The organism is Leucobacter aridicollis, from assembly GCF_013409595.1.
GTDB classification, from domain to species: domain Bacteria; phylum Actinomycetota; class Actinomycetes; order Actinomycetales; family Microbacteriaceae; genus Leucobacter; species Leucobacter aridicollis.
Map to the genome: position 1 here is coordinate 57,672 of NZ_JACCBD010000001.1, position 111,847 is coordinate 169,518.

At 68.8% G+C, this 111,847-nt stretch carries 105 protein-coding genes and 1 tRNA gene (2 of these 106 only partly in view); 57 read left to right on the forward strand and 49 right to left on the reverse strand.

Annotated elements, in window-relative coordinates; translation table 11 throughout:
* The 4 genes from BJ960_RS00250 to BJ960_RS00265 all read right to left on the reverse strand — a co-directional run.
* A protein-coding gene (locus tag BJ960_RS00250) for a hypothetical protein (protein WP_185985780.1) crosses the window boundary here: on the reverse strand, positions 1 to 58 show its 5' portion. The gene continues 1,118 nt to the left of window position 1, outside the view; 58 of the gene's 1,176 nt are visible here — the first part of the coding sequence; the start codon lies at positions 56 to 58; its stop codon lies off the left edge, out of view.
* On the reverse strand, positions 55 to 408 hold the full coding sequence (locus BJ960_RS00255; protein ID WP_121074529.1) for a PadR family transcriptional regulator: 354 nt from the start codon (positions 406 to 408) through the stop codon (positions 55 to 57). The genes BJ960_RS00250 and BJ960_RS00255 overlap by 4 nt, the downstream gene beginning before the upstream one ends.
* A gap of 415 nt (positions 409 to 823) precedes the next feature.
* Positions 824 to 1,777 carry a prephenate dehydratase gene (pheA, locus tag BJ960_RS00260; RefSeq protein WP_185985781.1) on the reverse strand — a complete coding sequence of 318 codons (954 nt, stop codon included), beginning with the start codon at positions 1,775 to 1,777 and terminating at the stop codon, positions 824 to 826.
* A 23-nt stretch (positions 1,778 to 1,800) separates the two neighbouring features.
* Positions 1,801 to 3,447, reverse strand: a complete 1,647-nt coding sequence (locus BJ960_RS00265) for a phosphohexomutase domain-containing protein (protein WP_185985782.1) — start codon at positions 3,445 to 3,447, stop codon at positions 1,801 to 1,803.
* Between the two features lie 64 nt (positions 3,448 to 3,511).
* On the opposite strand from BJ960_RS00265, the gene BJ960_RS00270 reads away from it, so the two are divergent.
* Complete coding sequence (locus BJ960_RS00270; protein WP_121074520.1) at positions 3,512 to 4,297, forward strand: HAD-IIA family hydrolase; 786 nt, start codon at positions 3,512 to 3,514, stop codon at positions 4,295 to 4,297.
* A 43-nt stretch (positions 4,298 to 4,340) separates the two neighbouring features.
* Here BJ960_RS00270 and BJ960_RS00275 read toward each other — a convergent pair whose 3' ends face one another.
* Positions 4,341 to 5,126, reverse strand: a complete 786-nt coding sequence (locus BJ960_RS00275) for a sulfite exporter TauE/SafE family protein (protein WP_185985783.1) — start codon at positions 5,124 to 5,126, stop codon at positions 4,341 to 4,343.
* A gap of 80 nt (positions 5,127 to 5,206) precedes the next feature.
* Positions 5,207 to 5,761, reverse strand: a complete 555-nt coding sequence (gene pyrE, locus BJ960_RS00280) for an orotate phosphoribosyltransferase (protein WP_185985784.1) — start codon at positions 5,759 to 5,761, stop codon at positions 5,207 to 5,209.
* Positions 5,762 to 5,846: 85 nt separating this feature from the next.
* On the opposite strand from pyrE, the gene BJ960_RS00285 reads away from it, so the two are divergent.
* A complete protein-coding gene (locus tag BJ960_RS00285; protein WP_307814718.1) occupies positions 5,847 to 6,686 on the forward strand; it encodes a Sir2 family NAD-dependent protein deacetylase in 840 nt (279 codons plus the stop codon).
* 343 nt (positions 6,687 to 7,029) lie between these two features.
* Here the strand turns inward: BJ960_RS00285 and BJ960_RS00290 are convergent, their stop codons facing one another.
* The 4 genes from BJ960_RS00290 to BJ960_RS00305 form a co-directional block, all read right to left on the reverse strand.
* Positions 7,030 to 10,428 carry a pyruvate carboxylase gene (locus tag BJ960_RS00290; protein WP_185985785.1) on the reverse strand — a complete coding sequence of 1,133 codons (3,399 nt, stop codon included), beginning with the start codon at positions 10,426 to 10,428 and terminating at the stop codon, positions 7,030 to 7,032.
* 94 nt (positions 10,429 to 10,522) lie between these two features.
* On the reverse strand, positions 10,523 to 11,899 hold the full coding sequence (locus BJ960_RS00295) for an FAD-dependent oxidoreductase (protein ID WP_185985786.1): 1,377 nt from the start codon (positions 11,897 to 11,899) through the stop codon (positions 10,523 to 10,525).
* A 10-nt stretch (positions 11,900 to 11,909) separates the two neighbouring features.
* Positions 11,910 to 12,923 (reverse strand): polyprenyl synthetase family protein, encoded by a 1,014-nt coding sequence (locus tag BJ960_RS00300; RefSeq protein ID WP_185988072.1) that lies wholly within the window; start codon positions 12,921 to 12,923, stop codon positions 11,910 to 11,912.
* Between the two features lie 41 nt (positions 12,924 to 12,964).
* Positions 12,965 to 14,023, reverse strand: coding sequence for a class I SAM-dependent methyltransferase (locus tag BJ960_RS00305; protein WP_307814717.1), 1,059 nt, complete (start codon positions 14,021 to 14,023; stop codon positions 12,965 to 12,967).
* Positions 14,024 to 14,090: 67 nt separating this feature from the next.
* Here BJ960_RS00305 and BJ960_RS00310 point away from each other — a divergent pair, with 67 nt between their 5' ends.
* On the forward strand, positions 14,091 to 15,518 hold the full coding sequence (locus tag BJ960_RS00310) for an isochorismate synthase (RefSeq protein WP_185985788.1): 1,428 nt from the start codon (positions 14,091 to 14,093) through the stop codon (positions 15,516 to 15,518).
* Between the two features lie 100 nt (positions 15,519 to 15,618).
* The gene (locus BJ960_RS00315) at positions 15,619 to 17,184 is read left to right on the forward strand and encodes a multicopper oxidase family protein (protein ID WP_185985789.1); all 1,566 of its coding nucleotides are present in this window, start codon (positions 15,619 to 15,621) and stop codon (positions 17,182 to 17,184) included.
* Positions 17,185 to 17,250: 66 nt separating this feature from the next.
* Here BJ960_RS00315 and BJ960_RS00320 read toward each other — a convergent pair whose 3' ends face one another.
* From BJ960_RS00320 to BJ960_RS00330, 3 genes are all read right to left on the reverse strand, one after another.
* A complete protein-coding gene (locus tag BJ960_RS00320) occupies positions 17,251 to 18,120 on the reverse strand; it encodes a PPK2 family polyphosphate kinase (protein WP_185985790.1) in 870 nt (289 codons plus the stop codon).
* 117 nt (positions 18,121 to 18,237) lie between these two features.
* Positions 18,238 to 20,061: a 2-succinyl-5-enolpyruvyl-6-hydroxy-3-cyclohexene-1-carboxylic-acid synthase gene (gene menD / locus BJ960_RS00325; protein WP_185985791.1), complete on the reverse strand. Its 1,824-nt coding sequence runs from the start codon at positions 20,059 to 20,061 to the stop codon at positions 18,238 to 18,240.
* A complete protein-coding gene (locus BJ960_RS00330; protein WP_121074478.1) occupies positions 20,061 to 20,447 on the reverse strand; it encodes a PLD nuclease N-terminal domain-containing protein in 387 nt (128 codons plus the stop codon). The genes menD and BJ960_RS00330 overlap by 1 nt, the downstream gene beginning before the upstream one ends.
* 72 nt (positions 20,448 to 20,519) lie before the next feature.
* Here BJ960_RS00330 and BJ960_RS00335 point away from each other — a divergent pair, with 72 nt between their 5' ends.
* On the forward strand, positions 20,520 to 20,813 hold the full coding sequence (locus BJ960_RS00335) for a DUF4229 domain-containing protein (protein ID WP_185985792.1): 294 nt from the start codon (positions 20,520 to 20,522) through the stop codon (positions 20,811 to 20,813).
* Between the two features lie 33 nt (positions 20,814 to 20,846).
* Here BJ960_RS00335 and BJ960_RS00340 read toward each other — a convergent pair whose 3' ends face one another.
* Entirely contained in the window at positions 20,847 to 21,209 is a 363-nt protein-coding gene (locus BJ960_RS00340; RefSeq protein ID WP_185985793.1) for a helix-turn-helix domain-containing protein, read from the reverse strand.
* A gap of 247 nt (positions 21,210 to 21,456) precedes the next feature.
* Between BJ960_RS00340 and BJ960_RS00345 the strand changes: the two genes are divergently transcribed.
* Complete coding sequence (locus BJ960_RS00345) at positions 21,457 to 22,641, forward strand: glycosyltransferase (RefSeq protein WP_185985794.1); 1,185 nt, start codon at positions 21,457 to 21,459, stop codon at positions 22,639 to 22,641.
* Between the two features lie 8 nt (positions 22,642 to 22,649).
* Entirely contained in the window at positions 22,650 to 23,885 is a 1,236-nt protein-coding gene (locus BJ960_RS00350; RefSeq protein ID WP_185985795.1) for a glycosyltransferase, read from the forward strand.
* On the opposite strand, the gene BJ960_RS00355 is transcribed toward BJ960_RS00350, so the two are convergent.
* The gene (locus BJ960_RS00355; RefSeq protein ID WP_307814716.1) at positions 23,886 to 24,479 is read right to left on the reverse strand and encodes a CHAP domain-containing protein; all 594 of its coding nucleotides are present in this window, start codon (positions 24,477 to 24,479) and stop codon (positions 23,886 to 23,888) included.
* Positions 24,480 to 24,761: 282 nt separating this feature from the next.
* On the opposite strand from BJ960_RS00355, the gene BJ960_RS00360 reads away from it, so the two are divergent.
* The 4 genes from BJ960_RS00360 to BJ960_RS00375 all read left to right on the forward strand — a co-directional run bounded on the left by BJ960_RS00360 (position 24,762) and on the right by BJ960_RS00375 (position 27,885).
* Positions 24,762 to 24,849, forward strand: a tRNA-Ser gene (locus BJ960_RS00360).
* 277 nt (positions 24,850 to 25,126) lie between these two features.
* Positions 25,127 to 26,020, forward strand: coding sequence for an ABC transporter substrate-binding protein (locus tag BJ960_RS00365; protein WP_185985797.1), 894 nt, complete (start codon positions 25,127 to 25,129; stop codon positions 26,018 to 26,020).
* A 69-nt stretch (positions 26,021 to 26,089) separates the two neighbouring features.
* Positions 26,090 to 27,109, forward strand: a complete 1,020-nt coding sequence (locus tag BJ960_RS00370) for an amino acid ABC transporter permease (protein ID WP_185985798.1) — start codon at positions 26,090 to 26,092, stop codon at positions 27,107 to 27,109.
* Positions 27,106 to 27,885: an amino acid ABC transporter ATP-binding protein gene (locus tag BJ960_RS00375; RefSeq protein ID WP_272928838.1), complete on the forward strand. Its 780-nt coding sequence runs from the start codon at positions 27,106 to 27,108 to the stop codon at positions 27,883 to 27,885. Before BJ960_RS00370 ends, BJ960_RS00375 begins: the two co-directional genes overlap by 4 nt.
* Before the next feature lie 106 nt (positions 27,886 to 27,991).
* Here BJ960_RS00375 and tagD read toward each other — a convergent pair whose 3' ends face one another.
* Positions 27,992 to 28,390, reverse strand: coding sequence for a glycerol-3-phosphate cytidylyltransferase (tagD, locus tag BJ960_RS00380; protein ID WP_119281790.1), 399 nt, complete (start codon positions 28,388 to 28,390; stop codon positions 27,992 to 27,994).
* 117 nt (positions 28,391 to 28,507) lie between these two features.
* On the opposite strand from tagD, the gene BJ960_RS00385 reads away from it, so the two are divergent.
* Complete coding sequence (locus BJ960_RS00385) at positions 28,508 to 28,738, forward strand: hypothetical protein (RefSeq protein ID WP_185985799.1); 231 nt, start codon at positions 28,508 to 28,510, stop codon at positions 28,736 to 28,738.
* A 216-nt stretch (positions 28,739 to 28,954) separates the two neighbouring features.
* Here the strand turns inward: BJ960_RS00385 and BJ960_RS00390 are convergent, their stop codons facing one another.
* On the reverse strand, positions 28,955 to 29,173 hold the full coding sequence (locus BJ960_RS00390; protein WP_185985800.1) for an SCO4848 family membrane protein: 219 nt from the start codon (positions 29,171 to 29,173) through the stop codon (positions 28,955 to 28,957).
* Positions 29,174 to 29,223: 50 nt separating this feature from the next.
* On the opposite strand from BJ960_RS00390, the gene BJ960_RS00395 reads away from it, so the two are divergent.
* Entirely contained in the window at positions 29,224 to 29,637 is a 414-nt protein-coding gene (locus tag BJ960_RS00395; protein WP_121074446.1) for an acyl-CoA thioesterase, read from the forward strand.
* On the opposite strand, the gene BJ960_RS00400 is transcribed toward BJ960_RS00395, so the two are convergent.
* Positions 29,634 to 30,080, reverse strand: coding sequence for a GNAT family N-acetyltransferase (locus BJ960_RS00400; protein WP_185985801.1), 447 nt, complete (start codon positions 30,078 to 30,080; stop codon positions 29,634 to 29,636). The genes BJ960_RS00395 and BJ960_RS00400 overlap by 4 nt on opposite strands.
* Positions 30,077 to 30,367: a cupin domain-containing protein gene (locus tag BJ960_RS00405; protein WP_121074440.1), complete on the reverse strand. Its 291-nt coding sequence runs from the start codon at positions 30,365 to 30,367 to the stop codon at positions 30,077 to 30,079. Before BJ960_RS00405 ends, BJ960_RS00400 begins: the two co-directional genes overlap by 4 nt.
* A gap of 230 nt (positions 30,368 to 30,597) precedes the next feature.
* Between BJ960_RS00405 and BJ960_RS00410 the strand changes: the two genes are divergently transcribed.
* Positions 30,598 to 31,173 carry an HdeD family acid-resistance protein gene (locus BJ960_RS00410; RefSeq protein WP_185985802.1) on the forward strand — a complete coding sequence of 192 codons (576 nt, stop codon included), beginning with the start codon at positions 30,598 to 30,600 and terminating at the stop codon, positions 31,171 to 31,173.
* Positions 31,174 to 31,273: 100 nt separating this feature from the next.
* On the opposite strand, the gene BJ960_RS00415 is transcribed toward BJ960_RS00410, so the two are convergent.
* Genes BJ960_RS00415 through BJ960_RS00430 form a run of 4 tightly spaced genes read right to left on the reverse strand, consistent with a single transcriptional unit; the run spans position 31,274 to position 33,732 of the window.
* Entirely contained in the window at positions 31,274 to 31,729 is a 456-nt protein-coding gene (locus BJ960_RS00415) for an SseB family protein (RefSeq protein ID WP_185985803.1), read from the reverse strand.
* Positions 31,730 to 31,738: 9 nt separating this feature from the next.
* On the reverse strand, positions 31,739 to 32,362 hold the full coding sequence (locus BJ960_RS00420; RefSeq protein WP_185985804.1) for an energy-coupling factor transporter transmembrane component T family protein: 624 nt from the start codon (positions 32,360 to 32,362) through the stop codon (positions 31,739 to 31,741).
* Positions 32,359 to 33,063 carry an energy-coupling factor ABC transporter ATP-binding protein gene (locus BJ960_RS00425; protein WP_185985805.1) on the reverse strand — a complete coding sequence of 235 codons (705 nt, stop codon included), beginning with the start codon at positions 33,061 to 33,063 and terminating at the stop codon, positions 32,359 to 32,361. Before BJ960_RS00425 ends, BJ960_RS00420 begins: the two co-directional genes overlap by 4 nt.
* A 9-nt stretch (positions 33,064 to 33,072) precedes the next feature.
* Positions 33,073 to 33,732: a biotin transporter BioY gene (locus tag BJ960_RS00430; protein ID WP_185985806.1), complete on the reverse strand. Its 660-nt coding sequence runs from the start codon at positions 33,730 to 33,732 to the stop codon at positions 33,073 to 33,075.
* 71 nt (positions 33,733 to 33,803) lie between these two features.
* Between BJ960_RS00430 and BJ960_RS00435 the strand changes: the two genes are divergently transcribed.
* From BJ960_RS00435 to BJ960_RS00445, 3 genes are all read left to right on the forward strand, one after another.
* Positions 33,804 to 34,349, forward strand: a complete 546-nt coding sequence (locus tag BJ960_RS00435) for a TetR family transcriptional regulator (RefSeq protein WP_185985807.1) — start codon at positions 33,804 to 33,806, stop codon at positions 34,347 to 34,349.
* A gap of 93 nt (positions 34,350 to 34,442) precedes the next feature.
* Complete coding sequence (locus BJ960_RS00440; RefSeq protein WP_121074419.1) at positions 34,443 to 34,640, forward strand: hypothetical protein; 198 nt, start codon at positions 34,443 to 34,445, stop codon at positions 34,638 to 34,640.
* Positions 34,641 to 34,803: 163 nt separating this feature from the next.
* Complete coding sequence (locus BJ960_RS00445; RefSeq protein ID WP_185985808.1) at positions 34,804 to 35,001, forward strand: hypothetical protein; 198 nt, start codon at positions 34,804 to 34,806, stop codon at positions 34,999 to 35,001.
* A 51-nt stretch (positions 35,002 to 35,052) separates the two neighbouring features.
* Here the strand turns inward: BJ960_RS00445 and BJ960_RS00450 are convergent, their stop codons facing one another.
* The 4 genes from BJ960_RS00450 to BJ960_RS00465 all read right to left on the reverse strand — a co-directional run bounded on the left by BJ960_RS00450 (position 35,053) and on the right by BJ960_RS00465 (position 38,913).
* Entirely contained in the window at positions 35,053 to 35,421 is a 369-nt protein-coding gene (locus tag BJ960_RS00450) for a DUF4190 domain-containing protein (RefSeq protein ID WP_121074414.1), read from the reverse strand.
* Between the two features lie 90 nt (positions 35,422 to 35,511).
* On the reverse strand, positions 35,512 to 36,204 hold the full coding sequence (nucS, locus tag BJ960_RS00455; RefSeq protein WP_185985809.1) for an endonuclease NucS: 693 nt from the start codon (positions 36,202 to 36,204) through the stop codon (positions 35,512 to 35,514).
* A 9-nt stretch (positions 36,205 to 36,213) separates the two neighbouring features.
* Positions 36,214 to 37,482 carry an MFS transporter gene (locus BJ960_RS00460; protein ID WP_307814715.1) on the reverse strand — a complete coding sequence of 423 codons (1,269 nt, stop codon included), beginning with the start codon at positions 37,480 to 37,482 and terminating at the stop codon, positions 36,214 to 36,216.
* A gap of 93 nt (positions 37,483 to 37,575) precedes the next feature.
* Entirely contained in the window at positions 37,576 to 38,913 is a 1,338-nt protein-coding gene (locus BJ960_RS00465) for an MATE family efflux transporter (RefSeq protein WP_185985810.1), read from the reverse strand.
* Between the two features lie 113 nt (positions 38,914 to 39,026).
* On the opposite strand from BJ960_RS00465, the gene BJ960_RS00470 reads away from it, so the two are divergent.
* The 5 genes from BJ960_RS00470 to BJ960_RS00490 all read left to right on the forward strand — a co-directional run bounded on the left by BJ960_RS00470 (position 39,027) and on the right by BJ960_RS00490 (position 46,146).
* Entirely contained in the window at positions 39,027 to 41,285 is a 2,259-nt protein-coding gene (locus BJ960_RS00470) for a carbon starvation CstA family protein (protein WP_372430610.1), read from the forward strand.
* Positions 41,269 to 41,496 carry a YbdD/YjiX family protein gene (locus BJ960_RS00475; RefSeq protein WP_185985811.1) on the forward strand — a complete coding sequence of 76 codons (228 nt, stop codon included), beginning with the start codon at positions 41,269 to 41,271 and terminating at the stop codon, positions 41,494 to 41,496. Before BJ960_RS00470 ends, BJ960_RS00475 begins: the two co-directional genes overlap by 17 nt.
* A gap of 83 nt (positions 41,497 to 41,579) precedes the next feature.
* Positions 41,580 to 43,583: a M13 family metallopeptidase gene (locus BJ960_RS00480; RefSeq protein ID WP_185985812.1), complete on the forward strand. Its 2,004-nt coding sequence runs from the start codon at positions 41,580 to 41,582 to the stop codon at positions 43,581 to 43,583.
* Between the two features lie 203 nt (positions 43,584 to 43,786).
* On the forward strand, positions 43,787 to 45,070 hold the full coding sequence (locus BJ960_RS00485; protein ID WP_185985813.1) for a YibE/F family protein: 1,284 nt from the start codon (positions 43,787 to 43,789) through the stop codon (positions 45,068 to 45,070).
* A gap of 101 nt (positions 45,071 to 45,171) precedes the next feature.
* The gene (locus tag BJ960_RS00490; RefSeq protein WP_185985814.1) at positions 45,172 to 46,146 is read left to right on the forward strand and encodes an IS481 family transposase; all 975 of its coding nucleotides are present in this window, start codon (positions 45,172 to 45,174) and stop codon (positions 46,144 to 46,146) included.
* Here the strand turns inward: BJ960_RS00490 and BJ960_RS00495 are convergent.
* Positions 46,143 to 47,093, reverse strand: coding sequence for a hypothetical protein (locus BJ960_RS00495; protein WP_185985815.1), 951 nt, complete (start codon positions 47,091 to 47,093; stop codon positions 46,143 to 46,145). The genes BJ960_RS00490 and BJ960_RS00495 overlap by 4 nt on opposite strands.
* 385 nt (positions 47,094 to 47,478) lie before the next feature.
* Between BJ960_RS00495 and BJ960_RS00500 the strand changes: the two genes are divergently transcribed.
* From BJ960_RS00500 to BJ960_RS00525, 6 genes are all read left to right on the forward strand, one after another.
* Complete coding sequence (locus BJ960_RS00500) at positions 47,479 to 47,898, forward strand: GntR family transcriptional regulator (RefSeq protein WP_185985816.1); 420 nt, start codon at positions 47,479 to 47,481, stop codon at positions 47,896 to 47,898.
* A gap of 8 nt (positions 47,899 to 47,906) precedes the next feature.
* The gene (locus tag BJ960_RS00505) at positions 47,907 to 48,800 is read left to right on the forward strand and encodes an ABC transporter ATP-binding protein (protein WP_185985817.1); all 894 of its coding nucleotides are present in this window, start codon (positions 47,907 to 47,909) and stop codon (positions 48,798 to 48,800) included.
* Positions 48,797 to 49,507 (forward strand): hypothetical protein, encoded by a 711-nt coding sequence (locus BJ960_RS00510; protein ID WP_185985818.1) that lies wholly within the window; start codon positions 48,797 to 48,799, stop codon positions 49,505 to 49,507. Before BJ960_RS00505 ends, BJ960_RS00510 begins: the two co-directional genes overlap by 4 nt.
* Positions 49,508 to 49,558: 51 nt before the next feature.
* Positions 49,559 to 51,016, forward strand: a complete 1,458-nt coding sequence (locus tag BJ960_RS00515) for a 3' terminal RNA ribose 2'-O-methyltransferase Hen1 (RefSeq protein WP_185985819.1) — start codon at positions 49,559 to 49,561, stop codon at positions 51,014 to 51,016.
* Positions 51,013 to 53,679: an AAA family ATPase gene (locus tag BJ960_RS00520; protein ID WP_185985820.1), complete on the forward strand. Its 2,667-nt coding sequence runs from the start codon at positions 51,013 to 51,015 to the stop codon at positions 53,677 to 53,679. The genes BJ960_RS00515 and BJ960_RS00520 overlap by 4 nt, the downstream gene beginning before the upstream one ends.
* Positions 53,680 to 53,964: 285 nt before the next feature.
* On the forward strand, positions 53,965 to 54,462 hold the full coding sequence (locus BJ960_RS00525; protein ID WP_185985821.1) for a glutathione peroxidase: 498 nt from the start codon (positions 53,965 to 53,967) through the stop codon (positions 54,460 to 54,462).
* A 9-nt stretch (positions 54,463 to 54,471) separates the two neighbouring features.
* On the opposite strand, the gene BJ960_RS00530 is transcribed toward BJ960_RS00525, so the two are convergent.
* Together BJ960_RS00530 and BJ960_RS00535 are read right to left on the reverse strand one after the other, a co-directional pair.
* Complete coding sequence (locus BJ960_RS00530) at positions 54,472 to 55,200, reverse strand: SDR family oxidoreductase (RefSeq protein ID WP_307814690.1); 729 nt, start codon at positions 55,198 to 55,200, stop codon at positions 54,472 to 54,474.
* Positions 55,193 to 57,328 carry an FAD/NAD(P)-binding protein gene (locus BJ960_RS00535; protein ID WP_185985822.1) on the reverse strand — a complete coding sequence of 712 codons (2,136 nt, stop codon included), beginning with the start codon at positions 57,326 to 57,328 and terminating at the stop codon, positions 55,193 to 55,195. Before BJ960_RS00535 ends, BJ960_RS00530 begins: the two co-directional genes overlap by 8 nt.
* Positions 57,329 to 57,555: 227 nt before the next feature.
* Between BJ960_RS00535 and BJ960_RS00540 the strand changes: the two genes are divergently transcribed.
* The 6 genes from BJ960_RS00540 to BJ960_RS00565 are packed head-to-tail and all read left to right on the forward strand — an operon-like array spanning position 57,556 to position 65,115.
* Positions 57,556 to 59,208 carry a TIGR04028 family ABC transporter substrate-binding protein gene (locus tag BJ960_RS00540; protein WP_185985823.1) on the forward strand — a complete coding sequence of 551 codons (1,653 nt, stop codon included), beginning with the start codon at positions 57,556 to 57,558 and terminating at the stop codon, positions 59,206 to 59,208.
* Positions 59,209 to 59,242: 34 nt separating this feature from the next.
* Positions 59,243 to 60,259 carry an ABC transporter permease gene (locus tag BJ960_RS00545; RefSeq protein ID WP_185985824.1) on the forward strand — a complete coding sequence of 339 codons (1,017 nt, stop codon included), beginning with the start codon at positions 59,243 to 59,245 and terminating at the stop codon, positions 60,257 to 60,259.
* On the forward strand, positions 60,256 to 61,221 hold the full coding sequence (locus BJ960_RS00550) for an ABC transporter permease (RefSeq protein WP_237463721.1): 966 nt from the start codon (positions 60,256 to 60,258) through the stop codon (positions 61,219 to 61,221). The genes BJ960_RS00545 and BJ960_RS00550 overlap by 4 nt, the downstream gene beginning before the upstream one ends.
* Complete coding sequence (locus tag BJ960_RS00555) at positions 61,218 to 63,056, forward strand: dipeptide ABC transporter ATP-binding protein (RefSeq protein WP_185985825.1); 1,839 nt, start codon at positions 61,218 to 61,220, stop codon at positions 63,054 to 63,056. The genes BJ960_RS00550 and BJ960_RS00555 overlap by 4 nt, the downstream gene beginning before the upstream one ends.
* Positions 63,057 to 63,112: 56 nt before the next feature.
* Positions 63,113 to 64,450: an alkylhydroperoxidase domain protein gene (locus BJ960_RS00560; protein ID WP_185985826.1), complete on the forward strand. Its 1,338-nt coding sequence runs from the start codon at positions 63,113 to 63,115 to the stop codon at positions 64,448 to 64,450.
* Positions 64,447 to 65,115 carry a VOC family protein gene (locus BJ960_RS00565; protein ID WP_185985827.1) on the forward strand — a complete coding sequence of 223 codons (669 nt, stop codon included), beginning with the start codon at positions 64,447 to 64,449 and terminating at the stop codon, positions 65,113 to 65,115. The genes BJ960_RS00560 and BJ960_RS00565 overlap by 4 nt, the downstream gene beginning before the upstream one ends.
* A 198-nt stretch (positions 65,116 to 65,313) precedes the next feature.
* Here BJ960_RS00565 and BJ960_RS00570 read toward each other — a convergent pair whose 3' ends face one another.
* On the reverse strand, positions 65,314 to 66,639 hold the full coding sequence (locus tag BJ960_RS00570; protein ID WP_185985828.1) for an ATP-dependent DNA helicase: 1,326 nt from the start codon (positions 66,637 to 66,639) through the stop codon (positions 65,314 to 65,316).
* Between the two features lie 95 nt (positions 66,640 to 66,734).
* Between BJ960_RS00570 and BJ960_RS00575 the strand changes: the two genes are divergently transcribed.
* The gene (locus BJ960_RS00575) at positions 66,735 to 67,967 is read left to right on the forward strand and encodes an MFS transporter (RefSeq protein WP_185985829.1); all 1,233 of its coding nucleotides are present in this window, start codon (positions 66,735 to 66,737) and stop codon (positions 67,965 to 67,967) included.
* Positions 67,968 to 67,985: 18 nt separating this feature from the next.
* Here the strand turns inward: BJ960_RS00575 and BJ960_RS00580 are convergent, their stop codons facing one another.
* The 4 genes from BJ960_RS00580 to BJ960_RS00595 all read right to left on the reverse strand — a co-directional run bounded on the left by BJ960_RS00580 (position 67,986) and on the right by BJ960_RS00595 (position 72,734).
* The gene (locus tag BJ960_RS00580; RefSeq protein WP_185985830.1) at positions 67,986 to 69,371 is read right to left on the reverse strand and encodes an MFS transporter; all 1,386 of its coding nucleotides are present in this window, start codon (positions 69,369 to 69,371) and stop codon (positions 67,986 to 67,988) included.
* A gap of 182 nt (positions 69,372 to 69,553) precedes the next feature.
* On the reverse strand, positions 69,554 to 70,807 hold the full coding sequence (locus BJ960_RS16420; protein WP_202229203.1) for a DUF4822 domain-containing protein: 1,254 nt from the start codon (positions 70,805 to 70,807) through the stop codon (positions 69,554 to 69,556).
* Between the two features lie 116 nt (positions 70,808 to 70,923).
* Positions 70,924 to 71,547, reverse strand: a complete 624-nt coding sequence (locus BJ960_RS00590) for a response regulator transcription factor (RefSeq protein WP_185985831.1) — start codon at positions 71,545 to 71,547, stop codon at positions 70,924 to 70,926.
* Positions 71,544 to 72,734 carry a sensor histidine kinase gene (locus BJ960_RS00595; protein ID WP_185985832.1) on the reverse strand — a complete coding sequence of 397 codons (1,191 nt, stop codon included), beginning with the start codon at positions 72,732 to 72,734 and terminating at the stop codon, positions 71,544 to 71,546. Before BJ960_RS00595 ends, BJ960_RS00590 begins: the two co-directional genes overlap by 4 nt.
* A 232-nt stretch (positions 72,735 to 72,966) precedes the next feature.
* On the opposite strand from BJ960_RS00595, the gene dnaK reads away from it, so the two are divergent.
* The 9 genes from dnaK to resB are packed head-to-tail and all read left to right on the forward strand — an operon-like array spanning position 72,967 to position 81,779.
* On the forward strand, positions 72,967 to 74,814 hold the full coding sequence (dnaK, locus tag BJ960_RS00600; RefSeq protein ID WP_121074339.1) for a molecular chaperone DnaK: 1,848 nt from the start codon (positions 72,967 to 72,969) through the stop codon (positions 74,812 to 74,814).
* Between the two features lie 2 nt (positions 74,815 to 74,816).
* Complete coding sequence (locus tag BJ960_RS00605) at positions 74,817 to 75,458, forward strand: nucleotide exchange factor GrpE (RefSeq protein WP_121074336.1); 642 nt, start codon at positions 74,817 to 74,819, stop codon at positions 75,456 to 75,458.
* On the forward strand, positions 75,451 to 76,404 hold the full coding sequence (locus tag BJ960_RS00610; RefSeq protein ID WP_185985833.1) for a DnaJ C-terminal domain-containing protein: 954 nt from the start codon (positions 75,451 to 75,453) through the stop codon (positions 76,402 to 76,404). The genes BJ960_RS00605 and BJ960_RS00610 overlap by 8 nt, the downstream gene beginning before the upstream one ends.
* Positions 76,405 to 76,448: 44 nt before the next feature.
* Positions 76,449 to 76,868, forward strand: a complete 420-nt coding sequence (locus tag BJ960_RS00615) for a heat shock protein transcriptional repressor HspR (RefSeq protein WP_220663508.1) — start codon at positions 76,449 to 76,451, stop codon at positions 76,866 to 76,868.
* The gene (locus BJ960_RS00620; RefSeq protein WP_185985834.1) at positions 76,856 to 78,031 is read left to right on the forward strand and encodes a class I SAM-dependent methyltransferase; all 1,176 of its coding nucleotides are present in this window, start codon (positions 76,856 to 76,858) and stop codon (positions 78,029 to 78,031) included. Before BJ960_RS00615 ends, BJ960_RS00620 begins: the two co-directional genes overlap by 13 nt.
* Before the next feature lie 47 nt (positions 78,032 to 78,078).
* Entirely contained in the window at positions 78,079 to 78,723 is a 645-nt protein-coding gene (locus BJ960_RS00625; protein WP_185985835.1) for a histidine phosphatase family protein, read from the forward strand.
* Positions 78,720 to 79,349, forward strand: coding sequence for a TlpA family protein disulfide reductase (locus BJ960_RS00630; RefSeq protein WP_121074320.1), 630 nt, complete (start codon positions 78,720 to 78,722; stop codon positions 79,347 to 79,349). The genes BJ960_RS00625 and BJ960_RS00630 overlap by 4 nt, the downstream gene beginning before the upstream one ends.
* Complete coding sequence (locus BJ960_RS00635) at positions 79,349 to 80,122, forward strand: cytochrome c biogenesis CcdA family protein (RefSeq protein ID WP_185985836.1); 774 nt, start codon at positions 79,349 to 79,351, stop codon at positions 80,120 to 80,122. The genes BJ960_RS00630 and BJ960_RS00635 overlap by 1 nt, the downstream gene beginning before the upstream one ends.
* Positions 80,106 to 81,779 carry a cytochrome c biogenesis protein ResB gene (resB, locus tag BJ960_RS00640; RefSeq protein ID WP_121074314.1) on the forward strand — a complete coding sequence of 558 codons (1,674 nt, stop codon included), beginning with the start codon at positions 80,106 to 80,108 and terminating at the stop codon, positions 81,777 to 81,779. Before BJ960_RS00635 ends, resB begins: the two co-directional genes overlap by 17 nt.
* 192 nt (positions 81,780 to 81,971) lie before the next feature.
* On the opposite strand, the gene BJ960_RS00645 is transcribed toward resB, so the two are convergent.
* A complete protein-coding gene (locus BJ960_RS00645) occupies positions 81,972 to 83,735 on the reverse strand; it encodes a phospho-sugar mutase (protein WP_121074311.1) in 1,764 nt (587 codons plus the stop codon).
* 192 nt (positions 83,736 to 83,927) lie between these two features.
* Here BJ960_RS00645 and BJ960_RS00650 point away from each other — a divergent pair, with 192 nt between their 5' ends.
* Complete coding sequence (locus BJ960_RS00650; RefSeq protein WP_185985837.1) at positions 83,928 to 85,172, forward strand: NAD(P)/FAD-dependent oxidoreductase; 1,245 nt, start codon at positions 83,928 to 83,930, stop codon at positions 85,170 to 85,172.
* A 78-nt stretch (positions 85,173 to 85,250) separates the two neighbouring features.
* Here BJ960_RS00650 and BJ960_RS00655 read toward each other — a convergent pair whose 3' ends face one another.
* On the reverse strand, positions 85,251 to 86,057 hold the full coding sequence (locus tag BJ960_RS00655) for a purine-nucleoside phosphorylase (protein WP_185985838.1): 807 nt from the start codon (positions 86,055 to 86,057) through the stop codon (positions 85,251 to 85,253).
* Between the two features lie 62 nt (positions 86,058 to 86,119).
* Entirely contained in the window at positions 86,120 to 88,780 is a 2,661-nt protein-coding gene (locus tag BJ960_RS00660; protein ID WP_185988077.1) for an aminotransferase class I/II-fold pyridoxal phosphate-dependent enzyme, read from the reverse strand.
* Positions 88,781 to 88,943: 163 nt separating this feature from the next.
* Here BJ960_RS00660 and BJ960_RS00665 point away from each other — a divergent pair, with 163 nt between their 5' ends.
* Positions 88,944 to 90,374 carry an NAD(P)H-quinone dehydrogenase gene (locus BJ960_RS00665; protein WP_121074298.1) on the forward strand — a complete coding sequence of 477 codons (1,431 nt, stop codon included), beginning with the start codon at positions 88,944 to 88,946 and terminating at the stop codon, positions 90,372 to 90,374.
* A 13-nt stretch (positions 90,375 to 90,387) separates the two neighbouring features.
* Positions 90,388 to 90,798, forward strand: coding sequence for a cupredoxin domain-containing protein (locus BJ960_RS00670; RefSeq protein WP_307814691.1), 411 nt, complete (start codon positions 90,388 to 90,390; stop codon positions 90,796 to 90,798).
* Positions 90,799 to 90,964: 166 nt separating this feature from the next.
* On the opposite strand, the gene BJ960_RS00675 is transcribed toward BJ960_RS00670, so the two are convergent.
* Positions 90,965 to 91,948, reverse strand: a complete 984-nt coding sequence (locus BJ960_RS00675) for an LLM class flavin-dependent oxidoreductase (protein ID WP_185985839.1) — start codon at positions 91,946 to 91,948, stop codon at positions 90,965 to 90,967.
* A 126-nt stretch (positions 91,949 to 92,074) separates the two neighbouring features.
* Between BJ960_RS00675 and BJ960_RS00680 the strand changes: the two genes are divergently transcribed.
* The 3 genes from BJ960_RS00680 to BJ960_RS00690 are packed head-to-tail and all read left to right on the forward strand — an operon-like array spanning position 92,075 to position 93,839.
* Complete coding sequence (locus tag BJ960_RS00680; RefSeq protein ID WP_185985840.1) at positions 92,075 to 92,740, forward strand: hypothetical protein; 666 nt, start codon at positions 92,075 to 92,077, stop codon at positions 92,738 to 92,740.
* On the forward strand, positions 92,737 to 93,333 hold the full coding sequence (locus tag BJ960_RS00685; protein ID WP_185985841.1) for a hypothetical protein: 597 nt from the start codon (positions 92,737 to 92,739) through the stop codon (positions 93,331 to 93,333). The genes BJ960_RS00680 and BJ960_RS00685 overlap by 4 nt, the downstream gene beginning before the upstream one ends.
* Positions 93,330 to 93,839: a hypothetical protein gene (locus tag BJ960_RS00690; protein ID WP_185985842.1), complete on the forward strand. Its 510-nt coding sequence runs from the start codon at positions 93,330 to 93,332 to the stop codon at positions 93,837 to 93,839. The genes BJ960_RS00685 and BJ960_RS00690 overlap by 4 nt, the downstream gene beginning before the upstream one ends.
* Here BJ960_RS00690 and BJ960_RS00695 read toward each other — a convergent pair.
* Positions 93,743 to 95,008, reverse strand: a complete 1,266-nt coding sequence (locus tag BJ960_RS00695; RefSeq protein ID WP_185985843.1) for a hypothetical protein — start codon at positions 95,006 to 95,008, stop codon at positions 93,743 to 93,745. The two genes, BJ960_RS00690 and BJ960_RS00695, sit on opposite strands and share 97 nt — an antisense overlap.
* A 17-nt stretch (positions 95,009 to 95,025) precedes the next feature.
* The gene (locus BJ960_RS00700) at positions 95,026 to 96,792 is read right to left on the reverse strand and encodes an acetyl/propionyl/methylcrotonyl-CoA carboxylase subunit alpha (RefSeq protein WP_121074280.1); all 1,767 of its coding nucleotides are present in this window, start codon (positions 96,790 to 96,792) and stop codon (positions 95,026 to 95,028) included.
* A 203-nt stretch (positions 96,793 to 96,995) separates the two neighbouring features.
* Between BJ960_RS00700 and BJ960_RS00705 the strand changes: the two genes are divergently transcribed.
* The 4 genes from BJ960_RS00705 to BJ960_RS00720 all read left to right on the forward strand — a co-directional run bounded on the left by BJ960_RS00705 (position 96,996) and on the right by BJ960_RS00720 (position 99,699).
* A complete protein-coding gene (locus BJ960_RS00705; protein ID WP_185985844.1) occupies positions 96,996 to 97,595 on the forward strand; it encodes a DUF937 domain-containing protein in 600 nt (199 codons plus the stop codon).
* 84 nt (positions 97,596 to 97,679) lie between these two features.
* Positions 97,680 to 98,126 (forward strand): FAS1-like dehydratase domain-containing protein, encoded by a 447-nt coding sequence (locus tag BJ960_RS00710; RefSeq protein WP_121074274.1) that lies wholly within the window; start codon positions 97,680 to 97,682, stop codon positions 98,124 to 98,126.
* Positions 98,123 to 98,551, forward strand: coding sequence for a MaoC/PaaZ C-terminal domain-containing protein (locus BJ960_RS00715; RefSeq protein ID WP_185985845.1), 429 nt, complete (start codon positions 98,123 to 98,125; stop codon positions 98,549 to 98,551). The genes BJ960_RS00710 and BJ960_RS00715 overlap by 4 nt, the downstream gene beginning before the upstream one ends.
* On the forward strand, positions 98,548 to 99,699 hold the full coding sequence (locus BJ960_RS00720) for a UDP-N-acetylmuramate dehydrogenase (protein WP_185985846.1): 1,152 nt from the start codon (positions 98,548 to 98,550) through the stop codon (positions 99,697 to 99,699). Before BJ960_RS00715 ends, BJ960_RS00720 begins: the two co-directional genes overlap by 4 nt.
* Positions 99,700 to 99,776: 77 nt before the next feature.
* Here the strand turns inward: BJ960_RS00720 and BJ960_RS00725 are convergent, their stop codons facing one another.
* Positions 99,777 to 100,664, reverse strand: coding sequence for a metallophosphoesterase (locus BJ960_RS00725; protein WP_185985847.1), 888 nt, complete (start codon positions 100,662 to 100,664; stop codon positions 99,777 to 99,779).
* A 120-nt stretch (positions 100,665 to 100,784) separates the two neighbouring features.
* On the opposite strand from BJ960_RS00725, the gene BJ960_RS00730 reads away from it, so the two are divergent.
* Positions 100,785 to 101,351, forward strand: a complete 567-nt coding sequence (locus tag BJ960_RS00730; protein WP_185985848.1) for an NADPH-dependent FMN reductase — start codon at positions 100,785 to 100,787, stop codon at positions 101,349 to 101,351.
* A 59-nt stretch (positions 101,352 to 101,410) separates the two neighbouring features.
* The gene (locus BJ960_RS00735) at positions 101,411 to 102,289 is read left to right on the forward strand and encodes a helix-turn-helix transcriptional regulator (protein WP_185985849.1); all 879 of its coding nucleotides are present in this window, start codon (positions 101,411 to 101,413) and stop codon (positions 102,287 to 102,289) included.
* 54 nt (positions 102,290 to 102,343) lie between these two features.
* On the opposite strand, the gene BJ960_RS00740 is transcribed toward BJ960_RS00735, so the two are convergent.
* From BJ960_RS00740 to BJ960_RS00755, 4 genes are all read right to left on the reverse strand, one after another.
* Positions 102,344 to 103,555 carry an MFS transporter gene (locus tag BJ960_RS00740; protein WP_185985850.1) on the reverse strand — a complete coding sequence of 404 codons (1,212 nt, stop codon included), beginning with the start codon at positions 103,553 to 103,555 and terminating at the stop codon, positions 102,344 to 102,346.
* 97 nt (positions 103,556 to 103,652) lie between these two features.
* Entirely contained in the window at positions 103,653 to 105,020 is a 1,368-nt protein-coding gene (locus BJ960_RS00745; RefSeq protein ID WP_185985851.1) for an O-acetylhomoserine aminocarboxypropyltransferase/cysteine synthase family protein, read from the reverse strand.
* Between the two features lie 91 nt (positions 105,021 to 105,111).
* Positions 105,112 to 106,377, reverse strand: coding sequence for a heparan-alpha-glucosaminide N-acetyltransferase domain-containing protein (locus tag BJ960_RS00750; RefSeq protein WP_185985852.1), 1,266 nt, complete (start codon positions 106,375 to 106,377; stop codon positions 105,112 to 105,114).
* Positions 106,378 to 106,456: 79 nt separating this feature from the next.
* On the reverse strand, positions 106,457 to 108,094 hold the full coding sequence (locus BJ960_RS00755; protein ID WP_307814693.1) for a SulP family inorganic anion transporter: 1,638 nt from the start codon (positions 108,092 to 108,094) through the stop codon (positions 106,457 to 106,459).
* 141 nt (positions 108,095 to 108,235) lie between these two features.
* On the opposite strand from BJ960_RS00755, the gene BJ960_RS00760 reads away from it, so the two are divergent.
* Positions 108,236 to 109,585 carry an anaerobic C4-dicarboxylate transporter gene (locus tag BJ960_RS00760; protein WP_185985853.1) on the forward strand — a complete coding sequence of 450 codons (1,350 nt, stop codon included), beginning with the start codon at positions 108,236 to 108,238 and terminating at the stop codon, positions 109,583 to 109,585.
* Between the two features lie 26 nt (positions 109,586 to 109,611).
* Here the strand turns inward: BJ960_RS00760 and BJ960_RS00765 are convergent, their stop codons facing one another.
* The 3 genes from BJ960_RS00765 to BJ960_RS00775 form a co-directional block, all read right to left on the reverse strand.
* Positions 109,612 to 110,238 carry a GNAT family N-acetyltransferase gene (locus tag BJ960_RS00765; protein WP_237463722.1) on the reverse strand — a complete coding sequence of 209 codons (627 nt, stop codon included), beginning with the start codon at positions 110,236 to 110,238 and terminating at the stop codon, positions 109,612 to 109,614.
* Between the two features lie 66 nt (positions 110,239 to 110,304).
* Positions 110,305 to 111,405, reverse strand: a complete 1,101-nt coding sequence (locus BJ960_RS00770) for an N-formylglutamate amidohydrolase (RefSeq protein WP_185985854.1) — start codon at positions 111,403 to 111,405, stop codon at positions 110,305 to 110,307.
* Between the two features lie 114 nt (positions 111,406 to 111,519).
* A protein-coding gene (locus BJ960_RS00775; RefSeq protein ID WP_185985855.1) for an ATP-dependent zinc protease family protein crosses the window boundary here: on the reverse strand, positions 111,520 to 111,847 show its 3' portion. Its footprint extends 149 nt past the window's final position; 328 of the gene's 477 nt are visible here — the last part of the coding sequence; its start codon lies off the right edge, out of view; it ends in the stop codon at positions 111,520 to 111,522.

Below are 111,847 nucleotides of genomic sequence, written 5' to 3' on the forward strand. Positions count from 1 at the left end.
CCTCGGCGGTGAACGCCTCGGCCCGCTGGGCGTTGGTCTGTGAGACGCTGACGTTCATGCTGGGGCTCCTTCTGGGCTCGTCGAGGGTGTCGCGGGCGAGATCAGCGCGCTGAGTGTTTCCGAGAACTGGCGCCAGCTGCCGCGCTGCTCGTCGAGCAGTTCCCGCCCGCTCGGGGTGATGCTGTAGTACTTCCGGTGGGGCCCGCCGTCGGACGGGACGACGTAGGTTGAGAGCGCGCCTGCCGCGTAGAGCCGTCGAAGCGTTCCGTAGACCGAGGCGTCGCCGACCTCGTCGAGCCCCGCATCGCGAAGGCGCCTGACGACGTCGTAGCCGTAGCCGTCCTCGCGCTCCACGACAGCGAGAACGGCGGCGTCGAGCACGCCCTTCAGTAGCTGTGTTCCGTCCACCCGGAACCCCCTTCGTTATTCGCCGGTACGCACTAGTGTGCATTACGCAATAGTGCGGTGTCAAGAATATCGTGTGCCATCGGCCGCACGGCACCGCCCCAGCACATCGTTCTAGTGAGCGCACACCTTATGGGGCAGACTTAAGATGTGCTTCCGAGAGAATCATGTGCTCGTGCGAAAGCCGAACCTCGAACGCCCCAGCCCCGCAGAGCCCCATTCCTGCAAGGCACCCCCTGAACAACGGTTGGCAAGGGGGTCTCCTGCGGGGAAGTGCCTCAGTGGCGGATCAGCGGCGGCTCAGGGCCGGCCCACCGCCAGCCGAGACGCCGCAAGCTTAGACACCGCCAGCCAAGCTACAGCCGCCAAAGGCCAACCAGGCCCAAAGGCCCACCAGGCCCAAGGCCCAGCCCACGCGTCAGGCCGGGTCCACGCCCTCGATGACCTCGCGCAGCCAGTCGCGCGCATCGCGGAACCGGTTGTCGTCGTGCACCGGCCGGAACTCTGCCGAGACCCTGTCGGCCCGCGGGTACGACCCGAGGAACACGACGTTGGGGCTCGACCGTTTCACCCCGAGCAGGGCGTCGGCGACGCGTTCGTCTTTGATGTGCCCCTCGGCGTCGATGACGAACCGGTACCGGCCCATCCGATCCCCAATGGGGCGCGACGCGAGCAGCGTCAGGTTCACGCCGCGCGTCGCGAACTGCTCAAGCAGGTCGAGCAGCGCGCCGGAACGATCCTCAGGGAGCTCGGCGATAAGCGACGTCTTGTCCGCCCCGGTCGGTTCGCTGACGGGGCCGACCCGGCTGACGAGCACGAAGCGGGTGACCGCGTCGGGGTTCTCAGCGATCCCCTCCGCGAGCACCTCGACGTCGTAGTGGTCCTCGATGCCTGGGGGCGCGATCGCGGCGTCCACCTGCTTCGCAGCGTCGAAGAGATCGGCGGCCGCCTGCACGTTTGAGGTCGCGGGGAGGTGACGATGCTGGGGCCGGGCCTCGTCGAGCCAGGCACGGCACTGGCCGTACGCGACGGGGTGGCCCGCAACCACGGTCACGTCTTCGAGCTTCACGCCAGGCCGGGCGACGAGCACGAACCGTACCGGTACGAGGTACTCGCCAATGATGCGCAGGCCAGGGATCGTCGCCAGCGCGTCCTGCGCAACGGTCACGCCGCCGTCGATGGAGTTCTCGATGGCGATCATCGCCGCATCGCTGACGCCTGTCACGACGTCATTCAGTGCCTCGCCAAGGTTTGAGACGGGCCGCCAGGTCTGGCCCTGAGCCGCCTCGACCTGCTTGAGGGCCGCCTCGGTAAATGTCCCCGCGGGCCCCAGGTAGGAGTAACTGCGCGTGGGTTCCGAGGTGTGTGACATGAGCCCAAGCGTACCGCGCGAACCTAGCCGAGCACCCGCGCGACGAGCGCCTGCGCCGCTGCCTGCACCTCGATGAGGTGGTTCGGCCCCGCGAAGGACTCGGCGTAGATCTTCATGACGTCCTCGGTGCCCGATGGCCTGGCCGCGAACCAGGCGCGCTCGGTGGAGACCTTCAGCCCGCCGATCGCCGCGCCGTTTGAGGCCTCCGTCGCGATCGACGTGATCGGATCGCCGGCGAGCTCAGCGTCCGTCACGTCCGACGCCGCGAGCGCCGAAAGCCGCGCCTTCTGTTCGGCGGTCGCCGGGGCGTCGATGCGCGCGTAGGCGGGCTCGCCGAATCGCTCGACGAGCTGCGCGTAGCGCTCGGAGGGTGACTGCCCGGTGACCGCCTGGATTTCGGCGGCGAGCAGGCACAGCAGGATCCCGTCCTTGTCCGTGCTCCACGGCGTCCCGTCGAACCGCTGGAAGGACGCGCCGGCGCTCTCCTCGCCGCCGAACACGACGCTGCCGTCGGAGAGTCCTGGCACGAACCACTTGAACCCGACGGGCACCTCGTCGAGCCGGCGACCGTGCGCGGCGACGACGCGGTCGATCATGGCCGACGAGACGAGCGTCTTCCCGACGCCCGCCGTCGCGGGCCAATCCGGGCGGTGTTCGAGCAGGTAGTCGATTGCGACCGCGAGGAAGTGGTTCGGGTTCATGAGGCCGCCGTCGCGGGTGAGGATCCCGTGCCTATCGGCGTCCGCATCGTTTCCGGTGACGATAGCGAACTCGTCGCGGTACGGGGCGACCGTCGACATGACCTGTGCGGACGAGGGATCCATCCGGATCTTCCCGTCCCAGTCGAGGTGCAGGAACGCGAACTGCGGGTCCACGCCGGCGCCGAGCACGGTGAGATCGAGCTCGTAGCGGTCGCGGATCGCCGACCAGTAGGCCACGCTCGCGCCGCCGAGGGGATGGGCGGCGACGCGGACGCCTGACTCCCGGATCGCCTTCATATCGATCGCGTTCGCGAGGCCCTCGACGTAGGCGCCGAGGAAGTCGTATGCGCCGGGCGCGACCGGCGCGCTCGGGGGCTGCGGCGCCGCGAGCGCCCACCACTCACCGCTTTCGAGCAGGGCGTTGGCGCGCTGGGCGATCCACCCGGTGGCGTCGGTGTCCGCTGGACCGCCGTGCGGCGGGTTGTACTTGATGCCGCCGTCTCCGGGAGGGTTGTGGCTCGGGGTCACGATGATCCCGTCGGCACGATCAGGATCGTCCGCTGCCCGACCCCGATTGTGTGTGAGGATCGCGTGACTCAGTGCCGGCGTCGGCACGTATGCCTCATCACCCTGCCCGGCGTTCGTCAGCACGTGGACGCCGAGCGTCGTGAGCACCGAGACCGCGGTGTGCTCCGCCGGCGCCGAGAGCGCGTGGGTGTCTGCCCCGATGAACAGTGGCCCGCGGATGCCCTGCGACTCTCGGTACTCGGCAACGGCCGCCGCAATGGCCGTAATGTGGGCCTCGTTGAAGGAGCCGGTGAGCGCGGAGCCGCGATGGCCTGAGGTTCCGAACACGACCCGCTGCGCCGGCACCTCGGGGTCGGGCACGACCTCCGAATAGGCGCGCACGAGCGCATCGACATCGACGAGGTCTTCGGGGCGCGGAAGCAGGCCTGCACGAACATCCATACCCCTAGTGTGCCAGGCTCACGAAGCCACGTCGCGTTCACCTTCACGGAGTAGTCTGAGAGGCATGAGCGAGATCGAGCAAGACCGTCCGGCTATCGAGTGCTGGCTGACAGACATGGACGGCGTGCTCGTGCACGAGAACCGGGCTATCCCGGGCGCCGCCGAGCTCATTGCGCAGTGGACGGCGAACGAGCAGCCCTACCTCGTGCTCACGAACAACTCGATCTTCACGGCCCGCGACCTCTCCGCCCGGCTCGCGGCGAGCGGCATCAAGGTTCCCGAGGAGCGGATCTGGACGAGCGCACTCGCGACCGCCGCGTTCCTGAAGCAGCAGAAGCCGGGTGGCTCGGCGTTTGTGCTGGGTGAGGCAGGGATCCTGACCGCGCTGCACGACGCCGGCTACGTGATGACCGAAACGAACCCCGACTTCGTGGTCGTTGGCGAGACGCGCAACTACTCGTTCGATGCGATCACGAAGGCGATCCGTCTCATCAACAAGGGCGCGCGTTTCATCTCGACGAACCCTGACGCGACCGGGCCGAGCCCGGACGGCGTGCTGCCCGCGACGGGCGCGATCAACGCGCTCATCACGAAGGCGACCGGCATGGAGCCGTACGTCGTCGGCAAGCCGAACCCGATGATGTTCCGCTCCGCGATGAACAAGATCGGAGCCCACTCGCACAACACCGGCATGATCGGCGACCGGATGGACACCGACATCGTCGCGGGCATCGAGGCGGGCCTGCACACGGTGCTCGTGATGACGGGCATCTCGGACAAGGCGGAGATCGAGAAGTTCCCGTTCCGCCCGAACGAGGTGCTCGGCTCGGTCGCGGAGCTGCTCGACTAGCCTCGGCGCTCGGCGCTCGGCGCTCGGCGCTCGGCGCTCAGCGCTACTTGGCTGCCCTGCCCCGGAGCTTGCGCACGAGCATCTGCGTTGCGATGAACGCGAGATACGCGGAGAACGCGATGTTGCCCCAGAGCGGGTCGATCCAGCCGGCAAACATCGAGCCGAACGGCACGCAGACCGACGCGGCGACGCCGATGTAGGCGGCGGCCCGCAGGTCGACGTTGCCGCGCTTGAAGTTGCCGATCGTGCCCGAGAGCGAGCCGGGAATCATCATGAGCAGCGAGGTGCCCTTCGCGATGAGATCGCTCGCGCCGAAGAAGAACATCAGGATCGGCACGACGACAACCCCGCCGCCCACTCCGAGCAGGCCCGACAGGATTCCCGTCACGAAGCCGACGACGACCAGCAGGGCCCCCATGAGCGCGGTCATCGTGATCTGATCGTCGCGCTGCGGCACGACGAACCAGAGGCTCACGATCACGACCGCGAGGAACGCGATGAAGCCCCACTGGATCGCGCTGACGGGCAGCTTCGACAGCAGGTGGCTACCGACCTGCGCGCCCACGACGATGCCGACGGCGAGCAGCGCTGCGGCCAGCCAGTCGACGTTGCCCTGGAGCGCGTAGGTGGTCGCGCCGACGATTGCCGTCGGCAGGATCGCCGCGACCGAGGTGCCCGCCGATAACTTCTGCGGCATGCTCAGCCAGAGCGCGAGCGCGGGCACGATGATCGTGCCGCCGCCGATGCCGAAGAGGCCCGACAGCAGCCCTCCCAGGATGCCGATGGCGATGAGGGGGAGCGCGTGTGGGCGCACGGACACGTCGTTCATTGTCTGAGCTACTTTGCTTGTCGGTAGTGGTCCCGGCGGTGGGCGGAGGCTAGGCGCGGGAAGCCCCGCGCCTCAGGCCGCTACTGCGGGGCGAGGCCGAGGTCCTCGAGGCCGATCGCGAAGCGGTACTCGTAGCCCGCTTCTTCGATGCGGGCCTTTGCGGGGGCCTGGCGATCCACGACGACGGCGACCGCGACAACCTCGGCGCCGACCTTCTCGAGCGCCTCGATAGCCTGCAGTGGCGAACCGCCCGTCGTCGACGTATCCTCGACGACGATGACGCGCTTGCCCTCGAGCTCCGGGCCCTCGACCTGGCGGCCGCGGCCGTGATCCTTCGGCTCCTTGCGCACGACGAACGAGTCGTAGACCTCGCCGCGAGCAACGCCCTGGTGCATGATCGCGGAGGCGATCGGGTCCGCGCCCATGGTGAGCCCGCCGACCGCGACGACGCCATCAATGTCGGCGATGAGGTCGAGCATGACCTGGCCGATGAGCGGGGCCGCGCGGTGGTCGAGCGACAGCTTGCGGAGGTCGATGTAGTAGGTGGCCTTCTTGCCGCTCGTGAGCGTGAAGTCGCCGTGGAACACGGCCTCCGACTTGATGAGTTCGATGAGCTGGTCGCGCGCGGTGGTCATGCTTCGATTCTAGTGAGGGAGCTGTGGTTACGCCCGCAGCGAGAGCACAGTGACTCCGGTGGAACCGAGTTCTATGCTCGAGAGCGTGAACGTAGGAATCTCTGACGCGCGGCTAGCCGAACTCGTAGCACTCTTCGAGCGCGGCCCGGTCGCGGTGCTCACCGGGGCAGGCATGAGCACGGACTCGGGAATTCCCGACTACCGCGGGGCAGGCACGCCGCCTCGCACCCCGATGAACATCGCGCAGTTTACGGAAGACCCGCACTATCGGCGCAGGTTCTGGGCGGGGGCCCGGATCGGGCAGAACCGCATGAACACCGTCGAACCCAACGATGGTCACCGCGCGCTCGCGCGGCTCGAGGCCGCCGGGCACATCGACGGCGTCATCACCCAGAACGTTGACGGCCTGCACCGGCGAGGCGGAGCCCGCACCGTTGTTGAGCTCCATGGAGGCGGCGGGATCATGCGGTGCATCCAGTGCGGGGAACGGTGGACCCGGAGCGAGGTGCTCGGCTGGTTCGACACACTCAACCCCGGCTACGCGGAACGCAACGCGAACGCCGAGGTCGCGCCAGACGGTGACGCCCTCGTCACCGAGGTCGAGTCGGTGCGGGTGCCGCTCTGCCCAGGTTGCGGGGGAACGCTGCGGCCCGACGTCGTGTATTTCGGCGAGACCGTGCCGGTCGCGGTGTTCGACGCAGCAGCGGAACTCGTGGAGCGCTCATCGGCGCTCCTCGTGGCCGGATCCTCGCTTGCGGTGAATACCGGAATGCGGCTCGTGCACAAGACGGAGCGCCTGGGCAACCCGCTCGCGGTCATCAACCGTGGGCCGACGGCGGTCGACGCCCGCCCATCCCTCGCCGTGCGGATCGACGGCGGCACGACGGAGACGCTCACGGCGCTCGCCGACGCACTCGGGGCCTAGCGCACGCCAGGGCCACGCTGGGGCCGCCACCGCCAGGCTCGGCTGGGGCGCCGGGCGTATCGCGCGCTGCGCTGCGCTGCCCGGTCTTCAACGCCGCCCGCCCGGTGTACACGATTCCGGCGAATGCACACGATTTTGCGGCGTCAGAATCGTGTACATCTGCGGAAGCCGTGTACATCGGCGGACCCAGCGCGGCCGCGGGCGCCCGCCGTGGTGGCCGGGGCAGCAATGCCGCGGCCGCGCGAGACGACGAGGGCGAGGACCACAGGGGCGGCTCCAGCAACGACACGGGGCCGGGCCCGCAACAGCGGACCCGGCCCCTTGTCTCAGCTCACGCCGAGCGCTACTCGACCACGATGACGAGGTCGCCAGCCTCGACGCCGCGCGTGCCCTCGAACGCGAGGCGCTTTACGACGCCCGCGACGGGAGACGTGATCGCGGCTTCCATCTTCATCGCCTCGATCGTGCCGATCGCCTGGCCGGCCGCGACCGACTCACCCTCGGCGACCTTCACGGTGACGGTGCCGGAGAACGGCGCGGCGATCTGGCCGGCGACGGTGCGGTCGGCCTTCTCGGCGGTCTCGGCGGTCACGGCGATCCGCTCATCCTTCACGAACACCGGGCGGAGCTGGCCGTTCACGCGCACCATAACGGTGCGAACGCCCTTCTCGTCCGGTGCGCCGATCGCCTCGAGCCCGACGTAGAGGCGCACGCCGCGGCTCAGGTCGATCGCGTGCTCGGCGTTCGGGTCGAGCCCGTACAGGTAGTCGCCCGTGTCGACGACCGACAGGTCGCCGTACTGCTCACGCGCGTCCTCAAACTGTGCGGTCGGAGCGGGGAACAGCAGGCGGTTGAGTGTCGAGCGGCGCTCGGAGCTGTCGCCGTCGAGCTTCGCCTCGTCCTCGGCCGAGACCGGGGCGACCTCGATCGAGACGTCGCGACCCGAGAGCACCTTCGAGCGGAAGGGTTCGGGCCAGCCACCGGGAATCTCGCCGAGCTCGCCGGCGAGGAAGCCGACGACCGAGTCCGGCACGTCGTAGCGCTCGGGGTTCGCCTCGAAGTCGGCGGGGTCGGCATCGACGGCCGCGAGGTGCAGCGCGAGGTCACCGACAACCTTGGACGACGGGGTGACCTTCGGAATGCGCCCGAGGATCCGGTCTGCCGCCGCGTACATGTCCTCGATCTTCTCGAAGTTCTCGGAGAGGCCGAGCGCGATCGCCTGCTGGCGCAGGTTTGACAGCTGCCCGCCAGGGATCTCGTGCGTGTAGACGCGCCCGGTCGGAGCCGCGAGGCCCGACTCGAACGGCTTGTAGAGCGTGCGCACCGCGTCCCAGTAGGGCTCGAGCGCGTAGACGGACTCTGGGTCGATGCCGGTGTCGCGTTCAGTGTGCGCGAGCGATGCGACGACGCCAGAGAGCGACGGCTGGCTTGTGGTGCCAGACATCGGGGCGGACGCGGCGTCAACGGCGTCGACACCGGCGGCCGACGCCGCCAGCAGCGTCGCAAGCTGCCCACCCGGGGTGTCGTGCGTGTGCAGGTGCACCGGCAGGTCGAACCGCTCGCGGAGCGCGGTGACGAGCTTCGCGGCAGCGGCGGGCCGGAGCAGGCCGGCCATGTCCTTGATCACGAGCACGTGGGCGCCGGCCTCGACGATGCGCTCGGCGAGCGCGAGGTAGTAATCGAGAGTGAACTTGTCCTCGGTCGGCGAGAGCAGGTCTCCCGTGTAGCAGAACGCGACCTCGGCGACAGCGGTGCCGGTCTCTCGCACCGCGTCAATGGCGACCCGCATCTGATCGACGTCATTGAGCGCGTCGAAGATGCGGAAGACGTCGACGCCCGTCGCCGCGGCCTCCTGCACGAATGACTGCGCGACCTTCGGCGGGTAGGGCGTGTAGCCGACGGTGTTCTGGCCGCGGAGCAGCATCTGGATCGGGATGTTCGGCAGCGCCTCGCGCATCGCCGAAAGGCGCTCCCAGGGATCCTCGCCGAGGAAACGGAGTGCGACGTCGTAGGTCGCGCCGCCCCAGGCCTCAACGGAGAAGAGCTGCGGCGTCATCCGCGCGACGTGCGGGGCGACGGCGACGAGGTCGCGGGTGCGCACGCGGGTCGCGAGCAGCGACTGGTGGGCGTCGCGGAAGGTGGTGTCGGTCACGGCGAGCGCGGTCTGCTCGCGCAGCGCCTTCGCGAAGCCCTCAGGGCCAAGCTCAAGCAGCCGCTGGCGACCACCGTCCGGTACGGGAGCGTCGAGGTCGAGCGCGGGCAGCTTCACCTGCGGTTCGATCGTCTGTGGCCGTGCGCCGTGCGGCTGGTTCACGGTCACGTTCGCGAGGTGCTGGAGCAGGCGCGTCGCGCGGTCCTGCGGCTTGTTCAGCGTCAGCAGCTCTGGGCGCTCCTCGATGAACGAGGTCGAGACGTCGCCCGCCTGGAAGTCAGCGTCGTCGAGCACGGCCTGCAGGAACGGGATGTTCGTGGCGACGCCGCGGATGCGGAACTCCGCGAGCGCGCGGCGGGCGCGCACGACAGCGTCCTCGAACGTGCGGCCGCGGCAGGTGAGCTTCGCGAGCATCGAGTCGAAGTGCGGGCTGATGTACGAGCCAGGGTTGATTGTGCCGCCGTCGAGGCGCACGCCGCCGCCGCCGGGCGAGCGGTAGGCGCTGATGCGGCCGAGGTCGGGGCGGAAGCCGTTCGCGGGATCCTCGGTCGTGATGCGGCACTGGAGGGCCGCGCCGTGCAGCTTGATCTTGTCCTGCGTCAGGCCGAGGTCTGCGAGGGTCTCGCCGGCCGCGATCCTCATCTGCGACTGCACGAGGTCGACGTCGGTGACCTCCTCGGTGACCGTGTGCTCGACCTGGATGCGCGGGTTCATCTCGATGAACACGTGCTCGCCGGCGCGCTCGCCCTCGGTGTCGAGCAGGAACTCGACGGTGCCGGCGTTCGCGTACCCGATGGACTTCGCGAACGCGAGCGCGTCGCGCGTCATCGCGTCGCGCTGCTCCTGCGTGAGGTTCGGCGCGGGCGCGATCTCGACGACCTTCTGGTGGCGGCGCTGCACCGAGCAGTCCCGCTCGAACAGGTGGACTGCCTCGCCCGTGCCGTCTGCGAGCACCTGCACCTCGATGTGGCGCGGGCGAAGCACGGCCTGCTCGATGAACATCGTCGCGTCGCCGAAGGCGCTCTCGGCCTCGCGCATCGCGGCCTCGAGCGCCTCCCGCAGGTCCTCCGCACGCTCGACGCGACGCATGCCGCGCCCGCCGCCGCCGGCGACGGCCTTTGCGAATACGGGGAAGCCGATCTCCTCGGCGCCCTTGATGAGCGCGTCGACGTCCTGCGACGGGGGAGTGGAGCGGAGCACGGGCACTCCGGCCGCGATTGCGTGCTCCTTGGCCGCAACCTTATTGCCCGCCATCTCGAGGGCCTTGCGGCCGGGGCCGATGAAGGTGATTCCAACTGCTGCTGCCGCTGCCGCGAGCTCGGGGTTCTCGGAGAGGAAACCGTAGCCCGGGTAGATCGCGTCAGCGCCGCACTCCTGGGCGACCCGCACGATCTCGGCGATGTCGAGGTACGCGCGGACGGGGCCGCCCTCGGTGCCGATCAGGTAGGCCTCGTCGGCCTTCAGCCGGTGCAGGGAGTTGCGATCCTCGTATGGGTAGACCGCAACCGTGCGCGCCCCCAACTCATTCGCTGCGCGGAACGCGCGGATCGCGATCTCTCCACGATTTGCAACCAGAATCTTCTCGAACATCGTCTTTGAGTTCCTCCCTTGGGCGGTGGGTTGCCCGGTCAGGTGCGCGCGTTGTGGGCGCGCACCTGGTCAGTGTTGTGTATTCAGGATCCGATCACTCGCCACGCGAAATACGGGTCATCTCGTCACGCGAGACAACCTTGATACGCGTGCGCCCGGCGGCATCGCCGAGCGACAGTTCGTGTTCGTCGAGGCGGTGCCAGCCATCGAGGTTCGTGAACGGCACCCCTCGTTCCGAGAGTAGCTCAGGAATGGTGGCCGCGTCGGCATGCTCGGGCTGCCACCACGAATCTGCATCCGCCATGAGGCACTCGAGCGTTTCCATCGCATCGGACTTTGTGTGCCCAATGAGGCCGACGGGCCCGCGCTTGATCCAGCCGGTCGCGTAGACGCCGGGGACTCGGTTTCCCTCAAGGTCGAGCACGCGACCCTGCTCGTTCGGGATCACGCCGCGAGCCTCGTCAAACGGGATCTCGTCGAGCGGCGACCCGAAGTACCCGATCGCGCGGTACAGCGACTGCATCGGGATGACCTCGAACTCGCCGGTGTCGATCGTGCCGCCCTCGCCGTCAGGCCTGGTGCGCTCGATCTTCAGTCCCGCAACGCGGCCGTCTTCGACGACAACCTCGACGGGCTTCGACCAGAAGTGCATGTGCAGGCGACGCGACGCCGGCTCGACCTCGCCCGCCTCGCGCGCACGCTGCTCGTCGCGCCACTTGTCCATGATGCGGGTCATGACGGTGACCTGCTTGTTCTTCGCCAGAACCTCGTCTGCGTAGGGGTCAGCGTGCTCGAAGTCGCGCTCGTCGATGACCATATCGACGTCGCGCACCTCGCCGAGCTCGCGCAGCTCGAGCGGCGTGAACTTGACGTACTTCGGGCCGCGGCGACCGAAGAGGTGCAGCTCCTCGATCGGGTTCGCCTTGAGCCCCTGATAGACGTTGTCGGGGATCTCGGTCGGCAGCAGGTCGTCCGCGTGCTTAATGAGCATGCGCGAGATGTCGAGCGCGACGTTGCCGTTGCCGACGACGCCCACCGACGCGGCCTCAAGGGGCCAGGTGCGTGGCACATCGGGGTGACCATCGAACCAGCTCACGAAGTCGGCGGCGCCGTAGGATCCCTCGGCGTCAATGCCCGGGACGCCGAGCATTGCATCGCGGATCGCGCCTGTCGAGAAGATCACCGCGTTGTAGTGCTGCTTGAGGTCGTCAAGCGTCAGGTCCTGGCCGTAGCGCACGTTGCCGAAGAACCGGATCTCGCCGCTGTCGAGAACGTCGCGCAGCGCGGTGATGATGCCCTTGATGCGCGGGTGGTCGGGTGAGACGCCGTAGCGCACAAGCCCGTACGGGGCAGGGAGCTGCTCGAACAGGTCGATCTCGACCTCGAAATCACGTTCCGCTTTCAGCAGCAGGTCCGCAGCATAAATACCGGCCGGACCGGCCCCCACAATTGCCAGGCGCATCTTGCTCATACCTTCGGAACTACCCTTCCCTCGAAACAATGGACTCCGCCATGCGCTCAAGGCCGCGCTTCACTGACGATTTCGGCAGCACGTCAAGCGCGGCGACAGCGTCGTCGGCCCAGCGCTTGGCGGTGGCCTCGGTCTCGCGCGTCACCTCATGGGTGTACAGCGCGTCGACCTCGGGATCCATGACCGACAGGTCGGCGCCCTCGGCGATGGCCTTCACACCCGCGTCAATGCGGGTGAGGAGTGCCTGCGCCTCGGTGTCGCCGGCTGCGGCTCGGTTTCGAAGGAGGAGGAGCGGAAGGGTCGCGACGCCGGCGCGCAGGTCAGTGCCGGCGCGCTTTCCGGTGCGATCCTTCTTCGGGGACAGGTCAATCACGTCGTCGATGAGCTGGAAGGCGACGCCGATGCGCTCGCCGTACTCGGTGACCGCGTCGGCGTGCTCGGCTGAGCCGCCGCCGAACATCACGCCCATGCGGGCGGCCGTCGAAATCAGGGCGCCGGTCTTGTCGGCGAGCACCTGGATGTAGTGGGCGATGTGCTCGTCCTCGGGCTGCGGGCCGACGGTCTCGTGCAGCTGGCCGAGGCACAGGCGCTCGAACGTGCGGGCCTGGAGCAGGATCGCGTCCTCGCCCATTCCCGCGACGAGCGACGAGGCGCGCGCGAACAGCAGATCGCCGGCGAGGATCGCGACGGAGTTCGACCACACGACCTGCGACGCGGGGACCCCACGCCGGAGCGTCGCGTCGTCCATGACGTCGTCGTGATACAACGAGGCGAGGTGGGTCATCTCGACCGCAACGGCCGCGCGGCGGACAAGCTCGTTCGGGCCGTCGCCGAGCTGGCTCGTGAGGACGGTGAGCATCGGCCGGATGCGCTTGCCGCCGGCCTCAGCGAGGTACCGGGCGGGGGCGTCGGCGACTGCCGAAGCGAAGCCGAGGTTCTCGACGAGCATGGCCTCGATGAGGTCGAGCTCGCCCTGCAGCGCCTTCGCCTGACGGCGGTCGTCCGCGCTGCGGAAGAGGCGCATCGGCAGTGCCTGGGTGGTGGTGTCAGCCGTGCTCTGGCGGATCACTCGTGGCCTCGCTCGTTCGTCTCGGACTTCGGGGTTGGCTTCGCCGTCGTGTCGGTGTTCGCAGCCGGCTTCTTAGTAGCTGGCTTCTTCGCGGCCGGCTTCTTGTCGGCTGACGCCTTCGCGGTCGACTTCGTCGTTGGCTTTTTCGCTGCCGGTTTCTTGGTCGCCGGTTTCTTGGCAGCCGACTTCGCAGCATCCGGCTTCGAGGCATCCGCCTTCTTGGTCGCCGACTTCGGGGCTGCCGCCTTCGCGGCTGCCGCCTGCGTGGCGGGCTTTGTCGCGGCCGACGCCTTGGCGGCGGGCTTGTCTGCGCCCTGATCCTTCGTCGCGGGTGCCGCGGGCTTTGCGCGTGGCACGAAGCCACGGTGCAGCGCTACGATGCCGAGCGTGAGGTTGCGGTAGGCAACGCGTTCAAGGCCCGCCTCGCGGAGCCAGCGCGCGAGCTCCTCCTGCGCCGGCCACTCCTCAATCGACTCGTTGAGGTATTTGTATGCTTCCGCGGCGTCGCGGTTGATGAGGCCTGCGACGCGCGGCAGCACGTGGCGGTTGTACTTCGTGTACGCCCAGTTCACGGCCTCGGAGCTGGGCCGCGAGAACTCGGCGATCACGACGCGGCCGCCGGGCTTCACGACCCGGGCCATCTCCGCGAGCGCCTGCTTGGGATCGGAGACGTTGCGCAGACCGTACGAGATTGTCGCGGCGTCGAAGCTGTCGTCCTCGAAGGGAAGCTGCGTCGCGTCGGCCCAGACGAAATCGATCAGGTCGTTGCCCGCGTTCCGGCGGCGGCCCTCGGCGAGCATGCCCTCCGAGAAGTCTGCGGCGGTGACGTGTGCGCCGTGCGCGGCGAGCGCGGCCGACGAGGTGCCAGTACCAGCAGCGAGATCGAGGATTCGCATGCCCTTGCGCGGTCCGATGGCCCGCGTGGTGGCAATCCGCCAGAGGCGCGAATTGCCGGCGGAGAGCACATCGTTCAGGAGGTCGTACTTGGGCGAGACCTCGTCGAACATGGCGGACACATCCGTCCCATGCTTGGTTGTGGTGTCTGGTCGAGTCACCGTTCCATCGTAGCCGGTTGTACCTCTGTGGATGCTTGCAGACGGTGGCGAGTAGATTGGCATGGTGATGACCGAAGTAACCGTCAGCCCGGCGGCGACAGTTCCACAGCTCTCTGCGGTGACGAGAGTGCTGAACGAATTGCCAGATCTGCTCGCTTTTGCGGACCCGGAATCGCCCCTGTATTGGAACCGTGGCGACCGCGGTTGCGTCGGCGTCGGCGAGGTCCTGCGGCTAAGTTTCGCGGGCGCCGACCGGTTTGTTGCGGCGTCGCGTGCCTGGCGAGAGATCGCCGCAGCGGCCTCGATCGACGATCCTGTGGGGATGCCGGGCTCCGGGCTCGTGGCGTTCGGCACGTTCGCGTTCGCCGACGAAAGCCAGGCTGAGAGTGTGCTCATAGTTCCTCGACTGCTGATTCATCGGCATCGGGGAACCGCCTGGGTTACCGAGGTGACGGTGACGGGTGGCCCGTCGGGGGCGCCAGCAGCCGGCGCCGCCGCGCTCGCCGCCGGCCCCGACTTCGGCAGCGCCCCACAGCTTGCCTCCGCTCGCAGCGCTGCCGACGTGCTCCCGGCCCAGCGCGTGCTCGACGCGACGGCCTGGGCAGGCGTCGAGTTTCGGCCCGCCGACGTCAGCGACGGGCCGGGCGCCCGGGGCGGGAGCGCGATCGAGGCCTACCTCGCCGGCGTCCGCGAGGCGACCGACAGGGTCGTCGCCGGGGAGCTCGAGAAGGTCGTACTCTCGCGCCAGATCGCGGGCGACCTTCGCGCCGGCCAGGACCTGCGGATCCCGCTGCTCCGCCTCAGCGAGCGCTACCTCGACTGCTGGACGTTCGCCGTCGACAACCTCATCGGCGCGAGCCCCGAGACGCTGGTCCGCTCGACGAGCGGGGCGGTCTCGGCGCGGGTGCTCGCCGGCACCCGCGGGAGGCACTCGGAGGATCCCGTCCGCGACCGCGCCGCCCGCGACGAGCTGCTCCGTTCCGCCAAGGAGCAGCACGAGCACGACTTTGCGGTACAGAGCGTGGTGTCGGCGCTCGCCCCGCACGTGAGCGAGCTGCGTACGAGCGACGCCCCGTTCGCGCTGCAGCTGCCGAACGTCTGGCATCTGGCCACGGACCTCGGAGCGGCGCTCGGCGCAGAGGCGACCGCGCTCGAGCTCGTCGACGCGCTCCATCCGACCGCTGCGGTCGCCGGCACGCCGACGGCCGACGCCGTCGCGATGATTGCGGAGCTCGAGCCCTTCGACCGCGGCCGATACTCGGGCGCCGTGGGCTGGATCGACGCGGCCGGAGATGGCGAGTGGGTCATCGCGCTGCGCTGTGCGCAGGTTGAAGGGGTCGGGGCGCCAGCTGCCGAGGGCGCCACTGCGGCTCCCGCGCGCTTGGTCGTCGCGACGGCCGGCGGCGGCATCGTCGAGGGATCGGACCCGCAGCACGAGCTCGGCGAGACGGTCTCGAAGTTCCGGCCGATCACGGAGGCCTTCGGCGCGGTGTGATGCGTCGCGCGTGCCCGCGACCTAGCAGCCCCTCCTGCGTGACATGTGTGGCCCAATGTCCTAGCCTGGCAGGACGCCCGGAACGCTGAATGGAGAGTTCATGGATACGCCGAACACTACGCACGCAAACACCGACTCTACGCCGTGGGTCCGACCAGACGGCCCCGAGGCGGAGGCCGTAGAGCGGGCTCGGCGGACGACGGGCGCTAGCCAGGTCGTCTCGCTCGTGGCCGAGCCCGTCACGCTCGACATCGCGGGCACGGCGGCTCGCACCTGGGGCTATCGAGGCGAGCGGCGGCCCATCATCCGGGCACGGCCAGGCGACGAGCTCGTCCTTCGCCTGCAGAACCTGCTCCCGGAGCCGACGAGCCTTCACTGGCACGGGCTCGCGCTTCGCAACGACGCCGATGGCGCCCCGCCAGTCGCGGGTGCCGGGGTCGCTCCCGGGCAGGCGCTCGAGAGTTCCTTCATCGTCCCGCACGCAGGCACCCATTGGTTCCATTCGCACAGCGGTCTCCAGTCGGATCGCGGGCTCTTCGGGACGCTGATCGTTGACGACCCCGAGGATCGCGGCGCGATCGACGCCGAGTGGATCCTCGTGCTCGACGACTGGCTCGACGGCCTCGGAGCGACCCCTGACGACGTCTTCGCGGAGTTCAGCGCGGGGATGTCGGGTCACGGCGATCACGGGGCCGGGCATGGAGCGGAGCACGGGACAGAGCATGGCGCGGGCCACGGCGAACACGCGGCTGGCCACGGCGGGCACGCGGCCAGCCAGGGCGAACACGGCGCGGAGCACGGCGACGGTCAGGCGGCCCCGATGCGCGACGGCTTCATGCTGATGGGCACGTACTCAGACGAGCTCGGGGAAGACACGGGCGACGTGTTCTACCCGGAATACCTCATCAATGACAGGCCGGCCGCCGATCCCGCCGTGTTCGCCGGTAAGCCAGGTGACCGCGTTCGCCTCCGAGTCGTGAACGCCGGCGGCGACACCGCTTTCCGGCTCGCCATCGGAGGGCACCGGCTCACCGTTACCCACAGCGACGGCTACCCGGTGCAGCCGCGGGAGACGGGAAGCGTGCTGATCGGCATGGGCGAGCGGGTCGACCTGCTCGTCACGCTCGGCGACGGCGCATTCCCGATTGTCGCCGAGGCCGAGGGCAAGGGTGCACGCGGCTTCGCGGTGCTCCGAACGGCGGCCGGTCAGGCTCCGGCGGCCGACGCGGCAGTGCCCGAACTGCATGAGGCGCTCGCCCTCGACAGACTGCTGGCAGCCCCAAGCGCTGCGCTGCCCGAGCGCCAGGTCGACCGCGAGGTCGAGTTCGCGTTCACCGGGAGCATGGCGGCGTACGACTGGGGCGTGAACGGGCGCCGGTTCGACGAGGAGAACCCGCTCGCCGATGCAATGGCGGTGCGCTCGGGGGAGCGGGTACGGCTGCTCCTGCACAACGACACGACGATGTGGCACCCCTTCCACATTCACGGCCACACCGGCCAACTCGGCCGGGGAGGTGCCAGAAAGGACACCGTTGTCGTGCGGCCCGGCCAGCGCCTGACGCTCGACTTTGACGCCGACAACCCCGGGCTGTGGCCCGCGCACTGCCACAACGCGTACCACATGGCCGCCGGCATGATGGCGGTCATCGGCTACCGCACGCGCTAACGCGGCGGCTCGGGGGCAGCTCCGCGGCGGCTCGGCGCAGCGAGCGCCGCGGCGCTTGGCCAGCCGCTACGGCCAGCGCAGGTCGGCCGTCGCCGCGAGACGCGCTTGCTCCGCGGCAACGTCGAAGTCGGCGTCCGGCCACTGTGGGTCGATCCCCTGTAACGCCTGGATGACGAGCCGCTGCACGGCGACGCGGGCGTACCACTTGGCGTTGGCGGGCACGACGTACCACGGAGCGTCCGGAGTGCTCGTGCGCTCGATGGCGATTTGGAAGGCGTCCATGTATTCCGGCCAGAGCTGCCGCTCGTCGACGTCGCCCGGGTTGTACTTCCAGTGCTTCGCCGGGTCGGCGAGCCTGTCGCTGAGCCGCTGTGCCTGTTCCTCGGGTGAGACGTGCAGCATGATCTTCACGATCCGCACCCCGTCGGCGGCGAGCCCGCGCTCGAACTCGGTGATCGCCCCGTAGCGTCGTTCGATCTCCTCCGCGGATGCGAACTCGCGCACCCGCTGGATGAGTACGTCCTCGTAGTGGGAGCGGTCGAACAGGCCGATGACGCCGGGCCCAGGCACGCGCGGCGCGATGCGCCAGAGAAAGTCGTGTGCGCGCTCCTCCTCGGTGGGGGATTTGAACGCGGTGAGCTGCAGGCCGTGCGGTTCGAGCTGCGCGAAGACGTGGTTCACGATGCCGCCCTTGCCGGCTGCGTCCATCGCTTGCAGCACGACCAGCACGCGCTCTGGGGCGCCAGCCCGGCTCTGCGCGAAGAGCCGTTCCTGCAGTTCCCGGAGTTCTTGCGCCGAGGCGGCGAGCTCGGCCTGGCCGCCCTTCTTGTTGGCCGTCGTGCCGGGCGTCGAGGACGGGTCTACGGCGCTCAGGTCGAACGTCTCGTCGACGCGCAGCAGCTCCGCAACGTCGCCCTGCCAAAACTCACTTGCCATGTCGCCCCCAGGGTCCGTCGCACGTGGCGGCGGCCACTGCGGTCGCTGCCGTAGTGCAACTGTAGGGCCTCGACCCGCGGCCGCACCAGAGGCGCCGCGCCTCCGGCCCCGGCCGACTCAGGCGAGCGGTGCCTCGACGAGTGTCGGTCCCGTGACGGGCGTCGTGAGCAGGCGCTCGAGGTCGCCACGCGTCTCAACGCGCGCGTACTCCCAGCCGTAGGCCTCGGCGAGCGCGCGCAGATCGGCCTTCCGCGGCGTACGCATCACGCGCTCGAAGTCTGGTGCCGGCGTGGTGCCTGCGACCTCGAGGCCGTCGAAGATCGTTCCGCCGCCGTCGTTGCCGACGATCAGTTGGATTCGTGGCCGCAGCTCGGGTGCCTCGGGCAGGAGCAGTGAGCCGGCGTCGTGCAGCATCGCGAGGTCGCCGATGATCACGCGGGTCGTGCCGGCGGAGCGCGCGGGATCCGGATCCGTCTGGCTCGCCACCGCGATGCCGTGTGCGGTCGCGACGGTGCCGTCGATGCCGGCCAACCCGCGGTTCGCGTGCACCGCGAGCTTGCGGGCGGGGGCGAGGCCGTCGAGCACGCGCACGAGCCTGGACGCGGCGATGACGAGGCGGTCGTGAGGCCACGTCGCGCGCCACACGCTCTCGACGAGGAGTTCGCGTGTGATCGGCTCCTTCTTGACGGCGACTTCGGCGCGCGCGTAGGCGTTGCGCTCCTTGTAGCCGGTTTCGCGGGCGGCCTCGAGGTCTGGCTCGTGCACGGTGCTGCGCGCCTGCTGGAGGGCACGGTCCGCGGTCACCCAGGCTCCCAGCCAGCGTCGGTGCGCGCGCGGGTCATGGTCGGCGCTGACGGTCGCGGTGGGCGTGACGCGCACGCCCGGCGCTGGGGCGTAGTGGTCGCCGGTGTGCGGGTCGACGACGATCACCTCGACGTCGTCGCGCTTCAACAGCGCGGGGATCTGCCGCGTGAGCGTCGGGTGGCCGAACACGACGGCGCGCTCAACGAGCCCGCCGATCTCGGGGTCGTCGATGAGCGTCGCGTAGGCGGTGATCGCCTCGCGACCGAAGCGGGAACCGCTCACGACCTCGGCGAGGAGCGGCAGCCCGGCGGCGCGCGCAAACTCCTCGGCGGTGTCGCCCGCTCCGGCGCCGGCGATCACCACGGTGAGCGCGTCATCGTCGTGGACGTACCCGCTCGTGGTCGCCGGGTCAGGATCGGGGAGCCCCGCTCGAGGCGCACCCGCGGCCTCGCCCCCCGCACGGGTGCCGGGCGCCTCCAGGAGCGCCGCGCGCGCATCGGCACCCTCGGCGCCTGCGGCGGTGAACCCGGCGGCGATCATCTGCTCGAACCCGGCTGTGCCGGAGAGCGGCTCGACGAACTGCAGGTTGAGCTGGACGGGCCCCGCGGGCGCGTCGTTGCGGGACCCGACTGCGGCGCTCAGTGCGCGCGCCGCGAGCCGATCAGGATCGGTGTTCGGGCTCCGCCCAAACTCACCCTCGGGTCCGAACTCCGGCGGTTCGACGTCGAGCGACAACCTCGCCGCGGCCCCGAACATGTCGAGCTGTGAGGTCGTCTGATTGCTGCGGGTGCCGCGCATCGTCGCGGGCCGGTCGGCGGTGAGCGCGATGAACGGGACGCGGCCCTCGTGCGCCTCGTACGCCGCGGGGGCGAGGTTCGCGACCGCGGTGCCGCTCGTCACGATCACGGGCGCCGGGAGCCCGGTCTCACGGGCGAGCCCGAGTGCGAAGAACGCTGCGGACCGCTCGTCGACACGCACGTGCAGCCGGATTGCGCCGGCGGACTCCGCCGCGGCCGCCGCGAGCGCGAGCGCTTGAGAGCGCGAGCCCGGGCAGACGACGACGTCCGAGACGCCGCGGCGAATGAGCCCCGCGAGGAGCTCAACGGCAAAGATCGAGGCGGGGGCTGGCCCGGTCATCACCGGGTCTTGTCCTGGTCCTTGTCCTCGCCGGGCTGGCCGCCGCGCGGCTCCTCGCCGGGGAAGGTTTCGTTGTCGAGTTCCTTGAGGCGAGCCTCGAGATCGCGCAGCGAGTCGCGCTCAGCGTCGGAGAGCTGCCGGCCGGTGAAGCGCGGGTCGTCGTCGGGCGCAACCCGGTGCTGCGAGCCTGATCCGCTCGCGGGGCTGCCCTTGCCGATCATGAGCCAGAGCACCGCGCCGATGACAGGCAGCAGCACGATGATGACGATCCACACAGGCTTGCTGACGCCGCGGGCGCGGGAGTGGTCAGTCATCGCGGCGTCGACCAGTGAATACAGGGTGAACGCGACGGCGATGACGGCACCGATAATGATGAACCTGACCATGCCCTCATGTTACCCGGCGAGCCTCCGGGAGTGGGGTGAGAGCGCTCAGTCTGCGCGGGTAGACTCGGCGCTGTGAGTGAACAACGCAAAGCCTGGACCACCTACATTGTGTTGCGCCTGCTGTTTTTCGCGGTGCCCTTCGCCGCGCTGTACGCGCTGGGACTGGCGCTCGGCTTCACCATGATGGTCTCAGGCATTGTCGCGGCGGTGCTTGCGGCACTCATCGGCGTCTCGCTCTCGATCCTGCTGCTCTCGAAGCCCCGCGAGGAAGCGTCGGAGAGTATTTACGCATGGCGCAACCGCGACCGCACGGCTGACGACGTCGCGGAGGACGCGGCGATCGACGGCGAGGTCGACGCCAAGTAGGCGTATCCGGGCCCGCCGCCCGGTCGAGGGCGGCTAACCGGCGCTCGACGTGCCAGTTGCGCCCATCGGGTTGTCGTCCGAACCTGCCTCGCTGCCCTGCTCGCGCGCCCGCTGCTCGCGAATGAAGTCGCGGGCGGTGTACTGGCGGGTTCGCTGCCCGAAGTCCCGCGCGGTGAGGCCGCTGATGAGCGACCCCGCGTCGATCTCGAGCACCGTCGCGAGTCGGACGAGTGTCTCGGCCGACGGGCTCTGCGCTCCGCGCTCGATTTTGCCGACGCTCGTGAGGCTCAGTTCCGCGAGGTGGCTGAGGTCGTCCATTGAGATTCCAAGTGCCAGCCGCGCATCGCGGATGCGGGCTCCGATGACCTGAGCTGCTGGAGAGTGGAAACGGGGCACGCTACAAGGTTCTCGGGCTCGGGCGACAAGCGCCAGAAGCCAAACCCACCGGAGTCATGCCACCCGGTACAAAAGTACCTATCCGGGGTGGGGGAGACGCGATCGATCCTGATCCGGATCCTGCGCGGGAGCTGTGCGCTTCCGCTCCGGGGCCGCTGTGACGGCGATCCTTGAGGGTCACGCGAGAGGCGCGGAATACACTTGAGTGGTTCGCCCACCCCTCTGCAGTTAAAGGACGACAGCACACGTGAGTCAGAGTTCCGAAAGCACGCCGATCCGCATTCTGCTCGGCTGCGACACGTTCGCGCCCGATGTGAATGGCGCAGCGCGCTTTGCCGAGCGACTCGCGGCCGGCCTCGTCCGCCGCGGGCACGACGTCCACGTCGCCGCTCCCTCGAAGAAGCACAAGACCGTCGGCGCCTTCCGCGAGACCATCGAGGGCGAGCAGATGACGGTGCACCGCATCGCGAGCTTCCGCTGGTACCCGCACGATTGGCTGCGGTTCGTGCTGCCGTGGCGCGCGCGGCACTACGTCAAGCAGATCCTCGACCAGGTGAAGCCAGACGTGATCCACATCCAGTCGCACATCGTGATTGGCCGTGCCCTCGCGCATGAAGGGGCGAAGCGCGGCATTCGCATTGTGGCGACGAACCACGTTATGCCCGAGAACGTGCTCGACTTCACGCTGCTCCCGGAGCGCGCGAAGCGGCTGTTCGTGCGCTGGGGCTGGCGCGACGCTGACAGGGTACTCCGACGCGCGAAGGCGATCACGACGCCGACCCGCCGAGCCGCCGACTTCCTGGAGCGCAACACGTACCGTCGCGGCGTGCTCCCGGTGAGCTGCGGGCTCCGCGCGAGCGACTACACCGCGATCGTCGGGCCGCGCGAGCGGCACAAGCTCGTCTTCGTCGGACGGGTGACGCTCGAGAAGGAGATCGACGTCATCATCCGCGCGCTCGACCGGCTCGATCCGAAGCTCGAGGCGACGCTCACGATCGTCGGAGACGGCGACCAGCGCAAGAACCTTGAGAAGCTCGTCGCCGAGCTTGGCCTCATGTCGCGCGTGCACTTCACAGGCCGCGTGAGTGACGAGGAACTGCGCGGGCACCTCACCGACGCCTCGGTGTTCGTGATCGCCTCAATCGCCGAGCTGCAGTCGATCGCCACGATGGAGGCGATGGCCTCAGGGCTGCCGATCGTTGCGGCCGACGCGATGGCGCTGCCCCACCTCGTGCATCACGGCGAGAACGGGTACCTGTTCCAGGCGGGCAACGACCGCGAGCTCGCGGACGCGCTGACTAAGGTGCTCACCGCGGACGCAGCCGAGTACGAACGGATGCAGCAGGAGTCGCTCACCGCCGTGCAGTCGCACGACATCGACCGCACCCTGGATACCTTCGAGTCCCTGTACCGGGGCACTCCCGTCGCATAGCGCGCGCTATGCACGTGCTCATCGTTACCGACCAGCACCCCGACTCGCTCGGCGGGGTGCAGGTCGCACTGCGCCTCCAGCGCAAGTTCCTGGAGCGAGCTGGCCACACCGTGAGCATCGCCGCGCCCGCGCTCCACAGGCGCGACTACACCGTCGCCCCGGCTGACCGAGCCGCGTACCTCGACCTGCCATCGACGCCGATCACGAGGGACCGCGAGTACGGGATTACCTGGCCCGGCAGGCGCAGCGACCGCGCGCTCGACCGTGCGCTCGCCGAGCGGGAGGCCGGTGGCGCGGGACCGGTCGACCTCGTGCACATCCAGGGCGACTTTTGGGGCGCGATGATCGGGCTCCGGGCGGCGAAGCGTCACCGGCTGCCGGTGATGTTTACGATGCACAACAACGTTGACGAGGGAACGCGCGCCGTCACCCCGCTCGCGCCGCTCGCGTTCGCTGGGCTGCGCGCCTGGCGCCGGCTTGCCGTCGGCCGTGTGCCGCGCCGGGAGCGTGAGCGCACCCGCGCGAGCGCCGCAGGGGCCTGGCGCTATCTCGCCGAGCTCACCGCAGGGGCGGCGCTCGTCACCGCGCCGTCCCGGCACTTCGCCGCCGAACTTGAGACGCACGGCGTCGGGGCCGGGGTCGAGGTCACGCAGGGCGGAGTCGACGACGAGGTCATTGGCGCGGTGCGCGCGGCCGACCGGGCTCCGCGGTCGCGCCCACGGCTCGTGTGGCTCGGCCGCATGAGCGGCGAGAAGCGAGTGCTTGAGTTCGTCGAAGCGCTCGGGGCATCCGAAATCGACGCAGACGTCGCGCTCCACGGGGCCGGCCTGCTCCTCGGCAAGGTCGAGCGCAGGATCGCGGCGCTCGGCCTCCATGATCGGGTGCGCGTCGCGGGGCCCGTGCCCTACGAGGCCGCGCTCGCCGCGATGCGGGACGCCGATGCCCTCGTGCAGACATCAATCGGATTCGAGACCCAGGGGCTCACCCCCTACGAAGCCGCCGCGCTCGGCACGCCGACGATCTTCTGCGACGAAAACATCTTCACGGACCTCGCGGTCTCGCCCGCCTGGCTCGCGCAAGACTCGAGCGTCGCCGCTCTGGCGGACGCGTTGCGGACCGCCGTGTCGGAGATCGAGACGCGGCCGGGGGACCTGCGAGTACCCGCAGCCGCGGGGGAGCGGCTGCTGCAGTCCACGAGGACCGCCGCGATGATCGAGCTCTACGCTCGGGTCATCGGGAAGTAACTAGAAGCGCCAGGCCACTGCCTGGAAGCCTGCCGGCGGCTTCGGTACCCACGACTCGTCGGCCTGGACGTAGCCCGACCCGGTCGGGTTGTTCGACTCGATGATCTGGTAGGTGCCGTCGTCGTTGACGCCGGTCACGAGCACGGTGTGCACGCCAGAGACCCACGACGTGGGGAACTGGAGGTGCTCGTACTGGATCACGTCGCCGGGCTGCGCCTCTGTGGGCGACAGCCGGAGGGCTCCCGTGTAGTTCGAGACGGGGTCGCCGCCGCCGGTCCAGGCGCCGCCGCCTGCGCGGATCCAGCGCTGGGCGGAAACGATGCACTCACCGGGGGCTCCCCAGCCGGTGGCGCGGCTCGTTCCGAGCTCGGCGGTGGCCGCGGCGATCGCCGCGTCGACGTCGAATCCGTGCGCGGCAGAACTGTTCGCGCTCTCGGACTCGGCGAGCACCGAGCTGATCGGCGCGAGCGGCGCGGTCCCAGTGTCGGTGCTCAGGGCCTGCGTGGTGAGAGAGATGGTCGGCGCAGCTGACGCTGCGGTGAACTCTTCAGTCTCGATTGCGCCTGCGGGGGCTGCTCCCAGTGCGAAGGTCACAGCTGCTACGAGCGAGACCACAAAGGGTTTGGCGGGTGATGGCACTCAGAGACTCCAAAACGTTGATAATTGCGAGACCGGTGGGCCTGCAACCTTTCCAGTATGCGTTACGTTTCCGTTACATTCAAGCTCGGCTGCGTTTTCTCAGGTTCGCGAGCGCCCGTACGGGGCCGTCTGGGGCGCTCGTGGGGCCCAGAATTCGGCTCACTTGCAGGCGTGGCGCGAGGGGCGCTCGGAACACGCTAGACTTGTCGGCGTTGGTTGAGTTCGCTCGCCCAGCAAGGAGGATTCGCCTAGCGGCCTATGGCGCACGCCTGGAACGCGTGTTGGGTTCACGCCCTCAGGGGTTCAAATCCCCTATCCTCCGCCAGTGCGAAAGCCCCTCACCTCGGTGAGGGGCTTTTTCGTGCGCCGCCGCGTCCCTGCGGGTTCTGGGTCCGCCAGGGCGGGGGCTCATCGTAGGTATTTCACAGTACGGGCATGGCGCGTCGGCAGTTCCCCAACACAGTTCGACAACAAAACGCCATGATCCAGTCCGCGTATGGAGCGGGATAGATACTCTGGCTACATCCGAAGTTGTGTAGCTCGCTACACTCGGCTTCGAGGTTTCACCGTCTGAATACCCCACCCTCATAAAGGAGGAATCGATGAAGATTCGCTACGCACTCCCAGCCCTCGCCGCAGTGGCAGCGCTTGCGCTCACCGGCTGCGTGAACAACGCCGAGAAGGAGGGGACCAGCGGCGGCACCGAGACTGCCGCGACGATCAAGGCAGACGACGCCGCGGTTGCGCTGCTTCCCGCCGACGTCAAGGACGCAGGCGCACTCTCGATCGGAACCGATGCCGAGTACCCGCCGAACGAGTACAAGGACGCAAACGGCGAGCCCGTCGGCTGGGGCGTCGATCTCGCGGAGGCCGTCGCCGCAAAGCTCGGCCTCGAGCCGAAGTGGGAGATCCTCGGGTTTGACAGCATCATCCCCCGCATCCAGGAGGGCGTGCTGAACATGGGCTCGTCGTCGTTCACGGATAACGTCGAGCGCCAGAAGTCGGTCGACTTCGTCAACTTCCTGAACGCCGGCTCGCAGTGGGCGGCGCCGATTGGCTCGGACATCGACCCCGACGACGCCTGCGGGCTCACCATCGCCGTCCAGACCGGAACCGTGCAGCACACGGACGAGCTGCCGGCGAAGACCGCAGCCTGCGAGGCCGCAGGCAAGGAAGCGATCGAGATCCTGCCGTTCGACGGCCAGCCCGAGGTGACGAACGCCGTGATCAACGGCAAGGCAGACGCCTTCTCGGCGGACCTGCCGGTCACGGGCGACGCCGTCGGCAAGCTCAGCGATCAGCTCGAGGCCGTCGGCGAGATGTTCGACGCGGCTCCCTACGGCTTCGCGACCCAGAAGGGCAGCGACATGACCAAGGCCGTCCAGGCAGCGCTGCAGTCGCTCATCGACGACGGCACCTACCTCGAGATTCTTAAGGGCGCGGGCATCGAGTCCGGCGCGCTCGACGAGGCGACAATTAACGCCGGCGCGAACTAGCAACCGGATGCAGGGGCGGTCAGTGGCACACGCTGGCCGCCCCTATTCAATGACCGAGGAAGTGCAGAAATGACACACTCACCAGCCGACGGCCCCGTGCAACACGCGGAGCCGGCGCCCATCGAAGCGATCAAGCTTCGGCACCCGTGGCGGACCGTGTTCGCCGTCGTACTCATCGTGCTCGTCGGGATCTTCGTCTACGACGCCGCGGTGAACCGCCCCGTCTACAACTGGGCGGAGGTCGGCACCTACGTCTTCGACACCCGGATCGTGTCGGCCATCGGATACACCCTGCAGCTCACCGTGTACTCGATGATCATCGCAATCGTGCTCGGTGTTGCGCTCGCCGTGATGCGGCTGTCGCCAAACCCGGTGGTGCGCGTGGTGGCCTGGGTCTACCTGTGGATCTTCCGCGGCACCCCCGTCTACGTGCAGCTCACGTTCTGGGGCCTCGTGCCCGCGATCTACAAGTCGATCGAGCTCGGCATCCCGTTCACTGACGCCGTGGTCACTATCGCGACCAAGGAACTGCTCAGCTTCTTCACGCTCGCGGTCATCGGCCTCGCGCTGAACGAGGCCGCATACATGGCAGAGATCGTCCGCGCCGGCCTCCTCGCAGTCGACAAGGGGCAGGACGAGGCGGCCACGGCACTCGGCCTCGGCTGGTGGCACACCATGACCCGGGTCGTCCTCCCGCAGGCGATGCGCGTGATCATCCCCCCGACAGGCAACGAGGTGATCTCGATGCTGAAGACGACCTCGCTCGTCACGGCGGTCCCGTTCACCCTCGAGCTCTACACGCGCTCCCGGGATATCGCCGCCGTCACCTACCAGCCAGTCCCGATGCTCATCGTCGCGTCGATCTGGTACCTCGTCATCACCTCGGTCCTCATGGTCGGCCAGTACTACCTCGAGAAGCACTTCGCAAAGGGCGTCGGCCAGCGCCCCGACATCCAGCGGCCGAGCGTCGCGACGGCGTCGATTACCGTCGTCGGCGAGACCGGCTCGGAACACGCGAAGTACACCGAAGCCGACGGCCGCACGAGCATCGTGCCACCGCACTCAGGAACAGGGGGAGGCGGACGATGACCGACGCACTCACAACCACGCCAATGGTGAAGGCCGAGGCGCTCTCGAAGTCGTACGGCTCGAACGAGGTGCTGAAGTCGATCTCGCTCGAGGTCCAGCGCGGCGAGGTTCTCTGCCTCGTCGGCCCCTCCGGTTCGGGAAAGTCGACGTTCCTGCGCTGCATCAACCACCTCGAGACGATCAACGCCGGCAGGCTCTCGGTTGACGGCGAGCTCGTCGGGTACCGGCAGCACGGCGACAAGATCTACGAAATGCGGCCGCGGGAGGCAGCGAAGCAGCGACGCGACATCGGCATGGTGTTCCAGCGCTTCAACCTGTTCCCGCACAAGACCGCGCTCGAGAACGTCATGATGGCGCCGACGCTCCTAAAGAAGGGCTCGAAGTCCGCGCTGCAGTCGCGCGCGATGGAGCTGCTCGCCCGGGTGGGGCTTGCCGATAGGCACGACTACTACCCCGCGCACCTATCGGGCGGTCAGCAGCAGCGCGTCGCGATCGCTCGCGCCCTCGCGATGGATCCAAAGCTCATGCTGTTCGACGAGCCGACGAGCGCGCTCGACCCCGAACTCGTGGGAGAGGTCCTCGACGTGATGAAGGGGCTCGCAGAGAGCGGGATGACGATGATCGTCGTCACGCACGAGATGGGCTTCGCGAAGCAGGTCGCCGACAAGCTCGTCTTCATGGATGGCGGCGTCGTCGTCGAATCGGGAGACCCCGTTGAGGTGCTCACGAACCCGCAGCGCGAGCGCACCAAGGTGTTCCTCTCCAAGGTGCTCTAACCTCCAGCGCACACGGGCCTGAGACAGCACAACGGCCGGCGATCCTGATCGAATGGATCGCCGGCCGTTCGCGTGCGGCCCGCCGCCGCGGCGCGTGCCCGGGAGGCTAGGAGTTGACGCCCAGGTCGCGCTTGATCTTGGTCGTCGAGACGCCCTCGGTGCGGTCGAGGTACACGACGTTGCAGTACGGGGTGAGGATCTCGAAGCGCTCATCGCCCTCCCAGTCGCCACCCATCACGACGGTGTCGATCTCGTACTTGCGCACGTCCTCGATCTTCTGGTCCCACGAGTCCTCGGGGATCACCAGGTCGACGTAGCGCACGGCCTCGAGCATGTTCTTGCGGGTCTCGAAGTCGTGATACGTCTTCTTGCCCTTGCCTGCGTTGAACTCCTCGGTGGAGGCCGCGACGACGAGGTAGTCGCCGAGGCTCCGCGCGCGCTTGAGGAGCCGAATGTGGCCCCAGTGGAGCAGGTCAAAGGTGCCGTAGGTCAGGATCCGCTTCATCCCGCCATCCTATTAGCCCCCGCTGAGGTTCGCGCGTCTCGGCAAAAACCCTGGTTGCGCCGCCCGAACCTGCGTAGACTCTGTGGCACACGTTTCACCGCTGAAAGGGGAGCGACCATGGCTGAAGAAACTAAGAAGGCACTGCCGGATCACGAATCTGATCCCGCCAGGACCCCGGGTGACGGCTGGGTCGGTGAGGGCGGCGCATCGCACCTCGGACCAGCGACACACACCGCCTCTGGCCGCGAGGACGCCGATGAAGCCGAAGGCACTGAGGGCTCCGGTGATTCTGAGGGCTCTGAGGGCTCTGAGGGTTCTGTCGACGAGGCGGACGGGGCCGGCGCCTAGCCTGCCCGCACGTCCCAGCTCAGGTGTGCCGCAGGCTCGCCGGCGAGCCTGCCCCTCCCGCGTGCCTGCACTTCCCGCGTGAGTTGGCACTTGGTGTCGCTTTGAGCCGCTCATAGCGACACCAAGTGCCAACTGTGGCGCGTGGCTGCCATCGGCTGGGTTGGCTGGGTCGGCCGGGCCGCCGGGGCCGTGCCGGTCGCCGGCGGAGCCGTGCCGCTAGCCCTGGGTAAGTACGAGCACGCCCGCGACCGCCGACACCGCGGCGATGAGGAGCGCGATCGAGATCAGCACCGCGTGCACGGTGAGGAACTTGGTCGCGCGACCCTGCTCGTCGCGAGCGCGCGGGTCCTGAGTGACGCGAGTCCAGAAGCGCGGCCACACAATGACGTTGTAGACAGCGTTGATGAGCAACAGGATTCCTGCGAAGACGACCATGGTCTCAGTCTACGACCCGGAAATCGCGAGGCTTCGCCTAGGCTTTAGCTATGAGCGGCCACAGAGACATCGTACGCAAATGGGTGAAGCCAGAGGATCTGAACCAGCACGACGCGCTGTTCGGTGGGCGCCTGCTCGAGTGGGTTGACGAGGAGGCTGCGATCGTCGCGGTGGTGCAGCTCGGCACCACGGATCTCGTCACCCGGCACATGTCGGCCGTCGATTTCGTCGGCAGGGCGAACCGCGGAGACCTGCTCGAGCTCGAATACCGCGTCGTCGCGTTCGGCCGCACCTCGATCACGCTGAGCTGCCGAGTGGACAACGTGGTCACCGGGCAGGAGATCCTGCGCCTCGACAGCATCGTGTTCGTCGCCGTCGACGACGCGGGCAGCCCCCGCCCGCACGGCTTCACTGACCCCACGACGGGAACCGAGCGCCTGCGCGCCGGGAGCGAACGCTCCTAGACGGTGATGTCGTAGGTCACCCACGGCGTCTGCGTTGCAACCTTGTCGTACAGGCTGCGTGCGGTCGCGTTCGAGTCGGCGGTGATCCACCGGACGAGCGTCGCACCCTCGTCTCGCGCGATCTCCTCGAGGCGGCGAATGAGGGCCGAGCCCGCCCCCATGCCGCGGGCCGCCGGAGTGGTGAACAGGTCATCGAGGTAGATGCAGGTCGAGCCCGCGAGCGGCCGCGCGAAGCTGCGGTAGTGGGCGAGGCCAACGATCTCGCCGTCAAGCTCCGCGACGAGGCCGCGCGTCTCGTGCGCAGGATCGTGGAGCCAACCCCACACCGTGTCGAACACCGCCGGGTCGTGCTCCTTCTCGTAGAAATCGCGGTAGCCGCGGTAGGTGGCCTGCCACGCCTCGCGCTCGGCGGGGTCGACCGCCCGAATCGTGAGCGCGCTCACGCGAGCCGCTCCACTTCAACGAAGACGATGTCTGCGGCCGAGTCTGGGTTCGACACCTCGTGCTCGGATCCCGCGGGGCGGGTGTAGCTCACGCCGTGTTCGAGCGCAGCGTCGATGACGCTCCCGTCTGCGTTCGTGACCCGCATTGTGTCGGTGACGAGCGGGATTACGACGTACTCAAAGTCGTGACGGTGCATGGGGATCACGCCACCCGGCTTGATCGTCCACTGCGTGACGCGGAAGTGTTCGTTCTCAAGTTGCACGTCGCCGTGCGATCCGGTGCTCATGACATCCCCTTCGAGTGTGGGCCGACCCCAAGGTCGGTCGTGCCACCAGCCTACTCGGGTGCGCGCCCTGTGCCCGCCTCGGTTTCGCGCATAGGTTTTTCAGTGGAAATGTACAGGCCGTGAGGCGCGATTCCGTCGCCAAAATTCAACACATTGGCCCGAAAAGGTGAGAAGCTGAACATATACGCCCGCACCCAGGGCGCGGGAACATATGAATAGGAGCATCGCACATGACTGCAACTGATACCCCGAATCGCCCCGTCGAGGAACGCGCGACTGACGGCGCCCGCGTGCTGTTCGGCGTTGGCGGTCTCATCGCCATCGTGCTCGGCCTCTTCGTGATCTTCGCCCCGAAGACCTCCGCCGGAGTGACCCTGACTCTCGTCGCCGCGCTCATCGGCGCCTACGCGATCGTTACCGGCATTGTGTACTTCGGCACCGCGATCTTCTCGCGTAGCCTCGGCGGCTGGTCGCGGGTCGGGCACATCCTGCTCGGCATCTTGTACGTTGTCGGCGGCGTCATCATCATGTCGAACCTCATGTTCGCCGGTGTCGTCACGGCGCTGATGTTCTCGATCATGGTCGGTATCCTCTGGCTCTTCGAGGGCATCCTCGCGTTCGTGACGGCTTCGAAGTCGGACAACAAGGTGTGGACCATCATCTACGGCATCGTCTCGGTGATCGCCGGCATCACCCTGCTGTTCTCGCCGCTCATGGGCGCCGTGACCCTCTGGTGGCTGCTTGGCATCTCGATGGTTGTCCTCGGCGTCGTGCAGGTCGTGCGCGCGTTCCGAGTCGGCAAGTAGCGCGCCGACCGCGCTGGGGCCGATGCCCCGCCCGCGCCGGGACTGGCGGCGCGGACGCGACAACGCCCCCTCCTCGGAGGGGGCGTTGTCGCGTCCGGGGCTAGGACTGGAGTGACTCCGCCGTGATCTCGTCGTCGCCGAGCACGAGCATGATGAACTTGCGCAGGCACACGAGGGCGGCCGAGGCCTTGTCGAACTCCGCGGCGACGAACCTGTCGGCCGTGATGAGCGACAGCGCCGCCCGGGCCGGCATGATCGCGCCCTTGAGCTCTTCGCCGCCCGTCGCCGGGGCGAGGGCACGCAGCTCGGCCATCGACGTGAAGACCGGGAGCACGAGCTGGCCCTTCGTGGACCGGATGGTGCGGACCCGCGGGCCCTTCTTCTTGGTCGAGGTGCCGGTCACGTCGACGACGAGGTAGCCGTCGCGCAGCGCGTTGAGAAATGTCGCGAGGTGCTCGTAGTCGGGCGTCGCCGTGAACGCGACGAGCGCGGCTCGAGCGGCCTCGTTCTCGTAGTTCTCGTCGACGCCCTCGGGGATCTCGTGCGATTCAGCCATGGGTCTAGCCTACGGGGCCTGTTCGTCGCCGATGCCCCGTGCCGCAAGTGCCTGGCCGGTCAGCTGTGCCTGCGAGACGGTGCGCAGCACGAGCGGCACTGTCCGCGCGCGCAGGCTGCGATCGAGGCCCCGGGCGCGCGCCGCCTGCTGCGCGTCGCGGGCGAGATCCTGCACTGTCGGGATCATGCGAATGGCGAGGGAGAACGTTAGCGAGACCCGCTCGGTGTCGACGCCGAACCGGGCGAGCGGAGTGAGCGACCACGCGATCGTGTCGAGCATGTCGCTCGCCCTAGTGCTCGCTGTCACGGCGCTCGCGACGAGGATGAGCGCGAGGATGTCGGCGATCACTTCGATGCCCCGCTCCCACCCAGAACTCCACGTCTGGAAGGCGAACAGTGGGAGGCCGACGAGCGCGAACGCCCGCGCGACCCGCCAGAAGTCTCGCCCCCGCAGGCCGGCGACAAGGGCGAGCGCCACGCCGATCCCGAGGGCGCAGACCGCCGCGATCCAGCCCGGCATAGCGATGGTCGCGATCGCGAACGCGAAGAGCCCGAGGAGCTTCACGCCCGGCCGGAGTCTGTGGAGTGGCCCTTGGCGGGCGATGTATGCGCCAAGGGGCGACGGAATGCTCACGCCGCGGCCACGCTGTCGCGGTAGTGGGCGATCGCGGCGGCTGGCTCGCCGTCGAAGACGATCCGGCCCTGATCGACGACGAGCACCCGGTCGGTCCGCGCCGCCAGATCGAGGTTGTGGGTGACGATGACGACCTGCTGTGGCAGGGACGTGAGGAGGTCGCCGATCACGCGGGTATTTCGCAGGTCGAGCAGCGTTGTGGGTTCGTCGGTGACGAGGATTCGCGGTCCGGTCGCGAGCACCGTCGCGATCGCCAGGAGCTGCTGCTGGCCGCCAGAGAGCGCGTGCACGCTGCGCTCGGCGAAGCCGTCGAGCCCGAAGCGCGCGAGCGCGGCAACCGCGGCCAGTCTGCGATCCGACGCATCGCGATGCTCCCGCCGCAGCGACAGTTCGACGTCCTCGATCACTGTCGGCATGATCAGCTGGGCAGCAGGGTCGGTGAAGACGAACCCGACGGCCCGCCGTACCGCCGACCCATCGGCGACTGTGTCCAGCGCCGAAGCGGAGTCATCGGCCCCAGCGATCGTGACGGTGCCTGAGCTCGGCTCGACGAGGCCGTTGATGAGCCTGGCGAGGGTCGACTTGCCCGATCCGTTCGCGCCGATGACCGCGACCCGCTGCTCCGTCAGCTCGAGCGAGAACGGGTGCAGGATCGTGGCGCCGTCGTGCGAGACGACGCTGGCCTGGTTGAACGAGATCACCCAGCGATCCTACGCGGTGGGGGCGGCGGGAGCGGGGGCTGGCTGCGCCGGAGCTGACGGCGCGGTGGCGGCGCGCCCGCGCGCGGGCAGCAGCGCCGGGAACGCGCGATGTACGGAAGTCGCGACGATTGCCATGAGCACGTTCTTCAGGAGGTCGCCTGGAATGAAGGAGAGCCCGAACACGAACGCCTGCCCGAGCGTGAGGTCGGCGCGCCAGGCCATGCCGAGCGCACCGAGCGGGTAGGTGATGAGGATCGAGGCCGCGGCGCCGGCGATCAGGATCAGCGGGATACTCGTCGCGATCCGCTTGCGCGGGAGCCGCTCGACCACGAAGCCGGTGAAGAACGCGGCGATCGGGAACGACACGAGGTACCCGACCGATGGGCCGGCGAACGGGGCGAGCCCAGCGCCGCCCGCGGTGAACACGGGGAGACCGACGATGCCGACCGCCATCCAGAGGAGCACCGCCAGCGCGCCGCGTGTCGAGCCGAGCACGGCGCCGGCGAGGATCACGGCGAAGGTCTGCAGCGTGATCGGGACGACGCCGATCGGGATTGCTGGAAGGAACGAGCACGCCCCGATGAGCGCCGCGAAGCTCGCGATCAGCGCGAGGTCGGTCGCGGTGCTGCGGCGCTTGCGCGCGGGGGCTGCTGCTGGTGCGGCGGTCATGTGGACTCCCAAAAATCAAACCTGAACAGTGTTCTGGTGAACGGTGTTCAGGTTACAGATAGAATGGCGTTATGCGCAACACGAGAGCCGACGTCGTCGCCGCGGCGCTCCGGGTGCTCGCCGCGCAGGGGCTCGAATCATGCTCGATGCGGCGGGTCGCCGCCGAACTCGACGTTCAGCCCAGCGCGCTCTATCACCACGTGCCGAACAAGCAGAGTCTGCTCGCCCTCATGGCCGACGAGATCCTGCGCAGCGTCCGCCTCGACGCATCTGACCCGCGCGCGCTGTGTGTGGCCCTGCGGGGGGCGATGCTCTCCGTCCGCGACGGGGCCGACGTTGTTGCGACAGTGGAGGCATTTCGGCTCGGCTCCTCGGCGATCGAGCGGCGGCTCGCTGAGCTTGTCGGGGGCGAGGGCGCCCAGACCCTGCTGCTCTACACGTTCGGCCACGCGCAGTCCACGCAGACGCACAGGCAGGCCGCCGAATTTGGTGCACTGCTGGCGGAGGAGCTCCCGCAGGAGGCGGGGGACGGGCGTGACCTCGACGCCACCTTCGACAGTGGAATCGACATCATTCTCGGGGGCCTCGCGGCGCGAGAAATAGCGCGAACGAACTGAAAACTGTCTGAAAGTTCCGGCGAATTGCGGCCGATTCTTTCAGGGAGCCGCGAAATACTGGTGATCCACCGCAGCAAACGAAGGGGGAACACAATGGGTTTTCTTGAAGATGCAAAGGACAACGCAGCCAAGGCAGCCAAGAAGGTTGGCGACGCAGTCGAAGAGGGCGTCGACAAGCTCAAGGACAAGGCCGACGAGGTTCGCGCGGAGGCTGACGTGAAGCGCGCTGAAGCCGAGCGCGACGCCGTGAAGGCACGCAACGACGTGAAGGACGAGCTCCGCGACAAGTAAGTCCAAGCTCCGCGTTCCGCGCGAGAAACACCAATGCCCCCACCACGCACGTGGTGGGGGCATTGGTGTTTCTCTGTGGGGTTGCGTGAGCGCAGCCCCGAACACGGGCGCATGCTCCGGTGCGGCTGGGGGCGTTCTCGGCGCCAGGCGTTACCGTTGAGGTATGGAAAACAACGAGCCCCGCGACCCCGCGAAGCGCAAAGCGACGATCTGGATGATTGGAAGCGTCGTCGTTCTCGGCGCGATAGGCGCGGTCCTCGGCGCCCAGCTCGGCTGGGTCGGCTGGGGTGCGGGCGTCGGTATCGGTATCGGCGCCGTCGTCGGCTTCCTCATGGGGATGACGCCCGAGCAAAAGGACTAGCTCACCCCGGTCGCGTATTCACCCGACCGCGTTGGTTAAGGTGGCGTTCGGCTAGAACGACGAGCTCATGCCCGCGTCGGTGCCGAACGCGATGACCGAGCCCCAGAAGAGTGTCGCCGCGATGATGATCGCGAGGGTGGCGTAGCCCAAAACGAGCCCGGTGATCGCCGGACCCCGGCCGGTTCCCGTGCGCTTAGCGGTGCGCAGGCCCGCGTGCCCGAAGATGATCGCCAGCAGCGCGGGGAGGAACGCGACAGCCCCCGCGATGATCCCGAAGATCGGAAATGGCGCCCACACGCCGATGAGCCCGCCGATGATGCCGAGCACGAGCGAGGTGACGGCCATGCCGTTCGCGGGCGGCGGCACGGGCGGCTGGGCGGGTGGCTGGTAGACGACCCGCGGGGGCGGCGTGTAGCTCATGCCCCGATAGTACCCAGTCAGCGCTCCTCGCGCCCAGGGGGAAGGCGCGTTCAACTCCGGCGTCGCGTCACGCGCAGGCGCAACCGAAGCCTAGAACAGGGTGTTCTTGTCTTCCATGCCGCGCATCGCGTCGTAGTCCAGCACGAGGCAGCGGATCCCGCGATCCTCAGCCAGCGTGCGCGCCTGCGGCTTGATCTCCTGCGCCGCGAAGACGCCCGACACGGGGGCGAGCAACGGGTCGCGGTTCATGAGTTCGAGGTACCGGGTGAGCTGCTCGACGCCGTCGATCTCGCCGCGGCGCTTGATCTCGACCGCGACCGAGACGCCCTCCGAGTCGCGGGCGAGAATGTCGACGGGGCCGATGGCCGTCATGTATTCGCGGCGCACGAGCGAATGCCCGTCGCCGAGCAAGTCGATCTGATCGGCGAGCAGTTCCTGCAGGTGCGCCTCGACGCCGTCCTTGATGAGGCCTGGATCGACGCCGAGATCGTACGAGGAGTCGTGGATGATCTCGAACAGCGAGACCACGAGCTTGTCGGCGGTCTTCTTGTGCGTGACCTGCCACTGCTCGACGATGCCGGCGTCGCGCACGTCGTCGTCAAGTTCGAGCGGCTCGAGCGAGCACGGCGGGCTCATCCAGTTCAACGGCTTGTAGGAGCCGCCGTCGGAATGGACGAGGATCGAGCCGTCGCCCTTCAGCATCAGTACGCGCTTCGCGCGCGGCAGGTGGGCCGAGAGCCGACCCGCATAGTCAACGGAACAGTCAGCAACCACGATTCGCACCGTGACAGTTTAGCCGGTTGTCGTGCGACCCGCCTGTCGACCGGGCTCACGGGCCGCCCCCGCCGCGAACACCACGAAGATGAGGAAGGCGACGAGCGGGAGGAACGCGTTGAGCAGCCCGAGGTGCTCGCCGAGCAGGCCGATCGCCATCGGCCCGAGCAGAAACGCCGCGTAGGCGATCGCCGAGACGGTGGCGACGCCGCGGACCGCCTTCTGCGGGTCGTCGGCGGCGGCCGAGACGCCGATGGGGAAGCCCAGGGCGCTGCCCACGCCCCAGAGTCCGGCGCAGACGTAGGCGGCCCAGCTGAATGGCAGCACGTTGATGAGCACGATGCTTGCGCCCGCGGTCATCGCGCTGGCGCGGAGGATCCACACGCGGCCGAACCGCTCGATCAGCCAGCTGCCGGCGGCGCGGGTCGAGAGCATCGCGACGAAGAACACACCGAGCGCAAGCGCTGCTGCCGAGTTCGAGAAGCCACGGTGATCGGCGAGGGCGAGCGGCAGCCAGTCGGTCGCCGTCCCCTCGGTCAGGCTCAAACTCATCGCGACGAAGCCGATCACGATGATGCGGGGGTCACGCCACGGGTTATAGCTCGTCGGCTTCTGCGGGGCGGTCTCGGCCGCCGGGTTCGCGAGCAGCTGGATCGGGCCGGTGTTCGTGTTCACGGGTACGGGCTCAGCGGGCATCTCGCCGGGTTCGACGCGCGGGATGCTGCGGATCGCGAAGAGGATCCCCGCGATGATCAGCAGGAAGACTGCCCCCAAGTGCACGGGGACTGGGATCTGCAGCATCTCTGCGAGCGCGCCGACGCCCATCGCGCTCACCCCGCCAAAGCTGTAGCCGCCGTGCAGGATCGGCATGCGTGACTTGCCCAGCGCGCGCTCGGCGGCGGCCCCGCTCACGTTCATGGCGACGTCGCTCGTGCTGAAGAAGAACCCGAAGCATGCGAGCGCGAGCATCCCCGGGATCGGCATGCCGAACCACAGGAGCGTTGCACCGAGCGGCATGAACAGCGCCTGCCCGAGGGCGCCGTACAGGATCGACTGGCGCGGCCCGAGCCACGTCACCGTGCGGCCGGCGAACACGAGCCCGAGCAGCGATCCTGCGGCGAGCGTGAGCCCGATGACGCTCATCTCGAACGTGCTCGCGTCGAGGCGATCGCGCACCGCGGGAATGCGGGCGAGCCAGTTGCCGAAGCCAAAGCCAAACATTGTGAACACGATGAGCACGCCGAAGGTCCACCTCGACGGCGAGATACGCGGGTCTGTGGCGGCCACAGTGCTCCTGACGAACGGGGGTAACCGCACTGCGGCTGAACCCCACCATTCTAGGGTTGTGCGACGGCCCGCCGCGACGCTCCGACCTGCCGGTTAGACGCCGAGCACGATCCAGCGCCCGCCCCTCGCGCGCAGCCCGAGCGTCGTCGCGCGGGCGAGCATGAACGCGATCATGAAGCTCGCGGTAATCGCCACGAGGGCGGCGGTGCCGCTCGGTACGAGCGAGGTAGCAAGCCACAGCACGGGAAGGTAGACGGCGAGGTTCACCATGCTCGTCCACGCGAGGTACCTGACGTCGCCGGCACCCATGAGCACGCCGTCGAGCACGAACACGAACCCTCCGAGCGGGAGGGAGCATCCGAGCACGATCAGCGCGGGTGGGAGGAGCTCGAGGACCCCGGCGTCGCTCGTGAACGCCCGCCCGATCACCTGACTGCCGAGCGCGAGCACCGCTCCGATCACGGCGCCGGCGACGAGGCCCCAGAAGATGGTGCGGCCCACGATCCTGCGCGCGAGGGCAGCGTTGCGCGAGCCGAGCGCGTCTCCGATAAGGGCCTGCGCGGCGATCGCAAGCGCGTCGAGCGCGAACGCCGCGGTCGAGAAGATCGTGAAGACAACCTGGTAGGCGGCGGTCGCCTCGGTGCCGTGGCTCGTGGCCGCGAACACCGTTGCGAGGAACGCTGCCCGCAGCCCGAGCGTTCGAATGAAGAGCCACCCGCCGGAGCGTCCCGCCTGGGACAGGCCATCGCGGTGGGGGAGCCAGTTCGCGCCTTCCCGCCGTGCGTGGCGTGCGACGACGGCGACGTAGACCACGACCATGCCCCACTGCGCGACGACAGTTCCCCACGCGCTTCCGGCGATGCCCCACCCGAGGCCGTAGATGAACCACCAGTTCAGCAGCGCGTTCGCCGAGAAGCCGATCGTCGCGACGTACAGCGGGGTGCGCGTATCCTGCAGGCCGCGGAGGAGCCCGGTCGCGGCGAACACGAGCAGCATCGCTGGGATCCCGAGGCACGACACCGTGAGGTAGGCGAGCGCCTCGTCCGTCGTCGCCGCGTCGGCCCCAAAGAGCCGTACGATCGGAGCGCTCACCAGCCAGAGCGCCGAGCCAACGACGATCCCGATCCCGAGCGCGAGCCAGAGCCCGTCGATGCCTGCCTGCACGGCTCCCCGCATATCGCCGGCGCCGCGTCTGCGGGCGACCATCGGCGTCGTCGAGTAGGCGAGGAAGATCATGAGGCCGACCGCGGTCTGCAGGATCGCGCTCGCGATCGCGAGCCCGGCAAGCGGCGCGGCGCCGAGGTGCCCGATGAAGATCGCGTCGAGTGTCAGCAGCATGGGCTCGACGATCAGCGCGCCAAGCGCCGGGAGAGCGAGGGCTGCGATCCTGCGGTCGATGGTGCTGCGCAACGGTAACTCGCTCGGCGGCATGCGGCTAGGGTACCGCGAATCCCGTCCTCCTATTAGGGTGAGGAGGCATTGGGGGAAGAGTGGTGCCTGGTGGCACATGCAGAGCCAAATCAATGATGAAAGTAGGGATGCACATGAACTCAATGAATCAAGCGACTCCGGAGGCGCACGACTCCAGCCCGCCGCTCCCGCCCGTCGCGCTCACCGCGGACGAGATCGCGGCCGACGCGCGCAACAAGCGCGGCCTGAAGATCGCGCTCTGGATCGGCATCGGCCTCATCGGTGCCGTTGGCTGGGCCATGCTCGCGCTCTCGCGCGGTGAGACCATCAACGCGATCTGGTTCGTCTTCGCCGGCGTCGCGACCTACCTCATCGCGTACCGGTTCTACTCGCGCTTCATCGAAGCGAAGATCGTGCATGCCGACGACACCCGTGCGACGCCGGCCGAGTACAAGGCAAACGGCAAGGACTACGTTGCCACCCACCGCAACGTGCTCTTCGGGCATCACTTCGCCGCAATCGCCGGCGCGGGCCCGCTCGTCGGACCGGTCCTGGCCGCGCAGTGGGGATTCCTTCCCGGCACGATCTGGATCATCGTCGGCGTCATCGTCGCCGGCGCCGTCCAGGACTACCTCGTCATGTTCTTCTCGACCCGCCGCGGCGGGCGCTCACTCGGGCAGATGGCCCGCGACCAGCTTGGCCGCATCGGCGGCACCGCCGCGATCATCGCCACGCTGCTCATCATGGTCATCATCGTCGCGATCCTCGCCCTCGTGGTCGTGAACGCGCTTGCCGAGAGCCCGTGGGGCGTCTTCTCCGTCGGCATGACGATCCCCATCGCCCTCTTCATGGGCGTCTACCTCCGCTGGATTCGCCCCGGCAAGATCACCGAGATCTCGATTATTGGATTCGTGCTGCTCATGGTCGCGATCGTCGCCGGCGGCTGGGTCGCGGGCACCGAGTGGGGCACCGCAATCTTCACACTCGACAAGGTTTCGCTTGCCTGGTTCGTCGCGATCTACGGCTTCATCGCCGCCGTGCTGCCGGTCTGGCTGCTGCTCGCACCGCGCGACTACCTCTCGACGTTCATGAAGATCGGCGTGATCGTGCTGCTCGCCGCGGCGGTTGTCATCGCGAACCCGCTCGTACAGGCGCCGCGGGTGAGCCAGTTTGCCGCGACCGAGGTGAACCCCGTGGTCTCGGGCAACATCTTCCCGTTCCTCTTCGTTACGATCGCGTGTGGTGCGCTCTCCGGGTTCCACGCACTCATCGCCTCGGGCACGACGCCGAAGATGGTGCAGAAGGAGCGCCAGACCCGCTTCATCGGGTTCGGCGGCATGCTCATGGAGTCGTTCGTCGCGCTCATGGCACTCGTCGCCGCGGTCACCCTCGACCAGGGCATCTACTTCGCGATGAACTCCTCTGCCGCGGCAACGGGCGGCACCGTCGAAGGTGCAGTCGAGTTCGTCATGGGCCTCGGCATCGCCGGCGTCGACGTCACGCCCGAGATGCTCACCTCCGCGGCCCAGGCCGTCGGCGAGGAAAGCATCGTCTCCCGCACCGGCGGCGCCCCGACGCTCGCGCTCGGCCTCGCCAACATCATGAAGGACGTCATCGGCGGCCCCGCGATGATGGGCTTCTGGTACCACTTCGCGATCATGTTCGAGGCGCTGTTCATCCTCACCGCCGTCGACGCAGGCACCCGCGTCGCGCGCTTCATGCTGCAGGACACCATGGGCAACTTCGCGCCGAAGTTCCGCGACAACTCGTGGCGTCCGGGCGTCTGGCTGACGACCCTCATCATGGTGGCGGCCTGGGGCGCGATCCTGCTCATGGGCGTGACCGACCCGCTGGGCGGCATCAACACGCTGTTCCCGCTGTTCGGCATCGCGAACCAGTTGCTCGCGGCCATCGCGCTCGCCGTCGTCATGGCGATCATCGCGGCGAAGCAGAACTTCAAATACCTCTGGGTCGTCGCGGCGCCGCTCGCGTTCATCGCCGTGGTCACGATCACCGGCTCCCTCTACAAGATCTTTTCCCCGGTCCCGGCGGTTGGGTACTTCGCGAACCACGTGAAGTACCGCGACGCGCTCGCCGCAGGCGACACATCGCTCGGTCCCGTGGAGAGCCTCGAGGCCATCGTGCGCAACACGATGGTGCAGGGGGTGCTCTCGATCGTGTTCGTCTCGCTCGCGATCATCGTGATTGTCACCGCGGTCGCAGCCGTGATCCGCTCGTATCGGACCGGCAAGGTCGTCGACACCGAGGATCCGTACGTGCCGAGCCGGACGTTCGGCGCCGCCGGGTTCATTGCGACGCCGAGCGAGCGCAAGCTGCAGGCCGAATGGGACGCGCTGCCCGAGGAGCTGAGGCCAGATGTCCAGCAGCACTAGTCGCGCCCGGCGAGAGCCCGGCGGTAGCCTCCGCCGGAGGCTTCGCGCCGCGCTGAGCTACCTGCACGAGCTCACGGGCGAGGGCGCGTACGCGGCCTACGTTGCCCATGCGGGGCGCGCGCACCCGGGCGCCGAGGTGCTCTCGGAGCGCGAGTTCTGGCGCGAGCGGTACGCGGACGAAGACGCGAACCCAGGGTCGCGCTGCTGCTGAACCGCGCCGGCGTTCACTCACGGCCGGATCGCTGTGAGTGAACGCCGGTCGCGCGTTCGGGCGCCCCGGCTAGGCTGAAGGGCATGAGCAACGCAGCGCCCGGCAAGTCCGGCATCGACCTCTCCGAACTCGATCCGGCGGTGCGCCCGCAGGACGACCTCTTCCGCCACATGAACGGCAAGTGGATCGACCGCACCGAGATCCCCGCCGACAAGGCACGCTACGGCTCCTTCGCCGTGCTCGCCGAGAACGCGGAGGAGGCGGTGCGCGACATCATTACCGGCACCGAGGCCCCCGCGGCCGGCCTCGTCGAGGGCGGCGCAGACGCGGAGGCCGATAAGGTCGCCGCGCTGTATGCGAGCTTCATGGACACGGAGCGGATCGACGCCCTCGGCGCCGAGCCGATCCGCGCCGACCTCGACCGCGCGCTTGCTGTCCCGTCGATCCCCGAGCTCGTGCGCGTGACCGCTGAGCTCGAACGGAAGGGCCTCGGCGGGTTCTACGGCATGTTCATCGACAACGACCCGGGCGACCCGGCGCGCTACATCCTCTTCGTCATGCAGGGCGGGATCGGGCTCCCCGACGAGTCCTACTACCGCGAGGAGCAGTTCGCCGAGGTGCGCGAGCAGTACCGCGCGCACATCGCCCGCATGCTCACCCTCGCCGGCGTCGGCTCGAAGACCGCCGGCGATCCTGAGCGCCTCGCCGAGCTCGCCTTTGATCTCGAGACGCGCATCGCTGCGAGCCACTGGGACACTGTCGCGAGCCGCGACATCCAGAAGCTCTATAACCTGCGCGACTTCGCCGGGCTCCAGGAGATCACCCCGCAGCTTGACTGGCAGGCGTACATCGCCGCGATGGGCGCACCTGAGGCCGCCTTCGCCGAGGTCGTCGCCGCCCAGCCCGACGCGCTCGCGGGTCTCGCGGCGCTGCTCGTCGAGGACGAGCTTGAGGCCTGGCAGGCGTGGCTCGCGTGGTCAATCGTCCGCTCCTCTGCGGCGCTCCTCACGCAGGAGATGTCGCGCGCGAACTTCGACTTCTACGGCACCGCGCTCACCGGCGCGACCGAGCAGCGCGAGCGCTGGCGCCGCGGCGTCTCGTTCGTCGAGGGCGCTATGGGCGAGGCCGTCGGCCGCATCTACGTCGAGCGCCACTTCGATGAGAACTCAAAGGCAGCGATGGACGAGCTCGTCGGTCACCTCATCGGGGCCTACCGGGACTCCATCGAGGAGCTGTCGTGGATGGGCGAGGGCACCCGCGAGCGAGCCCTCGAAAAGCTCGGGAAGTTCACGCCGAAGATCGGCTACCCGGAGAAGTGGCGTGACTATTCGGCGCTCGCCGCAGACGCGAGCGACCTCGTCGGCAACTCGCAGCGCGTGGCCGAGTACGAGTTCGAGCGCGAGTTCGGCAAGATCGGCAAGCCGATCGACGCAACCGAGTGGTTCATGACCCCGCAGACGGTGAACGCGTACTACAACCCGGGCATGAACGAGATCGTGTTCCCCGCTGCCATCCTGCAGCCCCCGTTCTTCGATGTGACCTGGGACGCGGCGACGAACTTCGGCGCGATCGGCGCGGTCATCGGCCATGAGATCGGTCATGGCTTCGACGATCAGGGTTCGCGCTACGACGGCGACGGCAAGCTCACCGACTGGTGGACGGAGCAGGACCGCGAGGCGTTCGAGAAGCTCACGGGAGCGCTCATCGGCCAGTACAACGAGCTCTCCCCTGAGGGCGCCGACGGCCAGACCGTGAACGGCGAGTTGACGATCGGCGAGAACATCGGTGACCTGTCGGGTCTCGAGATCGCGTGGAAGGCGTACCTGCGCTCGCTCGCGGGCGCCGAGTCGCCGGTGATCGACGGGCTCACGGGGGCCGAGCGCTTCTTCCTGGCCTGGGCGCAGGCGTGGCAGCAGAAGTCGCGCCCGGCTGAGGTCGTGCGGCTCCTGACGATCGACCCGCACTCGCCGAACGAGTTCCGGTGCAACCAGATCTTGAAGAACCTCGATGCGTACCACGAGGCGTACGGCACGAAGCCTGGCGACAAGCTCTACCTCGCGCCGGAGGAGCGCGTGAGCATCTGGTAGGCGGGTGGCTTGGCGAGCGCCTCGGGGATTGCCCCGGGGCGCTCGCTTGATGTGGGGCCTCGTCAGTCCCCGCCTGCGGTGACACGCTCTCGGCCGGCACCAGCAAGTAATGAAAACCAATATCATTAACTGCATGAGATGCCGCGTCCTGTCCCACACGTCCCCGCGTTCAGCGGTCCGCCACCGCGCCACGGGCACCGGCCATGCGGGCTGACCCGGGCGCACCCGGGCGCTTCGGCGCCGCGTGGCTGGCGAAGGTGCGCCGCGACGGTCGCTGGCGGATGCACGCCGTGCTCGGCGCGATCCTCGGGGCCCTGCTGCTTGCGACCTCGCTCGCAACGGCCGCGCTCTGGCCGGACGCCGAACAGGTCCCGATCCACGGCGCCGCCGACGCCGCCGGGAGTGAGATCATCACCGTCCGGGTCACGGACGTTGTCCCCATCCCCTGCGCGCAGGGCGGTCCCGGCGTCGACGGCGCGGCTGAGCCGGCGGCTGCCGCGGAACCGCCTTCGAGCGACTGCTTCGAGGTGCGGGCGACCCTGCCGGTCGGGAAGCCCGTGAGCTTCACGCTCAACCACATGAACACCCATCCCGTCACGCCGCAGGAGGGTGACCGCGTGCGCGTCATCACGGGCGGGTCGAGCGAGTCGGGGGACGCGCAGTACTACTTCTACGACTACCCGCGCAGCGGCAAGCTGCTCGCGATCGCGGTGGTGTTCGCGCTCATCGTGATCGGCGTCGGCAGGTGGCGCGGCGCGCTGTCGCTCGTCGGTGTCGCGGCGGCGGTCGGGGTGTTGGTCGCGTTCGTGCTTCCCGCGGTGCTCGCCGGCAAGCCGCCGATCCTCGTCGCCGTGACGGCCTCCGCCGGGATCATGACGCTCGTGCTCTACCTCGCCCACGGCATTTCGCACCGCACCACGGCAGCGCTCTTCGGGGCGATGTTTGGCATCCTGTTCACGGCCGTGGCTGGGTTCGGGGTGACGCGATGGTTGCGGTTTAGCGGGATCGCCTCGACCGAGGACGCGAGCCTCCTCGTTGCGGTGCCCGGGCTGAACATGAACGACCTGCTCACCGCGACGATCGTCATCGCCGGGCTTGGCGTGTTGAACGACATCACGGTCGCGCAGGCGTCGGCGGTCTGGGAGATGCGCGAGCTCAATCCCCAGGCGAGCAAGCGGCGGCTGTATCTCGCGGCGATGCGGATCGGCCGGGACCACATCGCGTCGAGCATCTACACCCTCGTCTTCGCGTACGCGGGCGCGATGCTCGGGGTGCTGCTGTTGATCTACACGTACCCGCGAGATCTGCTGGATCTCATCACGTCCGAGCAGATTGCCCAAGAGGTGGTTCGCACGCTCATCGGCGCCGCCGGGCTCGTGCTGTCGATGCCGGTGACCACTGCCCTGGCGGTGCTGTTCGCGCGGGAGCCGCAGGCTGACGACGCCCCCGCCGCGGGCGGCGACGACGCCGCGGTGCGGGTGAGCTGAGCGCTAGGTGTACTGACCCGGAGGGTTGTTGACATAGGAGAGACCTTCGTTGTCGAGTTGGAGCTGTCTAGTTCCCCTACTCGCTCAAACGAAGGTCTCTCATGTCTCACGCTAATGCCCGGCTCGCTCCTGCCGGTAGAATGATCCTGGTCCAACGCATTCAATCGGGTCGCCCTGTCGCTCATGTTGCCTCGGAGATGGGAATCTCGCGCACGACTGCGTGGCGGTGGTGGCGCAGGTTCCAGGAAGCCGGGGTTACGGGATTACGGGATCGGTCGAGCGCGGCCAGGTCGCATCCGCGGCGCACTCCCGGATGCATGGAGACCCGGGTGCGGATCGTGCGCGCGCTCACCAGACGTGGCCCGGTATTCATCGCGGGCAAGCTCGGCATGCACGCCTCGACAGTCGGGCGGGTGCTGCGTCGCCATCACACCCCGTTGTTACGTGAACTTGATCCCGTGACTGGGATCAGGATCCGTGCGGAACGACGGTCCGCGAACCGATACGAACACGAGTATCCGGGCTCGTTGATCCATATCGATGTGAAGAAGCTCGGCCGTATCCCTGACGGCGGTGGGTGGCGGCTCCATGGGCGCAGCGAACGTCCGAACCGGAAACGAGGACAAGGGTACGACTACGTCCACACCGTGATCGATGACCACTCTCGTGTCGCGTATGCCGAGATCCACGACGACGAGAAAGGCGTGACCGCGGCCGGTGTCCTTGAACGCGCGATCGGGTTCTACGCGTCGCTTGGGGTACGTGTTGAGCGTGTCATCAGCGATAACGCGTTCGCGTACCGGCACTCCGCCGCGTTCAGAGACGTCGTCACCCAGCACAGTATTCAGCACCGGTTCATTCGCCCGCACTGTCCCTGGACCAATGGGAAAGTCGAACGCCTCAACCGCACTCTCGCGACAGAGTGGGCGTACGCGAGACCCTGGACTTCTAACGACGAACGTCGAGCAGGATTGACGGCCTGGCTTGACTACTACAACCTAGACAGAGCTCACCTCGGCATCGACGGTCAAACTCCCATCGACCGAGTCAACAACGGTCGAGGTCAGTACAGCTAGGGGGCGTCGGGTGCGCCTGGAGTGGCATCAGGATCGGCGCCGAAGCGCTCGAGCTGTTTCCGCTCGGCGGCGGCCTGCTTCCGTTCGATGCTCAACTGCTTGCGACCGGCCGCGAGCTGCTTGCGCTCGGCGCGCCGAACCTCGCGGGGTTGCCGGGGCGGGATCACCGCGAGGTTCTCGGGGTAGGCAAACGGCGCGGGGCCGAACGCGGTGCGAGCCGAACGCACGACCTTGCGTCCGAGCAGCCTGTTGCCCGTGCCGCCGATCACGGCGCCGACGCCGTAGGGGATCACCTTGCCAATGACCGACGCGGTGCCGGTCTTCGCGAGCTTCTTCAGGAACATCGATCGGAGCTGATCGACCGCCGGCCCGACGAGGTTCTTCGGCATCGCGGTCGTGACGATCTCGCTCCAGAACGCGTTTCGGGCCATCCCGCCCGCGACCTGGCCGGTGACCTGTCGGAGCAGGGTGGCGCCCTCGTCGCCGAGCATAAGCGCGAGGATCAGGGCGTGCGTGCGGTCACGGTCGGTGAGCACGATCCCGTGCACCTCGGCGACCGCGTGTGCGAAGAGTGCGGTCGCCTCGATGAAGCCGAGAGTCTCGGCGCCGGCGAGCGCGAGGGCAGCTGCGGTGCCGACCGCCGGGATTGCCGCAGCCGCGCCAACGCCCGCGCCGCCCGTCATCACGGTCGTGAGGTAGTGCCGCTCGAGCATCTCAATGAGCTGTTGTGGGGTGGCGCCCGGATGGCGCGAGCGGATGCGCTTGAGGTGCGCGAGCACGATTGGCCGCTGCACGGTGAGCACGCCGTCAAGGGCCTTGGCAACCGCCGGGTGCTGCTGGCTGGTGGCGTGGCCGGTGGCGCCGCTTGCCGGGCTGCTCGGGGCTGCGTCGACGACGATGATCGGCTCCTCGGGCCGAGGCTCGTAGCGGTAGCGGGGCTGATTCATAGCATCATGCTACGCAGCGAGGCTGGGCGGGAGATAGCTGTTCGCTGTCGGGGGAGCGGGCCTGCCTGCTGCCCTCGCCGTATGGGTCGCATCTCTCCAGCGCCTGTCGGCCCAACGCGTAGCAATGTGATCTGCGATGCGCATGCCCGAACCGGCGAGGGACGGTATTGGATTCGCAGATCCCAGATGTATTGGCTGCCGTATGGGGGCAATGGGGGCAGCCAGCCACGGATCGCCAGTGCCCCATCAGTAGCGCGAGGTGGCGGCTGCAATGAATTCCTTGACAATCTCCCGCCAGCCTCGTAGGTTCATTAGTGAAGTAATGAACCAAGGGAGTGGATATGATGCGATCACGGGTACCGGGCCCGAGGTGACGAGGTGACACGTGTTTGAGGACTCAAGGCCGATCTTCCAGCAGCTGGCCGAGCGGATTGTCGACGACATTCTGCGCGGCCGCTACGAGGAGGGCGGGCAGGTGCCCTCGACCAACGAACTCGCGAGCTACCTCCGCATCAACCCCGCGACGGCAGGCAAGGGCCTCGGCCTGCTTGTCGACCGGGGCATCCTCGTGAAGCGCCGCGGCATCGGCATGTTTGTTGCCGAGGGCACGACCGAGCGGATCGCCGCCGAGCGGCGCGACCGCTTTGTTCAGGACTTCATCCAGCCGATGCTCGCCGAGGCGAGCACCATCGGGCTCGACAGGGCAGCGCTTCGCCGCCTCATCGACGAGTCCCATACCCCCGATGAGCCCGCCCCGGGCGCGGAGCCGGGCGAACCGCCCGCCCCCGCCGCCGAAACAGAATGAGAACGGATATGACCTACGCGATACAGGCCCGCGGCCTCACACGCGTCCACGGTGCAACCCGCGCCCTCGACGACGTCACCCTGAACGTGCACGAGCACACGATCACCGGCCTGCTCGGCCGTAACGGCGCCGGCAAGACGACGTTCATGTCGCTCGCCACGGCGCAGGATCGCCCAACCTCCGGCACGGTCAGCGTGCTCGGCGCGGAGCCCTTCGAGCACGCCAAGGTGCTCGAGCAGCTCTGCTTCATCCGCGACAACCAGCGCTACCCCGACGACTACAAGCTCGTCCACGCGCTCCGCGCGGCGCGGATCTTCTACCCGAACTGGGATCAGGGGCTCGCCGACGAACTCGTCGAACTCTTCCGCATCCCCGCGAAAACCATCGTGAAGAAATTCTCGCGCGGCCAGACGTCGGCGCTCGGGATCGTGCTCGGCCTCGCCTCGCGTGCTCCCGTCACGTTCTTCGACGAGCCCTACCTCGGGCTCGACGCGACCGCGCGCAGCTACTTCTACGACGTACTGCTGCGGGACTATCAGGAGCACCCCCGCACGATCCTGCTCTCGACGCATCTCATCGACGAGATGGACAGGCTGCTGGAGCGCGTCGTGATCCTCGACCGCGGCCGCGTGGTGCAGGACGCCGACGTCGACGAGCTGCGCGGCGCGGCGCACCAGGCGGCCGGATCGGCCGACGCAGTCGCCGCGTACGCGGAGGGTCGGCGGGTGCTCAGCCGGCACCGGCTGGGCGGTCTCGCCACGGTCGTCGTCGAGGGGCAGCCCGACCGGGCCGCGGCCGCCGGCAACGTTGAGCTGAGCTCGGTCTCACTGCAGGAACTCGTCGCCGCCTACGGCTTTGACGGCGGGGACAGCCCCGCGAGTGAAAAGGAGGTGCGCTCATGAACCGCGTGCTGAAGGTGACACGGTTGCACATGAACAAGCCGGGCGCGATGTTCAGCGTTCCCCTGCAGATCGTGCTCGTGGTGCTCGTCGTGTCGGCGCTGATCTCGCTCATGCTGCAGCGCGGCGGCCTCGATCCGGCCTCGGCCGAGTACGTTGAGGGCGCCCGCTGGAACCAGGGCATGATCTGGTCGCTCCCTGGCTTCCTCATCTACTACGGGGTCCAGGCGATCGCGACGACGTACCCGTTCGCGCTCGCGCTCGGCGCGACCCGGCGCGCGCACGTCCTCGGGACCGCGCTCGCGAACGTCCTGCTGTCGCTCTTCATCGCCGCGGTCATGGTCGCCCTGCTCGGGCTCGAGCTCGCCACCGGCCACTGGTTCATCCACTTGTACGCGCTCGACGTGTATCTGCTTGGATCGGGAAATCCCCTCGCGCTATTCATCACGATGTTCCTCATCACGTTCGTGGCGACGAGCATCGGCGGGTTCTTCGGGGCAGTCTGGGTGCGCTTTGGGTCGAAGGGGCCAACGGTCGCGGCCCTCGGCCTCGCGCTCGTGCTCGTCGTGCTGCTGCTCATCTTCGTGCCACAGCTCGGGGAGATCATCGCGGCCATTACCCGCCCGCTGCTCGCCGGCGTCGGGGTCGGGATCGCCGCGCTCGCGATCTTCGGCACCTGGCTGTCGATGCGCCGCGCCTCGGTCAGGTAACCGAACGCACGGGGTCGGGCGACACGCCCGGCCCCGTGCAACAATGGGCCAGTGTACGTTTCGCTGACCACCACAACGGCCCCTGTCGAGGATCTGACGTTCCTGCTGCACAAGCATCCGGCGCGGGCGCACACGCGCAAGCTGTCGGTCGGCGCAGTCAGTGTCGTGTGCACGGAGCTCACCGACGAGCGCTGCACCGTCGCGCTCGCGCTCGAGGTCGACCCGATCGGGTTGCTGCGCGGCCAGGGCGCGGCGATGGAGAGCTTCACGCTCGGCCAGTACGTGAACGACAGGCCGTACGTGGCCTCCTCATTGCTCACGGGGGCGATACGCGGGGTGTACGGCACCGCGCTCGCGGGCACCTGCGAGGCGCGGCCCGAGCGGGTCTCGGCGCCCCTCGACCTTGAGATCCACCTCCCCACGGTGGCGTGCGCTGGTGGCGCGCAGCTCATTCAGCGGCTGTTCGAACCGCTCGGGTGGGCGGTCTCGGCACGCGCGCTGCCGCTCGACCCCGAGGTGCCCGAGTGGGGCGACTCCGAGATCTTCGACGTCAGACTCTCGGGTACCGCGGTGTTGCAGCAGGCGCTGCAGCAGCTCACGATCCTGCTCCCCGTGCTCGACGATGCGAAGCACTACTGGGTCGACCACACGGAGAACGACAAACTGCTCAGGCACGGCGGCGACTGGCTTGCTGCGCACCCGGAGCGTGAGCTGATCCTGCGGCGTTTCCTCAGGCACCAACGCGACCTCATCGACGCGGCAGACACTGCGGCCGCGGTAGCCACTACGACCGCGGCAGCCGCCGTCGAAGGCGGGGGCGCGCAGAACGTCGGCGATCCTGATCGAGGATCTGTGACGACAGGCACCCGCCAGCCGTCGCTCGCCCGCGAGCGCCGCGACGCCGTGCACGCCGAGCTCACGCGCCTCGGCGCCGCGAGCGTGCTCGACATGGGCTGCGGGCAGGGGGCGCTGCTCGCGCCGCTCGCCCGTGATCCGCGCATCACCCGCCTGGTGGGGGCCGACGTGTCCGCGCGCGCCCTCGCGCAGGCCGCCCGCCGGCTCGGGCTCGACGGGGCGAGAGACGGTGCCTCCGACGGCGCCCCAGAGGCGATTCGCAAGAAGGTCGGGCTCATCCAGTCTTCACTCACGTACCGCGACGACAGGCTCCGAGGATTCGACGCGATGGTGCTTATGGAGGTCATCGAGCACCTCGATCCCGAACGCCTGCCCGTGCTTGAGCAGACGGTGTTCGCCGACGCGCGGCCCGGCCACGTGATCGTCACGACCCCGAACGTCGAATACAACGCCGCCTATCCCGGCCTCGCGCCCGGCGAGCTGCGTAATCACGACCACCGCTTCGAGTGGACCCGCGCCGAGTTCGCGGCCTGGGCCGACAGGGTCGCGCTCGCGCACGGTTACACGGTGGCGCTGGCTGGCATCGGGCCGGAGGCCGACGGGCTTGGCCAGTCGACGCAGATGGCGACGTTCGCGCGGGGAGGAACCACATGACCGAGATTTCGATCCCAGAGGTCGCGCTCGTGCTGCTCGTCGGCGCATCAGGATCGGGCAAGAGCCGCTTCGCCCGCGAGCACTTTGGGCCGTACGAGACCGTGTCGAGCGACGAGTGCCGCGGCATCGTCTCGAACGATCCGAACAACCAGGCGGCGACGAAGCCTGCGTTCGAGCTGCTCCACACGATCGCCGCGGCGCGGCTCAGGGCCGGGCTGCTGACGGTGATCGACGCGACGAACGTGCAGCCCGAGTCGCGCGCCTCGCTCATCAAGCTCGCGCGCGATCACGACGTGCTGCCAGTCGCGATCGTGTTCGACCTCGCCGACTCCGTGCTGTTCGAGCACGACCGCGGCCGCGACGATACCCCGCGCGGCGAGAAGGTGATTCGCCGCCAGCAGGGCCAGCTGCGCCGCTCGATGCGCGGCCTCAGGCGCGAGGGCCTGCGCGGCGTGCACGTGCTGAACACGACCGAGGAGGTCGCGGCCGCGACGATCGTGCGCCGGAAGCTCCTCACCGACTTCCGCGACGATCACGGCCCGTTCGACGTGATCGGTGACGTGCACGGCTGCCTGCCCGAGCTCGAGGAGCTGCTCGGCGCGCTCGGCTACGTCATCGTGCGTGACGACGCGGGGCGGGCGATCGACGCGAGCCATCCCGATGGCCGCCGCGCACTGTTCCTCGGCGATCTCGTCGACCGCGGTCCCGACTCGGTTGGCGTGCTGCGCCTCGCGATGGGCATGCACACGGCCGGCCACGCGCTCGCGGTGCCGGGCAACCACGAGGAGAAGCTCGTGGCCGCGCTCGACGGAAAACGGAAGTCGCTGACGCACGGCCTCGCCGAGACGATGCTCGAGCTCGCGGGCGAGACTGACGAGTTCAGGCGCGAGGTGCGCGACTGGGCGCACGGTCTCGTGTCGCACCTCGTGCTCGACGACGGCAACCTCGTCGTCGCCCACGCGGGGCTGAAGGAGTCGTACCAGGGCCGCAGCTCTGGCAGGGTGCGCGCCTTCGCGCTGTACGGCGACACGACGGGCGAGGTCGACGAGTTCGGTCTGCCGGTGCGGCTCGACTGGGCCGCCGACTACCGCGGGACGGCCGCCGTGCTGCACGGCCACACCCCGGTCGAGCAGGCCGAGTGGTTCAACAACGTGATGTGCCTCGATACCGGGTGCGTGTTCGGCGGGAAGCTGTCGGCGCTGCGCTACCCCGAACGCGAGCTCGTCGAGGTGCCCGCCCGCGAGCGGTACGCCGATCCGATCAGGCCGCTCGCTCGGCCGCGGGGGAGCGCCGCACGGGCGGCGGACGATCAGGATCGCCAGCCGTTTGCGACGACCACCGCCGGGCAGCCGGGTGCGGCGGGGCAGGGTGAGGCCGGGCCGGGTGCCGCTGCTGCGCAGAGCGCCGCGGGACCCCGTACCGCGGGGGAGCTCCGCGCCGCCGACGTGCTCGGTAAGCGCGTCATCGACACGAAGCTGCACGGCCGCGTCGGCATCCGGGCCGAGCACGCGGCCGGCGGCTTCGAGACGCTGAGCAGGTTCGCGGTCGCCCCCGCGTGGCTGCCGTACCTGCCCCCGACGATGGCGCCGTCGCCGACGAGCTCCGAGCCCGGGTACCTCGAGCACCCGCGTGAGGCCTTCAAGGTGTTCGCCGCCGCGGGCGTCGAGCGCGTCGTGTGCGAGGAGAAGCACATGGGCTCGCGCGCCGTCGTGCTGCTGTGCCGCGACGCGGAGACCGCCGCGACGCGCTTCGGGGGTCAGGCAGGCGAGACCGGCATGGTCACCACCCGCACCGGGCGGGCGCTCTTCGAACGTGAGCTGATGGAGGAGTTCCTCGCTGGGCTCCGCGGGGCGGTTGACGCCACGGGGCTCTGGGACGAGCTCGAGACGGACTGGATCCTGTTCGACGGCGAGATGCTGCCGTGGTCGCTGAAAGCGGGCGATCTGCTCACTGGCGTGTACGCCCCGGCAGGCGCCGCCGCGCGTGCCGGGCTTGGGGCCGCAGCCGAGGCCTTCGCAGCGGCTTCGGCGCGCGGCGTTGACGCGGCGAAGCTCGAGGCTCGCGCGGGTGAACGCCTCGCCGATGCCGAGGCGTTCACCCGCGCGTACCGGCGCTACGTGTGGCCGACCTCGGGCCTCTCGGGCGTGAGCTTCGCGCCGTTCCAGGTACTCGCGACCGCGGGGCGGGCTCGCTACGGCGACCCGCACCCGTGGCACCTCGACGTCGCCGGCCGACTCGCCGACGCGGCGCCCGAGCTCGTCCGGCGCACCCGCTCGCTCACGGTGGAGACCGCGAACGCCGAGAGCGTCGAGGCGGGCATTCAGTGGTGGGAGGAACTCACGGACGCGGGCGGCGAGGGCATGGTCGTGAAGCCTGAGCAGTCGGTCGTGCTCAGTAAGAAGGGGCTCGTGCCCCCGGGGCTCAAGGTGCGTGGCCGGGAGTACCTCCGGATCATCTACGGCCCCGAATACCTGGAGCCGGCGAACCTCACCCGACTGCGTGACCGAGACCTCGGGCGCAAGCGCTCCCTTGCTGGGCGCGAGTTCGCGCTGGGAGCCGAGGCCCTCGACAGGTTTGTCGCCGGTGAGCCGCTCTGGCGGGTGCATGAGGCCGTGGCCGCGGTGCTCGCGCTCGAGTCCGACCCGGTCGATCCGCGGCTGTAGGGCTGGGCCTCTGGCCCCGGGCCCCGGGTTTGGGTGTGAGCGCCGGGTTTGGGCGCCGCCAGCAGCGTGTGAGCTTGAGATCTGCGATGCGAATGCCTGATTTGGCCAGATTCGGCATTTCTATCGCGGATCTTAGGGAGAACTGCTGCCGCGTGGCGGCGTGTGGCACCATTGACGCGTGTGGCGCCGCCACGACGGCCAGCCCCGCCCCCCGCGCTCACGATTCGGGGCAATCTCCCGGCAAGCCGCTGCCCCGAGGGGAGTACCGTGGGGGCAGGAGGCATCATGCGGGATATCGAAGTGACACTTGCAAGCGGCGAGGTGCGGAAGTTTGGTGAGCTCGCACCGGGTGCGGCGCTCATCGTGAACGTGGCCTCGAAATGCGGGTTCACGCCGCAGTACGCTGGCCTCGAGGAGCTCTACCAAGAGTTCAGCGACAAGGGGCTCGCTGTGATCGGCATGCCCTGTAACCAGTTCCTCATGCAGGAGCCCGGATCTGACCAGGAGATCGCCGAGTTCTGCACCCTGAACTACGGCGTCACGTTCCCACTGCTCACCAAGGGCAAGGTCAATGGGCGCGGCACCGAGCCACTGTTCAAGGAGCTCCGCAAGGGGAAGGACGCCACGGGCACCGGCGGCCTCGTGCGCTGGAACTTCGAAAAGTTCGTGGTGAGTCGCGACCCCGCGGGCGGTGGCGCTCCGACGGTGACTCGGTTCCGCTCGGCGGTCGAGCCAAATGACCCCGCGATCCGCGCCGCAATCGAGGCTGCGCTCGCCGCCTAGCGGAACCGCCTAGATCCGCGCGATCTCCTGGCGGGGCCTGACCGCGAGGTCGGTGAGTTGCACGTCCGCCGGAGCGTCGACCACGAAGCGCACCGCGTCAGCGATCGACTGCGGCCGGATATACCGGTCGGCCCGATAGCGGTCGGCCGGGATGCTGGCGCGGAGCATCTCGGTGTCTGTCTGACCCGGGGCAAGGGTCACGACGCGCACGCGGTGCGGCTCCTCGTCGATGCGGAGCACGTCGGCGAGGCCGCGGAGCGCGTGCTTCGTTGCCGTGTAGATCGCGCTCCCGGGAACCGGCCGCGTGCTCGCGCCCGAGCCGATGAAGATCACGGTGCCCTCGGACGCTCGCAGCAGCGGCAGCGCGAGCCGGGTGAGCTCGGCGGGCGCCGTGACGTTGAGCGCGAAGCTCTCGCCCCAGTCGCCGACCCTCGCGTCCTCGACGGACACGGCGCCGCCGCGCGCCGCCGCGTGGATGAGCACGTCGAGCCTGTCGAGTTCTGCCACCCGCCCGGCGAGCGACGCGCTGTCGGTGAGGTCGAGCGCCCACGTTTCGGCTGCGGCGTCGGTCGCGAGCTCCGCGAGGCGGGCGGAGTTTCGGCCGAGCGCGATCACGCGATGCGTTGCCGCGAGCTCGCGCACGACCGCCGTGCCCATGCCGCCTGTCGCGCCGGTGACAAGTGCGACGGGGCGAGGCGACTGGGCTGCGGGTGCAGACTCCGAGAGGGGGTTAGGCACTGAGGGCTCCTTCGTGGATTCGTGGTGCTGCCGCGCGTAGTGCGACCGCGAGCGCGCTGGCCGAGACGCGGTCGGTCTCGCGCAGCATAGGGGGATCGGTTCCCGGCATCGGGCTAATGACAGTGCCGTGAAGGGTGTCGTCGACGGGGATCCCCGCGACGTGCACGGCCGCATCGAGCGTGCCGTCTGCGCCGATGAGGCGCCCCGTTGCCGCATCGATGTCGAGGCCGCCAGTGGCGGCGGTGGCTCCGCTGCGGGAGCCGATCGAGAACACCCGCGCCCGTCCCGCGTCGAGCAAGGACGCGGTGAAGGGGTCTTCGCTTGCGCGTGCGTCGTGGAACTGCATCCACGCGTCGACGAGCGCCCGGGCCGTGACCTCTGAGCCCGACACGGCCCGCGACGAGGCAACGAAGCCGCGCTCGTCGACGCCGAGCGTCGCCTCCGGGCCGATGAAGTGCACGATGCCCGCCGCAGCGAGGGCGAGCAGCTCGTTGTTTCGGAACGCTGGCGGCCCCGACCCGACCATGCCCCCAAGCGCGGTGAGGAGGGCAAGGCCGTTCGACCGGGACTCGGCATCAAACCCCCCGAGCGTGCCGACCTGCGCTGCGAAGCCGCGCGCCGAGCTCACCGACCAGAGGCCTGCCTTCACCGCGCTGTCCGTGCCGAGGTCGACCTCGCGGAGATCGTCGGCGACGCGCCGAGCCACCCACGCGTCGAACGCATCGGGGCTCTCGAACGTTTCGTGCACTGGCACGATCTCGCCGGCGAGGTCGAGGCGATCCTCACTCGCGGGGATGAACGGTGCGACGTCGGCGGCGATAGCGTCGACGATGTCGCCGAGCGCGGGGACGTCTGTGTGGTTCCCGGCCCGCGCGATCGCGGCGCGGATCGCAGCCTCGATGCCGGCGAGGGCGTCAGCGGGATCAGGATCGCCCGGAGCCGCACCTCCGCCCGCGAGGAGCGCGCCAGGCTTCACCCGTGCGAGCGTTTCGGCGTGCGCGAGGAACGCGTCGCCGACGATCCGCGGCCAGAGTACCGCGTCGAAGTTCATGGGGCGCGGCACCTGCCGCCAGTCCACCTCGCGCAGCAGCCGCTGCTCGGCCTGCGGCGGGAGTGCGTTGTAGCGGGACTTGGCGCGGAACGGGACCCCGCGGCGGGAGGTGACGTGCAGCACCGGCTCGTTTCCTGACGCGACGTATCTCAGCCCACCAGGGGCCTCGGGCGCGGGCTCGTAGCGGCCGCCGCGGCCGAGGGTGAGCAGCGTGACGGTGTCGAAGAAGCCCATGCCGAGTCCGCGAACGATGACGCGTTCGCCGGGGCGGACCCCGGAAAGATCCTGTTCGACGGGGCTGCCCTGCCGCACCCAGGTGAGCTCGGGTCTGTCCGCGACCCGGTCCGCAAGCGCGGCGTCTGAGCTCGACGCGGCTCGGGGCAGCCACCCGGTTGCCGCGATCACGGAGTCGACGGTGATGCTCTGGTCGGCAACGCTGTCGCCGGTCGCGGGCTTCGCGCGGTCGAGGGTGATGCGCTCACGGCCGTCGGCGTGCTCGACTGCGATCGCGCGGGCGCGGTGGCGCACGACGCTCACCGAGTCGGGCAGCTCGGCGAGTGCGCGCTCGAAGAACCAGGAGAGGTACTCGCCGTAGAGCGCGCGGCTCGGGTGCGACTCAGGGCGGAGGCGTGCCAGCTCCTCGCGGTAGTCGGCGGCGAGGCCCGCGCGTGCGGGGTACGCGGCGAAGGTGGCCGCGCGGGAACTTGGGATCTCGGCCGTTGCTACGGTCTCCGGTGCGCCGTGGCCGAGCGCCTGCTCGCGGGCGAGGATGCACCACTCGTAGAGCGTGGGCCCCGGGACAACGGCGCCCGCGACGGTGCTGCCGGGCTCGGTGAAGAGCGTCACCGCGTCGGCGAGCGTATTCATGCACAGCTCGCGGGTCTGGTCGGTCCGCCAGATTCGGCCCGCTCCCGGCTGGGCGTCGTCGATGAGGTGGAGTTCGAGCGGCGGCGCCGCGGGCAACGCCGCGAGGTGAACGCCGAGCCGTTCGATGAGGGACCCGCCGCGCGGGCCGAGGCCGACGATGGCGATGCTCGCCCGACCGGCGGGCTCGTCGTGTGCTGCGAGGGGTGGCATGTGGCAAATCCAAAAGTCGTGGTTCGTTTTATGTCTCCCATAACCCTAGCTTGGGTTGATTTGAGGCCGCATCAGGGATGCTGCCGGGTTACGGAGTGTGACGCGGGCCGGGGTGGCCACGTTGCGAGGCGACCGGCCCGCATGCAAGGATAACTTCTCGTAATGCCACGCAGAAGCTGACCGTATGTTTCTTGCGGGCTCGACCACAACCCACGGAGACCGAATCCATGTCACGTATACGTCGCACGGCACTCGCCGCGCTGTCCCTCGCCGCAACGACCGCGCTGCTCGCGGGCTGCGCAAGCGGCGCACCCGCGGGCGAGGAGCCGACGGGCGACCCGGTCACGGGTGGCACGCTGAGCTACCTTGAGCCGCAGACCTGGACGACGCTCTACCCGCCGGCGGCCGGGTTCTACCCGAACGGCGGCATCGTGAACAACATCACCGACCGCCTGCTCTACCAGGACCCCGAGACGCTCGAGCTCAGCCCCTGGATCGCGACCGCGTTGCCGGAGGTGAACGCGGATGCGACCGAGTACACGTTCACCATCCGCGACGACGTCACGTACTCCGACGGCACTCCCCTCACCGCCGAGAACGTCGTGAAGAACATCGACCTCTACGGCAAGGGCGACGCCGACCGCGCGCTCACGGTGTCCGAGGCGATCAACAACTACGAGCGCGGCGAGGTCGTCGACGCGACGACCGTGAAGTTCATCTTCTCGGCGCCGTCGCCGGGCTTCGCGCAGGCAGTGTCGACGATCAACTCGGGGCTCGTCTCGGACGCCACGCTCGATCTCGACAGCGAGGGCTTCGGCCCCGGCGGCGCGGCCCAGGTCATCGGCAGCGGTCCGTTTGTGGTTGCCGACGAGAAGATCGGCACCGAGACCCAGCTCACGGTGCGCGAGGACTATGACTGGGCGCCAGAGGCCGCCGAGCACGACGGCCGCGCGTACCTCGACGGCATCACCTACACGGTCGCCGGCGAGAACAGCGTGCGCGTCGGCACCGTCGTGGCGAAGCAGGCAGACGTCGCCCGCCAGATTCCCGCGCCGGACGAGCCGCAGTTCGCGGCCGACGGGCTGTCGGTGCTCGCCGCCTCGACGAACGGCGTCACGAACAGCCTGAACTTCCGCTTCACGAACCCGTTGCTCAGCGACATCCGGGTGCGCCAGGCGATCATCGCGGGCATCGACCGCGAGAACATCGTTGAGACACTCTTCACCGACAGCTACCCGCTCGCAACCGGCGCCCTCGCGACGACTGCGCTCGGGTACGTCGACACCTCGGAGTTCTACGCATACGACCCGAAGCAGGCAGCGAAGCTCCTCGCCGACGCCGGCTGGAAGGCCGGCAGCGACGGGGTGCTTGAGAAGGACGGCCAGCGCCTGAGTCTCACGTTCAGCGAGGCGATCCCGCAGCCGCGCTCAAAGGAGGTCGTGACCCTGATTCAGGAGCAGCTCGCCGAGCTCGGCATTGAAGTGAACCTGTTCGCCGGCGACTACGCCGCGCAGACCGCGGCGAGCCTCGACGCAGACACGATCCAGGTGTACCACTCGATGGTCGGCCGTGCCGACTACGACGTGCTCAAGTCGCAGTTCTTCTCGACGAACCGCAACACCCTGCTCAACTACGACACCGCCACCCAGAAGAACGCTGACCAGGAGCTCGACGACCTGCTCGCGAAGGTCGCCTCGGCGCCGACGCCCGAGGAGCGCGCGGCAGCGTCCGAGGCCGCGCAGCGCCACCTGGCCGAGCAGGCCTACATCCTGCCGCTCTTCGAGGAGCCCCAGGTCTACGGCCTCACTGACGCGGTGCACGGCTTCGAGACCGAGTCGGTCGGCCGGCCGAACTTCTACAACACCTGGCTGACGCGCTAGCAGCGCCAGCCCGTCCCCGGGAAGGACCGAACCAATGCCATACGTCGCCAGGCGTCTCCTGCAGGCGCTCCTCGTGCTCGCGCTCGCCTATACGGTCGCGTATGTGCTCCTGGCGGCCCTCCCCGGGGACGCGGTGCTCGCCCGATACGGGAGCCCGGAGCTCGGGCTCTCACCCGATCAGCTTGACGAGATCCGCACGAGCTACGGCGCCGACAGGCCACACCTCGAGCGCTACTTCGAGTCGATCCTGTCGTTTCTGCGCGGCGACTTCGGCTACTCAGTCAATAGCGGCGCAGCCGTCTCGACCCTGCTCGCCGCCGCGCTCCCCTCCAGCCTCGCGCTCGCACTCTCGAGCCTCGTCGTGGCGGTCGTGCTCGCGGTCACCATCGCATTCACGGCGAGCTACGGGGGCGCCGCCTGGCTCCGCCGGTTCTTCCGCGGACTGCCGCCGCTGTTCGTGTCGCTGCCGGTGTTCTGGGTCGGCATCATGCTCATCCAGATCTTCTCGTTCAAGCTCGGCCTCGTCCCCGCGATCGGGGCGACCGGCTTCCAGGGACTCGTTCTCCCGATGCTCACGATCGCGATCCCGATCGCCGCACCGCTCGCCCAGGTGCTGTTGCGCTCGATCGACGAGGTGCGCACCCAGCCGTTCGTTGCGGTGGTGAAGGCGCGCGGCGCCAGCACGTCCTGGCTGCTCTGGCGCAACGTTGCACGCAACGCGCTCTTGCCGACCTTGACGATGGCCGGCGTGCTCTTCGGCGAGCTTGTCGGCGGCGCGGTCGTCTCCGAGACAGTGTTCGCGCGGGCCGGGATCGGCCAGCTCACGGCCCAGTCGGTCGCGACCCGTGACACCCCGGTCCTCCTCGCGATCGTCGTGCTCGCTGCGCTCACGTTCGTGCTGATCAACCTCGTCGTCGACCTGCTCTACCCCGTCCTCGATCCGCGGCTGCGAACCCGGACGACAACCGCCGCGAAGCCCGCCGCCGAACCCGCAGTACCGGCAGCGGCCGCTGAGCCCGCGACCGCGAACCCAGAGGGAGCGACACGATGAGCATCTTCACCCCGCCGGTGCGCGGCTCTGACCAGCGCACCACCGACAAGCACGATGCGGCGTCGCATGACCCGCAGCACACGAGTCCGACCGGGTCGGCCGCGGCGACGCTCCCCGGCGCGCCGCTCGCGGAGCCCACGGGTCGCACCAGCCGGTTCGGGCCCGGGACCCGCAAGGCGGCGGCGTTCGCGGTGCCCGCGGCCGTGATCCTGATCGGGCTCGCATGGGCGATCGCCCCCGGCCTCTTCGCCCACGGCAGCCCGACGGAGACCGTCGGCGCGGCCCTGCAGGCGCCGAGCGCCCAATTCTGGTTCGGCACCGACGCAACCGGGCGCGACCTCTACACCCGCGTGATCTACGGCGCCTCGGAGTCGATCGTCGGCGCACTCGTCGCCGTGCTTGTCGGCTTCGTCGCAGGGACGACACTCGGCGTGCTGGCGGGCTCCGTCGGCGGGCTGCTCGACGAGGCGCTCATGCGCTTCGTCGACGTGCTGCTCGCCATCCCGGCGCTGCTGCTCTCGCTGAGCATCGTGATCCTGCTCGGCTTCGGGACGACGAACGCGGCGATCGCCGTTGGCGTGACCTCGATCGCGGTCTTCGCCCGGCTCGCCCGCTCGCAGGTGGTGAGCGTCCGAGTGAGTGAATACGTTGAGGCGGCGTACGGCTCCGGCGGCACGTTCTGGACGGTGCTCTGGCGCCACATCCTGCCGAACTCCCTCACCCCCGTCGTCGCGCTCGCGGCGCTGCAGCTTGGATCCGCGATCCTGCAGATCTCCACCCTCGGCTTCCTCGGCTACGGCGCGCCGCCGCCCACGCCCGAATGGGGCCTGCTCATCGCCGAGGGCCGAAACTACGTCGCGACCGCGTGGTGGCTGACGGTGCTTCCAGGCCTCGTCGTCGTCGCCATCGTGCTCGCAACCAACAGGCTCAGCCACGCCATCCGAGGAGGAGAAGCAGCATGAGTGAACAGTCGCTCCTAAGCGTCCGCGACCTGCGCGTCGCCTATGACACCCCCGCGGGAACGGTGGACGCGGTCCGCGGCGTCTCGCTTGACGTCGCGCCCGGCAAAGTCACCGCGCTCGTCGGCGAATCAGGATCAGGCAAAACCACCGTCGCGCAGTCAGTTATCGGCCTGCTCGCCGGCAACGGCAGGGTCACAGGCGGCGAGATCACGCTGGCAAGCGAGGCGCGTGGGGCGGAACAGCTCGTCGGGCTGAGCGAACGCGCGTGGCGCGGAATCCGCGGGCGCCGGATCGGGCTCATCCCGCAGGATCCGGGTAACTCGCTCAACCCCGTGCTCCGCATCGGCGCGAGCGTCGGCGAGGCGCTGCGGATCCACGGGTGGCGCGACAAGCGGGCCGTCGAGGCCCGCGTGCTCGACCTGCTCGACCGCGTCGGTATCGACGACCCCGAGCGCCGGGCGCGGCAGTTCCCGCACGAGCTCTCGGGCGGCATGCGGCAGCGCGTGCTCATCGCCGCGGCGCTCGCGCTCGAACCCGAGCTCGTGATCGCCGACGAACCGACGAGCGCGCTCGACGTCACCATCCAGCGGACCGTGCTCGACCTGCTCGACAGGCTTCGTCGCGAGACAGGCATGGGCGTGCTCTTCATCACGCACGACCTCGCCGTCGCCGCCGACCGCTCGGACTCGATCGTCGTCATGCAGGGCGGCGAGGTGCAGGAGACAGGTCCCTCCGCCGAGGTGCTCGCCCATCCGGCTGCCGCCTACACGCGGAAGCTCCTCGCGGACGCACCGTCGCTCGCCCGCGTCGTGGTGCGGGAGCGCCCCGAGCCTCACACGGGGCTCGAGGCCGCCGAGGGGGTCGGGGCCGCCGGTTTTGCAGGTTCGGCCGGCTCTGCAAGTTCGGCCGGCTCGGCAGGTTCGGCCGGCTCGGCCGCTGCGGAGCAGGGGGCTGAGCCGCTCGTGCGCGTGCGCGACCTCAGGCAGGAGTTCAAGACGCCCGGCCGTGCCGAACCGTTCGTCGCGGTCGACGGCGTCTCATTCACCGTCCAGCGCGGCACGACGCACGCGCTCGTCGGCGAATCAGGATCGGGTAAGACCACGACAGGCCGCGCCATCGCAGGGTTCCAACGCCCAACCTCGGGCGAGGTCACCGTCGCAGGCACTGAACTCGTCGGCCGGCGTCCCGGCCGTGATTTCCGGCGGCACACCCAGCTCGTCTACCAAAACCCGTACGGGTCACTCGACCCCCGCCAGACCATCGGGGCAGCGCTCGCCGAGCCACTGCGCAACTTCAGGATCGGTTCCCGGGCCGACCGCGACGCGCGGATCACGCACGCCCTCGACCTCGTCGCGCTCGCCCCCGGGCTCGCCGAGCGCAAGCCCACCGAGCTTTCGGGCGGGCAGCGGCAGCGCGTCGCGATCGCGCGAGCGCTGATCGTCGAACCCGAACTCGTCGTCCTCGACGAGGCCGTGTCGGCGCTCGATGTGACTGTCCAGGCCCAGATCCTGCGCCTGCTCGCCGACCTGCAGCGCGAACTCGGCCTCACCTTCGTGTTCATCTCGCACGACCTCGCCGTCGTGCATCAGATCGCCGACACCGTGTCGGTGCTGCAGCGGGGCCGGCAAGTCGAATACGGCGGCGCCGAGGAGATCTTCAACGCCCCGACGCACGAATACACGCGGGCGTTGCTCGACGCGATCCCGGGCGGGGGAGTGCTCGCCGCAGGCGCCGAGGCGAGGGGCGCAACTTCCGGGATCGCCACCGAGGCGCACGGCGCGGGAAGTGCCGTCGCGCCCACCGCAGTCCGCCTCCTCGTCGGCGCAACCCGCTGACGCGCACCCTACCGCCGCCACCGGCGGCCGAAGCAGCCACACAACCGAAGGAACCCATGACCGCCGCACTCACCGCAGACATCATCGATCTCCTCTCCGGCCTCGGCCGGGGGCACGACATCGCAACACTGCGCGACCAGCGCGCCCAGGCACGCGAGAACGCGCAGCTGAGCTTTGCCGCGCTCCTCGAGCCAGAGAACCCGGGCGACTTCACCCTCGCCGAGCGCTACGCTGTCGCGCAGTTCGTAGCCGAGCTCCACGAGTTCCCTGACGCCGTAGAGTTCTACGCCGACGTGCTCGGCGACGAAAGCCCCGACCTCGTGGGGACCGTGCGCGCGCTCGCAGCGGACGCTGCTGCCGCCGGTCCCATCGGCACCTACCGAGAGCCGGGTCTGCAGGGTGAGAGCGTCGCCGTCGAGCCGTGGGCACCCTCAGCCGACACCGCAGCAGCGCTCGGGCCGCGGCTGACCGCGGCCCTCGCGCACACCCACCTGCTTGTCATTCGCCCGCGGGAGGCCTCGGCCGATGCGCTCGCCGCGCTCGTCCGTGCCGGCTGGAACGCCGACGACATCGTGTCGCTCTCGCAGCTGGTCGCCTTCCTCGCGTTCCAGTTGCGCGCGTCCTGGGGCCTGCGCGTCCTCGCCGGTGCGCCGGGCGAGGGCGGCGTGGACAGAGCCACTGGGACCGCCTCGACCGCCTCGACCGCGGCCGCCTCGGCCGACGCAACAGGACAGGCCGCCGGCTCGGATGCGGCCGCGGGCTCGGATGCGGCCGTCGCCGAGCTCATCACCGAGTACCCAGAGCTGCACCGCCCCGAGCACTTCACCCAGCAGAGCCTCGGATGGGTGCCCTGGCTCGCGCCCGTCGCTGAGGCGGAGCTGACGGACGAACAGCGCGACGCGCTCGTCGATCCGCTCCGCGCGAAGATGCCGTACTTCAGGCTGCTCGCGCGCGATCCAGCGGCGCTCCGGGCGCGCACCCTCACGGACCTCGACATCTTCTTTAACACCGAGGGTGGCATCGGCCGCGCGGAACGCGAGCTCGCGGCGACGGCTGCGTCGAGACACAACGGCTGCGTCTTCTGCGCCTCGGTACACTCCGCAGCGGCGACGCGCGAGTCCGGTCGTGAGGCGACCGTCCAGGCGCTCCTCGACGAGGGCGTCGGCGCTGACCTTGCCGACACGACGTGGAACGCGGTCGTGAGCGCCTCCGTCTCGCTGACGAACACGCCGCTTGGGTTCGGAGAGGCCGACGTGCGTGGGCTCCGGGCGGCCGGGCTGTCTGACGCGGAGATCATCGACGTCGTGAACGGTGCCGCGTTCTTTAACTGGGCAAACCGGCTCATGCTGTCGCTCGGTGAGCCCGAGGTGCCGGCGAAACGCGGGCAGTCATGAGCGACCAGGCAGCCCTCGACCACATTGTCATCGCGGCTCCGAACCTCGCGGAACTTGTCGACTGGTTCGCGCAGCTCACGGGGGTCGTCGCCGAGCCAGGCGGCCGCCACCCGACCGGGACGCAGAACGCGCTCGTCGCGCTCACCATCGGCGGCCACCGCGGTCGCCAATACATCGAGCTGATCGGCCCCTACGCCGATCAGACAGCTGGACCACTGCCGTCGAAATTCGGGATCGACAGGCTCACAGGGCCGACCGTGCAGACCTACGCGATCCGCGTGCCCGACATCGACGCGGGCGTCGAGAACGCTCGAGCCGTTGGCTGGGAGACGGGCCCCGTGGGCGACCTGTCGCGGCGCACCCCAGCCGGCGACCTCCTCGAGTGGCGGCTCACCCGAACGGACGAACAGCAGCACGAGCGGTTTGAGCTGCCGTTTCTCATCGACTGGGGCGAGACGCCCCACCCGGGGGAGACCATCGGCCCGGCGATCGAACTCGTCGAGTTTGTGCGCCTCGAACCGACGCCGGAACGCGCCGAGAGCCTGCGCCGCGAGCTGCAGGCGGTCGGTGGCGGCGCTGTCGAGGTGCGCGTTGCAGCGTCGCCGGGGTTCGCCCTCACACTCCGTTCCCAGAGCGGCGCGATCGTCGAACTACTGCCTGCCTGAAGGAGCGAGCGGGCGCCGGGCGCCGGGCGCCGGGCGTCGGGCGCCGCCCGTTCCTCCCACCGGACCGCGCCCGAGCCCGCCCGCCGAGCCCGCCCACTCCCGCAAGAGAGCACTGTTCTGTCCAAGAACCCCCGTACCAACCGTAGATAAGGGTGTTCCTGGCGAGAAACACCCTCTGGCGCGGACCTCGGGCGGACCCTACGCCTGCGAGGAGCTCTCGGCGGATGCGGCAGACGCAGCAGACGAGGCCGCCTGCTTCGGCTGACGGTCGGCGAAGAAGCGTACGACGTTCGGGTCGACGATCACGTCACGCGGCTGCAGCGGCCTGGCGAGGTAGAGCCCGTCCAGCGACCGCACGCGGCTCAGCGCGACGTAGGTCTGGCCTGCGCTGAACGCGCGGGGACCGAGATCGATCGCGGCGGCATCGTAGGTGTGGCCCTGCGACTTGTGGATCGTCACGGCCCACGCGAGCCGCAGCGGGAACTGCTCGAACTCCGCGACGACCTCCTTCTCGAGCTTCTTGGTGTCGGCGTCGTAGCGGTAGCGGAACCGTTCCCACGTGGCGGGCTCGACCTCGTGCTCTTCGTCATCGACGATCACCCAGACCGTGCCCTCGATCTTCGAGACGGTGCCGATCGTGCCGTTCACCCAGCGCCCGTCTGGGTCATTGCGCAGGAACATGACCTGCGCGCCCTTCTTGAGCTCGAGCACCTCGTCGGCCGGGTAGGTGTTCTCGCGGAACTCGCCGGTGATCTCTGCGGCGGCCTTCAAACCGGACCCCTTGATCTCGGCGAGTCGTTCGGCGTTGATCCGGTTCACGGTTGCGTTCGTCGTCGCGAGGGTGATGACGTCGCGCGGCGGCTTGCGTGCGCCAGCCCCGTTGAGCTCGTTCGCCTGCGTCTCGTCGACGACGCCGTAGCGAACGGCGCCGAGGATCTGCTTGAACCGGTCATCGCTCTGCCGGTGGACCTCGGTGAGCTCGATGACGTCGAGCGGCGTCTCCTGCCAGACCTTCGAGTCAAAGAACCAGAGCGAGCGGTAGGTGTCGTCGAAGTACGCGCGCTCGTGCGGATCACGTGGCGGCACGGGCGGCAGCTGGAACGGGTCGCCGAACATGATGATCTGGGCACCGCCGAACGGGTCGTGCCGCTTGCCGCGAGCCTGCCTGAGCGACCGGTCGATGGCGTCCATGAGGTCGGCCGAGACCATCGAGATCTCGTCGATGATGAGGGTGTCGATCGACGCCAGCATTTTCTTGAGTTCTGCAGGCTGGTCGAGCTCGTGGTCGGCGATGACGCCGGTCGGTAGTCGAAGCAACGAGTGGATCGTCTGGCCGCCAACGTTCAGCGCGGCGACGCCGGTCGGGGCGCACACCGCGATGACTTTCGAGGTGTTCCAGGAGAGGTGATTGAGGATCGTCGACTTGCCCGTGCCAGCTCGTCCCGTCACGAAAATGTGTTCGCGGGTGTGCTCGATGCGCTCGTAGACGTTGAGCTGTTGGGGGCTGAGTTCGGGGCGCGACACTCGAATAGGCTACCCCGCAATGGGATACTAGTGCGGCGTGTACGCGCGCGGTCCGCATTCGGGCCAGACATCTGCCATGGAAGGCGAATAGCTTCGTGCCCCCACTCACCACTTTTCGGCGGAACCTTGCGCTGTTTGCGCTCGCCCTCGGCGGGTTCGCCATCGGAACGACTGAGTTCGCGACGATGGGCGTGCTCCCGGAGATCGCGCACGACCTGGTGCCCGGCTACGCTGCTGACCCGCAGTGGGGTATCGCGCAGGCCGGCAACCTCATCACGCTCTACGCGCTCGGCGTCGTCGTTGGCGCTCCCGTCTTCGCCGTGCTCGGGGCGCGGATGTCGCAGACGAAGCTCGCCATCTGGCTGCTCGTGCTGCTCATCGCCGGCACCGTCGGCTCTGCGCTCGTGCCGGGCTTCGGCACGGTCGCCGTCTTCCGGTTCATCTCGGGCCTGCCGCATGGCGCCTACTTCGGTGTCGCGTCGCTGCTCGCCGCCAGGCTCATGGGGCCGGGCAACATGGGAAAGGGCATTGCCCTCGCGATGAGTGGGCTCACCGTAGCGAATGTCATCGGCGTGCCGCTTTCGACCGTGCTCGGGCAGCAGCTCGGCTGGCGCTGGGTGTACGCGCTCGTCGCCGTGCTGTTCGCGGCGACCCTGCTGCTGGTGGCGCTCTACGTGCCCCGGTTCCCCGGCAGCCCTGAGCGCAGCCCACTGCGCGAGCTCAGTGCGCTCGGCAGTGCGCGTGTCTGGGTCATGGTCGCGGTGCTCTCGATCGGCTTCGGCGGGTTCTTCGCCGTGTACTCCTACATTGCCGAGGTCACGACCCGCGAGGCGGGACTCGGTGCAGGCATGGTTCCGTGGGTGATCGCGACGATGGGCGTCGGTATGGTGCTGGGGAACATTCTCGGCGGGATCCTCACCGACCGGAGCCCCATCGGCACCGCGATCTGGGGCTTCGTGCTCTTCATCTCGTCGTTCGTGCTGTACTCGCTCTTCGCGGCGCATCCGGTTGGTCTCTTTGCGTTCGCGTTCCTCGTGAGCCTGGCATCCTCGATCCTGCTCCCCGGGCTGCAGGCGCGCCTGATCCGGATGTCGAGCGAGGCGCGGCTCCTCGGCGCCGCGCTCAATCACGCGGCGGGTAACGTCGCGAACAGCCTCGGCGCATGGCTTGGCGGCCTCGTCATCGCTGGCGGATTCGGCTATCTCGCGCCGGGGTGGCTGGGAGCCGTGCTCGCCGGTGCTGGCTTCGTGCTTCTGCTGGTGAGCCTCGCGGTGCAGCGCCGCGACGGCGGCAAGAGCCTCGACACCGCCGGCATTCCGGTCGGCTAGTCCCTCGCCGAGGACCCGTTACGCGTGGTCGGTGATCTCGGGCTTGCGCACGAACACCAGCGTGAGGGCGAGTCCGAGCGCGACAACGATGATGAGGCCGAGGATGCCGAAGTGCGTCGCGCCGAACCAGCCGATGAACGCGGCCCAGAGCCAGGGCGACAGGAAGCTCATGACCCTGCCGGTCGTCGCGTAGAGGCCGAACACCTCGCCCTGCATACTCGCGGGAGTCATATGCGTCAGGAGTGACCGGCTCGAGGCCTGCGCCGGGCCGACCGCGGCCGAGAGGATGAGCCCGCCGATCCAGAAGATCGACTTCCCTTCCTCCCGGAAGAAGAAGATGAAGAGCCCGCTCACGACGAGAACGAGCAGCGACGTCACGATGATCGCTCGCGGCCCGAACCTGTCGTCGAGTCGACCAGCGATGATCGTCGAGACGCCAGCAACGAGGTTGAGGGCGACGCCGAAGATCATCACCTCGGTTGCCGAGAAGCCGAACGAGACGGCAGCGAGAATGCCGCCGAACGCGAAGATGCCGGCGAGGCCATCACGGTAGACGGCACTCGAAATGAGAAACCAAAAGGTTTGCCTGTGGTTGCGAAACAGCGCGCCGAGGTCTCGCACGAGCACCGCGTAGCTGCGGAAGAAGCCGACGCGAGGCCTATCGGTGCGGGCCGGCGGCTCCGGCACCCACAGCAGAAACGGGATCGAAAACACGATCGTCCAGACGGCCGCGCCGACCGCGATGAGCCTGTAAGCGAGCCCGTCTGAGACGTCCATGCCGAACCAGTCGAGCTCGGTGAGCACCACGACGATGATGAGCGCGACGATGCCGCCGATGTATCCGAGGCCCCAGCCGAGGCCGCTCACCCGGCCGACGGTTTTCTTGGTCGACACGTCGAACAGCATCGCGTTGTAGCTGACGCCCGCGATCTCACTGGCGACCGCGCCGAGTGCGACGGCGGCGGCGCCGAACCAGAAGAACTGGGGATCCGAGTAGACGAAGAACATCGCGAACTGGATGAGCGCGAGCGCCGCGGTGCCGAGCACCACCCAGCGCTTCTTGCTGCCGCGCGCATCGGCTTGCTGGCCGAGCACGGGGGCGAGGAGCAGGATCAGGATCCCGGCCGCGAACGTCACCCAGCCGTAGTTCGCGGAGAGGTCGGCGAGGCCGGTGCAGTACGCCGTTCCGGCGTCGGCAGTCTGCGAGCAGACGAGGCTACCGTCGGCGTTCTGCGCGGCGATCTCGTCGGGGAGGAACGCGTCGGAGACCAGGTAGAGCGACACCCACACGAACGTGAGGATCACGGAGTTGAAGGGCTGCGTCGCCCAGTCCCAGATCGCCCAGGAGGCGACCGTCCGCTTCGTCGCGGGGGTCGGGTTCGGTGCGGGGATTGTCTCGCTCACAGCCCCAGGCTACTGCGTGCGCGGCGCGGATGCGCGGATTGGAAAGGTGGCCGGGTGATGAACTCCCAGGGACGCGTGGCGAGCTTGGCCGGAGCCGGAGCCGGAGCCGAAGCTCGCCGCCCACCGAGCTCGCCGCCCACCGAGACGCGACAGGTCGGTGGGCGGCGAGCAGCGCGCAGCCGCTAGCCGCGTGCTCCGGCAAGCGCTCGGCGGACGAACAGGATCGCGCCCCCGAGGATCGCAAGCGCCGAGGCGGCCGCGGAGACGAGGAGGCCCGAACCGCCGGTCGCCGCAAGCGTGTCTGCGGTGTGGCCCTTCGCGCCGTCCGGGGCTGTGCCGCCAGGCGCGGCAGCAGCAGCGTCGCCGGTGCCGCCGGTGGCGCCAGTTCCGCCGGTGGTGCCGGTTCCGCCGGTTCCGTCGGCTCCGCCGGTGTCGCCGGGCTCAGGGGTCGGCGTCGAGCCGTCGCCGGTGCCGCCAGTGCCGCCCGGGGTCTCCCCGCCGCCCCCGCCAGGGTTCGTCTCGCCGCCGGTGTCGCCGCCGCCTGTCGGCTCCTGGTGGGTGGTGGGGGTGTGGACGATGTCGACCCACTGGGTGGGGTCGGCCTGGTCGATGACGCGGTAGGTGAACTCGTCGGCGGTGAGCGTCACGATGGGGACGGTGCGTTCGAAGAGCACGTCGCCTGCGTCGTTCTTCGCTGCGATCCAGCGGGAGGAGCCGTCGGGTGCGACGGTCCAGTCGCCCTGCATTTTGGGCTTGTCGTCGAGGGGGTACATCGTGAAGGTGCCGCCCTGCTTGAAGTAGGCCCAGCCGACGAAGTTGGCTGCGCGTGCGTCGTCGAGTGCGACGGGGTTGCCGTCTTGGTCTGTTGCGGCGGTGGTTTCCCACGGGGTTGCTGCGAGGGCCGCCGAGTAGTCGATGGTGCCCGGCTCCTGGTGGGTGGTGGGGGTGTGGACGATGTCGACCCACTGGGTGGGGTCGGCCTGGTCGATGACGCGGTAGGTGAACTCGTCGGCGGTGAGCGTCACGATGGGGACGGTGCGTTCGAAGAGCACGTCGCCTGCGTCGTTCTTCGCTGCGATCCAGCGGGAGGAGCCGTCGGGTGCGACGGTCCAGTCGCCCTGCATTTTGGGCTTGTCGTCGAGGGTGTACATCGTGAAGGTGCCGCCCTGCTTGAAGTAGGCCCAGCCGACGAAGTTGGCTGCGCGTGCGTCGTCGAGTGCGACGGGGTTGCCGTCTTGGTCTGTTGCGGCGGTGGTTTCCCACGGGGTTGCCGCGAGGGCCGCCGAGTACTCGGTGGCAGCCTGCTCTGCCGCTGCTGGCGTGTCCGCGGCGCCCGCTGCGAGCGCCGGCGTGACCGGAGCCAAGCAGAGTGCGGCTGCGACAAGGGTCGAGGTGATGATCGTCGTCCGCGCCGGGCGGCGAGAAGTGCGTGTCATGTGCGCTGCTTTCGGTTGAGGGTGGACGCGCGCCGGGGAGGTATTGTCCCGAGCGGGCGATCCCACGCTACGAGCGCCGCGATGCCGCGACATCAACCGATCGGTTGAACCCTGCGCTACAACCTGATGAGCCCCCTGCCGACCGCGGTAGCGATCGCCGCCTGGCGGTTGCTGGCGCCGAGCTTCGTGAAGGCGTGGTGCAGGTGCGTCTTCACGGTGGCCTCGCTGACGAGGAGCGTTTTCGCGAGGTCGCGGTTCGATAGGCCTGTGGCTGCGAGTGTCAGCACTTCGAGCTCGCGTGACGTGAGCGCCTCTTCCTCAAACCGGCTGCGCTCGTGCAGGCGCTCAGCTATCGCCGCAGCGATTGCGGGCTGGCCGGCGGCGGCGGCGCGGATGGCTCGAAAAAGTTGGTCTGGCGCGCTGTCCTTCACGAGGTAGCCGGCGGCACCGGCCTCCATCGCGCGGACGACGTCGGCGTCGGAGTCGTACGCGCTGAAAACGATTGCTCGGATCCGCTTGTCGGTGCGACGGAGCGCGCGAACGGTCTCGATGCCCCCGGGGCGCTCGGCCCCGAGGTCGAGGTCAACGAGCGCCACGTCCGGCTCGGCGACCGACCCCGACACCGCCTCGTCGAGGCTGCCAGCCTCGGCGACAACCTCGAAGTCTGGCTGGGTGTCGAGCAGGGAGCGCAGGCCGTGACGCAGTGTCGGGTGGTCGTCGACGAGGAGTAGCCGGATCACTGTTCGTCCTCCGGGGCCGGGGCGACTGCGGCGATGGTGGTGCCGGTGCCTGGGGCGGATTCGACGGTGAGCGACCCGTCGATGCTGTGCATGCGCCAGCGCATGGCGCGGATGCCGAACCCAGCGTCGGGCCCTGCGGGCGTCGGCGCCTGGGCGGTGTCGGGCACGTCGGGCACCGCGAACCCCGCTCCGTCATCTGCGATATCCACCGCAACGGCGTCAGCGAAGTAGGTGAGCGTCACCTGGATGCGCGAGGCCCGCGCATGCTTGCGCGCGTTCGTGAGGGCCTCCCCGACGACCCGCTGCAGCGCGTGCGCCGCCTCGTCGGAGATCCGTCGCTCGGTCCCGACGCGCTCGAAGTCTGCCCCGGCGCTGGCCGCGAGCTCGCCCAGTGTCTCGGCGAGGTCGGCGGGGCGCTGGGCGGCTGGGGCAACGAGTCCCAGCATGAACGCACGGGTTTCGGAGAGGGCCTGCCTGAGGGCGGTGAGCGCTTCGCCCGAGGCCGATTCGGCTCCCGGCGCCGTGCGCTCGGCCTCGAGTCGGAGCAGCGCCTCTGCGGTGCGCTGCGCGACGGTGTCGTGCAGCTCGCTTGCCACGCGCTCGCGTTCCTCGGCCGCGCCGGCGACGCGCTCAGTCTGGGCGAGTCTGTCGCGGGTCTCGACGAGCTCGAGGTTGAGCCGCCGCTGTGCTGCGAGGACCCGGTCGAGCTCCCAGTAGGCATATGCGAGCACGAGCCCGCCGAAGAATGGCCCGAGAACGAGGCCGAGATCACTCCCGTTGGACATGAGGTACAGCCCGACGCTCACCGCGACGACGATCGCGGCGGAGAGCGCGAGCGCACGGGCGCCGGTGAGGACGCGGTGGATCGCGAAGAAGAGCGCAAACGCGCTCCACCCGAAGGAGGGTGCCAAGATGACGAGAGGGAGCCAGAACGCCGTCGCGGTGAGGAGCCAGGCGCGCTGCCAGCCGCGATGGCCGGGCCCGCGAACGAGTGCGGCCGCGTAGCTGACCCCGGCCGCGAGTGCGAGCGCAAGCACGAGATAGCCGGTGCCCGCGAGGTCGTGGTAGGCGAAGTAGCGCAGCCCGCAGACGAGGAGCAGTACGCCGAAACCGACGTCCACAGCAAGATCAACCGCGTGCATGCTCGACGTGCGAGTGCGCGGCTCGACGTCGGGGGGAGGGGCCATCCGCACAGCGTACATTGCGCTTCCTGGCCCCTGCCCGCGCCGTCGAGCGACGACTCCGTGAACGGTTCCTGAGAGTTGAGTGAATTCGACTCAAGTTTGGGTGAATCGACTTGACTCTCACTGCCGCTTCGTTAAACTTGAGTGCATCAGGCTCAACTTGTCCGTGGGGTGAGTTGAGGCCAGCGAACCACCGGCGCAAGCCGCCGGTCTCATAACAACGCAAGGAGAACATATGTCACGTGCAGTAGGTATTGACCTCGGCACCACCAACTCGGTTGTTGCCGTTCTTGAGGGCGGCGAGCCCACCGTCATCGCGAACGCCGAAGGCTTCCGCACCACCCCCTCGATCGTCGCGTTCACCAAGGATGGCGAGGTGCTCGTCGGCGAGACCGCGAAGCGCCAGGCAGTCACGAACGTTGACCGCACCCTTGCTTCGGTCAAGCGCCACATGGGCACCGACTGGAAGAGCGACGACATCGATGGCAAGAAGTACACCGCGCAGGAGATCAGCGCTCGTACGCTGATGAAGCTGAAGCGCGACGCTGAGACCTACCTCGGCGACAAGGTCACCGACGCTGTCATCACCGTCCCCGCCTACTTCAATGACGCCGAGCGTCAGGCAACGAAGGAAGCCGGCGAGATCGCTGGCCTCAACGTGCTGCGCATCATCAACGAGCCGACCGCAGCGGCGCTCGCATACGGCCTGGACAAGGGCAAGGAAGACGAGCTCATCCTGGTCTTCGACCTCGGCGGCGGCACCTTCGACGTTTCGCTCCTCGAGGTAGGCAAGGACGACGACTTCTCGACGATCCAGGTCCGCTCGACCGCAGGCGACAACCGCCTCGGCGGCGACGACTGGGACCAGCGTGTCGTCGATTGGCTCGCAACCCAGTTCAAGGCCTCGACCGGTGTCGACGTCTCGGGCGACAAGATTGCACTGCAGCGCCTCAAGGAGGCCGCTGAGCAGGCGAAGAAGGAGCTGTCGAACTCGACGAGCACGCAGATCCAGCTGCCGTACCTCTCGCTCACTGAGAACGGCCCCGCGAACCTCGACGAGACGCTCACCCGCGCAAAGTTTGAGGAACTCACGAAGGACCTGCTCGAGCGCACTCGCAAGCCGTTCGAGGACGTCATCAAGGAAGCCGGTGTGAAGGTCAGCGACATCGCGCACGTCGTGCTCGTTGGCGGCTCGACCCGCATGCCCGCAGTCACCGAGCTCGTGAAGCAGCTCACCGGCGGCCGCGAGCCCAACAAGGGCGTGAACCCTGACGAGGTCGTCGCAGTCGGCGCAGCCCTGCAGGCAGGCGTCCTCAAGGGTGAGCGCAAGGACGTGCTGCTCATCGACGTCACCCCGCTGTCGCTCGGTATCGAGACCAAGGGTGGCATCATGACGAAGCTCATCGAGCGCAACACCGCCATCCCGACGAAGCGCTCTGAGACCTTCACCACGGCAGAGGACAACCAGCCCTCGGTCGCGATCCAGGTGTTCCAGGGCGAGCGCGAGTTCACCCGCGACAACAAGAACCTCGGAACGTTCGAGCTCACCGGCATCGCACCCGCTCCGCGCGGCGTGCCCCAGGTCGAGGTGACCTTCGACATCGACGCAAACGGCATCGTGCAGGTGTCGGCGAAGGACAAGGGCACCGGCAAGGAGCAGACGATCACCATCTCCGGTGGGTCGACGCTCTCGAAGGACGACATCGAGCGGATGGTTCGCGAGGCCGAGGAGCACGCAGCCGACGACAAGAAGCGTCGCGAGGCAGCCGAGCAGCGCAACAATGCGGAGCAGCTTGCCTACTCGGTCGAGAAGCTCATCACGGAGAACGAGGACAAGCTCCCCGAGGACGTGAAGACTGAGGTCCAGGGCGATCTCGACGCGCTCAAGGCAGCACTCGCTGGCGATGACGACGACGCGGTGAAGACCGCGGCTGACAAGCTCGGCGAGAGCCAGCAGAAGCTCGGCGAGGCGATCTACGCCCAGTCGCAGGAGGCACCCGAGGCCGCAGCGGAAGGCACGGAGTCGAATGATGACGACGTTGTCGACGCTGAGGTTGTTGAAGACGACGAGGAGCAGAAGTAACAATGGCACACGAGGAACATCTGGGCGACGACCAGCCGGTGAACGATGTTCCGGCGGGCCAGGCCGACGACGCATCGCAGGGCGATGCGGCATCGGCCCCCGGGGCGGAGGGAACCCCCTCCGCTCCCGGGCCGGAAGGCGAGGATCTCACGGTAGACGATATTCTCGGCGCCGAGCAGACTGAGGCGGCCGCTGGTGCGGACGCTGACGCTGCCGAGGGCGACGAGGAGAACCCCTACCTTGAGGATCTCCGCAGGCTCACGGCCGAGTACGCGAACTATCGGAAGCGTACCGAGGCGAATGTCGAGCTCGACAAGCAGCGCGCGAAGGCCTCGGTCGTGCTGCAGCTGCTGTCCGTGCTCGACGACCTCGACCGTGCAGAACAGCACGGCGACCTCGAAGAGGGCAGCGCATTCGCCACGATCGCGCAGAAGCTGCGCGCCAGCCTTGAGCGGCTCGGCGTTGAGAGCTTCGGCGAGAAGGGCGAGCCTTTCGACCCGCAGGTGCACGAAGCAATTGCTCAGGTCCCGGTTCCCGGTACCGAGCAGCACACTGTGCTTGACGTAGTCGAGCGGGGCTATCGCATCGGAGATGTTGAACTGCGCCCCGCCAAGGTAGCGGTGGCGGTGGGAGCTGATGGCTAGTCAGGATTGGTTGGACAAAGACTTCTACCGCACGCTCGGGGTCTCGAAGGACGCCGACGACGCTGAACTGAAGAAGGTCTACCGGAAGCTCGCCCGGAAGTATCACCCGGATTCAAACCCGGGCGATACGGCGGCCGAGGCGAAGTTCAAGGAGATCTCCGAGGCGTACTCGGTGCTCTCCGATAAGGAGCAGCGCTCCGAGTACGATCAGATTCGCGCGATGGGCGCCGGCGGTGCCCGATTCACGTCGGGTGGTCAGGGCGGCCAGGGCTTCGAGGACGTCTTCGGCGGTATGTTCGGTGGCGGCCACGGCGGCAGGAACACGCAGTACACGTTCCAGCAGGGCGGCGGCTACGACGACCTCTTCAACATGTTCGGCGGCGCTCCGCGCGGCCCCCAGAAGGGTCGCGACGTTAAGGCCTCGACGACGATCGACTTCGAGACCGCAGTGAGTGGCGACACCGTCACGCTGCAGACGTCGACGGGCAACGTGAAGGTCAAGATCCCCGCGGGGGTCTCGAACGGCCAGAAGATCAGGCTCCGTGGCAAGGGCGAGCAGGGCCCTCCGGGCACACCGGCTGGCGACCTGCTGCTCACTGTCACCGTGCGTAAGCACCCGGTGTTCGAGCGCGACGGCCTGAACCTCAAGCTCAAGCTGCCCGTCACCTTCACGGAGGCGACGCTCGGCGCAACCGTCGAGGTGCCGACGCTGGGTGGCGACACCGTGAAGCTCAAGGTGCAGCCCGGAACGCCGAGCGGTCGCGTGCTGCGCGTGAAGGGCCGTGGGGTGAAGACCTCGAAGGGCACGGGAGACCTGCTCGCCGAGATCCAGGTCGCGGTCCCGAGTCACCTGAGCGACGCCGCGCGCGAGGCGCTTGAAGCGTTCCACGCGGTCGAGCCGCAGGAGAACCCGCGCGCCGACCTGCTCTCGCGGGCTCGCGCCTAGCGGGCGTCGCACACTACTGAACACGAAAGGCGTAGGGAAGGGCAATGGTGAACGTACCAATGGACAGGTTTACTCCGGTCTTTGCGATCGCCGCTGCCTCAGAACTCGCTGAGATGCACCCGCAGACGCTGCGGCAGTACGACCGAATCGGGCTCGTGGTGCCGCAGCGTACAAGCGGGAACACGCGGCGGTATTCCCTCTACGACGTGCACCGGCTGCGTGAGGTCTCGAGACTCTCCGCAGAGGGACTGAGCCTCGAAGGGATCCGCCGCGTGCTCACGCTCGAGGACCGTGTCCGCGAGCTCGAGTCTCAGGTCCACGAACTCGAGCGGGCGCTGTCCGACGAGATGCTGAAGCGTCCGGAGCGACGCGTCTTCGCGGCGGGAGCGGGCGGCGAAGTCGTCACCCTGCGCCGCGGTACACGCACGCGCCGCAACGCGGAAGTTGTCGTGTGGAAGCCCTAGCCGCCCGACTCGACGAGTTCTGCGCGGCGCTGAGCCGAGAACCAGATTTTGACGCAGCCGAACTGCAGGCCTACGACACCGCCGACCTGCACATCCTGAGCGCCGCGGCGGAGCGGATCCGCGCGGCCGCGCCTGGGGCCGTCGTCACCATCGGCGACAGACACGGCGCGCTCACACTCGGCGCGGCGGGCGTGCTCGGCGCTGAGGCCGTGCGGTGCTATCAGGATCCGCTGCTCGGCGAGCGAGCGCTCGCCGCCAACGCGGAGAGGCTCGGCCTGAGCGATCGGGTCGAATCCGAGCCGCTCGGCCCGGAGCTCCTCGCAGGTGCGGAGACCGTGCTGGTCCAGCTGCCTCGGGGACTTGAGGCGCTCGACGAGATCGCGTGGACGATCGCCCGCTTCGCGAGCCCGACCGTACGGGTCTTCGCTGGCGGCCGGGTGAAGCACATGACCCGCGCGCAGAACGACGTGCTCGGACGCTACTTCGGCGACGTGACCGCCGGCCTGGGCTGGCGGAAATCTCGCGTCCTGCAGGCGGCCGAGCCGCTGCCGACCGAGCCCGGCTCCGAGCCGCCGTTTCCGAAGTGGGGGCGGGATCGTGAGCTTTCCTTCGGACTGGCCGCGTTCGGTGCAACGTTCGGCGGCACCAAACTCGACCACGGCAGCAGGCTGCTGCTCGACACGTTCGAGGGCGTGCCGTACGGCGCACGCTGGGCGGACTTCGCCCCAGACGCACACGTGTTCGATCTCGGCTGTGGCAGCGGCGTCCTCGCGGTGTCCGCGGCGCTCGCGCTGCCGGCATCGCGGGTGATCGCGAGTGACCAGTCGGATGCGGCCGTTCGCTCGGCCGCGCTGACCGCGGACGCCTCAGGGGTCGGTGAGCGCGTCGCGATCCACCGGGCCGACGGCGCGGAAGCGGTTGCTGACGCGTGGGCGGATCTCGTGCTGCTCAATCCGCCATTCCACACGGGCGCGACCGTGCACACCGGGGTCGCGCATCGCTTGATCCGCGATTGCGCGCGCGTGCTGCGGCCAGGGGGCGAGCTGCGGATTGTGTTCAACTCGCACCTCGCCTATCGCCCGCTCCTCGAACGGGTGATTGGCCCCGTCACGCAACTCGCGCGCGACGCGACATTCACGGTACTCGCGGTCACCAAGCGCTAGCGATTCAGCCACCGAACTCACAGGCAGCTGAAGCCTAGAATGAGTGTGTGAGCGATAAACTCTTGCACTTGGTGCGCCACGGGGAGGTCCATAACCCCGACCTCGTCCTGTACGGCCGGATCCCCGGCTTCCGTCTCTCCGAGCGCGGTCACGCGATGGCTGAGGCCGCGGCGCTCGAGCTCGCTGGGAGCGACCGGAAGGTCGCCGCACTGTATGCGTCCCCGCTGGAGCGCGCGCAACAGTCCGCGCGCCCGATCGCGAGCGCGCTCGGGCTCGAGATCCAGACTGAGGATCGCATCATCGAGCCGACCAACTTCTTTGAGGGCAAGGTCAACTCTGGGCCCGACGCTGCGTTCAAGCAGCCGCGGTACTGGTACAAGTTCTGGAACCCGCTCCGCCCGAGCTGGGGCGAGCCATATCGCCAGGTCGCCGCGCGCGTGCGCGAGGCGATGAATGACGCGTGGGACAACGCACAGGGCGGCGACGTCGTGATGGTCGCGCATCAGTCTCCGATCTGGATGGCGCATCTCGACGTCGCTGGCAAGCCGCTGTTCCACAACCCGGCGACCCGGCGCTGCGATCTCTCAAGCATTACGACGTTCGAACGCCGCGGCAACCGCTGGTTCGAGGTCGACTACCGTAACCCGGCGAAGTCGCTCATGGACGACGCCACCGATGTAGGAGCAGTATGACCGCGCGACGTCGCATCGCCGCCATCGCCGCCACCGCCGCGGCCCTCGCAGTCGGCCTCGCCGGCTGCAGCACGAACGAAGGCGACTCGCTCTCGGCGCAGTGGCAGCAGGGCGGTGACAAGGGGTACGTGGCCGGTGACGGATCCTCGGCCTCGTTCCCAGCGGACAAGCGTGGCGAGCCGGTCGAGTTCGTCGGCGAGACCGAGTTCGGAACCGAGCTCAGCTCGGCGGACACGCTCGGCAGCGTCACGGTCGTGAACTTCTGGTACGCGGGCTGCGCGCCGTGCCGTGCCGAGGCGCCCGACCTCGTCGCGGCCTACGACGAGTTCGAGCCGCAGGGCGTGAAGTTCGTTGGGGTGAACACCCGTGACCAGGCGGCGCAAGCGAAGCAGTTCGGCGTCGAGTTCGGCATCCAGTACGAGTCGATCCTCGACAATCCTGGCGGCCGCACAGTGCAGCGCGCGTTCGCCGGGCAGATCCCGCTCAACGCCGTCCCGACCACGCTGATTCTCGACGCCGAAGGGCGCGTCGCGCACACCGTCGTCGGCCAGCTCGCGGGGGTGTCGCAGCTCCAGACGCTCGTCACTGAGACGCTCAACGAGCAGTCCGCCGCCGGCGCAAACTAATGGGGATCCAGGAGATCATCGCGGACGGGCAGCTGCTCGTTGCCTCGGCCATCGCCGTCGCAGCGGGGCTCGTCTCGTTCCTCTCGCCGTGCGTGCTGCCGCTCATTCCGGGCTACCTCGCCTATGTCTCCGGCGTCGCCGGTACGCCGAGCGCAAACGCGGCGAACCCGAAGGCCGCGAGTAAGCGCGAGCGGAACCGGATGGTGCTCGGCTCGATCCTGTTCGTGCTCGGCTTCGCGGTCGTGTTCGTCATTCTGCTCACGCTGTCGGGCGCGGTCGGCGCGAGCACGTGGTACCTCGACTGGCAGGACGTGATCCTGCGCGTCATGGGCGTCGTGGTCATCATCATGGGTCTCGTGTTCATGGGCGCGTTCGCGAAGTTCCAGCGCACCACCCGGCTGAAGGTGAGCCCGAAGATCGGCCTCGCGGGGGCACCGCTGCTCGGCATCGTGTTCGCGATCGGGTGGGCGCCCTGCCTCGGCCCAACGATCGGCACCGTGAGCCTGCTCGCGATGCAGCAGGGATCGATCGGGCGCGCGGCGCTGCTCGCGCTGCTCTACTCGCTCGGGCTCGGGATCCCCTTCGTGCTCGCGGCATTCGGCTTCGGCTGGATGACGCAGACGATGACGTTCTTCAAGCGCCACATCCGCACGGTGAACATCGTCGGCGGCGTCATTCTTATCATTCTCGGTGTTCTCATGGTGACCGGCCTCTGGGGCCTCATCATGAGCGAACTTCAGATATGGATTGGTGGCTATGTCACGCCCCTCTGACTATGACGACGGATCTGGCGCGCCAGCGCCCGTGACGAGCCCGGAGCTTGGCCTTACAGGCTGGCTCCGCTGGTTCTGGCGTCAGCTGACGAGCATGCGGGTCGCGCTGATCCTGCTGTTGCTGCTCGCCGTCGCCGCGATCCCCGGGTCGCTCGTGCCGCAGCGCGGCGCCGACCCGAACGGTGTGCTGCAGTACGAGAAGGACAACCCGACGCTCTTCAAGATCCTCGACGCGTTCCCGATCCAGGCGTTCGATGTCTACGGTTCGGTCTGGTTCTCGGCGATCTACCTGCTGCTGTTCATCTCGCTGATCGGCTGCGTGCTGCCCCGCATCAAGCACCACTGGCAGGCGTGGCGCGGCAAGCCGCCGAAGACGCCAGCCCGACTGAATCGCATGGCAGGCTTCTCGCAGATTCGAGTCACCAACACCGAGGCGACCGAGGACGAGCGGCTCGCGTTCGCGCGCTCCGCGGTTGAGTCCGCCGCAGATATCCTCCGCCGCCAGCGCTATCGCGTCGAGATCCAGGAGGCCACGCACCGTGGCGTCGCCGAGGTCTCGGTCTCGTCCGAGCGCGGGTACCTCCGAGAGACCGGCAACCTGCTGTTCCACACCGCCCTCGTCGGCGTGCTCGTCTGCGTCGGCCTCGGCAGCGCGTTCACATTCAACGGTCAGCGCGTGCTCTACGAAGGTGAGAGCTTCGTCAACCAGATCATTGACTACGACTCGGCAAACTCGGGCCGCGCGTTCAGCTCAGACACCCTCGAACCGTTCAGCCTGCGCCTCGACGACCTTGACGTGAACTACATCACCCCCGACGACGAGGATGCGAGCCCGAATTCGATCGGGCAGGTGCGCGAGTTCATCGCGAGCATGACCCTCACCGACCCGGAGGGCAATGAGAGCGCCGAAGAGATCCGGGTGAACCATCCGCTGCGCGTGCACGGTTCACCGATCTACCTGCTCGCGAACGGCTACGCGCCGACCATCGTGATCCGCAACGCCGACGGCGAGGTGGTGTTCCAGGAGTCGGTGCCGTTCATTCCTCAGGGCGCCGACCCGAACCTCACCTCTCTCGGCGTCGTCAAGGTGCTCGACGGCATGACGAACGACGCCGGCGAAGAGACCGAGCTGGGTCTGCGCGGCTTCTTCTACCCGACCCAGACGAAACTCGAGTCTGGGGCGTACACGTCGAACTACCCCGATCTCGAGAACCCCGTGCTGACGCTCGACGCGTTCATGGGCGATACGGGCGTCGACAACGAGTTCGGAATTCCGCAGTCGGTGTACTCCCTCGAGACCGAAAACATGGAGCAGCTCACGGGCCGCGCCATCGACAAGCCCTCAATCGAGCTGCGCCCCGGCGAGTCCGCCGACCTCCCGCGCGGGCTCGGCACCGTGACGCTCGAGGCCGTGCCGCGCTACGCGTCGTTCGATGTGATGCAGAACCCGTTCCAGATCGGGATCCTGATCTTCGCGCTGCTGTCACTCGGCGGACTGCTGTGGTCGCTGTTCGTGCCGCGCCGCCGCGTGTGGGTGAAGGCGATCCCGACGAAGGATGGCGTCGTGCTGCAGTATGCCGGACTCGCCCGTGGCGACGACCCCGCGCTCGACCGTGCCGTTGAGGAGATGCGGGAGGCGCACCGCGAGGTGCTGTAGGCCCGTAGCTGGGGGTCGCGCCGCGAGGTGCTGCATCCCCCCCCAGCGGGGCGGCGGCCTCCGCATGCAATGTGATCTGCGGTTTGAATGCCTGTTCCGCACCTGCGGGGCAGACGAACGGCAGATCACATTGGCATCGGTGGTGGCTGTGGCTGTGGTGGCTGTGCTGGCTGCGGTGGTGGCTGTGGCGCGTTAGCCCTGCAGCGCCTCGAGGAACGAGGTCACATCAGCTTCGAGCTCGCCGAGCGCGCGCTCGGCTGCAGCCCGCCGCTTGGACGCCTTGCCCTTCTCGCTGAAGGTGTCGAGGTAGAGCTTCAGCTTCGGCTCGGTGCCGCTCGGGCGGATCATGACGCGTGAGCCGTCTGCGAGGTCGTAGCGCAGCACGTTCGACGGGATCGCAGCGAGGCCCGGCTCGAGCAGATCCTGTGCGCTGGTCACGGCGCGGACGCCGAATGCGGTCGGAGGGGCCTGCCTGATCTTCGCAGCGAGCTCCGTTGCCGCGGCCATCGACTCGAGTCGAAGTGTGATCTGTCCGCTCGCGAAATGCCCGAAGCGCTCGGACGCCTCCTCCAACAGGCCCCAGATGTCGGTCCCGCGGCCCTTCGCCCAGCGCGCCATTGCGACGGCGTCGGCGCCTGCCGAGATGCCGTCCTTATCGCGCACGACGTGGGGCTGCGTGAGGTAGCCGAGTGCTTCCTCGAATCCGAACACGAGATTGGGCACGCGGGAGACCCACTTGAAGCCCGAGAGGGTCTCGGCGTAGTCGAGTCCGTAGTCCTTCGCGACGGCGCTGAGGGCAGGCGACGACACGATGGTGCACGCGAGCGTGCCGGTGAGGGGCACGCCGCGCTGCTCGGCGTCCTGCATCGCTCGCTCGGCGGCGCGCCACCCCAGCAGCAGCCCGAGTTCGTTGCCCGTCAGCCGGCGGTAGCCTGACTCCTCGTCGAAGTGGGGGAGCGCGACGGCCAGGCGATCCGCATCTGGATCGTGCGCGATGATGAGCTCGGCGTTCTGTTCGCGGCCCGTGCGGAACGCGAGGTCGAGTGCCCCCGGCTCCTCCGGATTCGGGAAGTCGACTGTCGGGAAGTTGCCGTCTGGCGCGACCTGCTCGGGCACGGGCGTTGGCAGCGACAGCCCGCTCGCGAGCAGCACCCGATCCGAAAGTTCGGCGCCAACGCCGTGCATGGCGGTATAGACAATACGGAGCGGCACCTCGGCGTTCAGCGTGCGGCCGTCCTGGGTGATCGGGAAACCGGCGAGCAGTGAGGCCGCGGTCCGCTGGACGTAGGTGTCTGAGATCTCGGTGCTCGCGACGGTGTACGAGGTGCTGCGCGGGAGTTCCGACAGCGGCACCGCTGCCGCTTCGTCGATGCGGGCGGCGATCTCGCTGTCGGCGGGAGCGACGATCTGTGATCCCTCGTCGGCGTCGCCGAGGTACACCTTGTAGCCGTTGTCGCGCGGGGGGTTGTGGCTGGCGGTCACCATTACGCCGGCAGAGGTGCCGAGGTGGCGCACCGCGAACGCGAGCAGGGGGGTGGGGCCATGCGTGGGGAACAGCGTCACGTCGATGCCAGCGCCCGCCATGATCTCGGCGGTGTCGCGCGCGAACACGTCCGAGTTCACTCTCGCGTCGTACCCGATGACGATCGACGGCGGGTTGCTCGTCTCGCCGCGTGCGGCACGCTCAAGGAGGAACGCGGCGAAGCCTGCGCTCGTCTGCGAAACGACGACTCGGTTCATGCGGGAGGGGCCGGCACCGAGCCGGCCGCGCAGCCCGGCGGTGCCGAACGCGAGCCGCTCACCGAACGCTTCGGCGAGTTCTGCGGCGGCGCTCTCATCGCCGGCCTCTGCCTGCGCGACGAGGCGCTCGGCCTCGGCCTGCGTGACAGGATCGATGTCGTGCGCGGCCCAGTTGCGCGCGCGTTCAAGCAGAGCTTCGAGCTGTTCGGTAGCCATCGCGCCCCCTCAGTGTGGTTATCGGTAGACAGTTCAAGCTACCACTCGGGCGCCGAAACGGGCCGTATCCGTCGCGGCAAGCTGAGCGAACGGTGGGTGAAAGCTTTCGGCCAGGGAGAACAGGACTGGGCAACTGCGCACTTCGGGGCTATCGTTGATGAGGATTTATTTACGGTAGGGAAATTGGGGACGATGGGCGGACGCGAGTCGCACTGGTCTGAGCAGGCCGGGCACACAGTGCCTCGGCCTGAGCTGCCCGGAAGCCTCACCGCCGATGTCGCGATCATCGGGGCCGACCATTTCGGCCTGTGGACCGCGTACTACCTCAAGAAGACCCAGCCCCGGCTAAGGGTCGTCGTGCTTGAGGAACGCCACGTTGGGCACGGCACCTCGGGCAGCGCCGTCGGCCGGATGACGGGCGAGGTTCCGGGCGGACGCGAGCCCTACGCGAGGCGCCACGGGCGCGACGCACTCGACCACTACCAGCGCATCATGAACGATGCGGTCGTCAACGTGCTCGACGTCGCGGCGACCGAGGGGATCGACGCCGACATCGTGAGTGGCGGCGAGCTTATCGCCGCCTACACAGCCCTCCAGGATCGGCGGCTTCGCGCCGCAACCGCGCTCGCGCAGAAGTATCCGCACACCGACGTCAGGCTGCTCGGCGCGGCCGAGGTGAAGGATCGAATCAACCTCGCAGGCGTGCGCTCTGCGATCCTCCACCCGCACGCCGCACGATTCCAGCCGGCCAAGTTCGCCCACGGGCTCGCCCGCGTGGTGGAGCGGATGGGGGTCGCCATCTACGAGCGCACCCGGGTCGAAGAATCGCTTCCCTTCGCACTGCAGACAACGCACGGGGTCGTCGAGGCGGGGGTTGTCGTCGGCGGCAGCGACCACCTCTCGCACGATCGCGGGTGGCGACGGCTCCAGCGCCCCGTCGCGGCGTCGCTCATCGCGACCGAGCCGCTCGAACTCGACATGTGGGACGACATCGGCTGGAGCGGCAACGAGCTGCTCGCGAGCTTCGCCTCCCCGCGCACTTACGCGCAGCGGACTGCGGACGGCAGGATCGTCGTCGGTGGGCAGCGCACCCCCTGCCAGACCAGCGCCGCCGCGCACAGCTCGGGCAAGCTCGGCGGCGGCACGTTCTCGGCCCTGCGAGCGATGTTGCACCGCGTGCTGCCCTGCACGCGAGACGCGGAGATCGCGCATACGTGGGCCGGGAACGCCCGCGTCGTGCACGCGGGCGCAGCGAAGATCGGATTCGACCGGCGAACAGGGAAAGCCTGGGCCGGTGCGGCGCGCGCCGGCGTCGCGACGGCGAACCTGTCGGCCCGAACGATCACCGACCTCGTGCTCGACCGGCAATCCGAACTCACCGCCCTCCCCACCGTGCTGACCGGAGGGCCGACCCCGGCCTACGCGCGCACGCGCTAGCGTTTCGGTGCCGAGACACGAAGCGGGCGAGCTAACGGAACAGTCCGTCAGCTCGCCCGCTGCCTTGTGCACAGTCCGCTAGAAGCGCGCGACGACCTCGGTGAGGAGCGCAGCGAGGCGAGGCTCGGCTTCCTTACCCGCGGCGATGACCTCTTCGTGGCTGAGCGGCGTCTCCTGGATCCCGGCCGCGAGGTTGGTGATGAGCGAGAACCCGAGGATCTCCATGCCTGCCTCGCGGGCTGCGATCGCCTCAAGGGCGGTCGACATGCCGACGATGTCGCCACCGATGATGCCGGCATAGCGGACCTCCGCGGGGGTCTCGTAGTGCGGTCCACGGAACTGCACGTAGACGCCGTCGTCGAGGGTCGAGTCGACCTCGCGGGCGAGGTCGCGCAGGCGCGACGAGTACAGATCGGTGAGGTCAACGAACGTCGCGCCCTCGAGCGGCGACGCGGCGGTGAGGTTGATGTGATCCGAGATGAGCACGGGCTGGCCGGGGGAGTACGCCGGGTTCACGCCGCCGGCGCCGTTCGTGAGCACCATGATCTTCGCGCCGGTTGCGGCGGCGGTGCGGACACCGTGGACGACCGAACGCACGCCGTGATCCTCGTAGAAGTGGGTGCGTGCGCCGATGACGAGAGCGTGCTTGCCGTTCGCGAGGCGGATCGAGCGCAGCGTGCCCGAGTGCCCGGGAACAGCGGATGCCCGGAAGCCGGGAACCTTGTCGGCCTCGATGACGGCGACGGTCTCGCCGATGACGTCGGCGGCCTTGCCCCAGCCGCTGCCGAGCGTGAGGGCGATGTCGTGCTGTGCGACCCCGGTGAGGTCGGCGATGACTGCGGCGGCCTCTGCGGCGAGGGCTTTCGGATCTGAAGAAGTACTCATGAAGATAAGACTACGCCGGGCGCGGCTCCCTTGGGCCGCGCCCGGCGTAGTCTCTGAGCGAGTTACGAACTCTTGATGATGCGGTACCCGCGGAGCGGGTCGTATCCGTGGATCTCACGGGTGTCGAGCACCTTCATGAACGCGAGCACCTCGGGCGACACGACCTGACCCGGAACGAGCACGGGGAAGCCCGGCGGGTATGGGGTGACGAACCCCGCGGAGATCGGCTTCTCGCCCGCGTCGACGCGCGCGCGGAGGTCGTCCCCGAGCACGTACTCGATATTGCCGCGGCGCTGGCCTCGGAAGAACGCCGCGCGCAGGTCGCCGTCGGGCAGTTGCTCATCGGTCGCGTAGGGCGGCGCAAAGGAACTGAAGTCGGGCAGCGGCGGCATCGGGATCTCTGCGGGGAGCGGCTGCTCGGTGTCGCGCTGCGCCTGCTCCTCCTCGAATCGCTCCGCGAGCTTCACGAGCACCTCGATGAGGTAGGCAACGGAACTGCGCGACGTGCCAATGTTCGTCATGAAGAGCACTGTGTTGCGGCTCGTCTTGTTGACCTGGATGCCGTAGCGGTCCATGAGGTGTTCGTGCTTGAACGTGTCGCCGTCGACGCCGGTCCGCGAGATCTCGATGGTGATGCGCGAGGGGTCGACGACGAACTCGTCGTTGCCCCAGGCCTCCCACATGCTCGAGAGACCGTCGCGTAGCGGCATGGCCCTGCCGGTCTCCCGGTACTGCTCGGGGATGAGATCGTGCGCGGTGAGCACCCGGAACGTGCGGCGCAGCAGGGGGTGCCGAGCGATCGCCTGCGACAGGCTTGTCGCCAGGTCGAGTTGGCGCTGCACGAGCTCGAAGCCCTCGAGCTCGACCTGACGGCGGCCGATGTCGAGGGAGGAGAGGATCTGGTAGTTCGGCGAGGTCGACGTGTGGGTCATGTAGGCCTCGTGGAACGGATCCTGAGCGTCGCGCACCCAATCCTGATCCCAGACGTGGATCATCGATCCCTGACGGAGCGCCGTCAGCGTCTTGTGAGTCGACTGCGTTGCGTAGACCCGCACGCGCGCCTCCGGCGACGGGATAAGCCGTTCGCGTAGCCAGACCTCATCCGACGCGGGCGTGCCGTCCTCGGCGAACAGGATCTCTTGCTGCTCCCGGTACGCGCGCTCGTGTGCGGCCGACTTGAGCTGCTGCTCGAGCAGCTTCGCCGAGGCCATCGCGGTGCGCCGCCGCGTCACAGGGTGGAACGCGCCGAACGCGAACCAGGCCTCGTCCCACAGGAAGACGAGGTCGGGCTTGATCGCGAGGCACTCGCTCATCACGCGGTACGGATCATAGACGATGCCGTCGAAGGTCGTGTTCGTGAGCGTCACCATGCGCACCTCGTCGAGGCGGCCGGCCGCGCGGTAGTCAAGCAGCAGCTGCTTGATGCGGTCGATTGGCACGGCGCCGTAGAACGCGAAGTCGTTGAGCGGGTAGGCGTCGAGATAGGCGGGGCGGCCACCGGTGAGCATCATCGAGTGATGGTGCGACTTGTGGCAGTTGCGGTCCACGAGCACCACGTCGTTCGGTGCAACGAGGGCCTGGTGCACGACCTTGTTGGCCGTCGACGTGCCGTTCGTCACGAAGAACGTGTGCTTCGCCCCGTACGCGCGGGCGGCGAGCTCCTGCGCCTTCTTTAGCGTGCGCACGGGGGCGAGCAGCGAGTCGAGCCCACCCGATGTCGCGCTCGTCTCGGCGAGCAGCAGGTTCAAGCCGTAGAAGTCGGCGAGGTCGCGGATCCACTTCGACGACATCACCGAGCCGCCGCGGGCAACCGGGAGCGCGTGGAAGACCCCGACCGGACGGCGGGCGTGATCCTGGATCGCGGAGAAGAAGGGGGTGTCGTAGAGGTGCGAGACGCGGCGCAACAGCGACAGGTGCAGCTCGAGGTGATCCTCGCGGCGGAACACGCGCCGGAAACGCTTCGTCATCGCGCCAGCGAGTTCCTCGATGTGCGCGCCGGCCATGAGGTACAGATCGAGCTCCGGACGGAGCGCCGCGAGCGTATCGGCGAGGCCGAGCACCCGCTGCACTGAGGCGAGCTGGTTGCGGGCGCTCGTCTGTGGCGTCGCGGTCTCGGTATGCGCAAGCTCGATCGTCTCGCGCAGGTCACGGCTGAGGGTCTGCTTCGTCCGTTCGCTGAACCCGGGCCTGACGACGACGGCGAGGATGTTGGGGTTCGTGAGGACAGCGGCGACCGCGTCGTCGGCCGAGGGAACGATGACGTACTCGTAGACGAAGGCGTCGGCCGAGCTGCGCATCCGGAGGCTCTCCGCACGCATGCTGTCGCGGTCAGCCGGGGTCGTTTCGTCGACAACGAGGACCTCGAAGCGCGGCCTCGGGTCGTTGTCCGTCGTGAACTCCTCGTCCACTTCGAGGTCGGTTTCGCCAGCGGCCTCTTCCGAGGTGCCGACGGCGCGCAGCCGGTTCACCACCCGGCCGATGCGGTCGAGTGCCGCCTGATACTCGCCCGCCGCAAGCATGTCGCCGATCGCGGTGACGTACCGCTGGCCGAACCCCGCCCAGTACATCTCGACGGTCTCGAGGGCGCGCAGCGAGCGGTGAATCTCGCTGTCGGCGGCCAACGCCTCCGTCGCCTCCGAGCGATCCCCAAGCGCGAGACGCTTCACCGCGAATCGCAGGTACTCCCATGCGTCGCTGCGCATCCGCCAGGTGCTCGAGGGCATGCCCGGATCGCGTTCAAGTACCGGTTCTGCCTTGGGTTCTGACACCAATTGCCTCCAACGTCGCTGTCGCGTATCAGGCCTGCGCGGGCGAAAGAGGTGCGCAGGGCCCTAAGTCCCCGATCATACGGTGCCGAGCATGCCTCAGCACGCCTAGACTTGAGGTATGGCGAAAGAACGGAAGCACAGGATCGTTGTTCTCGGCGGCGGACCTGGCGGATACGAAGCCGCGCTCGCGGGCGCGCAGCTCGGTGCCGAAGTAACGCTCGTGGAGCGCGCGGGAGTGGGCGGCTCGGCCGTACTCACCGACGTCGTTCCCTCGAAGAGCCTCATCGCGACGGCCGGCGCCGTGCAGTCGGTGCGCGACGCGGGAAAGCTCGGCGTGCAGACCTTCCTCCCCGGCGGGGATGGCAAGCCGGTTCGGCCGGAGATCGCGGTGAACCTGGCCGCCGTCAACAAGCGGCTCCTGGCGATGGCGGGCGCGCAGTCCACCGATATGCGGCTGAGTCTCGAAGAGAGCGGGGTGCGCCTCGTGCAGGGGTCCGGCCGGCTCGACGGGCCGAACGCCGTGCTGGTGTCGACCTCGCAGGAGGGTGGCACCGACTTCGACCGCATCGAGGCCGACACCATCGTCGTCTCGGTCGGCGCGAGCCCCCGCGAGCTCGACTCCGCGAAGCCGGATGGCGAGCGCATTCTCACCTGGCAGCAGCTCTACAACCTGCAGGACGTTCCCGAGCACCTCATCGTGGTCGGCTCGGGCGTGACCGGCGCCGAGTTCGCGAACGCGTACGCGACGCTCGGGGCCGAGGTCACCCTCGTGTCGAGCCGCGAGCAGGTGCTTCCCGGTGAGGATCCCGATGCGGCAGCTGTCATCGAGCACGAGTTCAAGCGCATCGGCATGAACGTGATGTCGAAGTCGCGCGCTGACGCTGTCGAGCGCACCGAGGACGGCGTCCGGGTAACGCTCGCCGACGGCCGCGTCGTCGAGGGCTCGCACTGTCTCATGGCGGTCGGCTCGATCCCGAACACGGAGGGCCTCGGCCTGGAAGAAGCCGGCGTCGAGCTGAGCGAGAGCGGTCATATCAAGGTCAATAAGGTCGCGCGCACCTCGATCCCGTCGGTCTATGCCGCTGGCGACTGCACGGACTTCTTCCCGCTCGCCTCGGTCGCCTCGATGCAGGGCCGCACTGCGATCATGCACGCGCTCGGCGACTTCGTGCGGCCGATCGACCTGCGCAACGTCGCCTCGAACGTCTTCACCTACCCGGAGATCGCGACAGTCGGGTGGAACGTGCGCTCGCTCGCTGACGCAACCAACATGGCGACGGCCATCACCCACACGATCCCGTTGAACGCGAACCCGCGCGCGAAGATGATCGGGTTCACCGACGGCTTCGTCAAGCTGTTCGCGTGGAAGGCCTCGGGCACCGTCATCGGCGGCGTGATCGTCGCGCACCGCGCGAGCGAGCTCATCTTCCCGCTCGCGCTCGCGGTCGAGCACCGTCTGACCGTCGACCAGGTCGCGTCGGCATTCACCGTCTACCCCTCGCTCACCGGCGCGATCACCGACGCCGCCCGCGCGATGCACGTGCACTAGGAAAGGTGTCAATGTGACGCAGCTGCAGCTTGATTCCAAGGTCGTGAAGCGCCGGTCGCGCAGTCACCTCATGGCGAGCATCGCGGCGAGTCTGGGCGTGTTCCTGCTCGCCTTCGGGCTTGCCGCCTGCGCGCCAGCGAAGCCGCCCCTCGTGCCGTCGGATGACGACGCGAAGGTTACCGTCACGGTCCGGGTCGTCGACAACAAGTTCGAACCGAAGGAGATCACGATCTCCCAGGGAGAGGCAGTGCGTTGGGTGTTCGAGGGCCCCTCGAACGAGCACGACGTCGTCGCGAAGGACGGCAGCTTCGTGAGCGAGCTTATGCGCGAGGGCAGCTACACCCACGTGTTCAACGACCAGGGCGATTTCGACTACCTCTGCTCGATTCATCCCGAAATGACGGGGCTCGTCACCGTCGAATAAGCGTCCGGTGCTGTCGCGGCCGACGCGTCGAACGTTGGCAATGCAATCTGCAACACTAATGCCCGTTCCGGCCGGAACGGGCATTACTGTTGCAGATCACATTCCCGGTGCTGGCGGCCTGGGGCCTGAAGCCTGGCGGCAGAGCCCCAGCGCCGGGCCTTCCGGCCTAGGCTCCCGGAGCTCCGTGGCGGAGCGACTCCAACTGTTCGTCGCGGGTCGGAGCGGGATGGACCGTGACGAGCTCGTCGGCGTCGGCGAGCTTCGCGAAGCCGGCGAGCTGCTCGCGAACGCGCTCCGGCCCACCGACGGCGGTGTAGCGCATCATCGAGCGAATCTCGGTTGCGGCTGGGGTGTCTCTGATCGCCTCGGCCTGCTCGATGGTCAGGGGCACGTCGCGGCCGCGTGACAGGAAGGCGCGGATGCGCTCAAGCTCGGCGCGCGCGAACAGCTGTCTCGCCGCCTCATCGTTCTCGGCCGCGATGACGTTGACGCCCGCGCTCACGTAGGGCTCGGGATGCTGTGCGCTCGGCTGGTAGTTCGCCCGGTAGTGCTGCACGGCCGCGGTGAGCGCCTGCGGGGCGAAATGTGATGCGAAGGAGTACGGCAGTCCGAGCTGGGCGGCGAGGTTCGCACCGAACAGGCTGGAGCCGAGGATCGTGATCGGCACGTTCGTGCCGCGCCCGGGGTACGCGTTGACTCCGGTCAGGGGGAGGTCGCTGCCGAGGTAGGCCTGCAACTCAAGCACGTCGTTCGGGAACGCGTCTGCCGCCTGCACGGTGCGTCGGAGCGCCTGGAATGTCGCGCCGTCGGTACCGGGCGCCCGACCCAGGCCAAGGTGAATCCTGCCAGGGTGCAGCTCGGCGAGGGTGCCGAACTGTTCGGCGACCACGAGTGGTGAGTGGTTCGGCAGCATGACGCCGCCCGAGCCGAGCCCGATCCGCTCGGTCTGTGACGCGATGTGGGCGATGAGTACGGCCGGCGAGCTCGACGCGATCGTCGGCATATTGTGGTGCTCGGCGTACCAGATGCGTTCGTAGCCGCCGGCCTCAGCGGTCTGTGCGAGGCGCACCGAGTGGGCGAGCGCCGAGGCGACGGTGCTCTCCCGTTCTACGGTTGCGAGGTCAAGGAACGAGAGCTTCAGTGCGGCCATGCCCAGTGCAACCGGTGGCGCTCGCCCACTATTCCTGGTCTCCGCGACCGCGCGCCCGACCGCGCCATTCTCACGTCTTGCGCACAGCCCGCATGCTGCCGCGACACAGCATCTAGACTGAATCCCGTGTCCGACCCAGCCCACGCACCGCACGCAGCCGAGCCCGGTCTGCTGTCGCGGCTCGTCGCGTGGCTGAAGCGAATCCCGACAGGATGGTTCGCAAGTATCCTCACCGGGATCTTTCTCGCCGTGGCTGCGGCGTTCGGTGGGCTCGCCCCGGTCGCTGAGGCCGCCGTCGCGCCGGTGGCGGCAGGCGAAGCCCGGGTCGGCGACCAGCTTTCGGTCTCAGTCGAGCGGGCGGTACTCTTCGACTCATTCCCCGAGGCCGGCGCGTACGCGGAGGACGGTGAACGGGTGCTCGCGCTGCTCGTGACCGTCGAGAACCGCTGGACGCAGCCGTTGCTCAGCTCGCAGGGCGCTGTCGAGCAGGCGCTGCGCCTCGACGGGGTGAGCGAGGACGTTGATGACGCCGAGCCTGCCTCCATCGCGCGGCTCGACGACGCGACGTTTGGGCCCTGGCTGCAGCCGGGAGTGCCCGCCGAGCTCGTCGTCAGCTGGGTCGTCCCCGAGTCGAGCGTTCGTGCAGGCGAGCCGATCGACGTGGTCATTCGCGAAGCGACGCTGGAGGTGGGCCAGCGGCTCACGAGCGACGAACGCTGGACGAACTCGCGGCCGGCAGCGACGGTCGAGCTCACTGTCACCGCTGGCGGCGACAGCGGGGGAACCGAGTGACGGGTACGTCGGCCGCGCGGCCGAGGCTTCGAAGCGCCGCCGCGTGGGGCGTCGGCATCGTGCTGCTCGCGCTCGCCTCGCTGCTCCTTCGCCTGGTGCCCACCGACGCCCAGAGCGAGCAGCCGTTTACTGTGACCGCCGCAGTCGGGGAGGCGGCCGCCGCGCGCACGTTCACCGTGACCGTCACGGGCGCCGAACTCGTGGACGTGCTCAGCGCGGGCGAGTGGAGGCAGCCGGGCAACTGGCTCGTCATCGACCTGACTGTGGAAGGGGCCGGGAGGGACGCGTCGAGCTATCTCGGACGTGCGGCGTTCGTTCACGAGGCTGGTGCGGGCGACGACGCCCAGCGCCGCGAGTATCGCGCGAGCGAGCGATTCCCGTCGCTCGTCACCGACCCCCTCGTGACTGGCGTGCCCCGCACAGGCAGCATCGCGTTTGAACTGCCCGCCGACGCAACGGGGGAGGGCGCCGTCGAACTCGCGCAGCACGGCGACACGCGGTTGGACTCCCTCGTGAGCGTCGCCGTCGACCTCGACGCACTCGAGCGGGTTCCCGAGCGAGCGGTCCGAGAGACGGGATGGGAACACCGATGACCTGGCTCAGGCGGAACCGAATCGCGCTGATCGCGCTCGCCGTGCTGCTTCCCGTGACAGCCGGGGTGATGAGCTGGAGCGCCTGGAGCGGGTACCGGTCGAACCAGCCGACCGAACGCGCCCCGATTGCGGGTGGCGCGGTGAACTACGCTGGCGCCATCATCGGACCCGCCGAACCGACCGAGCTCGATGCAGCGGCGCACGGCCTGCCCGCGGGCACCAGGCTGATCAGGATCGTGCTCCCCGTCAGTCCGGCCGCAGGGGAACGGGCGACCTGCCAGACTCCCGAGTTGTGGGATCGTGGCGGCGAGCGGCGTTGGGCGGAACGCTCCGACGCGATCGGGGCGGAGCCGCTCGACCGCGTCACCGCGTGCACCTCCGAGGAATCCCCGTACGAGCTTGTGCTCGACTACGTCGTTCCCGACGACGCGCGCGAGCTTTCGCTCGCAGTGCTGTCGCCTGCGGAGCTGCCGGTGTTCGCAGAGATCCCGATCATCTCGTCGTAGCTGCTGGCGACGAGCGCCATGCGGATCGGCTCGATGATGAGCGGGATCGCGAGCAGGATCAACGAGTCCGCGAGAAGCCAGAAGCTATTGATGTCGTGCGGGCCGAACGCCCGGAATATGCCGACACGGAGGGCGCCCTCCAGAAAGAGCACAGCGGTGAACGCGAGCACGTACGCCCCGATGAACGCCGGGCCCGCGGTGCGCATGTGGAGCACCGCCTTCCAGATCGGGGTGAAGCGCGATGCGAAGTCGCGCCAGAGGTCGCCAAGGCGCGTCTGGACCTGCGCCGGCAGGAGCTGGAAGCGTTGCTCGACGCTGGCGGCACGCTTCGGCACGGCGATGCGCGGCGCGGCGAGCTGCACCGAACGACCGTAGATCACGCCGACGATCGCCAACCACGCGAGGGGAGCGATCGTCACCTTCGCGGCCTCGCCGATCACGAGCGCGACAGTGTCCCAGGCCGCGCCGAGCGGCGCGAGCCAGCCGGTGAAGCTCGCGCGCAGGTCGCCGAGCCACACCATCGCCTGGCGCGAGTCGATCCACGATCGAAGCGACTCGAACAGGCGCGAGATGATCGTTGCCGAGAGATAGATCCAGAGCGTCTCGAGATAGACGGCCGCGAGCGCGAAGCTCCCTGGGAGGCGATCGCGATACCGCCCCCACAGCCACCGGAGGCCGTACGCGGCCACGATCACGGCGACCGTCGTGAGCGAGACCCCGAGCACCTCGGGCGCGGGCGGCGTGGGCGCCGGATCACCCTCGATCGTGGACGTGAACACGATGTCGGCTCGGACTTCGAGCAGCCGGTGGAAGTAGGTCGTGACGTCGTCAGCGAGGTAGCCGCGCGCCGCGTAGAACGCGACGAAGGGCAGGATCCCCGCGAGCAGCGCATCGGTGAACCTGCGCACAGGCCCCCTGCCTGGCTCAGGGAGCGCGCCGACGTTGCTGAGGCCGTCGCGCAGCACGACGAGCATCGCGACGAGCGCGACGAGCCGCGCGAGGACTGCGAGGGGGAGCAGCAGGATCCCGATGTCCTCGGCCCACGCGCCGACGAAACCCGCAAGCTGAATGAGCACGTGGTGCAGCAGCATGCCCGCGAGATAGCAGGCAACGAGAAGCGGACCGTAGGCTCCGAGGAGCCGCACGGTCCGCTTCCCTGCAGCGAGCATCCGCCGCGCCTCGCGTTCTAGACCGCGTCGACGATCGAGAGCAGCGGGTGGCCGCTCGGAACGGTCTGGCCGAGCGGTGCATCGATGTTGCAGACGATGCCCGAGCGGTGCGCGTAGATCGACTGCTCCATCTTCATCGCCTCAAGGACGACGATGAGCTCGCCCTCCGCGACCTCCTGCCCGTCCTCGACGGCGAGCTTCACGACCGTCGCCTGCATCGGCGCAGAGACTGAGTCTCCGGTGGCCGTTGCGACGCCCGACCCCTTCGCCCGCTTGGGCGCGGGGCCGCGCGTGACGTCCTGATCGGCGATCGGCAACAGCGTCGTCGGCATCGTGACCTCGACGCGGCGACCCGCAACCTCAACGACCACGGCCTGGCGGGTCGACGGCGTCGACGGGGCAGCGTTCTCGCCCTCCCACGGCTCGATGTCGTTCACGAACTCCGACTCGATCCACAGCGTGTAGACGCCGAAGGTGCCGTCCTCGGCGGTGAACGCCGGGTCGCGGACAATCTTGCGGTGGAACGGCAGCACGGTGGGGAGCCCCTGGACCTCAAGCTCGTCGAGCGCGCGACGAGAGCGCTCGAGCGCCTCCTCGCGAGTGGCCCCGGTGACAATGAGCTTGCCGAGCATCGAGTCGAACGCGCCCGAGATGACGTCGCCGGACTGCACGCCGGTGTCGACGCGAACGCCGGGCCCGAGCGCGGGCTTGAAGAGCGAGACCGGGCCGGGCGCGGGGAGGAAGCCGTTGCCCGGATCCTCGCCGTTCAGGCGGAACTCGAACGAGTGGCCATGCGCAACCGGATCCTCGTAGTCGAGGACGCCGCCCTCGGCAATGCGGAACTGCTCGCGGACGAGGTCGATGCCGGTGACCTCCTCGGAGACCGGGTGCTCGACCTGGAGGCGGGTGTTCACCTCGAGGAACGAGATCGTCCCGTCTTTCGCGACGAGGAACTCGCAGGTGCCGGCACCGACGTAGCCGACCTCGCGGAGGATCGCCTTCGACGCCGCGTAGAGCTCCTCGTTCTGTGCGTCAGAGAGGAACGGCGCTGGAGCTTCCTCGACGAGCTTCTGGTGGCGGCGCTGCAGCGAACAATCGCGGGTCGAGATGACGACGACGTTGCCGTGGCTGTCAGCGAGGCACTGCGTTTCGACGTGCCGGGGCTTCTCGAGGTACTTCTCGACAAAGCACTCGCCGCGACCGAAGGCGGCGACCGCCTCGCGGGTCGCCGACTCGAAGAGATCCGCGACCTCCTCGCGCTTGTATGCGACCTTCAGGCCGCGTCCGCCGCCGCCGAAGGCCGCCTTGATAGCGACGGGCAGGCCGACCTCGTCCGCGAACGCGAGCACCTCGTCGGCGCCCTGAACGGGGTCGCTGGTTCCGGGCGCGAGCGGAGCGTTGACCTTTTCCGCGACGTGGCGCGCCGAGACCTTGTCGCCCAGGCGCTCGATGGCCTCGGGGCTCGGGCCGATCCAGGTGAGACCGGCGCCAATAACCGCGCGCGCGAAGTCGGCGTTCTCGGCGAGGAACCCGTAGCCGGGGTGCACAGCGTCGGCGCCGGAACGGCGGGCGACGCTCAGGATCTTGTCGATTGCGAGGTAACTGTCGGCGCTCGTCGAACCGCCGAGAGCGTACGATTCGTCGGCAAGCTGCGAGTGCAGTGCGTCGCGATCCTGATCGGCGTAGACGGCGACGGACGCGATGCCGCTGTCGGCAGCGGCGCGAATAATACGAACGGCGATCTCGCCCCGGTTGGCGATGAGCACTTTACGAATGCGAGACATAAATTACAGCCTATTCGAGGAACGGTGCCGCAAGTTGGATATTCGTCACAAACCTTTTGCTGGATCGTTGCCGAAGGCTACACCGGCGCGGGTGTGTCACACGCGTAAACATTGCAATAATTTCGCTACTGCTCCAGGGCACTCTGGCGGTAATGTAAGGCTGTGTGAGTCGCACCCGGCGACACTCGATTGGGGACACCGAAATGGCAAATGACAACGCACTTGATGCCCTGCTTTCGCAGGTTCCGGTCGGCGAGCTCGCCGCGAAGCTTGGAGTCGACGAAGACACCGCGCTCGCCGCAGTGAAGCAGGCTCTTCCCGGCCTGCTCGGGGGACTCGCGGTGAACGCGTCGAGCGACGAAGGCAAGCAGCAGCTTGAGGGCGCGCTCAGCAAGCACACTCCGACCGATGGCAAGATCTCGCTCGACGCGATCGACGAGGCCGACGGTCAGAAGATCGTGAAGCACGTGCTTGGCGACAAGGAAGAAGCTGTCGCGAACGCGCTCGGCGCGCAGGCTGGCAACCCGAGCATCGCGAAGTACATCCCGATGCTCCTCCCGCTCCTTGCTCCGATCGTGATGCAGTTCCTCGCGGGCAAGTCGAAGGCAGCTCCGGCAGCTGCTGAAGACAATGGCGGCGGCATCGGTGACGTCCTCGGTGGCCTGCTCGGCGGTCTCACCGGCGGAAACCAGGCGCAGAGCACTGGCGGCGGCATCGGCGACCTGCTCGGTGGCCTGCTCGGCGGCGGCAAGTCGCAGGGCGGCGGCCTGGGTGGCCTGCTCGGTGGCTTGCTCGGCAAGTAAGCTCGCAGCCGCATAGCGGCACAGAGCCCGCGCCCGTCGCCCGACGGACGCGGGCTTTTTGCGTCGCCCGGCTAGACTGATCCCGTGGTTAATCCAGACGTTCAGGGCCGGGTCTACCCGCCCACCCAGCCGTACCTCGTCGGGCGTGAGAAGGTGCGCGAGTTCGCTCGCGCCGTGTTCAGCAGCTCGCCGCTCCACCACGACCCCGAAGCCGCGCGCGCGGCAGGGTTCGCCGACGTCGTTGCGCCGCCGACATTCGCCGTGACAGTGCAGGAGGCGACGCTCGCGCAGCTGCTCGCCGATGACGAGGCTGGCGTCGACTTCTCGCGCGTCGTCCACGGCGACCAGCGGTTCAGCTACACGCGTCCGATCGTCGCTGGCGACGAGCTCACGGCGACGCTGACGATCGCCGCAGTCAAGCAGCTTGGCGGGCACTCGATGGTGACGGCGTCGAGCGACGTCGTTGACGCCGCGGGCGAGCACGTCGTGACCGCGATTTCGACCCTGGTCGTGCGAGGAGAAGAAGCATGAGCGCAGCAGTGACATTCGACGGGCTCGCCAAGGGCGACGTCGTCGCGGAGCGCGAGCACACCCTCACGCGTGACAGCCTCGTGAGGTACGCGGGCGCCTCCGGCGACTTCAATCCGATCCACTACCGCGACGATTTCGCGCAGTCGGTCGGCCTCCCCGGCGTGCTCGCCCACGGCATGCTTACGATGGGTGTCGCTGGCTCGCTCGCGACCGACTGGCTCGGGACCGCCGGCCACGTCGTCGACTTCCAGTCGCGCTTCACCAGGCCCGTCCCCGTCGACGCGACAGCGGGCGCTGTGCTCGCCGTCTCGGCCACGGTCGGCGCCCTTGACGAGGAAGCCCGCACTGCGCGCCTCGACCTCAAGGTGACGTTCGACGGCGCGACGGTTCTGGGGAAGTCCCAGATGGTGGTGGCGTTCGCGTGACGTCGCAGCCCCTCGCAACGCTCACGACGATGCGGGTTGGTGGCCCCGCCGAGGAGATCCTCGCGGCGCACACCCGCCACGAGCTGCAAGAACAGGCGATCCAGCTGTGGGAGCGCGGCGACGACTGGCTGCTGCTCGGCGGCGGCTCGAACACGGTCGTCGCCGACGAGGGGTATCCGGGCCCGGTGCTCCTCGTCCGGACGGGCGGCGTCGCACTCGTCGAGGATCCCGAGCTCGCGCCGGGGACCGTCAGGATCCGCGTTGAGGCCGGCCACGACTGGGACGCCCTCGTCGCGGAATGCGTTGAACGCGGCTGGGCCGGCATCGAAGCGCTCTCGGGCATTCCGGGGTTGGCCGGGGCCGCGCCGGTGCAGAACATCGGAGCATACGGGCAGGAGCTCTCGGGCGTGCTGCACTCGATCGAGTTCCTCGCGGCGAGCACCTACGACGTTCTCCGCATGCCCGCGGCGGACCTCGCGCTGAGCTACCGCGATTCGGTCATCAAGCAGGGGCTCGAGGGCGTCGTGCTCTCGATCGACCTTGTGCTCACCGACGCCGGAGTCGCGGCGGGGGAGGACGGCCCCGAGCCACTGTCCGAACCGATCCGCTATTCGCAGCTCGCGGGGGCGCTTGGCGTTGAGCTTGGTGCCCGGGTGCCGCTGCGGACGGTGCGCGATACCGTGCTCCGCCTTCGCGCGTCGAAGGGCATGGTGCTCGACGAAACCGACCACGACTCGTGGAGTGCTGGATCGTTCTTCACGAACCCGATCGTGACCGAGCGATTTGCGCGCGGGCTGCCCGAGAACGCGCCCCGCTTCCCCGTCGCGGAGGCCGGCCCAACTGCCGCGGTGACGACGTTTGAGGAGCTCGCGGCCGGACAGCCGCTGCGCATCCCGGCGACGCCGCCCGAGCGCCGGGTCAAGCTTTCCGCCGCGTGGCTCATAGAGCAGTCCGGCGTTCCGCGCGGCTACCGGCTGCCAGGCTCGGGAGCGTCGGTCTCAACGAAGCACACGCTAGCGATCACGAACCGCGGAAACGCGTCGGCGTCCGACATCGGCGAGCTCGCCCGCTTCATCGTGCAGCGGGTGCAGCAGGAGTTCGGGCTCGTGCTCGTGCCCGAGCCGAACCTCTACGGCATCGAGATCTAGCGCAGCCGACTGCGGCGGGCCCGGCGTTGCCCGGTTCGCGCGTGCCGGTTCGAGGTCGCGGCCGGAGGCCGTCTGGGTTAGGGCCGGCCGGCGGCAGCGATGATCTGCTGTACCTGCTCAGCGGTGAGGGTGAAGACCTCGCCGCCGGTGACGGGCTCGCTCACCGGCAGGATCCTGACCCGCGATTCGTTCAGCTCGACGACGGTCGCGCCGGCCCAGTCGCGCGCCGACTCCTCATCGCGCGGGCCGAACGCCTCCGCGAGGTTCGTGACGCCCGGGGTGACGACGACCGGGATTCCGTCGACGGTCTCCACGAGCGCATGATGGTAGTGACCGGCGAGCACCGCGCGCACGTCGGTGCCGCTGATTGCGTCCCACAGGCGCGCGGCAGAGTCGTCGTCAAGCGCGAGCGCCTGGAGAAGTTCAGTCTGCGCCGCAACGGGCGGATGGTGCATCACGACGACCGTGCCATGCTCAGCGGGCACCGCGAGCGCCTCTGCGAGGAAGGCCGCCTGGGCGGCACCGAACTCACCGTAGCCGGCGCCGGGGACGGACGTGTCGAGCACGATCGTGCGCCAGCCAGCGACGGTGATCGTCGACGCGATGGGGGAGGCTGCCGGGTCAGCGCCGGGATCGGCGGCGAGCACCCGCAGGTCCTCGCCGCTCTGGCCGGCGCCAAGCACCTCGCGGAACCCGGCCCGCTGGTCGTGATTGCCCATCGCATACAGCGTCCGCGCTCCCCGCTCGCGCGCCCACGGCTCCACGAGGCTCAGCAGGCGCTCGTACGACGCGACCGTGCCGTCCTCGCTCAGGTCGCCTGAGCAGACGACGAGCTCGAACGGCTCATCGGCGAACCTGTCGAGCACCCGCGCGAGATGATCTGCGGTGTCGACGACGCCGTAGTGGCGTGAGTCGTCGCCGTACAGGTGGGTGTCGCTGAGATGGAGCACTCGCAAGGTCGTCATGGGTGCACTGTACTCCGCCCGCGTGAACAGTGAGTGTTCTCACAGAAATGTTGGGAATGCCACGCAGCGGCCCCAGGTTCTCCCCTGAGTACCCGCAGCGTTCTAGAAAGGAACTGTTTCATGGCTACATACAACATCGGTTTCATCGTTGGCAGCGTCTCGTCGACCTCGATCAATCGCCGCCTCGCAAACGCCCTCGTGAAGCTTGCGCCGCAGGCCGACCTCACGCTCACCGAGATCCCGATTGCGGACCTGCCGTACTACTCGGCCGATCACGACGCCGATATCCCCGCGGCAGCCGCGGAGTTCAAGCAGCGGGTTGAGGCCGCCGACGGCATCATCATCGTCACCCCCGAGTACAACCGGTCGGTGCCCGGCGTGCTGAAGAACGCGCTCGATACCGCGAGCCGCCCCTGGGGCCAGAACAGCTTCGCGGGCAAGCCGACTGCGGTCGCTGGCGCTTCGATCGGCCAGATCGGCACCGCGCTCGCGCAGCAGCATCTGCGCTCGATTCTCGCGTTCCTCGACGCACCCGACCTGCAGCAGCCCGAGGTGTACCTGCTGATGACCGAGGGGCTCATCGCCGAGGACGGCGAGGTCTCGAACGAGGCGACGGCCGAGTTCCTGCTCTCCTGGCTCCGCACCGCGCACGCGCACTTCGAGCTGCACGCGAAGCGCGACGCGTAGGCGACACGTCGTGTCGGGCGGCGCGGAATAGCGGAGGCGCTGCGCGGGTTACATCCCGCATGCAGAACACCGCCACCGCGCCGCTCGGCACGCTCCTCGAGAGCATCGACGTCGTCGTCACGAGGACCACGCGCGTCGCGCTGAGCCGAGGCCGCCGAACGGTCACGCCGGCCGGCGCGGTGACGCTCCTGTATGTCGTGAGCGGGACGCTCGGGGGAGACTCGGCGACCTCCTGCGCGACCGACCCACGGAGTGGCGGCCGGATCGTCGCGCGCGGCCACGTGAGCGAGTTTCCCGCGGGCGCCGCACTGTTCACGATGGGAACGGTGCCGCTCGAGTTCGAGGCGCAGTCCGACGCCGAACTCGTGGTGGTCACGGTTGAGCTCAACGAGACCGCACATCGCCTGCGCAGGCTCCTGCCCGACCCTCTCACAATCACCGACTTCTCGCGCCTCGACCCGGCCCTCGCGTCGCTCGCAAGCAACATGGGCGCGGGCGGCTCGCCCGCGCCGGTTGTGGCCGCCGGCGGCGGCGAGGTCGTGTGCCGGCTGATGGCCCGCACCCTGCTTGTGGGCGTGCTCCGTGCCTGGGTGTCTGCGGGCTGCGCACCGAGCGGCTGGACGGCGCGCGTCGCGGATCCCTACCTCGACCCGGTGCTCTCCGCGATCCACAGCGATCCTGGCGGCGACTGGTCCCTCGATGCGCTCGCGAGCCTCGGCGCGATGTCGCGCTCGGCGTTCGCCAGGCGGTTCCGCGAGGTCGTCGGCTCGTCCCCCGGGCAGTACATCACGGGAGTGCGCATGGAGGACGCGAAGCGCAGGCTGTCGCACGGCGCGACGGTCACGCAGACCTCCCGCGAGCTGGGATACGCCTCAGACGAGGGCTTCAGCCGCGCGTTTAGGCGCCACACCGGCGTCTCGCCGTCGCGCTGGGAATAGGCGCGCTGGGAGTAGGCGCGGGCTGGCGCATGGCGGCCCGCGCCAGCCCCTGACCTACGCCCGCCCGCGGTGCGAGGCGCCGAACAGGGCCGAACCGCAGACGAGGGTGACGATCGCAACGAGGTACACGGTCGTGATGCCAGCGGCGTCGCTCAGGAGCCCGCCGCCGGCCGCGGCGAGGAAGATCGCCCCCTGGAATCCGACGACGACGAGGCTTCCGCCCGCCTCGAGCGCGTCAGGGAGCCGGTGGCCGGCCCACGTGTTCACGACGAGCAGCCACGAGGCGAAGAAGAAGCCCCAGACGGTGACCGCGATCCCGACGGCCCACAGCGCACCCGGTGCCGCGAGCACGGTGACCGCCGCCGCCGCGATGACGAGGGGCGCGAGCATCGAGAACTGCTTGAACGCGCGGTCGACGACGAGGCCGATGGCGAAGTTTCCGACGAATCCGCCTGCCCCGAACAGCGCGAGCAGCACGACGATGGTGGCGGGAGCAAGTGGGGCTCCCGTTGCGTCGGTGACCCGCTCAAGCGCGAGCCTGATGTAGGTGTATGCCGCGAAGTGGCCGAGCACGACGAGCACGTGGCCGCCGAGTCCGAGGGAGACGCCCGGCACCCTCAGGGCGCGGTCGAGCGCCCGGAAGCCGCCTGCCTTCGTCGCTGGGATACGTGGGAGCGTCACGCGCAGGGAGACCGCGAGGAGCAGCATCGCTGCTCCGATGATCGCGAATACGAGTCGCCAGTCGAACGCGTTGGACAGCATGACCCCAACGGGTACGCCCGCGACCGTCGCGAGCGAGACCCCGCCCGAGGTGAACATCAACGCGCGCCCGAGCCGCCGCGGGCCGACGAGGCTCGAGGCCGCGCTGATCGACATCGACCAGAACGTTGAGAGCGCAGCGCCGAGCATGAAGCGCGCCACGAGGATGAGCCAGAACGACGGCGCGAGCGCGACCAGCACGTTCGACGCGGCTCCGAGTATGGCCATCCAGATGAGCAGCGAACGCCGGTCGATGCGCGGGAAGAGGCTGCCGACCACGAGCGCGGTGATGAGGCCAGCGAGGGCGGTCATGCTGACAGTCTGGCCCGCCTGGCCGGGGGTGATGCCGAGGCCGGCGGCCATCTCGGTGAGCACGCCGTTCGGGAGGAACTCGCTCGTGACAAGCAGGAAGCTCATCGCCATGAGCGTGAGCAGGGCGGCATAGGGCATGGGAGGCTGCGTCGCCGGCAGCGCACCGGCGACGGGAATGGGCGCGGTTGTGGTCATGGTTCTAGCGTCCCAGCGGCGGCCGCGACGCGCCCGATCATGCGAACCCGCTTCCCGACCGATCGTGCACAGCGCGCGCCGGCCGGCGCCCGGCCGGCTACACGTGGTCGAGGGCCGCGCGGAGGTCCGCGATGAGATCCTTTGCCGACTCGAGCCCCACCGACAGTCGGAGGAGGCCGGGCGTGATCCCGAGCCGCTCGTTCACGTCGGGCGTGAATGTCGCATGGGTCGACGTGAGCGGGTGGATGATCATCGATCGAGTGTCGCCGATGCCGGTCATCCGCGAGAACAGTCGCAGGTGGTTCACGAACGCCCGCGCGCCATCGATTCCGCCCCGCACAGTGACGCCGAACACCGAGCCCGTGCGCGCGCCGTCGCCTGCGGCGGTGAGACCGTAGTCGCGGGCGGCGAGTTCGTAGAGCGGCGAGCTGGGGAGCCCGGCGTAGTCGACCGTCTCGACCTCTGGCTGCTGTTCGAGCCAGGAGGTGATCGCGAGTGACGAGGTGACGTGTCGCTCCATCCGCAGCGACAGGGTTTCCATCCCCTGGTGCAGCAGGAAGCCATTGAAGGGCGACAGCGACGGGCCGATGTCGTTGACGACCGCCTCGCGCGCGGCGCGCGCGTAGGCCCCCGACCCGAACCTGTCGACCATCGAGCCGAGCCCCGGCTTCGCCGTCGTGATCAGCGGATAGCTGCGGCCGGCGGCCTCGGCGGCCTCCCAGTCGAAGTTGCCGCCGTCGACGATCGCGCCGCCGACCGCCGCGCCGTTGCCGGTGAGGAACTTGGTCGTCGAGTGCACGACAATGTTGGCGCCGTGCTCGAACGGGCGAATCAGCGCTGGCGTACCGATGGTGTTGTCGACGACGAGCGGCAGGTTGAACCGCCTGGCGACCGCGGCGATGCGCGCGAGGTCGGTGACGTCGTTGCGGGGGTTCGGGATCGTCTCGGTGTAGATCGCCTTCGTGTTCGGGCGGATGGCCCGCTCCCACTCCGCGTCGTCCTCGGAGTCCCAGACGTAGCTCACGTCGATGCCGAAGCGCTGGAAGCTGCGGCCGAAGAGGATGCGCGTGCCGCCGTAGATGGACGCCGTCGATACGATGTGATCGCCGCCGCCGGCCAGCGTGAAGAGTGCCGCGGAGATCGCCGCCTGGCCGCTCGAGACGGCAACCGCGGCGGCACCGCCCTCGAGCGATGCGAGCCGCTCCTCGGCGACCCCGTTCGTCGGGTTCCCCTGACGCGAGTAGATCGGGTCGATGCTGCGCCCGGCGAACCGGTCGACCTGGTCGTCGAAGTCGCCGAACACGTAGCCGGCGGAGAGCGCGATCGGCGGGATCCGCAGGCCGTTGTTCAGGTCCGGGTACTCGCCGGCATGCACCTGCCGGGTCTCGAAGTCGAACCCGGCCCAGTCGGTGTGCGGGGACGCCGCGCCGGGGGTGGTCTCTGGGGTCTTCGAACAGTCGGCCATGCCACTCATCATGCACGCGACCGGCGTGGCGCGCGAGAACCGAGGTAACGCGGCGTCACGAAGCGCCGCCCCTCGGTTCTCGCCGCGGCAGCTACGTGCGGGTGACTGTGCGAACGATCCCCGAGGTGAGCGCCTCGAGCGGGCCGCGACGGCCGGTGGCGGAGAGGATGGCGCCGATGACGAGCACGCCAGCGAGCTGGATGCCGAACGCGCCGAGGCCGGCAACCCACCAGCTCATGCCGCCCGGCAGCTCGGCGCCGGCGTAGAGGGGCGCGTAGACGAGGGCGGTCGCGAGCAGGTGCAGCGTGTAGATCGTGAGCGGCGCCGCGCCGGCGGCGCGGAACACGTCGGTGAGCCGGCCGGGGCCGGTTCCGCGCGAATCGCACATCGTCACGAGCAGCCCGATCACGGCGAGCGCGATGCCGATGGTGCGGAGCATCTCGGCAGGCGAGCCCGAGTGCGGGGCCGCGACGAGCTGCGACCACAGCTCAGGAGCGTTTGGCGCACCGAACTGCTGCATGCCGAGGTACTCCACGAACGTCGCCATGTCGAGGCCCTCGGGCGGGAAGACGCCGAAGCGTTCGAGGTTCGCGAGCGTCCAGTTCGAGACGAGCGTCGCGGCCGTCGCAAGGAGGGCGCCGAGCGCCGCGAGCCCGAGCGCCGACCGGCCGAGCTTGCCGCGCGCGTTCGCCGCGAGCAGCGCCCTGGCGATGAGGATGCCGACGAGCAGGTAGGCGACCCAGGTGATCGCGGGATAGACGCCCGTGAGCAGCGTCCCACGCAGCGTCTCCAACGGTGCCCCGGCAAGCGATTCGAAGGAGGGCGAGCCTGCCTCCTCGACGAGTTCGAGCGTCTGCCGCGCGAGCGCGTTCACGTAGCCGCCCCCGAGCCAGAGCACAGCGGCGACAATCCCGACCACCCAGGAGGGCGCGACGACGAAGACAGCGACCAGGATCAGGGACACCCCGTAGTACACGAGGACGACGATGATGGGCACGTCGAGCGCGCCAAGCGCGAGGCCGAGGACGATGAGGATCACGCCGCGTAGCACGATCGACGCGATCGCGGCTCCGGGCCGACCGGCCTGGAGGGCGCGGCGGCTGGCGAACACGGCGCTCACACCGCCAAGCACCGCGAAGAGGGCGGCCGCGATCCCGCTCGTGAGCGTGGTTGCGATCTCGCCGGCGCGCTGGTTGAGCGCGGACGCGGTCGGGTCGAGTGCGGAGACAGCGACGAGGTGATTGGCCATCATGCCGACGACGGCGAGGAACCTCGCGAGGTCAATGCCGACGTAGCGGGCCGTCGAGCGGCCCGCGCTCGCTATCGGGCGCGTCAGGGATCGGGTAGTGCGTTCCATGGGTTCCAGTCTGGCTGTCGGCTCGGCCCCGCGCGTCACCCGTAGGGGCCACGCGCGTGGCACCAGGGTACCGCCGTCGCTAGGACGCGCGCCGAATGTGATCCCGCGCGTGGTCGAGCGCGGGCTCCAACTCGTCGAAGAGGTGATGCGGATCGCGCAGCGAACGGATCACCCCGAGGCGCTCAAGCAGGGTGCGGTGGTGCGCCTGTACGCCCTTAATAAGCACGGTGACGCCGCGCCGCTCGAGGCTCGTGACGAGCCCGGCGAGCGCGTTCGCGCCCGTGGCGTCGATGATCTGCAGGTCGGAAAGCCTGAGGATCGCGACCTCGACACCCTCCTCATCGGAGATCGCCTCGACGAGGCGGTCTGCCGCGCCGAAGAAGAGCGAACCCTCCACGCGGAACAGCGCGATGCGTTCGTCACCGGGGGCGGCCTCCCCTGGCAGGGGTTCGCGGGTTGCGCCGCTCATGTTTCCGAGGGTGCGCAGCGCGAAGAACGCGGCGACTGCGACGCCGATACCGACGGCCACGACCAGGTCGACGCTCACGGTGATGAGCAGGGTGATCGCGAACGTTGCGGCGCTCGACTTGCCGGAGCTGAAGACGCGCTTGGCGGTCTGCCACGACACCATGCGCGCGGCCGTCATCATCAGCACGCCGGCGAGCGCGGCGAGCGGGATGGCTCCGACGATCGGAGCGGCGACGAGCACGACGAGGAGCAGCGCGAGCGCGTGCACGATCGCCGCGACCCGCGTGCGGGCGCCCGAACGGACGTTCACTGCGGTGCGGGCGATGGCGCCGGTCGCCGGCATGCCACCGAAGAGCCCCGACGCGACCGAGGCGAGGCCCTGCCCGAACAGCTCGCGGTCGGCATTCACGGGGCCGGTGTCCGCGATCGTCGCGGCGACGCGCGCCGAGAGGAGCGATTCGATGGCTACGAGCGCGGCGACCGCCGCCGCCGGGCCGGCGAGCGAGGCGAGCATGGCTCCGTCGAACGCCGGAAGCGTCGGCGCGGGCAGCGAGCTCGGCAGCTCGCCGATGTTCGGCAGCTGGGACCCCATGAGGACCGCGACGACCGAGACGATCAGGATCGCCGCGAACGAGGACGGGAAGCCCGGCACGAACCTGTCGAGCAGCAGCATGATGAGCGCCACGGCTGCGACTGCGGCGAGCGGGAGGAGAGCCGCAGGCCAGCTCGCCTCGGTGAGTGTCTGCCAGGCGGCGACGACGGCGTTGGACGAGTGCCCGGTGTTCTCGACGCCAAGCGCGGCGGGAACCTGCTGCAGGAAGATGATGATGCCGATGCCGGCGGTGAACCCCTCAATCACGGGCCAGGGAATGTAGCTCACGGCGCGGCCGAGCCTGAAGATGCCGGCGGCGACGACCATGAGGCCCGCCATGAGGCTCACGACGGCGACGGCGCCTGGCCCGTGCAGCACGACGATCGGGGCGAGCACCACAACCATCGCGCCGGTCGGACCCGAGACCTGCACGTTTGAGCCGCCGAATACGGCTGCGACGAGGCCCGCGACGATCGCGGTGATGAGCCCGGCCTCGGCGCCGACGCCTGAGCTGACGCCGAACGCGAGCGCGAGCGGCAGCGCGACGATGCCGACGGTGAGGCCGGCGACGAGGTCGCCGCGCCAGCCAGTCTTCAGGCCGCGGTAGTCGTCGCGCGAGGGAAGCAGGGAGCGAAGCCCCGCAAGAATTGAGGACACGTGTCGCCTTTCTCCTTGTCCCTCCATCATGCCCCACTCCCGTCCAGAGATCATTTGTTAATAGGGATTTCAAAAGAAAAGCTGGGCCAGAGCCCCTCTCGCAGATAGTCTGATCCAGAAAATAGCAAATAAGGGGACCCGATGGATATCTTCCTATTCATTACGCAGTTGCTCGTCGTGCTCGGCTGTATCGTCATGGGCACGCGATCCAGCGGTGTGGGGCTTGGCCTGTGGGGCGGCACTGGCGTCGCGATCCTGGTCTTCGTCTTCGGGCTCGCGCCGGGAGCCCCGCCGGTCGACGCCCTGCTGATCGTGCTGTCCGTGGTGCTCGCGTCGTCGATGATGCAAGCCGCAGGCGGCATCGACTGGATGGTGTCCATCGCGGCGAAGGTGATCGCGAAGAACCCGAAGCAGATCACGCTCATCGCGCCCCTCACCGCGTTCCTCTTCTCTGTTGGCGCCGGCACCTCGAACATCCTGTACCCGCTGCTGCCGGTGATTTACGACCTCTCGTACCGCAACGGCATTCGCCCCTCGCGCCCGCTCTCGCTCTCGGTCGTCGCGACCGGCGTCGCGCTCGCGTGTAGCCCGGTCTCGGCCGCGATGGCCGCGATGATCGCGCTCACCGACACGGCACCGTGGAACTTCGAGCTCATGGACATTATCAAGGTGACGCTCCCCGCGGCGATCGTCGGCATCTTCCTCGCGAGCCTGTTCGTCCGCCGCCTGGGCAAGGACATCGCCGACGACCCCGAGATCCAGGCCAAGATCGCCTCCGGCAAGCTCGTGGCCCCCGGGGCCACCGCGACCGAGGTGAAGGCCGAGGTGACGGTGACGAAGGAGGGCCGCTGGGCGGCCATCATCTTCCTGCTCGGCGTCCTCGCGATCGTCGTCTTCGGGCTGTTCTCGGGCCTGCGCCCCCTCGGCGCCGGCGACGACCCGCAGCCGATCGGCATGACCCCGATCATCGAGATCATCATGTTTGTCGCAGGCACGCTCATCATGCTCGTCGCGAAGCCGAAGGTCGCGGACATCCCGACGATGACGGTGTTCCGCGCCGGTATGGTCTCGGCGATCGCCCTCTTCGGCCTCGCCTGGCTCACCAACACGTTCCTCGGCGAGCACTCGAAGCTTGTCGCTGACGGCATCGGAGGGCTCGTGGATACCGCGCCGTGGATCTTCGCGCTCGGCGTCTTCCTCGTCTGTGTGCTCACGACGAGCCAGTCGACGGCGACGAACTCGATCGTGCCGATCGGTCTCGCGGCGGGTATCCCGCTCGGTCTCATGAGCGGCATGTGGGCTGGCGCGTTCGCCGGTATCTACCTGCTGCCGACGAACGGCTCACAGATCGCCGCGGCGAACTTCGACGAGTCGGGATCGACGAAGCTCGGGACGAAGCTCGTGGACCACTCGTTCTTCCTGCCGACGCTGATTTTGGCGGTGGCGACCATCGCCGTCGGCTCGCTGTTCGGCGTGCTCTGGGGCGGGTGACCTGACGGGCTGAGCGGCCGCGCCGCTCAGCCGGCCGCCGGCTGCCTGAGGTAGGTCTGCACGGTGGGGGAGCCGGGAATGTTGACCTGCTTCGCCCTGACGTAGCCGAGGCGCTCATAGCGTGCATCGTTGGCTGGATTCGACGACTCGAGGTAGGTCTGCAGGCCGGCTGCGTCGTAGCGCTCGAGGGCCGCGGCGACGAGGCGCATGCCGATGCCGAGCCCGCGCGCGACTGGCGAGACCGCGAGCAGTGAGAGGTAGGCGTGCGGCGCGGTTGGTCGCGCCTCGGCGAACAGGTCTCCCTCGCCAAGCAGCGCCTCAGCGGCGACGTCGCCGATCGTGCCACGCAACAGCTGCTCGTACGCGCCGAGGTCGTCCGCTGCGATCTCGTCCTCGCCCGGCGGGAACCAGGTGGAAACCGCGCCGAGCGAGCCGTCGGGCAGCTCCGCGACGAGCGGTTCGCCGCGACGCACGGCCTGGTCCGCCATAAACCGCCAGTGCGCGATCGCGTGCGCCGCCCGCTCGGGGTGCTCCGGGAACGCCGGCCCCCAGACCGGGTCTTCTCGGAACCCCTCCCAGAGAATGTGCGCTGTCTCGTCGAGGTCCGTCTCGCGCATGGGCCGAACGGTGAAGGGTGCGGTGCCGCGTGTCATGGCCCGATCCTACTGCGGTGCGACGGCCGGTGCGCGGCGAGCGCCGCGACGCCGGCCGTGGCCTGGCTAGGCGGTGGCGTCGCGGAACGCGTCCCAGGAACGCTTGCAGGCCTGCGCGATCGCGTCGATGTGCGCAGGATCCTCCTGGATCCAGTCGGTGCCGGGCTGCTGCAGTTCCGCGGCGGCAGCCGGGCCGAGCAGGAACTCGCGCAGAAATTCGGCCTGGACCGCTCCGAGGCGGAGACCGGCGGCGTCGGCCTCCGCACGCAGTGCGCCAAAGCGCTCGCCGGCGGCGCGGATCTCTTCGCTCCCGAGGTAGGGCTGGTTGAGCAGCACGGCCGCGGGGTCGGTCACCTCGAAGCCCTCGCGATGCGCGGCGGCGAGCGCGCGCAGCGCCGCCGGATCCATCGTCGGCCGGTCAGCGGGATCCCGCTCCTCGCCGTCGTGGTCGCCGCGGTTGGACAGCGCAACGACGGCGGGCAGCCTGTCGGCCTCGGCGCGCTCAACGTTCACCGCGCCCTCGCGGGTGGTCGTGGTGTTCATCGTGTCGTGGAACGAGAGGCGGGTAAACGACCCGCCGCGCTCGAGCCCCTGCGCGACGAATCTGTCGGTGAGTTCCTCTCGGGTGCGCTCGTAGACGCCGAGCCCCTGCTCGGCGGTGTCGGCGAACGCGTCGACGAGGCGCTGCAGCCCCTCGTCGGTGTCGGGGATCTCGAGGATCGGGAAGAAGGAGAAGGTCACCGGGCGAATCGCGTCGACGCCCGCGAGGTCGACCTTCTGCCAGGCGCCGGCCTCGCGCACGCGCTCGATCGCCGCGGCGAGGTCGGCGCGCACGTCGGCCGGCTTCTTGCGGTTCGGGTCACGGATGAGCCGGGGGTGTGGGTTGATCACCGCGACGATGCGGGGGTCGATCTCTGCCCAGCGGCGCACGATTGCGGCGGTGGCGACGTCGCTGAAGTCGTACTGGAGTCGGCGCGTGAGGGCGGGCGACAGGAACTCCGCCAGCTCTTCGGGGATCGCGGCCCCCGAGTGCGGCGTCGCGACGAGCAGGTCGGCGTCGGCGATCGCCTCGTCGAGCGTGCGGGTGTCGGAGTTCGCGTAGTGGGTGATCTGTTCGGCAGTGAACGTCGTACCCGCAGGAATGAGATCGAGGCTGATGGTGCTCATGTGCCCAGAATACTCAGCGAGACGTCCCACAACCAGGGGTTTTCGGAATTCCTTGAGAGTCCACTATGCGTACACGATCGCGGTGGGAGGCGGCGCGTCGCCGTCGGTGAACGCCTAGGCGATGCCGCGGTTACGCTTGCGGATCTTTGCGGCGGGGCGGCCACCGAGAAACGACGCGCCCGAATCGACCACGTAGCCCTGTTTCAAGGCCTCGCGGCCGATGAGCATCCGAAAGACCATCTCCTCGCGGTCCGTCAGCGTCACCTCGACGGGAACGACGCGGCCGACGAGCCCGAGATCCATGAGCACGACGAGCCGATCCTGGGTGTGCCCGGATGAGCTTCGAACCGTGCGCCGATCGTGGACCGGAAGCTCGACCTCGACCTCGTCGAGTTCGCCCTGCTGCCACGGCTGCACGGTGAACCTCACCCATGCCTCATTG

Excerpts from the sequence above, each read along its gene's own strand:
- pheA (WP_185985781.1), bottom strand. The coding sequence starts at position 1,777 with ATGTCACACACCTCGGAACCCACGCGCAGTTACTCCTACCTGGGGCCC.
- BJ960_RS00265 (WP_185985782.1), bottom strand. The coding sequence starts at position 3,447 with ATGGATGTTCGTGCAGGCCTGCTTCCGCGCCCCGAAGACCTCGTCGAT.
- BJ960_RS00270 (WP_121074520.1), top strand. The coding sequence starts at position 3,512 with ATGAGCGAGATCGAGCAAGACCGTCCGGCTATCGAGTGCTGGCTGACA.
- BJ960_RS00275 (WP_185985783.1), bottom strand. The coding sequence starts at position 5,126 with ATGAACGACGTGTCCGTGCGCCCACACGCGCTCCCCCTCATCGCCATC.
- pyrE (WP_185985784.1), bottom strand. The coding sequence starts at position 5,761 with ATGACCACCGCGCGCGACCAGCTCATCGAACTCATCAAGTCGGAGGCC.
- BJ960_RS00290 (WP_185985785.1), bottom strand. The coding sequence starts at position 10,428 with ATGTTCGAGAAGATTCTGGTTGCAAATCGTGGAGAGATCGCGATCCGC.
- BJ960_RS00295 (WP_185985786.1), bottom strand. The coding sequence starts at position 11,899 with ATGAGCAAGATGCGCCTGGCAATTGTGGGGGCCGGTCCGGCCGGTATT.
- BJ960_RS00300 (WP_185988072.1), bottom strand. The coding sequence starts at position 12,923 with ATGCGCCTCTTCCGCAGCGCGGACGACCGCCGTCAGGCGAAGGCGCTG.
- BJ960_RS00310 (WP_185985788.1), top strand. The coding sequence starts at position 14,091 with ATGACCGAAGTAACCGTCAGCCCGGCGGCGACAGTTCCACAGCTCTCT.
- BJ960_RS00315 (WP_185985789.1), top strand. The coding sequence starts at position 15,619 with ATGGATACGCCGAACACTACGCACGCAAACACCGACTCTACGCCGTGG.
- BJ960_RS00320 (WP_185985790.1), bottom strand. The coding sequence starts at position 18,120 with ATGGCAAGTGAGTTTTGGCAGGGCGACGTTGCGGAGCTGCTGCGCGTC.
- menD (WP_185985791.1), bottom strand. The coding sequence starts at position 20,061 with ATGACCGGGCCAGCCCCCGCCTCGATCTTTGCCGTTGAGCTCCTCGCG.
- BJ960_RS00330 (WP_121074478.1), bottom strand. The coding sequence starts at position 20,447 with ATGGTCAGGTTCATCATTATCGGTGCCGTCATCGCCGTCGCGTTCACC.
- BJ960_RS00350 (WP_185985795.1), top strand. The coding sequence starts at position 22,650 with ATGCACGTGCTCATCGTTACCGACCAGCACCCCGACTCGCTCGGCGGG.
- BJ960_RS00365 (WP_185985797.1), top strand. The coding sequence starts at position 25,127 with ATGAAGATTCGCTACGCACTCCCAGCCCTCGCCGCAGTGGCAGCGCTT.
- BJ960_RS00370 (WP_185985798.1), top strand. The coding sequence starts at position 26,090 with ATGACACACTCACCAGCCGACGGCCCCGTGCAACACGCGGAGCCGGCG.
- BJ960_RS00375 (WP_272928838.1), top strand. The coding sequence starts at position 27,106 with ATGACCGACGCACTCACAACCACGCCAATGGTGAAGGCCGAGGCGCTC.
- tagD (WP_119281790.1), bottom strand. The coding sequence starts at position 28,390 with ATGAAGCGGATCCTGACCTACGGCACCTTTGACCTGCTCCACTGGGGC.
- BJ960_RS00385 (WP_185985799.1), top strand. The coding sequence starts at position 28,508 with ATGGCTGAAGAAACTAAGAAGGCACTGCCGGATCACGAATCTGATCCC.
- BJ960_RS00390 (WP_185985800.1), bottom strand. The coding sequence starts at position 29,173 with ATGGTCGTCTTCGCAGGAATCCTGTTGCTCATCAACGCTGTCTACAAC.
- BJ960_RS00395 (WP_121074446.1), top strand. The coding sequence starts at position 29,224 with ATGAGCGGCCACAGAGACATCGTACGCAAATGGGTGAAGCCAGAGGAT.
- BJ960_RS00405 (WP_121074440.1), bottom strand. The coding sequence starts at position 30,367 with ATGAGCACCGGATCGCACGGCGACGTGCAACTTGAGAACGAACACTTC.
- BJ960_RS00410 (WP_185985802.1), top strand. The coding sequence starts at position 30,598 with ATGACTGCAACTGATACCCCGAATCGCCCCGTCGAGGAACGCGCGACT.
- BJ960_RS00415 (WP_185985803.1), bottom strand. The coding sequence starts at position 31,729 with ATGGCTGAATCGCACGAGATCCCCGAGGGCGTCGACGAGAACTACGAG.
- BJ960_RS00430 (WP_185985806.1), bottom strand. The coding sequence starts at position 33,732 with ATGACCGCCGCACCAGCAGCAGCCCCCGCGCGCAAGCGCCGCAGCACC.
- BJ960_RS00435 (WP_185985807.1), top strand. The coding sequence starts at position 33,804 with ATGCGCAACACGAGAGCCGACGTCGTCGCCGCGGCGCTCCGGGTGCTC.
- BJ960_RS00440 (WP_121074419.1), top strand. The coding sequence starts at position 34,443 with ATGGGTTTTCTTGAAGATGCAAAGGACAACGCAGCCAAGGCAGCCAAG.
- BJ960_RS00445 (WP_185985808.1), top strand. The coding sequence starts at position 34,804 with ATGGAAAACAACGAGCCCCGCGACCCCGCGAAGCGCAAAGCGACGATC.
- BJ960_RS00450 (WP_121074414.1), bottom strand. The coding sequence starts at position 35,421 with ATGAGCTACACGCCGCCCCCGCGGGTCGTCTACCAGCCACCCGCCCAG.
- BJ960_RS00465 (WP_185985810.1), bottom strand. The coding sequence starts at position 38,913 with ATGCCGCCGAGCGAGTTACCGTTGCGCAGCACCATCGACCGCAGGATC.
- BJ960_RS00470 (WP_372430610.1), top strand. The coding sequence starts at position 39,027 with ATGAACTCAATGAATCAAGCGACTCCGGAGGCGCACGACTCCAGCCCG.
- BJ960_RS00475 (WP_185985811.1), top strand. The coding sequence starts at position 41,269 with ATGTCCAGCAGCACTAGTCGCGCCCGGCGAGAGCCCGGCGGTAGCCTC.
- BJ960_RS00480 (WP_185985812.1), top strand. The coding sequence starts at position 41,580 with ATGAGCAACGCAGCGCCCGGCAAGTCCGGCATCGACCTCTCCGAACTC.
- BJ960_RS00485 (WP_185985813.1), top strand. The coding sequence starts at position 43,787 with ATGCGGGCTGACCCGGGCGCACCCGGGCGCTTCGGCGCCGCGTGGCTG.
- BJ960_RS00490 (WP_185985814.1), top strand. The coding sequence starts at position 45,172 with ATGTCTCACGCTAATGCCCGGCTCGCTCCTGCCGGTAGAATGATCCTG.
- BJ960_RS00495 (WP_185985815.1), bottom strand. The coding sequence starts at position 47,093 with ATGAATCAGCCCCGCTACCGCTACGAGCCTCGGCCCGAGGAGCCGATC.
- BJ960_RS00505 (WP_185985817.1), top strand. The coding sequence starts at position 47,907 with ATGACCTACGCGATACAGGCCCGCGGCCTCACACGCGTCCACGGTGCA.
- BJ960_RS00510 (WP_185985818.1), top strand. The coding sequence starts at position 48,797 with ATGAACCGCGTGCTGAAGGTGACACGGTTGCACATGAACAAGCCGGGC.
- BJ960_RS00520 (WP_185985820.1), top strand. The coding sequence starts at position 51,013 with ATGACCGAGATTTCGATCCCAGAGGTCGCGCTCGTGCTGCTCGTCGGC.
- BJ960_RS00525 (WP_185985821.1), top strand. The coding sequence starts at position 53,965 with ATGCGGGATATCGAAGTGACACTTGCAAGCGGCGAGGTGCGGAAGTTT.
- BJ960_RS00535 (WP_185985822.1), bottom strand. The coding sequence starts at position 57,328 with ATGCCACCCCTCGCAGCACACGACGAGCCCGCCGGTCGGGCGAGCATC.
- BJ960_RS00540 (WP_185985823.1), top strand. The coding sequence starts at position 57,556 with ATGTCACGTATACGTCGCACGGCACTCGCCGCGCTGTCCCTCGCCGCA.
- BJ960_RS00545 (WP_185985824.1), top strand. The coding sequence starts at position 59,243 with ATGCCATACGTCGCCAGGCGTCTCCTGCAGGCGCTCCTCGTGCTCGCG.
- BJ960_RS00550 (WP_237463721.1), top strand. The coding sequence starts at position 60,256 with ATGAGCATCTTCACCCCGCCGGTGCGCGGCTCTGACCAGCGCACCACC.
- BJ960_RS00555 (WP_185985825.1), top strand. The coding sequence starts at position 61,218 with ATGAGTGAACAGTCGCTCCTAAGCGTCCGCGACCTGCGCGTCGCCTAT.
- BJ960_RS00560 (WP_185985826.1), top strand. The coding sequence starts at position 63,113 with ATGACCGCCGCACTCACCGCAGACATCATCGATCTCCTCTCCGGCCTC.
- BJ960_RS00565 (WP_185985827.1), top strand. The coding sequence starts at position 64,447 with ATGAGCGACCAGGCAGCCCTCGACCACATTGTCATCGCGGCTCCGAAC.
- BJ960_RS16420 (WP_202229203.1), bottom strand. The coding sequence starts at position 70,807 with ATGACACGCACTTCTCGCCGCCCGGCGCGGACGACGATCATCACCTCG.
- BJ960_RS00595 (WP_185985832.1), bottom strand. The coding sequence starts at position 72,734 with ATGGCCCCTCCCCCCGACGTCGAGCCGCGCACTCGCACGTCGAGCATG.
- dnaK (WP_121074339.1), top strand. The coding sequence starts at position 72,967 with ATGTCACGTGCAGTAGGTATTGACCTCGGCACCACCAACTCGGTTGTT.
- BJ960_RS00605 (WP_121074336.1), top strand. The coding sequence starts at position 74,817 with ATGGCACACGAGGAACATCTGGGCGACGACCAGCCGGTGAACGATGTT.
- BJ960_RS00610 (WP_185985833.1), top strand. The coding sequence starts at position 75,451 with ATGGCTAGTCAGGATTGGTTGGACAAAGACTTCTACCGCACGCTCGGG.
- BJ960_RS00615 (WP_220663508.1), top strand. The coding sequence starts at position 76,449 with ATGGTGAACGTACCAATGGACAGGTTTACTCCGGTCTTTGCGATCGCC.
- BJ960_RS00630 (WP_121074320.1), top strand. The coding sequence starts at position 78,720 with ATGACCGCGCGACGTCGCATCGCCGCCATCGCCGCCACCGCCGCGGCC.
- BJ960_RS00635 (WP_185985836.1), top strand. The coding sequence starts at position 79,349 with ATGGGGATCCAGGAGATCATCGCGGACGGGCAGCTGCTCGTTGCCTCG.
- resB (WP_121074314.1), top strand. The coding sequence starts at position 80,106 with ATGTCACGCCCCTCTGACTATGACGACGGATCTGGCGCGCCAGCGCCC.
- BJ960_RS00645 (WP_121074311.1), bottom strand. The coding sequence starts at position 83,735 with ATGGCTACCGAACAGCTCGAAGCTCTGCTTGAACGCGCGCGCAACTGG.
- BJ960_RS00650 (WP_185985837.1), top strand. The coding sequence starts at position 83,928 with ATGGGCGGACGCGAGTCGCACTGGTCTGAGCAGGCCGGGCACACAGTG.
- BJ960_RS00655 (WP_185985838.1), bottom strand. The coding sequence starts at position 86,057 with ATGAGTACTTCTTCAGATCCGAAAGCCCTCGCCGCAGAGGCCGCCGCA.
- BJ960_RS00660 (WP_185988077.1), bottom strand. The coding sequence starts at position 88,780 with ATGCCCTCGAGCACCTGGCGGATGCGCAGCGACGCATGGGAGTACCTG.
- BJ960_RS00665 (WP_121074298.1), top strand. The coding sequence starts at position 88,944 with ATGGCGAAAGAACGGAAGCACAGGATCGTTGTTCTCGGCGGCGGACCT.
- BJ960_RS00675 (WP_185985839.1), bottom strand. The coding sequence starts at position 91,948 with ATGGCCGCACTGAAGCTCTCGTTCCTTGACCTCGCAACCGTAGAACGG.
- BJ960_RS00690 (WP_185985842.1), top strand. The coding sequence starts at position 93,330 with ATGACCTGGCTCAGGCGGAACCGAATCGCGCTGATCGCGCTCGCCGTG.
- BJ960_RS00695 (WP_185985843.1), bottom strand. The coding sequence starts at position 95,008 with ATGCTCGCTGCAGGGAAGCGGACCGTGCGGCTCCTCGGAGCCTACGGT.
- BJ960_RS00700 (WP_121074280.1), bottom strand. The coding sequence starts at position 96,792 with ATGTCTCGCATTCGTAAAGTGCTCATCGCCAACCGGGGCGAGATCGCC.
- BJ960_RS00705 (WP_185985844.1), top strand. The coding sequence starts at position 96,996 with ATGGCAAATGACAACGCACTTGATGCCCTGCTTTCGCAGGTTCCGGTC.
- BJ960_RS00715 (WP_185985845.1), top strand. The coding sequence starts at position 98,123 with ATGAGCGCAGCAGTGACATTCGACGGGCTCGCCAAGGGCGACGTCGTC.
- BJ960_RS00725 (WP_185985847.1), bottom strand. The coding sequence starts at position 100,664 with ATGACGACCTTGCGAGTGCTCCATCTCAGCGACACCCACCTGTACGGC.
- BJ960_RS00730 (WP_185985848.1), top strand. The coding sequence starts at position 100,785 with ATGGCTACATACAACATCGGTTTCATCGTTGGCAGCGTCTCGTCGACC.
- BJ960_RS00735 (WP_185985849.1), top strand. The coding sequence starts at position 101,411 with ATGCAGAACACCGCCACCGCGCCGCTCGGCACGCTCCTCGAGAGCATC.
- BJ960_RS00740 (WP_185985850.1), bottom strand. The coding sequence starts at position 103,555 with ATGACCACAACCGCGCCCATTCCCGTCGCCGGTGCGCTGCCGGCGACG.
- BJ960_RS00745 (WP_185985851.1), bottom strand. The coding sequence starts at position 105,020 with ATGGCCGACTGTTCGAAGACCCCAGAGACCACCCCCGGCGCGGCGTCC.
- BJ960_RS00750 (WP_185985852.1), bottom strand. The coding sequence starts at position 106,377 with ATGGAACGCACTACCCGATCCCTGACGCGCCCGATAGCGAGCGCGGGC.
- BJ960_RS00760 (WP_185985853.1), top strand. The coding sequence starts at position 108,236 with ATGGATATCTTCCTATTCATTACGCAGTTGCTCGTCGTGCTCGGCTGT.
- BJ960_RS00765 (WP_237463722.1), bottom strand. The coding sequence starts at position 110,238 with ATGACACGCGGCACCGCACCCTTCACCGTTCGGCCCATGCGCGAGACG.
- BJ960_RS00770 (WP_185985854.1), bottom strand. The coding sequence starts at position 111,405 with ATGAGCACCATCAGCCTCGATCTCATTCCTGCGGGTACGACGTTCACT.